106 protein-coding genes, 18 pseudogenes and 1 riboswitch (2 of these 125 running past the window's edge) are annotated in these 111,277 nt (G+C 69.0%); of the genes and pseudogenes, 53 read left to right on the top strand and 71 right to left on the bottom strand.

Features of this window, described 5'->3' with window-relative positions:
* Positions 1-483 carry the 5' portion of a CGNR zinc finger domain-containing protein gene (locus ACWCQS_RS07115; protein WP_451003483.1) on the bottom strand. Its footprint begins 30 nt before the window's first position, so only the first 483 of its 513 coding nucleotides appear in the window; the start codon lies at positions 481-483; its stop codon lies off the left edge, out of view.
* Between the two features lie 297 nt (positions 484-780).
* Here ACWCQS_RS07115 and ACWCQS_RS07110 point away from each other — a divergent pair, with 297 nt between their 5' ends.
* The 4 genes from ACWCQS_RS07110 to ACWCQS_RS07095 all read left to right on the top strand — a co-directional run bounded on the left by ACWCQS_RS07110 (position 781) and on the right by ACWCQS_RS07095 (position 3,692).
* Positions 781-1,317 (top strand): Na+/H+ antiporter NhaA, encoded by a 537-nt coding sequence (locus ACWCQS_RS07110; RefSeq protein ID WP_451003482.1) that lies wholly within the window; start codon positions 781-783, stop codon positions 1,315-1,317.
* Positions 1,318-1,556: 239 nt separating this feature from the next.
* Positions 1,557-2,426 (top strand): alpha/beta fold hydrolase, encoded by an 870-nt coding sequence (locus tag ACWCQS_RS07105; RefSeq protein ID WP_451003481.1) that lies wholly within the window; start codon positions 1,557-1,559, stop codon positions 2,424-2,426.
* Positions 2,427-2,448: 22 nt separating this feature from the next.
* Complete coding sequence (locus tag ACWCQS_RS07100; protein WP_451003480.1) at positions 2,449-2,766, top strand: ATP-binding protein; 318 nt, start codon at positions 2,449-2,451, stop codon at positions 2,764-2,766.
* 65 nt (positions 2,767-2,831) lie between these two features.
* Entirely contained in the window at positions 2,832-3,692 is an 861-nt protein-coding gene (locus tag ACWCQS_RS07095) for a DUF427 domain-containing protein (RefSeq protein ID WP_451003479.1), read from the top strand.
* Positions 3,693-3,733: 41 nt separating this feature from the next.
* Here the strand turns inward: ACWCQS_RS07095 and ACWCQS_RS07090 are convergent, their stop codons facing one another.
* Complete coding sequence (locus ACWCQS_RS07090) at positions 3,734-4,186, bottom strand: transposase (RefSeq protein ID WP_451003478.1); 453 nt, start codon at positions 4,184-4,186, stop codon at positions 3,734-3,736.
* 205 nt (positions 4,187-4,391) lie between these two features.
* The gene (locus ACWCQS_RS07085) at positions 4,392-4,502 is read right to left on the bottom strand and encodes a transposase family protein (protein WP_451003528.1); all 111 of its coding nucleotides are present in this window, start codon (positions 4,500-4,502) and stop codon (positions 4,392-4,394) included.
* Positions 4,503-5,285: 783 nt separating this feature from the next.
* Here ACWCQS_RS07085 and ACWCQS_RS07080 point away from each other — a divergent pair.
* A complete protein-coding gene (locus tag ACWCQS_RS07080) occupies positions 5,286-5,537 on the top strand; it encodes a hypothetical protein (RefSeq protein WP_451003477.1) in 252 nt (83 codons plus the stop codon).
* Positions 5,538-5,606: 69 nt separating this feature from the next.
* Here the strand turns inward: ACWCQS_RS07080 and ACWCQS_RS07075 are convergent, their stop codons facing one another.
* The 5 genes from ACWCQS_RS07075 to ACWCQS_RS07055 all read right to left on the bottom strand — a co-directional run bounded on the left by ACWCQS_RS07075 (position 5,607) and on the right by ACWCQS_RS07055 (position 10,021).
* On the bottom strand, positions 5,607-6,803 hold the full coding sequence (locus ACWCQS_RS07075; RefSeq protein WP_451003476.1) for an LLM class flavin-dependent oxidoreductase: 1,197 nt from the start codon (positions 6,801-6,803) through the stop codon (positions 5,607-5,609).
* 33 nt (positions 6,804-6,836) lie between these two features.
* Positions 6,837-8,033: an SfnB family sulfur acquisition oxidoreductase gene (locus ACWCQS_RS07070; protein WP_451003475.1), complete on the bottom strand. Its 1,197-nt coding sequence runs from the start codon at positions 8,031-8,033 to the stop codon at positions 6,837-6,839.
* Entirely contained in the window at positions 8,030-8,587 is a 558-nt protein-coding gene (gene ssuE, locus ACWCQS_RS07065) for an NADPH-dependent FMN reductase (protein WP_451003474.1), read from the bottom strand. Before ssuE ends, ACWCQS_RS07070 begins: the two co-directional genes overlap by 4 nt.
* A 41-nt stretch (positions 8,588-8,628) precedes the next feature.
* The gene (gene sfnG / locus ACWCQS_RS07060) at positions 8,629-9,765 is read right to left on the bottom strand and encodes a dimethylsulfone monooxygenase SfnG (RefSeq protein ID WP_451003473.1); all 1,137 of its coding nucleotides are present in this window, start codon (positions 9,763-9,765) and stop codon (positions 8,629-8,631) included.
* A gap of 175 nt (positions 9,766-9,940) precedes the next feature.
* Positions 9,941-10,021, bottom strand: coding sequence for a putative leader peptide (locus ACWCQS_RS07055; protein ID WP_351225063.1), 81 nt, complete (start codon positions 10,019-10,021; stop codon positions 9,941-9,943).
* A gap of 137 nt (positions 10,022-10,158) precedes the next feature.
* Here ACWCQS_RS07055 and ACWCQS_RS07050 point away from each other — a divergent pair, with 137 nt between their 5' ends.
* Complete coding sequence (locus ACWCQS_RS07050) at positions 10,159-11,085, top strand: LysR family transcriptional regulator (RefSeq protein WP_451003472.1); 927 nt, start codon at positions 10,159-10,161, stop codon at positions 11,083-11,085.
* 4 nt (positions 11,086-11,089) lie between these two features.
* Positions 11,090-11,593, top strand: a complete 504-nt coding sequence (locus tag ACWCQS_RS07045) for an AAA family ATPase (protein WP_451003471.1) — start codon at positions 11,090-11,092, stop codon at positions 11,591-11,593.
* Between the two features lie 272 nt (positions 11,594-11,865).
* Here the strand turns inward: ACWCQS_RS07045 and ACWCQS_RS07040 are convergent, their stop codons facing one another.
* The 9 genes and pseudogenes from ACWCQS_RS07040 to ACWCQS_RS07000 all read right to left on the bottom strand — a co-directional run bounded on the left by ACWCQS_RS07040 (position 11,866) and on the right by ACWCQS_RS07000 (position 19,727).
* Positions 11,866-13,014 (bottom strand): LLM class flavin-dependent oxidoreductase, encoded by a 1,149-nt coding sequence (locus ACWCQS_RS07040; RefSeq protein ID WP_451003470.1) that lies wholly within the window; start codon positions 13,012-13,014, stop codon positions 11,866-11,868.
* Entirely contained in the window at positions 13,007-14,095 is a 1,089-nt protein-coding gene (locus ACWCQS_RS07035) for an LLM class flavin-dependent oxidoreductase (RefSeq protein WP_451003469.1), read from the bottom strand. Before ACWCQS_RS07035 ends, ACWCQS_RS07040 begins: the two co-directional genes overlap by 8 nt.
* A pseudogene (locus tag ACWCQS_RS07030) lies at positions 14,092-14,346 on the bottom strand (F420-dependent methylene-tetrahydromethanopterin reductase); the annotation flags it as partial. The gene ACWCQS_RS07035 and the pseudogene ACWCQS_RS07030, both read right to left, overlap by 4 nt.
* A gap of 15 nt (positions 14,347-14,361) precedes the next feature.
* Positions 14,362-14,790: pseudogene (locus ACWCQS_RS07025) on the bottom strand (ATP-binding cassette domain-containing protein); the annotation flags it as partial.
* Positions 14,783-16,111, bottom strand: a complete 1,329-nt coding sequence (locus ACWCQS_RS07020) for an LLM class flavin-dependent oxidoreductase (RefSeq protein WP_451003468.1) — start codon at positions 16,109-16,111, stop codon at positions 14,783-14,785. The pseudogene ACWCQS_RS07025 and the gene ACWCQS_RS07020, both read right to left, overlap by 8 nt.
* Positions 16,108-17,166 (bottom strand): aliphatic sulfonate ABC transporter substrate-binding protein, encoded by a 1,059-nt coding sequence (locus ACWCQS_RS07015; RefSeq protein WP_451003467.1) that lies wholly within the window; start codon positions 17,164-17,166, stop codon positions 16,108-16,110. Before ACWCQS_RS07015 ends, ACWCQS_RS07020 begins: the two co-directional genes overlap by 4 nt.
* A 46-nt stretch (positions 17,167-17,212) precedes the next feature.
* Positions 17,213-17,944, bottom strand: coding sequence for an ABC transporter ATP-binding protein (locus ACWCQS_RS07010; protein ID WP_451003466.1), 732 nt, complete (start codon positions 17,942-17,944; stop codon positions 17,213-17,215).
* The gene (locus tag ACWCQS_RS07005; protein ID WP_451003465.1) at positions 17,941-18,834 is read right to left on the bottom strand and encodes an ABC transporter permease; all 894 of its coding nucleotides are present in this window, start codon (positions 18,832-18,834) and stop codon (positions 17,941-17,943) included. Before ACWCQS_RS07005 ends, ACWCQS_RS07010 begins: the two co-directional genes overlap by 4 nt.
* Positions 18,831-19,727 (bottom strand): TauD/TfdA dioxygenase family protein, encoded by an 897-nt coding sequence (locus ACWCQS_RS07000; RefSeq protein ID WP_366488661.1) that lies wholly within the window; start codon positions 19,725-19,727, stop codon positions 18,831-18,833. Before ACWCQS_RS07000 ends, ACWCQS_RS07005 begins: the two co-directional genes overlap by 4 nt.
* Before the next feature lie 826 nt (positions 19,728-20,553).
* Here ACWCQS_RS07000 and ACWCQS_RS06995 point away from each other — a divergent pair.
* The 5 genes and pseudogenes from ACWCQS_RS06995 to ACWCQS_RS06975 form a co-directional block, all read left to right on the top strand.
* A pseudogene (locus ACWCQS_RS06995) lies at positions 20,554-20,724 on the top strand (F420-dependent methylene-tetrahydromethanopterin reductase); the annotation flags it as partial.
* A 104-nt stretch (positions 20,725-20,828) separates the two neighbouring features.
* On the top strand, positions 20,829-21,752 hold the full coding sequence (locus ACWCQS_RS06990; RefSeq protein ID WP_451003464.1) for an LLM class F420-dependent oxidoreductase: 924 nt from the start codon (positions 20,829-20,831) through the stop codon (positions 21,750-21,752).
* A gap of 61 nt (positions 21,753-21,813) precedes the next feature.
* Positions 21,814-22,638 carry a DUF1684 domain-containing protein gene (locus ACWCQS_RS06985; RefSeq protein WP_451003463.1) on the top strand — a complete coding sequence of 275 codons (825 nt, stop codon included), beginning with the start codon at positions 21,814-21,816 and terminating at the stop codon, positions 22,636-22,638.
* 88 nt (positions 22,639-22,726) lie between these two features.
* Positions 22,727-22,840, top strand: a riboswitch (SAM riboswitch).
* Positions 22,841-23,657: 817 nt separating this feature from the next.
* A complete protein-coding gene (locus ACWCQS_RS06980; protein WP_451003462.1) occupies positions 23,658-24,005 on the top strand; it encodes a hypothetical protein in 348 nt (115 codons plus the stop codon).
* Between the two features lie 599 nt (positions 24,006-24,604).
* Complete coding sequence (locus ACWCQS_RS06975; protein ID WP_451003461.1) at positions 24,605-25,666, top strand: PP2C family protein-serine/threonine phosphatase; 1,062 nt, start codon at positions 24,605-24,607, stop codon at positions 25,664-25,666.
* Between the two features lie 185 nt (positions 25,667-25,851).
* Here ACWCQS_RS06975 and ACWCQS_RS06970 read toward each other — a convergent pair.
* From ACWCQS_RS06970 to ACWCQS_RS06960, 3 genes and pseudogenes are all read right to left on the bottom strand, one after another.
* Positions 25,852-26,127, bottom strand: a pseudogene (locus tag ACWCQS_RS06970) (transposase); the annotation flags it as partial.
* Positions 26,128-26,155: 28 nt separating this feature from the next.
* A complete protein-coding gene (locus ACWCQS_RS06965; RefSeq protein ID WP_451003460.1) occupies positions 26,156-28,078 on the bottom strand; it encodes an ABC transporter ATP-binding protein in 1,923 nt (640 codons plus the stop codon).
* A 533-nt stretch (positions 28,079-28,611) separates the two neighbouring features.
* The gene (locus tag ACWCQS_RS06960; RefSeq protein WP_451003527.1) at positions 28,612-29,211 is read right to left on the bottom strand and encodes a carbonic anhydrase; all 600 of its coding nucleotides are present in this window, start codon (positions 29,209-29,211) and stop codon (positions 28,612-28,614) included.
* Positions 29,212-29,578: 367 nt separating this feature from the next.
* Between ACWCQS_RS06960 and ACWCQS_RS06955 the strand changes: the two genes are divergently transcribed.
* Together ACWCQS_RS06955 and ACWCQS_RS06950 are read left to right on the top strand one after the other, a co-directional pair.
* Positions 29,579-30,838: a SpoIIE family protein phosphatase gene (locus tag ACWCQS_RS06955; protein WP_451003459.1), complete on the top strand. Its 1,260-nt coding sequence runs from the start codon at positions 29,579-29,581 to the stop codon at positions 30,836-30,838.
* A gap of 1,220 nt (positions 30,839-32,058) precedes the next feature.
* Positions 32,059-32,799, top strand: a complete 741-nt coding sequence (locus ACWCQS_RS06950; RefSeq protein ID WP_451003458.1) for a polysaccharide deacetylase family protein — start codon at positions 32,059-32,061, stop codon at positions 32,797-32,799.
* 86 nt (positions 32,800-32,885) lie between these two features.
* Here the strand turns inward: ACWCQS_RS06950 and ACWCQS_RS06945 are convergent, their stop codons facing one another.
* Entirely contained in the window at positions 32,886-34,700 is a 1,815-nt protein-coding gene (locus tag ACWCQS_RS06945; protein WP_451003457.1) for an ABC transporter ATP-binding protein, read from the bottom strand.
* Between the two features lie 118 nt (positions 34,701-34,818).
* Complete coding sequence (locus ACWCQS_RS06940) at positions 34,819-34,944, bottom strand: hypothetical protein (protein WP_351620475.1); 126 nt, start codon at positions 34,942-34,944, stop codon at positions 34,819-34,821.
* A gap of 687 nt (positions 34,945-35,631) precedes the next feature.
* On the opposite strand from ACWCQS_RS06940, the gene ACWCQS_RS06935 reads away from it, so the two are divergent.
* Together ACWCQS_RS06935 and ACWCQS_RS06930 are read left to right on the top strand one after the other, a co-directional pair.
* Entirely contained in the window at positions 35,632-36,972 is a 1,341-nt protein-coding gene (locus tag ACWCQS_RS06935; protein ID WP_451003456.1) for a jacalin-like lectin, read from the top strand.
* Between the two features lie 111 nt (positions 36,973-37,083).
* Positions 37,084-37,287 (top strand): annotated as a pseudogene (locus ACWCQS_RS06930) (alpha-L-arabinofuranosidase); the annotation flags it as partial.
* Positions 37,288-37,691: 404 nt separating this feature from the next.
* On the opposite strand, the gene ACWCQS_RS06925 reads toward ACWCQS_RS06930, so the two are convergent.
* Positions 37,692-38,030 carry a hypothetical protein gene (locus ACWCQS_RS06925; protein WP_451003455.1) on the bottom strand — a complete coding sequence of 113 codons (339 nt, stop codon included), beginning with the start codon at positions 38,028-38,030 and terminating at the stop codon, positions 37,692-37,694.
* A gap of 10 nt (positions 38,031-38,040) precedes the next feature.
* On the bottom strand, positions 38,041-38,889 hold the full coding sequence (locus tag ACWCQS_RS06920; RefSeq protein ID WP_451003454.1) for an MBL fold metallo-hydrolase: 849 nt from the start codon (positions 38,887-38,889) through the stop codon (positions 38,041-38,043).
* Between ACWCQS_RS06920 and ACWCQS_RS06915 the strand changes: the two genes are divergently transcribed.
* Positions 38,860-39,426 (top strand): winged helix-turn-helix transcriptional regulator, encoded by a 567-nt coding sequence (locus ACWCQS_RS06915; RefSeq protein WP_451003453.1) that lies wholly within the window; start codon positions 38,860-38,862, stop codon positions 39,424-39,426. The genes ACWCQS_RS06920 and ACWCQS_RS06915 overlap by 30 nt on opposite strands.
* A 479-nt stretch (positions 39,427-39,905) precedes the next feature.
* Here the strand turns inward: ACWCQS_RS06915 and ACWCQS_RS06910 are convergent, their stop codons facing one another.
* The 7 genes and pseudogenes from ACWCQS_RS06910 to ACWCQS_RS06880 all read right to left on the bottom strand — a co-directional run bounded on the left by ACWCQS_RS06910 (position 39,906) and on the right by ACWCQS_RS06880 (position 45,539).
* Complete coding sequence (locus ACWCQS_RS06910; RefSeq protein ID WP_451003526.1) at positions 39,906-40,808, bottom strand: NADP-dependent oxidoreductase; 903 nt, start codon at positions 40,806-40,808, stop codon at positions 39,906-39,908.
* A gap of 198 nt (positions 40,809-41,006) precedes the next feature.
* A pseudogene (locus ACWCQS_RS06905) lies at positions 41,007-41,888 on the bottom strand (PHP domain-containing protein); the annotation flags it as partial.
* Positions 41,889-42,065: 177 nt separating this feature from the next.
* A complete protein-coding gene (locus ACWCQS_RS06900; RefSeq protein WP_451003536.1) occupies positions 42,066-42,545 on the bottom strand; it encodes a hypothetical protein in 480 nt (159 codons plus the stop codon).
* A gap of 91 nt (positions 42,546-42,636) precedes the next feature.
* Positions 42,637-42,813 (bottom strand): annotated as a pseudogene (locus ACWCQS_RS06895) (PHP domain-containing protein); the annotation flags it as partial.
* 327 nt (positions 42,814-43,140) lie between these two features.
* Positions 43,141-43,836: a glycerophosphodiester phosphodiesterase gene (locus ACWCQS_RS06890; protein WP_451003452.1), complete on the bottom strand. Its 696-nt coding sequence runs from the start codon at positions 43,834-43,836 to the stop codon at positions 43,141-43,143.
* Between the two features lie 130 nt (positions 43,837-43,966).
* On the bottom strand, positions 43,967-44,647 hold the full coding sequence (locus ACWCQS_RS06885) for an SMI1/KNR4 family protein (RefSeq protein ID WP_451003451.1): 681 nt from the start codon (positions 44,645-44,647) through the stop codon (positions 43,967-43,969).
* A 313-nt stretch (positions 44,648-44,960) separates the two neighbouring features.
* On the bottom strand, positions 44,961-45,539 hold the full coding sequence (locus tag ACWCQS_RS06880; protein WP_451003450.1) for a TetR/AcrR family transcriptional regulator: 579 nt from the start codon (positions 45,537-45,539) through the stop codon (positions 44,961-44,963).
* Positions 45,540-45,630: 91 nt separating this feature from the next.
* On the opposite strand from ACWCQS_RS06880, the gene ACWCQS_RS06875 reads away from it, so the two are divergent.
* From ACWCQS_RS06875 to ACWCQS_RS06860, 4 genes and pseudogenes are all read left to right on the top strand, one after another.
* Entirely contained in the window at positions 45,631-46,077 is a 447-nt protein-coding gene (locus ACWCQS_RS06875) for an anthrone oxygenase family protein (RefSeq protein ID WP_451003449.1), read from the top strand.
* Between the two features lie 325 nt (positions 46,078-46,402).
* Complete coding sequence (locus ACWCQS_RS06870) at positions 46,403-46,828, top strand: DUF4267 domain-containing protein (protein WP_451003448.1); 426 nt, start codon at positions 46,403-46,405, stop codon at positions 46,826-46,828.
* 66 nt (positions 46,829-46,894) lie between these two features.
* Positions 46,895-47,167, top strand: a pseudogene (locus tag ACWCQS_RS06865) (transposase); the annotation flags it as partial.
* Between the two features lie 163 nt (positions 47,168-47,330).
* Positions 47,331-47,486 (top strand): annotated as a pseudogene (locus ACWCQS_RS06860) (hypothetical protein); the annotation flags it as partial.
* A 13-nt stretch (positions 47,487-47,499) separates the two neighbouring features.
* Here ACWCQS_RS06860 and ACWCQS_RS06855 read toward each other — a convergent pair.
* A complete protein-coding gene (locus ACWCQS_RS06855) occupies positions 47,500-48,099 on the bottom strand; it encodes a TetR family transcriptional regulator (RefSeq protein WP_451003447.1) in 600 nt (199 codons plus the stop codon).
* 61 nt (positions 48,100-48,160) lie between these two features.
* Here ACWCQS_RS06855 and ACWCQS_RS06850 point away from each other — a divergent pair, with 61 nt between their 5' ends.
* Positions 48,161-48,991, top strand: a complete 831-nt coding sequence (locus ACWCQS_RS06850) for a class I SAM-dependent methyltransferase (RefSeq protein ID WP_451003446.1) — start codon at positions 48,161-48,163, stop codon at positions 48,989-48,991.
* A gap of 222 nt (positions 48,992-49,213) precedes the next feature.
* Here the strand turns inward: ACWCQS_RS06850 and ACWCQS_RS06845 are convergent, their stop codons facing one another.
* Complete coding sequence (locus ACWCQS_RS06845) at positions 49,214-49,417, bottom strand: cold-shock protein (RefSeq protein ID WP_451003445.1); 204 nt, start codon at positions 49,415-49,417, stop codon at positions 49,214-49,216.
* 366 nt (positions 49,418-49,783) lie between these two features.
* Between ACWCQS_RS06845 and ligA the strand changes: the two genes are divergently transcribed.
* Complete coding sequence (gene ligA, locus ACWCQS_RS06840) at positions 49,784-51,874, top strand: NAD-dependent DNA ligase LigA (RefSeq protein ID WP_451003444.1); 2,091 nt, start codon at positions 49,784-49,786, stop codon at positions 51,872-51,874.
* Between the two features lie 202 nt (positions 51,875-52,076).
* Here ligA and ACWCQS_RS06835 read toward each other — a convergent pair whose 3' ends face one another.
* The 4 genes and pseudogenes from ACWCQS_RS06835 to ACWCQS_RS06820 form a co-directional block, all read right to left on the bottom strand.
* Complete coding sequence (locus ACWCQS_RS06835; protein ID WP_451003443.1) at positions 52,077-52,292, bottom strand: hypothetical protein; 216 nt, start codon at positions 52,290-52,292, stop codon at positions 52,077-52,079.
* Between the two features lie 220 nt (positions 52,293-52,512).
* Positions 52,513-52,767, bottom strand: a pseudogene (locus tag ACWCQS_RS06830) (MFS transporter); the annotation flags it as partial.
* A 458-nt stretch (positions 52,768-53,225) separates the two neighbouring features.
* Entirely contained in the window at positions 53,226-53,783 is a 558-nt protein-coding gene (locus ACWCQS_RS06825) for a hypothetical protein (protein ID WP_451003442.1), read from the bottom strand.
* 611 nt (positions 53,784-54,394) lie between these two features.
* Positions 54,395-54,940 (bottom strand): TetR/AcrR family transcriptional regulator, encoded by a 546-nt coding sequence (locus ACWCQS_RS06820; RefSeq protein WP_451003441.1) that lies wholly within the window; start codon positions 54,938-54,940, stop codon positions 54,395-54,397.
* A gap of 114 nt (positions 54,941-55,054) precedes the next feature.
* On the opposite strand from ACWCQS_RS06820, the gene ACWCQS_RS06815 reads away from it, so the two are divergent.
* Positions 55,055-55,900 (top strand): patatin-like phospholipase family protein, encoded by an 846-nt coding sequence (locus ACWCQS_RS06815; protein ID WP_451003440.1) that lies wholly within the window; start codon positions 55,055-55,057, stop codon positions 55,898-55,900.
* An 11-nt stretch (positions 55,901-55,911) separates the two neighbouring features.
* On the opposite strand, the gene ACWCQS_RS06810 is transcribed toward ACWCQS_RS06815, so the two are convergent.
* From ACWCQS_RS06810 to ACWCQS_RS06795, 4 genes are all read right to left on the bottom strand, one after another.
* Positions 55,912-56,337 carry a hypothetical protein gene (locus tag ACWCQS_RS06810; RefSeq protein WP_451003439.1) on the bottom strand — a complete coding sequence of 142 codons (426 nt, stop codon included), beginning with the start codon at positions 56,335-56,337 and terminating at the stop codon, positions 55,912-55,914.
* 132 nt (positions 56,338-56,469) lie between these two features.
* The gene (locus ACWCQS_RS06805) at positions 56,470-56,841 is read right to left on the bottom strand and encodes a fic family toxin-antitoxin system, toxin component (RefSeq protein WP_451003438.1); all 372 of its coding nucleotides are present in this window, start codon (positions 56,839-56,841) and stop codon (positions 56,470-56,472) included.
* Positions 56,838-57,095, bottom strand: coding sequence for a hypothetical protein (locus ACWCQS_RS06800; RefSeq protein ID WP_451003437.1), 258 nt, complete (start codon positions 57,093-57,095; stop codon positions 56,838-56,840). Before ACWCQS_RS06800 ends, ACWCQS_RS06805 begins: the two co-directional genes overlap by 4 nt.
* A 96-nt stretch (positions 57,096-57,191) precedes the next feature.
* The gene (locus ACWCQS_RS06795; RefSeq protein ID WP_451003436.1) at positions 57,192-57,467 is read right to left on the bottom strand and encodes a hypothetical protein; all 276 of its coding nucleotides are present in this window, start codon (positions 57,465-57,467) and stop codon (positions 57,192-57,194) included.
* Positions 57,468-57,916: 449 nt separating this feature from the next.
* On the opposite strand from ACWCQS_RS06795, the gene ACWCQS_RS06790 reads away from it, so the two are divergent.
* Positions 57,917-58,222, top strand: coding sequence for a hypothetical protein (locus tag ACWCQS_RS06790; protein ID WP_451003435.1), 306 nt, complete (start codon positions 57,917-57,919; stop codon positions 58,220-58,222).
* A 180-nt stretch (positions 58,223-58,402) separates the two neighbouring features.
* A pseudogene (locus ACWCQS_RS06785) lies at positions 58,403-58,564 on the top strand (IS110 family transposase); the annotation flags it as partial.
* A 181-nt stretch (positions 58,565-58,745) separates the two neighbouring features.
* On the opposite strand, the gene ACWCQS_RS06780 reads toward ACWCQS_RS06785, so the two are convergent.
* Together ACWCQS_RS06780 and ACWCQS_RS06775 are read right to left on the bottom strand one after the other, a co-directional pair.
* Positions 58,746-59,441 (bottom strand): helix-turn-helix transcriptional regulator, encoded by a 696-nt coding sequence (locus tag ACWCQS_RS06780; protein WP_451003434.1) that lies wholly within the window; start codon positions 59,439-59,441, stop codon positions 58,746-58,748.
* 143 nt (positions 59,442-59,584) lie between these two features.
* A pseudogene (locus ACWCQS_RS06775) lies at positions 59,585-59,719 on the bottom strand (HTH domain-containing protein); the annotation flags it as partial.
* An 80-nt stretch (positions 59,720-59,799) separates the two neighbouring features.
* Here ACWCQS_RS06775 and ACWCQS_RS06770 point away from each other — a divergent pair.
* Positions 59,800-60,534, top strand: coding sequence for an alpha/beta fold hydrolase (locus ACWCQS_RS06770; protein WP_451003433.1), 735 nt, complete (start codon positions 59,800-59,802; stop codon positions 60,532-60,534).
* A 410-nt stretch (positions 60,535-60,944) separates the two neighbouring features.
* Here ACWCQS_RS06770 and ACWCQS_RS06765 read toward each other — a convergent pair whose 3' ends face one another.
* On the bottom strand, positions 60,945-61,946 hold the full coding sequence (locus ACWCQS_RS06765; protein ID WP_451003432.1) for an acyl-CoA desaturase: 1,002 nt from the start codon (positions 61,944-61,946) through the stop codon (positions 60,945-60,947).
* Between the two features lie 980 nt (positions 61,947-62,926).
* Here ACWCQS_RS06765 and ACWCQS_RS06760 point away from each other — a divergent pair.
* The 3 genes and pseudogenes from ACWCQS_RS06760 to ACWCQS_RS06750 form a co-directional block, all read left to right on the top strand.
* Positions 62,927-63,181 (top strand): annotated as a pseudogene (locus ACWCQS_RS06760) (substrate-binding domain-containing protein); the annotation flags it as partial.
* 50 nt (positions 63,182-63,231) lie between these two features.
* Positions 63,232-63,729, top strand: a complete 498-nt coding sequence (locus ACWCQS_RS06755; protein ID WP_451003431.1) for an SRPBCC family protein — start codon at positions 63,232-63,234, stop codon at positions 63,727-63,729.
* A complete protein-coding gene (locus tag ACWCQS_RS06750) occupies positions 63,726-64,235 on the top strand; it encodes a DinB family protein (RefSeq protein ID WP_451003430.1) in 510 nt (169 codons plus the stop codon). The genes ACWCQS_RS06755 and ACWCQS_RS06750 overlap by 4 nt, the downstream gene beginning before the upstream one ends.
* A gap of 13 nt (positions 64,236-64,248) precedes the next feature.
* Here the strand turns inward: ACWCQS_RS06750 and ACWCQS_RS06745 are convergent, their stop codons facing one another.
* Both ACWCQS_RS06745 and ACWCQS_RS06740 read right to left on the bottom strand, forming a co-directional pair.
* On the bottom strand, positions 64,249-64,689 hold the full coding sequence (locus ACWCQS_RS06745; protein WP_451003429.1) for a hypothetical protein: 441 nt from the start codon (positions 64,687-64,689) through the stop codon (positions 64,249-64,251).
* Between the two features lie 175 nt (positions 64,690-64,864).
* Positions 64,865-65,779: a helix-turn-helix domain-containing protein gene (locus ACWCQS_RS06740; RefSeq protein WP_451003428.1), complete on the bottom strand. Its 915-nt coding sequence runs from the start codon at positions 65,777-65,779 to the stop codon at positions 64,865-64,867.
* A 224-nt stretch (positions 65,780-66,003) separates the two neighbouring features.
* Here ACWCQS_RS06740 and ACWCQS_RS06735 point away from each other — a divergent pair, with 224 nt between their 5' ends.
* Together ACWCQS_RS06735 and ACWCQS_RS06730 are read left to right on the top strand one after the other, a co-directional pair.
* A complete protein-coding gene (locus tag ACWCQS_RS06735) occupies positions 66,004-66,324 on the top strand; it encodes a carboxymuconolactone decarboxylase family protein (RefSeq protein ID WP_451003427.1) in 321 nt (106 codons plus the stop codon).
* Positions 66,325-66,431: 107 nt separating this feature from the next.
* Positions 66,432-66,836 (top strand): (R)-mandelonitrile lyase, encoded by a 405-nt coding sequence (locus tag ACWCQS_RS06730; RefSeq protein ID WP_451003426.1) that lies wholly within the window; start codon positions 66,432-66,434, stop codon positions 66,834-66,836.
* Positions 66,837-66,909: 73 nt separating this feature from the next.
* Here ACWCQS_RS06730 and tnpA read toward each other — a convergent pair.
* Both tnpA and ACWCQS_RS06720 read right to left on the bottom strand, forming a co-directional pair.
* Positions 66,910-67,161 (bottom strand): annotated as a pseudogene (tnpA, locus tag ACWCQS_RS06725) (IS200/IS605 family transposase); the annotation flags it as partial.
* A 164-nt stretch (positions 67,162-67,325) separates the two neighbouring features.
* Positions 67,326-67,667 (bottom strand): annotated as a pseudogene (locus tag ACWCQS_RS06720) (beta-ketoacyl synthase N-terminal-like domain-containing protein); the annotation flags it as partial.
* Here ACWCQS_RS06720 and ACWCQS_RS06715 point away from each other — a divergent pair.
* A complete protein-coding gene (locus tag ACWCQS_RS06715) occupies positions 67,662-68,021 on the top strand; it encodes a hypothetical protein (RefSeq protein ID WP_451003425.1) in 360 nt (119 codons plus the stop codon). The pseudogene ACWCQS_RS06720 and the gene ACWCQS_RS06715 overlap by 6 nt on opposite strands.
* A 520-nt stretch (positions 68,022-68,541) precedes the next feature.
* Here ACWCQS_RS06715 and ACWCQS_RS06710 read toward each other — a convergent pair.
* Complete coding sequence (locus ACWCQS_RS06710) at positions 68,542-68,670, bottom strand: hypothetical protein (RefSeq protein WP_451003424.1); 129 nt, start codon at positions 68,668-68,670, stop codon at positions 68,542-68,544.
* Positions 68,671-68,808: 138 nt separating this feature from the next.
* Here ACWCQS_RS06710 and ACWCQS_RS06705 point away from each other — a divergent pair, with 138 nt between their 5' ends.
* Positions 68,809-70,086: an IS701 family transposase gene (locus ACWCQS_RS06705; protein ID WP_451003423.1), complete on the top strand. Its 1,278-nt coding sequence runs from the start codon at positions 68,809-68,811 to the stop codon at positions 70,084-70,086.
* An 87-nt stretch (positions 70,087-70,173) separates the two neighbouring features.
* On the opposite strand, the gene ACWCQS_RS06700 is transcribed toward ACWCQS_RS06705, so the two are convergent.
* The 3 genes from ACWCQS_RS06700 to ACWCQS_RS06690 form a co-directional block, all read right to left on the bottom strand.
* Positions 70,174-71,001, bottom strand: coding sequence for an SAM-dependent methyltransferase (locus ACWCQS_RS06700; RefSeq protein ID WP_451003422.1), 828 nt, complete (start codon positions 70,999-71,001; stop codon positions 70,174-70,176).
* 78 nt (positions 71,002-71,079) lie between these two features.
* Entirely contained in the window at positions 71,080-71,331 is a 252-nt protein-coding gene (locus ACWCQS_RS06695) for a DUF397 domain-containing protein (protein ID WP_228617726.1), read from the bottom strand.
* Complete coding sequence (locus ACWCQS_RS06690) at positions 71,328-72,200, bottom strand: helix-turn-helix domain-containing protein (protein ID WP_451003421.1); 873 nt, start codon at positions 72,198-72,200, stop codon at positions 71,328-71,330. Before ACWCQS_RS06690 ends, ACWCQS_RS06695 begins: the two co-directional genes overlap by 4 nt.
* 381 nt (positions 72,201-72,581) lie before the next feature.
* Here ACWCQS_RS06690 and ACWCQS_RS06685 point away from each other — a divergent pair, with 381 nt between their 5' ends.
* Positions 72,582-72,815 (top strand): hypothetical protein, encoded by a 234-nt coding sequence (locus tag ACWCQS_RS06685; protein ID WP_451003535.1) that lies wholly within the window; start codon positions 72,582-72,584, stop codon positions 72,813-72,815.
* A gap of 135 nt (positions 72,816-72,950) precedes the next feature.
* Here the strand turns inward: ACWCQS_RS06685 and ACWCQS_RS06680 are convergent.
* Together ACWCQS_RS06680 and ACWCQS_RS06675 are read right to left on the bottom strand one after the other, a co-directional pair.
* Positions 72,951-73,169: pseudogene (locus ACWCQS_RS06680) on the bottom strand (NF041680 family putative transposase); the annotation flags it as partial.
* A 141-nt stretch (positions 73,170-73,310) separates the two neighbouring features.
* Complete coding sequence (locus ACWCQS_RS06675; protein ID WP_451003420.1) at positions 73,311-73,613, bottom strand: VOC family protein; 303 nt, start codon at positions 73,611-73,613, stop codon at positions 73,311-73,313.
* 79 nt (positions 73,614-73,692) lie between these two features.
* Between ACWCQS_RS06675 and ACWCQS_RS06670 the strand changes: the two genes are divergently transcribed.
* The gene (locus ACWCQS_RS06670) at positions 73,693-74,583 is read left to right on the top strand and encodes an RNA-guided endonuclease InsQ/TnpB family protein (RefSeq protein ID WP_451003525.1); all 891 of its coding nucleotides are present in this window, start codon (positions 73,693-73,695) and stop codon (positions 74,581-74,583) included.
* Between the two features lie 13 nt (positions 74,584-74,596).
* Here ACWCQS_RS06670 and ACWCQS_RS06665 read toward each other — a convergent pair whose 3' ends face one another.
* Positions 74,597-74,737 carry a hypothetical protein gene (locus ACWCQS_RS06665; protein ID WP_451003419.1) on the bottom strand — a complete coding sequence of 47 codons (141 nt, stop codon included), beginning with the start codon at positions 74,735-74,737 and terminating at the stop codon, positions 74,597-74,599.
* 408 nt (positions 74,738-75,145) lie between these two features.
* Between ACWCQS_RS06665 and ACWCQS_RS06660 the strand changes: the two genes are divergently transcribed.
* The 3 genes from ACWCQS_RS06660 to ACWCQS_RS06650 all read left to right on the top strand — a co-directional run bounded on the left by ACWCQS_RS06660 (position 75,146) and on the right by ACWCQS_RS06650 (position 76,670).
* Positions 75,146-75,310: a hypothetical protein gene (locus ACWCQS_RS06660; protein ID WP_451003418.1), complete on the top strand. Its 165-nt coding sequence runs from the start codon at positions 75,146-75,148 to the stop codon at positions 75,308-75,310.
* 117 nt (positions 75,311-75,427) lie between these two features.
* Positions 75,428-76,066 carry an ATP-dependent Clp protease proteolytic subunit gene (locus tag ACWCQS_RS06655; protein WP_450986181.1) on the top strand — a complete coding sequence of 213 codons (639 nt, stop codon included), beginning with the start codon at positions 75,428-75,430 and terminating at the stop codon, positions 76,064-76,066.
* 1 nt (position 76,067) lies between these two features.
* Positions 76,068-76,670, top strand: a complete 603-nt coding sequence (locus tag ACWCQS_RS06650; protein WP_451003417.1) for a ClpP family protease — start codon at positions 76,068-76,070, stop codon at positions 76,668-76,670.
* Positions 76,671-76,748: 78 nt separating this feature from the next.
* Here the strand turns inward: ACWCQS_RS06650 and ACWCQS_RS06645 are convergent, their stop codons facing one another.
* Entirely contained in the window at positions 76,749-77,180 is a 432-nt protein-coding gene (locus ACWCQS_RS06645) for a helix-turn-helix domain-containing protein (RefSeq protein WP_451003416.1), read from the bottom strand.
* Positions 77,181-77,649: 469 nt separating this feature from the next.
* Here ACWCQS_RS06645 and ACWCQS_RS06640 point away from each other — a divergent pair, with 469 nt between their 5' ends.
* The 3 genes from ACWCQS_RS06640 to ACWCQS_RS06630 all read left to right on the top strand — a co-directional run bounded on the left by ACWCQS_RS06640 (position 77,650) and on the right by ACWCQS_RS06630 (position 82,092).
* A complete protein-coding gene (locus ACWCQS_RS06640) occupies positions 77,650-79,479 on the top strand; it encodes a hydroxysqualene dehydroxylase (RefSeq protein ID WP_451003415.1) in 1,830 nt (609 codons plus the stop codon).
* Positions 79,480-80,439: 960 nt separating this feature from the next.
* Complete coding sequence (locus tag ACWCQS_RS06635) at positions 80,440-80,901, top strand: SRPBCC family protein (RefSeq protein ID WP_451003414.1); 462 nt, start codon at positions 80,440-80,442, stop codon at positions 80,899-80,901.
* Positions 80,902-81,213: 312 nt separating this feature from the next.
* Entirely contained in the window at positions 81,214-82,092 is an 879-nt protein-coding gene (locus ACWCQS_RS06630; protein WP_451003524.1) for a helix-turn-helix transcriptional regulator, read from the top strand.
* Positions 82,093-82,142: 50 nt separating this feature from the next.
* Here ACWCQS_RS06630 and ACWCQS_RS06625 read toward each other — a convergent pair whose 3' ends face one another.
* On the bottom strand, positions 82,143-83,426 hold the full coding sequence (locus ACWCQS_RS06625) for a phosphatase PAP2 family protein (RefSeq protein ID WP_451003413.1): 1,284 nt from the start codon (positions 83,424-83,426) through the stop codon (positions 82,143-82,145).
* A gap of 623 nt (positions 83,427-84,049) precedes the next feature.
* Between ACWCQS_RS06625 and ACWCQS_RS06620 the strand changes: the two genes are divergently transcribed.
* Both ACWCQS_RS06620 and ACWCQS_RS06615 read left to right on the top strand, forming a co-directional pair.
* Positions 84,050-84,205 (top strand): DUF6131 family protein, encoded by a 156-nt coding sequence (locus tag ACWCQS_RS06620; protein ID WP_451003412.1) that lies wholly within the window; start codon positions 84,050-84,052, stop codon positions 84,203-84,205.
* A gap of 409 nt (positions 84,206-84,614) precedes the next feature.
* Positions 84,615-84,860 carry a hypothetical protein gene (locus ACWCQS_RS06615; RefSeq protein WP_451003411.1) on the top strand — a complete coding sequence of 82 codons (246 nt, stop codon included), beginning with the start codon at positions 84,615-84,617 and terminating at the stop codon, positions 84,858-84,860.
* A 339-nt stretch (positions 84,861-85,199) separates the two neighbouring features.
* Here ACWCQS_RS06615 and ACWCQS_RS06610 read toward each other — a convergent pair whose 3' ends face one another.
* Together ACWCQS_RS06610 and ACWCQS_RS06605 are read right to left on the bottom strand one after the other, a co-directional pair.
* Complete coding sequence (locus ACWCQS_RS06610; RefSeq protein WP_451003410.1) at positions 85,200-85,634, bottom strand: hypothetical protein; 435 nt, start codon at positions 85,632-85,634, stop codon at positions 85,200-85,202.
* Positions 85,635-85,969: 335 nt separating this feature from the next.
* Positions 85,970-86,245, bottom strand: a pseudogene (locus ACWCQS_RS06605) (maleylpyruvate isomerase N-terminal domain-containing protein); the annotation flags it as partial.
* Positions 86,246-86,421: 176 nt separating this feature from the next.
* On the opposite strand from ACWCQS_RS06605, the gene ACWCQS_RS06600 reads away from it, so the two are divergent.
* Positions 86,422-87,222, top strand: a complete 801-nt coding sequence (locus ACWCQS_RS06600) for an SUKH-3 domain-containing protein (protein ID WP_451003409.1) — start codon at positions 86,422-86,424, stop codon at positions 87,220-87,222.
* A gap of 12 nt (positions 87,223-87,234) precedes the next feature.
* Here the strand turns inward: ACWCQS_RS06600 and ACWCQS_RS06595 are convergent, their stop codons facing one another.
* From ACWCQS_RS06595 to ACWCQS_RS06585, 3 genes are all read right to left on the bottom strand, one after another.
* On the bottom strand, positions 87,235-87,726 hold the full coding sequence (locus ACWCQS_RS06595) for a DUF4265 domain-containing protein (protein WP_451003408.1): 492 nt from the start codon (positions 87,724-87,726) through the stop codon (positions 87,235-87,237).
* A 503-nt stretch (positions 87,727-88,229) separates the two neighbouring features.
* Positions 88,230-89,189 (bottom strand): DMT family transporter, encoded by a 960-nt coding sequence (locus ACWCQS_RS06590; RefSeq protein ID WP_451003523.1) that lies wholly within the window; start codon positions 89,187-89,189, stop codon positions 88,230-88,232.
* A gap of 47 nt (positions 89,190-89,236) precedes the next feature.
* Positions 89,237-89,842: a TetR/AcrR family transcriptional regulator gene (locus ACWCQS_RS06585; protein ID WP_451003407.1), complete on the bottom strand. Its 606-nt coding sequence runs from the start codon at positions 89,840-89,842 to the stop codon at positions 89,237-89,239.
* Positions 89,843-90,183: 341 nt separating this feature from the next.
* On the opposite strand from ACWCQS_RS06585, the gene ACWCQS_RS06580 reads away from it, so the two are divergent.
* Positions 90,184-91,296 carry an ABC transporter substrate-binding protein gene (locus ACWCQS_RS06580; RefSeq protein ID WP_451003406.1) on the top strand — a complete coding sequence of 371 codons (1,113 nt, stop codon included), beginning with the start codon at positions 90,184-90,186 and terminating at the stop codon, positions 91,294-91,296.
* 447 nt (positions 91,297-91,743) lie between these two features.
* Here the strand turns inward: ACWCQS_RS06580 and ACWCQS_RS06575 are convergent, their stop codons facing one another.
* Entirely contained in the window at positions 91,744-91,917 is a 174-nt protein-coding gene (locus ACWCQS_RS06575) for a hypothetical protein (protein WP_451003405.1), read from the bottom strand.
* A 219-nt stretch (positions 91,918-92,136) separates the two neighbouring features.
* On the opposite strand from ACWCQS_RS06575, the gene ACWCQS_RS06570 reads away from it, so the two are divergent.
* From ACWCQS_RS06570 to ACWCQS_RS06555, 4 genes and pseudogenes are all read left to right on the top strand, one after another.
* Positions 92,137-93,852 carry a glycoside hydrolase family 43 protein gene (locus tag ACWCQS_RS06570; RefSeq protein ID WP_451003404.1) on the top strand — a complete coding sequence of 572 codons (1,716 nt, stop codon included), beginning with the start codon at positions 92,137-92,139 and terminating at the stop codon, positions 93,850-93,852.
* A gap of 317 nt (positions 93,853-94,169) precedes the next feature.
* A complete protein-coding gene (locus ACWCQS_RS06565) occupies positions 94,170-95,741 on the top strand; it encodes a DUF1906 domain-containing protein (RefSeq protein ID WP_451003403.1) in 1,572 nt (523 codons plus the stop codon).
* A 32-nt stretch (positions 95,742-95,773) separates the two neighbouring features.
* Complete coding sequence (locus ACWCQS_RS06560) at positions 95,774-99,379, top strand: DUF2961 domain-containing protein (protein ID WP_451003402.1); 3,606 nt, start codon at positions 95,774-95,776, stop codon at positions 99,377-99,379.
* 1,795 nt (positions 99,380-101,174) lie between these two features.
* Positions 101,175-101,468, top strand: a pseudogene (locus ACWCQS_RS06555) (M23 family peptidase); the annotation flags it as partial.
* On the opposite strand, the gene ACWCQS_RS06550 reads toward ACWCQS_RS06555, so the two are convergent.
* From ACWCQS_RS06550 to ACWCQS_RS06525, 6 genes are all read right to left on the bottom strand, one after another.
* A complete protein-coding gene (locus ACWCQS_RS06550; protein WP_451003401.1) occupies positions 101,452-101,694 on the bottom strand; it encodes a hypothetical protein in 243 nt (80 codons plus the stop codon). The pseudogene ACWCQS_RS06555 and the gene ACWCQS_RS06550 overlap by 17 nt on opposite strands.
* 82 nt (positions 101,695-101,776) lie before the next feature.
* Positions 101,777-103,033 carry an MFS transporter gene (locus ACWCQS_RS06545; protein WP_451003522.1) on the bottom strand — a complete coding sequence of 419 codons (1,257 nt, stop codon included), beginning with the start codon at positions 103,031-103,033 and terminating at the stop codon, positions 101,777-101,779.
* Between the two features lie 41 nt (positions 103,034-103,074).
* Positions 103,075-103,968 (bottom strand): IS3 family transposase, encoded by an 894-nt coding sequence (locus ACWCQS_RS06540; protein ID WP_451003400.1) that lies wholly within the window; start codon positions 103,966-103,968, stop codon positions 103,075-103,077.
* Positions 103,965-104,270 carry a transposase gene (locus tag ACWCQS_RS06535; RefSeq protein ID WP_451003399.1) on the bottom strand — a complete coding sequence of 102 codons (306 nt, stop codon included), beginning with the start codon at positions 104,268-104,270 and terminating at the stop codon, positions 103,965-103,967. The genes ACWCQS_RS06540 and ACWCQS_RS06535 overlap by 4 nt, the downstream gene beginning before the upstream one ends.
* Before the next feature lie 181 nt (positions 104,271-104,451).
* Positions 104,452-104,712, bottom strand: coding sequence for a recombinase family protein (locus tag ACWCQS_RS06530; protein WP_451003398.1), 261 nt, complete (start codon positions 104,710-104,712; stop codon positions 104,452-104,454).
* A gap of 180 nt (positions 104,713-104,892) precedes the next feature.
* Complete coding sequence (locus tag ACWCQS_RS06525) at positions 104,893-105,411, bottom strand: hypothetical protein (RefSeq protein WP_451003397.1); 519 nt, start codon at positions 105,409-105,411, stop codon at positions 104,893-104,895.
* Between the two features lie 143 nt (positions 105,412-105,554).
* Between ACWCQS_RS06525 and ACWCQS_RS06520 the strand changes: the two genes are divergently transcribed.
* On the top strand, positions 105,555-106,472 hold the full coding sequence (locus ACWCQS_RS06520) for an aminoglycoside phosphotransferase family protein (protein WP_451003396.1): 918 nt from the start codon (positions 105,555-105,557) through the stop codon (positions 106,470-106,472).
* Positions 106,473-107,210: 738 nt separating this feature from the next.
* Here the strand turns inward: ACWCQS_RS06520 and ACWCQS_RS06515 are convergent.
* Positions 107,211-108,035, bottom strand: a complete 825-nt coding sequence (locus tag ACWCQS_RS06515; RefSeq protein ID WP_451003395.1) for a cytochrome c oxidase assembly protein — start codon at positions 108,033-108,035, stop codon at positions 107,211-107,213.
* A gap of 8 nt (positions 108,036-108,043) precedes the next feature.
* Entirely contained in the window at positions 108,044-108,610 is a 567-nt protein-coding gene (locus ACWCQS_RS06510; protein WP_451003394.1) for a DUF2243 domain-containing protein, read from the bottom strand.
* 459 nt (positions 108,611-109,069) lie between these two features.
* Between ACWCQS_RS06510 and ACWCQS_RS06505 the strand changes: the two genes are divergently transcribed.
* On the top strand, positions 109,070-109,999 hold the full coding sequence (locus tag ACWCQS_RS06505; RefSeq protein ID WP_451003393.1) for a GNAT family N-acetyltransferase: 930 nt from the start codon (positions 109,070-109,072) through the stop codon (positions 109,997-109,999).
* 179 nt (positions 110,000-110,178) lie between these two features.
* Positions 110,179-111,277, top strand: the 5' portion of a protein-coding gene (locus ACWCQS_RS06500) for an alpha/beta hydrolase family protein (protein WP_451003392.1). 239 nt of this gene lie beyond the right edge of the window; the window shows 1,099 of its 1,338 coding nt (coding positions 1-1,099); the start codon lies at positions 110,179-110,181; its stop codon lies beyond the right edge, outside the window.

Raw genomic sequence — 111,277 nt, 5'->3', positions numbered from 1 at the left:
GTAGTGGCGCCTTGCCTTCATCCGGTTGCCGCAGACGGCCATCGAACACCAACGGGCCTTGTTGGTCTTGCTGCGGTCGATGAGAAACAGCCGGCACTCTGGGTTGGCGCAGGGCCGCAGCCGACCTGGCATCGTCTCCTGCAGCGCGCCCCAGGCCAGGACGGCCTCCACGGCCATCCGGCGCTCCGCAGGAACGTCCAGTTCCCAGGACACCCCCGCAGACGAGAGGTGCGGGCGGGAGTTGACGCCCTTCAGGAGCGGGGCCAGCGCCGTGGCGGGTCGGCTGCCGCGCACCACGTCCTGCAGGGCATCGCGCGCCTGTAGGAGGCGTCGGCGCTCCTCTGCAGTGCCGCTGCCGCCGAGAGCCTGCTGCCAGGGCGTGGCCGCTTCCGGATCTGCCAGCTGGTCCCGGACCACCCCGTTGACCACAGGCGTGGTGTTGAGGAGCTCCAGGAGTACGTCCTGTTCTCGACCGGCCTTCATTGCCTCCTCCCAACCAACTTCGTTCGCTTGACAGGTTACACAAACGCAAATCCCTCTAACTAGAGAAATAATTTTGATCAGTTAGTTTCATCCCGCCTGAGGAGCCGCGCCAGCCGGACGGGCTGCAGCGGCGAAGGGAAGAACAGGGCCCGTGATCATGCGCGAGAACACCGCCGACGTCTCCGAGATACAGCAGCGCGAACGGTTGCGCCTGGCGGCGAAACCACCGATGAGGCGGTCGCCACACCAGTTGGCCACACCCCAGCCACACCCACGATATTTGCGACCGAACGCACCATGCCCCTGGTGTCTGGTGGAGCGGGCGGCGCCGCAGCCTTGAGGGCCGCCCTCCTGGCCGCCCCGATCCGGTCCAACGTATTTCCCGTCACCTACAGGGCAGCGCAGCAAGCGCGACTGAGCCTGGGACTGCGCAGCGCTGCGCAAGCGCCGCCGTCTCCTGTTGCCCATCGGAGGCGGGGCGTGACGATGGCCATCCCGGTCGGGATCTACCTCGCGGTCAACCACGTCGGTCCCACTGCCCACGGCTGGGTGTGGCCATGTCCACCTACAGGCGCCCTGGCGCTCGGCGTCTTCAGCGCCATGCCCCGCCGCCTGCCGGGCCGGGTCCGTACGTTCCCACTCACCCTGTTCACCGTCGAAGACCTGGTCGCTGCTGGTGATCGCCACCTCCTACAGTCACGACATCCGGCCGCCCCCGCTGGCCGTCGCTGGCTGCAGGCCGCCGGACCGCGGCCCGCGCGAGCACCAGGCCGGCGCCCGAGCATCTCAGTCCGGGCGGCCACGAGAGTCCACAGAGCCGAGGCGACCCCTTGATGCAGCGCCAGACAGACAGACAGACAGACAGGCATCGGCCGCCTGAGCGGGTACGGGGCGGTGCGCCTGCGCTGGCTGATGACCTTCCACGGGCGGAGGCTTAAGCCAGTCACGCCACCCGGGCCCAGCGACGTCCAGACCACAGTCGCCCTCTAACCGATTAAATGTCATTGACAGGTTAGACCGAGTATGCTCGACTGGGTGTGTAACCACTAAATCCCGATAGAGAGGTTAGAGATATGGTCTCTGCAGTTCACCACCGCACAGCCACCGTCAATGGTCTTGAGGTCTTCTACCGGGAGGCCGGCGACCCGCAGGGACCCGCCGTGGTTCTCCTCCACGGCTTCCCGACCAGCTCGCACATGTTCCGCCACCTGATCCCGGCCCTCGCCGACCGTTATCACGTGATCGCCCCCGACCACATCGGGTTCGGCCAGTCCGCGATGCCCGCCCTGCAGGACTTCCCCTACACCTTCGACGCCCTCACCGAGGTCACCTCCGCCCTGCTCCAGCAGCTGGGCGTCGACCGGTTCGCGATGTACGTGCAGGACTACGGCGCCCCCATCGGCTGGCGACTCGCCCTGCAAGCCCCGGACCGCATCACGGCGATCATCACCCAGAACGGCAACGCCTACGAGGAGGGCTTCGTCAAGCCTTTCTGGGACGGCGTCTTCGCCTACGCCAAGGCCCCGGGACCGGACGCCGAAGCCCCCATGCGGGGCGCCCTGACCCTGGAGGTCACCCGCTGGCAATACGTCAACGGAGTCGCCGACCCGACCCTGGTCAGCCCGGACAACTGGGTACACGACCAGGCGCTGCTGGACCGCCCCGGCAACGACGAGATCCAGCTCAAGCTCTTCCGCGACTACCCCACCAACGTGGACCTCTACCCGCAGGTCCACCAGTACTTCCGCGACTCCAAGGTCTCGCTGCTGGCGGTCTGGGGAGCGAACGACGAGATCTTCGGCCCCGCGGGCGCGGAGGCGTTCCGCCAGGACCTGCCCAATGCCGAGATCCACCTGCTCGAGTCGGGCCACTTCGCGCTGGAGAGCCACCTCGAGACCATCACCGAGCACATCCGCGACTTCCTCGCTCGAGTCCTCGCCTGACACGCAGGGCGTCGAGGCGGCTGTGGGCGGCCGCGGACCAGCCGGCAACGCCGTCCGGCACGGGAGTTCGGACGGCCGCACATACCTGGTCCGACTCATCCAGCACCCGTACTGCTTCCACGTCGAAGTCCACGACAGCGAAGTCCACGACAGCGCGCGCCACTCCCCCTTCCGCATCCCGCCCGCCTCGCCGAGCGCGGAGGCCGGGCGAGGCATGCGCATCGTCCAGGGGCTGTGCGACGACTGGGTAGTGCAGGCCCGCACCGGCCAGGGCAAGGCCGTCTGGACGTGCCTCCGCCGGCCCGAGGTCCACACCTCCCGCTGCTCCTGCACGCCCTGACCGCCCACAACCACAGCCCCCGGGGCGCGGCCACTCGCGCACCCTGCACTCGGAAGGAACCCGTCATGGGACTGTCCTGGCAGCAAGGCCCCCTCTCCGCGAGCGCCATCGGACGATTCCTCACCCCCGAACCCCTCCCCCAGCGCCTCCTGTTCGCCGAGCGGCTGCGCCGTCGCATGCGCGTGAAGTTCAACGGCACCTGGGTCGCCGACAGCGAGAACGTGATCCTGCTCCACGAGCCGGGCCGCTACCCCGTCGCCTACTTCCCTCGCGAAGACGTGGACGAACAGGCCCTGGTCGCCGGCGGCAAGGTCACCCACCACAAGGACCTCGGCGAGACCGCCTGGTACGCGGTGCACGCTGGAGAGCGCACCACCGAACGCGCCGCCTGGGAGTTCACCGCGCTACCCGCTCACGCCGCCGAGCTCCGGGGCCGTATCGCTTTCGCCTGGCGGGCGATGGACGCCTTCTACGAGGAGGACGAACGCGTCCTGGGACACGCCGCGGACCCGTACCACCGCATCGACATCCGCAACACCTCCCGCACCCTGGAAGTCCGCCTCGGCGACACCGTGATCGCCCGCTCCCAACATCCCGTCGTCCTCTACGAGTCCGGCTTCGCCCCGCGCTGGTACGTCCCGCGCGCCGACGTCGACGAGACCCGGCTGCGCCCGGTCGAAAGACAGACCTTCTGCCCCTACAAGGGCCTGTGCGACTACTACGACATCGGTGAGGCGCGCCGCGCCGCCTGGTCGTACCGCGACGCCTACCGGGAAGTGAAAAGGATCAACGACCTGGTGTCCTTCGAAGCGGACAAGGTCGAGGTCTACTTGGACGGCAGCCGGCTGCACCTCGAAGCCGGGCAGAACGTCATCTCCCACGGCGTCGACCGCGGCCTGGACATCGACGAGGTCAAGGTCCACTGACGACCACGAGCACGTGTCGGCATCCCCTCCTGGCATGGAGATCACATGGCTCCGGGATGGAGGAGCAGGACTTCCCTCTGCTGCGGATGTGGCTCCAGCAACCCCAAGTGGAGTTCCAAGGTGGGGTGCCGTGGCTGGGCCTGCTGCTGTTGTTCAGCGTATTTCCGCAGGCAGGCGCGGTGCTCATGGCAGACCCGTTCGACGGCGAGTGACAGGTTGCGCAGCAGGTGCCAGGAGTCAGCGACCTCAGTGGCGTCAGCAGCGCCTTCCTTGACTGCGCGGGTGAAGGCGCTGGCCCGGTCACGGCACACGACCTCGGCACCGGCATGGTCGTGGAGCCGAGCGGCCAGAGTCTCGGAACTCCGGTCTGGCAGACGTCGGCGAACTGGTGGGTTCGACCTCGACGAGAATGGTTCCGTAGCGACGGCCGGCGCGGAAGGCGAACTCGCCCACGCCGAGCACGCGTGGGGCCCGGCTCGGCACGGCCGGAGCATGCAGATGTCCGAGGAGCCGCATCCCGCCTGCTGGAACCGAGAGCTTCCGGCACAGCCGTGCCCTAGGCCGTCCGCTCATTTTGACCGCCACGGAACGAAGCACGAAGCGCAGGCCGGAGCTGGCCCGCTGGTAGGGCTCGCTCACACCGTCGATCTGCTCAACGAACGTCCTGCGTGGGCAGGTTGGGGCATCGCAGAAGAACCGTCACGCGGTCAGCCGAACCAACGCCGGCCTGCCGGCAATGGGACAGTCGTCCAGCTGACGACCGTAACGACTGTGGACCCGGCGGGATGCGACACCGCAGTCAGGACACATTCTGGACGAGCGTGTGCTGGACAGCTGGACCAGCGTCCCGTCCACGAGCGCCTCCATACACTCCACCCGTACACCGGTAGTCCCAGGAATCGACGCGCCCTCGGCTGATAAGCAGACATTCCCATGAGCAGGGCATTCCCGTTGGCGCAGCCGCCTGACCTTGGCATTCACGAGATCGCTGACAGGACCTGGAACCTCCCCACCCCCTGCTCAGGTGGCCTCAGAGTCGCTCAGTTTGATTTCCCAGGCCTACCCGTGCTGACCTGCGGTCTGGCTGCCTACCTCCGGCCACCGGCTTGGCGGCAACCGACGCAGTGGCGGTACCACGGCGAGCTGACCTGGTCACGGTCGCGTTCTGTGGGTCGATGCGTGAACTGCCGATGTCACTGGGCCCACATACCTTTCGGTCGACCGCCCGGCCGGGTGGCGACGGAGGGATGAGACATGGTGCCATTTCCAACTTCATGGTGAGCCATGCTGGAGCCGCTGGTGCCCTGTCGCGTTGAAGGAGAATCGGTGCCGCACTCGAAGTCACCACGGCCCTGACGGCTTCTCCGGAGCGCGTGTTCGATGCCTGTCTCAACGTGGAGGAGCACACCCGATCCATGTCGGCCTCCTCGGAGCAGGTCGTGGGAGGAAGGACCTCACGGCATGCTCGCGCTCGCACCTGCCCCGCACGATCATGCAGTGACGCCTGGCCGGCCCCCGCCTCCGCGGGCATGTCGATCTCCCCGTCTGGGCACATCACGTATGCACCCCGAACTCCCCCACGGAGAAAGCGTCATGGGCCTCGGAAACTGGATCACCAAGAGCCTCTGCACCGGGCACGACTGGTCCTCATGGCAGACATCGTCGGCAGAAGACGATCCCTACTGCAAGAAGGTCAGAACCTGCGCCAAATGCGGCGGCACCGAGCACCGTTCGGAGCACTCCCTGGGCGGGGTCGAGACGGTGCACCTCGGCAACAGCGACACCGGGTACTACATCCGGGACGGACGCAAGTGCCTCTACTGCCGGTACGCCGAGGAGCTCTAGGACGGGCCCCGCCCGGCAGCCACCTCGGCGGCGACGGCGACCGCCTCGGCTCGTCGGCGATCACATGGGTCATCGCGCGCTCCCGGCACCGGCGAAGGGGACCTGGGCGGTGGGGGCCACCTGCTGCCCGTACGGGTGCCGCCACAGACCCTGCGCCTGAAGCTTCGGCAGAACGCCCTCGCCGAACCAGTACGCCTCCTCCAGATGCGGATAGCCGGAGAAGATGAACTCCTCGACGCCCAGGGCCGCGTACTCCTTGATCCGCTCGGTGACCTCCTCGTGGCTGCCGACCAGAGCCGTGCCCGCTCCGCCGCGTACCAGCCCGATACCGGCCCACAGGTTGGGATGGATCTCCAGCCCGGTGGGGGTCCCCCCGCTCGAGCGAAGCCGAGAGTGGGGGAGGCTTCCGCCACCGTGCAGGGCGAGCATGCGCTGCTGCCCTTCGGACTCGCTGCGGGCGAGCCCGGCCTGCACCGACTTCACCGTCTCCGGATCGAAACCGTCCAGGAGCCGGTTCGCCTCCGCCCAAGCCTGCTCGGACGTATCGCGCGTGATGACGTGCAGCCGGATCCCGAACCGGATATTGCGGCCCTCCTTGGCGGCCAACCCCCGGATCCAGGCGATCTTCTCGGCGACGGCGGTGGGCGGCTCACCCCAGGTGAGGTAGACGTCGACATGCCTGGCGGCAACTTCTCCGGCGATCGGCGAGGAGCCCCCGAAGTACACCTCGGGCACCGGGTCGGGTACCCGGGCCAGCCTGGCGTCCTCGACCTGGAGGTGCTCGCCGGCGAGGTCGACGGTCTTGCCTTCCCACAGCCCCCGGACGATTTCCAGGAATTCGCCGGTACGGCGGTACCGCGCGTCCTTGTCGAGGAAGTCCCCGTAGGCCCGCTGCTCGTGGCTCTCGCCGCCGGTGACGACGTTGAGCAGGAGCCGTCCGCCAGTCTGCCTCTGGAAGGTGGAGGCCATCTGCGCCGCGAGCGTCGGCGAGACGAAGCCGGGGCGGAAGGCGACGAGGAACTTCAGACGCTCGGTGTTCTGGCTGACCATGGCGGTGGTCAGCCACGCGTCCTCGCACCACGCGCCGGTCGGCGTGAGAGCGCCGACGAAGCCGAGGTCCTCGGCGGCGCGGGCGATCTGGCTCAGGTAGGCGACCGTCGGTGGCCGGTCGCGCCCGGACTGCGTGGCGGGGGTGCCGTGGCCGCCGCCGACGACGTGGCGGCTGTCACCGTTGGTGGGCAGGAACCAGTGGAAGGTGAGGGACACGTGAGGGCTCCGATCGGTGTTCGTCAGCGTTCGTCACAGGAGGCCGTGCCGGGGCGGCCTGGTGCCGCCCAGCACGTAACGGCCGATGTGCTGGACCTTCCAGCGGGCAGGGTCGTGCAGGGTGTGGGTGCGCGCGTCGCGCCAATGGCGATGCAATCCCAGGGAGTCGAGCGCCGAGCGGGTGCCCGACACCTCGAAAAGGGCGCTGGCGACCTCCACGGCGGCCTCGGCCGCCGTCACTTTTGCGGTGGCCACCGCGATCGAGGCCTCGGCGGCAGAGTCGTCGGTCAGGTCGGCGCGGGCGTCGTCGACCGCGCGGGCGGCCTCGCGAAGCAACGCTTCGGCAGCCCTTTCTCTGATCGCCAGTTCGCCGAACCGCTGGATCAGCAGCGGATCCTCCGCGGCGGTCGCGTGCCCCTCGGCTGCGCTCTCGAACCAGGGGCGGCTCTTCGTACGGACGAACTCCACCGCCTCGGCCAGCGCCCCGGAGGCGATCCCGGCGTCGATGGCCGCGTGCAGCAACTGAGCTACCGCGCCGTGAAGTTGGGGGCCCTGGAAGGTGAGGTGGTGCGGCACGACGCGGTCGGCGGGCACGGGCACCGACTCCAGGCGGACGGTTCCGCTGGCGGTGGTGCGCTGTCCCATGCCGTCCCAGTCGTCCACGACCGTGAGGCCGGGCGCGTCGCGCGGGACGTACGCCACGTGCAGGGTGTCGTCCTCGGTGCGGGCGAGGACGGGGATCCAGTGGGCGAACAGCGCGCCGGTGGAGTAGTGCTTGACGCCGTCCAGGACGTACGACCCGTCCGGGAGCCGGGTGAGGCGGGTGCGGATGTCCTGGACGTGCTGGGTGCCCGCCTCGGACTGGGCGTTGCCGAACCGCTTGCCGGCCAGTACCTCGCCGAAGAAGAACTCCTGCTGCTCGTCGCTCCCGTGCCGGCGCAGCACGTTGACGTACACGAAGTGGCTCTGCGGAATCTGGGCCAGACTGGCGTCGGCGGCGGCCAGCAGTCGGAAGATCTCGGCGAGCGTGTCCGCATGGACGTCCGCGCCGCCGAACCGGGCGGGCACGGTCACGGCGAGCAGCCCGGAGGCGGACAGCCGCTCCAGCTCCGCGTGGGGGAGCCTGCGCCGCGCGTCCCGCTCGGCGGCGCCCTTGCGGAAGTCCGCGGCCAGCTCCGCGGCCACGGCGAGGGCCTCGGCGTCGTCCGCGATGACGTGCGCGGCGCTCATCCGGCGGCCGCCAGCAGCGTCGTACGGCCGCCCAGCGCGGCCGAGAACTGGTCCGTGACCTGCGCCAGAGCCTCGGCCGATCCCGGCGCGACTTTCAGCGTGCCGTCCTCGCCCACCGTGATGTCCTTGTCGAGCGTGAACCAGCCCGGCGTGATGTGCGCAGGGCCCATGGAGGCCAGCACCGGGCGCAGGGCGTAGTCGATGGCCAGGACGTGGGCGGTGGTGCCGCCGGTGGCCAGCGGGAGGACCGTCTTGCCCGCCAGGGCGTACTGCGGGAGCAGGTCGAGCAGGGACTTCAGCAGTCCGGAGTAGGCGGCCTTGTAGACGGGGGTTCCGATCACCACCCCGTCCGCCTGCTCGAACAGGGCGGTGGCCCGGACGATCGCCGGGTGACCGAAGTCGGCCCCGAGCAGCGCCTCGGCAGGCAGGGTACGAACGTCCAGCGCGATCACCTGGTGCCCCTGGGCGATGAGCCGCTCGTCCAGGTGGCGCAGCAGCCGAGCGGTGCGGGAGGTGGCGGAGGGGCTTCCGGAGACGGACAGGACAGTGGCCATGGGAGGACCTTTCGGTTCGTCGTTTCGTGTGCGTGCTGCGGTCAGGCGTGGGCGGCGGCGGGCTCGGACGCGGCTTCCTGTGCCTCCAGTTCGCGCACCAGGGGCAGCACCCTCTTGCCGAAGTACTCGACCTCCTCCAGGTAGTGCAGGAAGCCGAGGAGGAAGAGGTCGACGCCTAGCCGCTTGTAGGCGACGATCCGCTCGGCGATCTGCTCGGGGGTGCCGATCAGACCCGTGCGAAAGCCGTCGTTGTACTGGACGAGGTCCTCGAACGTGGAGTCCTGCCACATGCCCTTGCCGTCGCCAGTGGACGGACCGGCCTGCTGGACCGCGTCGCGGAAGCCGTGCACGGCCTGTGTGTCGGCCTTGGCGACGATCTCGCGGAGCGTCTCGCGGGCCTCGGCCTCGGTGTCGCGGGCGATGAGGAAGCCGTTGAGGCCGAACTTCGGTGCCGTGCGGCCCGCTTGGACGGCGGAGGAGCGGACGTCCTGGATCTGCTCGGTGACGCCGTCGAAGTCCTTGCCGTTGGAGAAGTACCAGTCGGAGACGCGGCCCGCCATGGCGCGCGCGGCGGTGGAGTTGCCGCCCTGGAAGATCTCCGGGTGCGGACGCTCGGGGGTGTTCAGCGGCTTGGGCTTGAGGGAGAAGTCACGCAACCGGTAGAAGTCACCGGCGAGCTCGGCGTGGTCCTCGGTCCAGATCTTCCGCAGGGCGCGAATGAACTCCTCTGAGCGCCGGTAGCGCTCGTCGTGCTCCAGCCAGGGCTCGCCCAGCGCGGTGAACTCGCCCTTGAACCAGCCGCTGACGACGTTGACGGCGAAGCGGCCGTTCGACAGGTGGTCGGCGGTGGCGCCGAGTTTGGCGAGGACGCCCGGGTGCCACAGGCCGGGGTGGACGGCGGCGATGACCTTCAGCCGCTGGGTGGCGAGCAGCAGGGCGAGGCTGAAGCTGGTGGACTCGTGCTGGTACTCGGCGCCGTAGCTGGCCATGTAGCGGACCTGGCTGAGCGCGTAGTCGAAGCCGTTGTTCTCGGCGAGGACGGCGAGTTCGCGGTTGTACTCGTACCCCCAGTCGGTGCGCTGCTCGATGGTGCTGGTGACCAGACCGCCACTGACGTTCGGCACCCAGTAGGCGAAGCGGACGGGATCGGATCCGGGGAACGCGGAGGATGCGGGCATGTGAACTCCTGGCAGGAGAATGCTGCGCGGGCAGGACGAATGAGCTCCGCGGAATTCAGGCACGCTGGAGCGGCGTTTCCGGGAAAGCCGTCGTCACGACGGAAATGAGCCGGGACCGGAATTCACGGAAGGAAGTCAGACAGGGAGCGGGTGGGAGGGTTTCCCTCGGGCGCGCTCAGACTCGACAGCGACAGAAGGCGCTGGAAACACGCGCAAGGTCGACATGGCGTCGCCGCGTGAGGTCCTGTCGCTTCATGCCATCGATCGAACCAGGAGGGAGTCCGGCCGGTCAAGAATGCCCGGATGTGATTCCACATGGTGAGAGTCGGTATTCACGAGGTTGTGACAGGGATTCCCTTGAACCCGGTCCCGGGAGGGCGCAGTCTCCTGTTCGTGCGTATCGAACAGCTCGAATACATCGCTGCCGTCACACGCCTCGGTTCGCTGCGGCGCGCCGCCGAGGAACTGCACCTGTCCCAGCCGGCGCTCAGCGAGACCGTACGCAATCTGGAGCGCGAGCTCGGCGTGGACCTGCTGGAGCGCAAGCGGTCCGGGGCGAAGATCAGCGACGAGGGACGCGAGCTGCTGCCGCACATCATGAGCGTGCTGGACGCGGTCGACCGGCTGCGCGGCGCGGCCGGCGACCAGCACCGCATCAGCCGCATGGTCCGACTCGGCACGGTGAACACGGCTACCGTGCCGCTGGTCATCCCGACCGTGCGCGAGTTCCGGGCCTCGCACCCGGTCACCCAGGTGGAGTTGGTCGGCGCGCAGCAGGCCGACATCCACCGCGGGCTGTTGGAGGGCGCCTTCGACCTGGGACTGGTGAACTACCTCCGGGGCGACGACATGCCACCCGGCTTCGAGACGAGGGAGTTGCTCTGCGGCCGGCCGGTGGTGTGCGTGCGTCCGGACAGTCCGCTGGCGGCCCTGGATGCGGTGGACGCGGACAGTCTCCTGGCCGAGCCGCTGGTCGTGATGCGGTCCGGCTATGTGATGCACCGTTTCGTGCACCGGCTGCTCCGCGGCCGGACTCCGTCCTTCTCGTACTCCACCGACGGCGCGGAGATGGGCAAACTGATGGTGGCCGAGGGGCTGGGGGCCACGGTGCTGCCGGACTTCAGCGTCGTCGGCGACCCGCTGGAGCGGCGGGGCGCGATCACTGTGCGGCCGCTTGCGGGGGATGCGACCGACGTACTGCTGGTACTGCAGCGCCGCCATTCCGGCTCCGTTCCGCGGGCGGTCCGCGACCTGTACGAGCTCTTCGTGCGCAACGCCCAGGCGTACGGCGCTTCTTCGCAAGGGCTGACGGAGGGTTGATCCTGTGCTCATCGTCATGGGCGGCCTGCCCGGCACCGGCAAGACCACGCTCGCCCGTCTCCTGGCGGCCCGGATCGGTGCGGTCCATCTGCGGGTCGACACCATCGAGCAGGCGATCGTCCGTTCCGGGGTGGCCCGGCGCCCGGTTGGTCCCGTGGGCTACGCCGTCGGATATGCCCTGGCCGAGGAACGTCTGCGGCAGGGGCTGACCGTGATCGCGGAATCGGTCAATCCGCTGAGTGTGACGCGTGACGCCTGGCGGGACACGGCCGTCAGGGCGGGCGTGCGTGTCGTCGAGGTGGAAGTGGTGTGCTCGGATCCGACGGAGCACCGGCGCCGCGTGACCTCGCGGTCGGCCGACATTCCAGATCTGCCGCTGCCGGACTGGCAGCAGGTCGTCGACCGGGAGTACGAGCCGTGGGACCGCGAGCGCGTCGTCGTCGACACCGCGGGACAGAGCCCGCAACAGTCACTGGCTCTGCTCCTCCGGGGCCTGGCATCGGGCTGACCGGTACCGGGCGGCTGTGCACGCACCGGCTCGGCCAAGTCGTCGCGTACATCCGGCGGTTCAAGCACCTCGATGCCGGGACCTGAAGTCCAAGAGGCGGCGTCGGGCCGCGAGCGGAGAGCCGCGGCGAAGGACGCACACGAGGTCGTCTCAGCATGGTTGTCTTCACGTGGTCGCCTTCACGCAAAAAGGTCTTCCGCTGGCGGCACGGTGACGAGGCGGGCCGCGCCGAAGCGGTCGCGTGCAGCCAGTCGGTGGGGTGCTCCCGAACGTCAGCTCGACTGGAAGGAGTGACCCCGTCGGCGCCATTCCTCCGCAAGCAGTTCGTATGAACGGACCCGGTCCGTATGGTCGTGGGTGATGGTCGTGATGAGCAACTCGTCGGCGCCCGTGGCCTCCTGGAGCCGTTCCAACTGGTCAGCCACCCGGCCCGGTGAGCCGACGAACTGGGTGTCGAGGCGGTCCTGCACGAGGGCCCGGTCCTCGTCGGTCCATGGGTGGGCGCGCGCTTCCTCCGGCGTCGGGTACTCGATGGCGCCCTCGGCGGTGCGGATGCTGCGGACCCACGGGCCATAGCCGGTGGCGAGTGCGCGGGCGGTGGCGTCGTCCTCGGCGACGACGACGTCCGCCGAGACACTGACGTACGGCTTGTCGAGGAACTCGGAAGGCTGGAAGAAGGACCGGTAACCTTCCACCGCCTCCAGGACCGTGGCCGGGCTGACGTGGTAGTTCGCCGCGAACCGCAGACCGCCCCGGCCCGCGACAGCGGCGCTCTGACCACCGCTGCTGCCCAGGATCCACACCTCCACGTCGGCGCCCTCCCCCGGCACGACGTGCGCCTCGACGCCCTCCGGGGAGCGGTAGGTGCCGGCGAGCAGGGCGAGGATGTCGTCGATCTGCTCGGCGTAGTCCTGTGACTCGGCGCCCGGCAGGAGAAGCAGCCTGCGCTGAAGCGCTATGCGGGGTGACCCGAGCAGATGCTCGAAGGAGAAGCGGGGCGGGATCAACAGGCCGTTCGGGGTGCGGCCGTCGACGACCGGGGTCGCCGTCGGCAACGGTGCGGCCGGCTGTCCCGGCGGGCGGCCGCCCGAGCGGCCCAGGCCCAGATCGAAGCGGCCCGGGTGCAGCGCGTCGAGCAGGCCGAACTCCTCCACCGTGGACAGCGCCGTGCGGTGCCCGAGCTGCACGGCCCCGGAACCGAGCCGGATACTGGAGGTGGCGGATGCGGTCAGGGCCAGGACGACTGCGGGGGACGTGCCGGCCACGCCCGGATTGAGGTGGTGCTCGGCGAACCAGTAGCGGGCATATCCGAAGCGCTCGGTCTGCTGTGCGAGGTCGATGGAGTTGCGCAGGGCATCGGCTGCCGTCGAGCCGGAGGGGATCGGGACCAGGTCGAGAACGCCGGGGGCAATATCAGACATGGACGGACTCCTGGGTGAGCGGTGGCGGAAGCACGGGTCCCCATACGAACGGTGGGTCCGGGATCTCGCGGCGCAGCACGGGGGCGACCTTGGACTGGAACAGCTCGAGGGAGGCACGGTGCTGGGACTCCGTCAGCCCGCTCGCGTCGGCGTGCAGGTGGAGCACGGTGTGCCCGAACTGTTCGTGGTAGCGGTGCACCTTGTCGATGACCTGTTGCGGGCTGCCGATCAGAGCGGAGCTGCGTTCGACGAAGTCCGTCAGGTTCTCGAAGACGACCGGCAGGCCGGCCTTCTTGAAGAACGCGAGGTTGGACTCGAAGACCGGCCGGTACCCAGTCAGCGCCTCCTGCGAGGTGCGGGCGACGTAGATGCCCGCCGTGCCCGCGCCGACGGCGATCTGCGCCGGGTCGTGGCCGTAGTGCTCCCACCGCTCGCGGTAGTGGCGGATCAACTCGGCATACGGCTCGATGGGGTTGGTGACGTTCGCCGAGAACAGCGGGTCGCCGTAGCGGGCCGCCAGATCGACGGACTCCTTGCTGGTCGCGCAGCCGTGCCAGACTCGGACCGGCCGCTGATACGGCCGCGGCCACACCTCGGCGTCCGTCAGCGGGGGACGGAAGCGGGTGTCGGCGGTGACCTTGTCCTGGCGCCAGATCTTCCGGAAGACCTCGTAGCTCTCGGCGTTGCGGTCCCACTGGTCCTCGGGCGTGACATGGAACAGGTCGCGCTGGGCGGCGCCGTTGCCCTTGCCAATGATCAGGTCGAGGCGCCCGTTGGACAGGTGGTCGAGGGTGGCGTAGTCCTCGTATGCCCGGACCGGGTCCAGCAGGCTGAGCGTCGTGACGGCGGTGAACAGGCGGATGCGCTCCGTCAGGGCGGCCACATGGCTGAGTACGACGGTCGGTGAGGAAGAGATGAACGGCCGCTCGTGGCGCTCCCCCACGCCGAAGCCGTCGAAGCCCAGCTCCTCGGCGAGCAGCGCGTCGTCGAGGACCTCGCGGAAGCGGTCGTGGGTCGGCTTCTGTACCCCGGTGATGGGATCCGGGCGGTGCACGATGAGTGTGATGGCGAGGAATTTCACGACGCCACCCGCTCCTCGCCCCGCATGTCGTCAGGGTGGGCGAGGCCGAGGTGGTGGCGGAGGGTAGGGCCCTCGTAGTCGGTGCGGAAGACGCCCTGTTCCTGTAGGAGCGGTACGACCTTGTCGGCGAAGTCGTCCAGGCCGGTGGGGGTGATGTGCGGGACGAGGATGAAGCCGTCCCTCGCGTCCGCCTGGACGCACCCGTTGATGGTCCGGGCGACGGTCGCCGGGGAGCCGATGAAGTTCTGCCGGTAGGCGCGTACGTCGGCCTTGTCGTCGAGGCGGAACAGGGGGAGCAGTTCATCCGCGCGCCGGGCGGCCGCCTTCCGGCCGATGCCGTGGTATCCGGCGTCGTAGATCAGGATCTGCCGGATGGACAGGAACCGGTCGACGTTGATCTCCTGCGCGGCCAGGGCGAGGAGCCGACGGGCCTGACGGCTGCGGTGGTCGTGGCCGAAGACGGAGAGGGTGCCGGCGGTGGGTCGGACGATGTTGCACACCGAGCCGATCAGCGTGGTCTTCCCGGCGCCGTTCGGGCCCAGCAGGCCGAAGAAGGCGCCGTCCGGTATCTCCAGGTCGAGCCCGGCCACCGCGGTGAAGCCGTCTTCGTAGGTCTTGCGAAGGCCCTCGACCCGCAGCGCGGGCGGACGCCCGCCGCTCCGGGAAGCGGCGGGCGTCGCGAGCGCGTCAGCCATGGAACTGGTTCGCCGGGACCGGCAGCCCGTAGTGCTCACGCAGGGTCGTACCCTCGTACTCCTCGCGGAACAGCCCCTTGCCGCGCAGGATCGGCAACACATGCTCGACGAAGGCCGCCAGACCCGACGGCAGGGCGGGCGCCATGATGTTGAACCCATCCGCGGCACCGCCCTCGAACCAGGCGATGATCGTGTCCGCGACCTGCTCGGGCGTGCCGATGAACTCGAAGTGACCGCGCCCGCCGCCCAGCCGGGAGATGATCTGCCGGACCGTCAGCTGTTCGTGCACCGCAAGATCGATGATCAGGTCGGAGCGGCTCTGCGAGCCTTCCAGCTTCGGCCTGGCGAGGATGAAGTCCGGCAGCGGCTCGTCGAGTTCGAAGACCGACGGCTCGGTCTCGAACACGGCGGCCAGCTGACGCAGCCCGTACTCCGGAACGCGCAGCTCGTCGAACTGCCGCGCAAGCGCCCGGGCCTCCTCCTCGGTCGACCCGATGTACGGGACGATGCCGGGCAGGACGGTCACACCGTCCGGGTCGCGGCCAGCGGCCCTGGTCCGCGCCTTGATGTCGGCGTAGAAGGCAGCCGCGCGCTCGTACGTCGTGTGCGCGGTGAAGATCGCCTCTGCGTGGCGGGCCGCGAAGTCCTTGCCGTCCTCCGAGGAGCCGGCCTGGACGAGCAGCGGGTAGCCCTGCGGGGGACGCTCGACATTGAGGGGGCCGGCCACCTTGAAGTACCGGCCCCGGTGGTCGAGGCGGTGCAGACGCGCGGGGTCGGCGTAGCGTCCGGTGGCCCTGTCCGCCAGGACGGCATCGGCCTCCCAGCTGTCCCACAGCGCCTTGGCGACCTTCAGGAACTCGTCGGCGCGGGCGTATCGTTCGGCGTGGCCGGGCCGGTCGTCGAGGCCGAAGTTGGCGGCCTCGTCGGCTCCGGCGGAGGTGACGATGTTCCAGCCGGCGCGGCCGCCGCTGACGTGGTCGACGGACGCGAGCCGACGGGCGAGGTTGTAGGGCTCGTTGTAGGTCGACGACACGGTCGCGATGAGGCCGATCCTGCTGGTCGCCTGGGACAGCGCAGTCAGCAGGGTCAGCGGTTCGAGCTGGCCCGGCGGCCGGAACTCGCCGGTGCCGATGAGTGCCGGGCCGTCCGCCAGGAACAGGGAGTCGAACTTGGCGCTCTCGGCCAGCTGCGCCAGCTCGATCCAGTGCCGCAGGTCGAAGTCCGCCCGGGGGTTGCTGTGCGGGAGCCGCCACGCTGCCTCGTGGTGACCCGCCTCCATGAGGAAGGCGTTGAGATGGAGCCGACGCCGTCTCGCGCTCATGAGGTGACCTTCAGCTTGGAGCTGTCGTAGCCGGCCAGCAGGAGGTTGTCGGTGATCGACTTGACGTCGACCTTCCTGGTGATCTGACCCGCCTCCAGGAAGGCGTCGGCGAGCTTCTGCTCCAGCTCGATGTCCGACTGCTCCACCGGGGTCACCCGGTTCGAGTAGGCGGCCAGGGACGCCTTGGCGTCGGCCAGCGGGATGCCCTGCTCCTTCGAGAGCGCCTGCGCGTACTGGTCGGGGTTCTTGACGGCCCAGGCGAACTCTCGCGAGAGCCTCTTCAGGACGTCCGTGAGAGCAGCACGCTTGGTCTTGTCGTTCAGCGACGTGTCGCTGGCGACGTAGTAGCTGCTCGTCTGGTCGATCGGCGGGAGCCCCTTCACCAGGATCCGCGCGCCGTTCTTGACCGCGATCGCGGACTGGGGGTTCCAGATCGACCAGGCGTCCACCTTGCCGGTGTTGAACGCCGTAGCGCCGGCCGCCGGGTCGAGGAAGGTCAGCTTCACGTCCTTTGGGGTGAGGCCGACGCTCTTCAGCGCGTTCAGGGCCAGGCCGTGGGCCGAACTGCCCTGCGGAACGGCGATCTTCTTGCCCTTGAGGTCGGCGGCCGTCTTCAGCTTCGAGCCCTTCGGCACGATGATGTTCTCCACCGCCTGGTCGGGCGTGAGGGAGCGGTTGACGGCGACGACCTTGAAGCCGTACTCCTTCGCGGCCCCGGTGATCGGTGGTACGTCGCCGACGCTGCCGAGGTCGATGTCGCCCGAGGCCTCGGCCTGCACGAGCGGGGGGCCATAGGTGAAGCGGGCGAACTTCACCTTGTAGGGCGCGCTGTCGAACACGCCGGTGATCTTCGCCAGCTCCTGGCTGCCGTCACCGCCGTTGTCGCCGATGGTGAAGGTGTACTTGCTCCACTCGGGGTGCTTGGCGTCGCTCGCTGCGGCGGCGTTGCTCAGCGGCGCGGCGGTGTCCGAAGACGACGATCCGCAGGCGACGAGGGTGCTCGCCAGAGCGAGCGAGCCGACGGCGCCAATGATTCTGATGGTTCTCTTACGCATGGGATGTTGTGTGCTTTCTGTGCTGGGTGAGGGTGTTTCGGGGAGGTCAGTGCTGGCCGGCGAGGCCGAGGTCTTCCAGGAGCCGGGCGCGGAGTTCCTCGCGTGCGACGCTCGCCTCGCGGTCCGCGGCGGAGAGGTGCACCTCGTGCGAAGTGCCGATGCGGCCGTTGCTCATGACGACGATGCGGTCCGCCAGGGCGATCGCCTCGTCGACGTCGTGGGTGACAAGCAGCATCGCGGCGTGGTGCTTGGTACGCAGCGCCCGTACGAGGTCGTGCATGCGCAACCGGGTGATGGCGTCGAGGGCCGCGAACGGCTCGTCGAGCAGCACGAGTTCGGGCTCCGAGACCAGGGCCCGCGCGAGCGAGACCCGCTGGGCCTCGCCACCGGAGAGCTCCTTGGGCCATGCCTTCTCACGGCCCGAGAGCCCGACCTCGGCAAGCACACCGAGGGCCCGCTGTTCCGCGTCGGGCCCGTGCAGGCCGAGGGTGACGTTGCGCAACACCCGCTGCCATGGCAGCAGCCGGTCGGCCTGGAAGACGATCGCTCGCTTCGCCGGGACCTCCACGCGTCCTCCGTCGGGCCGGTCGAGTCCGGCGAGCAGCCGCAGAAGGGTGCTCTTGCCGCAGCCCGAGGGGCCGAGCAGGATCACCAACTCCTCGTCGGCGATGGTGAGGTCGAGGTGGTCGAGCACCACCCGGTCACCGAACCGACGGACCACCTGCTCGACGACGACGCCGGTCTGCCGTCGAGGCTCCGTCGCGATCGTGCTGCTCATGACGCCTCATAACTGGGTCGCCACCGCAGCAGCACCCGCTCGAGAACCCGGACGAACTGGTCGGCGAGCAGACCGAGGAGCGAGTAGATCACCAGCCCCACGAAGACCTGGTTGGTCTGCAGATAGGTCTGCCCCTGAGTGATGAGGAAGCCGAGTCCCTTGTCGGCGTTGACCGTTTCGGCTGCGACCAGGCCCAGGACGCTGTACGCGAGGGAGAACCGCAGACCGACCAGGAACCCCGGCAGGGCTCCGGGCACAAGCACCCGCGTCACCAGGCGCCAGGTGCCCGCACCCGTCGTGCGCGCCATCTCGATCAGCCGCTGGTCGACGCCCCGGATCGCGGCGAACAGGTTGAGATACATCGGGACGCCGGCGCCGAAGGAGATCAACAGCACCTTCGTGAGTTCGTCGATGCCGAACCACACGATCATCAGCGGCAGTACGGCGAGGAGGGGGATCGTGTTGAGCACCTGCACGAGGCCGTTGAACAGGTACTCGCCGCTGCGCAGCACTCCGCCGAGCACGCCGGTGACGATCCCCACCGTCAGACCGATCGCCAGACCGATGCCGGCCCGCTGCAGCGAAATGGCCAAGTCGGGCCCGAGGACGCCCTGTTGCCACAGATCGGCGGCTGACTTCACGATCGAGGTCGGCGCCGGGGCGTAGGTCTTCGACACCACTTGGGCCCGGGCGAGCGCCTCCCAGGCGATGAGGATCGCGACCGGAGTCGTGTAGACGCCCAGCGGCCAGCGCAGGCGCTCGCGGAGTCTGCTGAGTGATGTGCTTCGGCGGGCGTCGCGCGGCAGGAACACCTCGCGTTCCCGCGCGCTCGCCGTCTCGGCGTCCGGGCGCTCGGTGACGGCCGCCGCTTTGAGGCTGAGCTCGGTCATGCCGCCACCGCCAACACACTGCTGTAGTGCGACGAATCGCCGACGAGCTGCTCGCTGCGGCGGCCGTCGACACCGGTCGGCACCTCGCCCGCGACCGTCACCCGGTTGAGGCGGCGCGGGTGGTCGTCGTAGTTGTCCACCCCGTAGTGCTGGGTGATCCGGTTGTCGAAGATCAGCAGCTGGTTCGGGGACCAGGTCCAGCGCAGGATGTTCTCCGGGCGGGTCACGTACGACTGCAGGATGCGCAGCAGGTCCACCGAGTCGCTGCCCGACAGGCCGACGATCCGCTTGGCGAACCCGCCGATGAACAAACCGCGTTCGCCCGTCAGCGGATGCACCCGCACGACCGGGTGCTCGGCCTCGTAGGGCGTCGAGACGAAGACGCGGTCGTACTCCTGCCGTTCGGCGGTCGCGGCCGCGGGGCGCGCGTAGTCGTACTGGTTCGTGTGCACGACGCGCAGCGTGTCGGCAAGGGAGCGCAGCGGTTCGGGCAGGTCGCGATAGGCCGCAGCGGCGTTGGCGATGAGCGTCTCGCCTCCGTACGGCGTGGTCACGATCGACCGGAGCGTGGTGAGCTGCGGCGGGTTGACAACAAAGGTGACGTCCGTGTGCCATTCGTTGGCCTTGGACGTCTCACTGTCGACGGCGAGCACGTTCGTCGTGCCGTCTGCCGCCGGCACGTTCGGATGAGCGGTCGTCAGCTCGCCGAACCACCCGGCCACACGCTCCTGGTCGGCGTTGTCGAGCCGCACGTCGTCGAACACGATCGCCTTGTGCTCGTTGAGGGCGTCCCGGAGCGTGGTGATCGTCGAGAAGTCCGGCGGCGCCGCGAGGTCGACGCCCTCGACGACTGCGCCGATACGGCCGGTGAGCTTACGGATGGACGGAGGCATGAGGGGGTCCCTCCCGGACGGATGGGCACACCAAGGCGTGCCGGGCAGTTGGATGAAGGCGCTGGTAGCGCGCAGGGCTGATCGACCCGGCACGCGGAACGCCGAATCGGCCGGACCGGAGAAAAAGCGTGGTCGCAGGACTGCTACAGCCGCGTTCTCAGCGACCCGGTCGGCGTGCGCGAACAGGCTTACGGCTGATACGAGGCGGAGAGCTCACAGGAGGCGGATGCGACGATCCGGTGGGGAAGCATCGCAGTGCGGGCGGTTTCACACCGCCCCGGCCCGGCGCGCGCCGGCTACGCACACCGGCCGATGCCGGCGACCACTTGCCGGGTCAGTGACAACAAAACGCGCTGGAGACGTGCGCCAGATCGATGTGGCGCCGCCGGGTCAGGTCCACGCGCGGGTTCATGGGACGGGAGTCCAGCAGACGGCCACCACGTTGGTCAATGCTTTTCCGGACAGGTCTTGCATCGCGGACACGCAGCACCTCCGCGCCGGTCGACGGCCGCCGCTCGGTACGGCTTGCCCACCGTCGCCGTCGACGGCGACGGTGGGCAGGATCCGCGCAGTCGAGGCGCAAGAAGGCACGCAGGCGTCCCAGCGGTGAGACGCCCCTCCGCCATGTGCGACCTTGCCATTCGCAGGTGCGGACGACGTACGTTGAAAAGGAGATTCCTGACAGCCGGAGGCTTTGATGTACGTACTGGACGCGGCACCGCGCGGTGCGTGCACCGGTGCACGGCTCATCACCCGGCGGCATGTCGACTACTGCCGTACCTCCTCCGCCGTCTGTCCTTCCGTACACGCCTGACCCTGCCGACCGCCGTACCTCATCCCCGATGGCCTCGACGACATCGTCGACCTGCTCGTCCCGGAACTGCAGGAACGCGGGATCTACCGCACCGAGTACACCGGCACCACCCTGCGCGAGAACCTCGGCCTGCGCGAACCCCTCACGCACCGGTCCGCGCGGGACCGACGGCAGGCGGGCTGAGCACCGGGACGGCCCTTCCACTCAGGACTGAGTACACATGACTGACAAGAAGCTGTCACACACGGACCGGAATGCGGGTCCGGCCGACGCCCGTTCTGACTGACATGACTGTTGGAGTAGCGCTCAACGCGTCCGACGCGCCGAACCAGGTCGACGCCACCGTGCAACTGGCCCAGGAGGCCGCGGGCGCCGGTCTGCGGTCGGCCTGGTTCGGGCAGACCTTCGGCGCGGACTCACCCCAGCTCGCGGCGATCGTCGGACGCGAGGTACCTGGACTGCAGGTCGGCACCTCCGCGATCCCCGTCTTCGGCCGCCAACCGCTGCTGGTCTCCAGCCAGGCCCAGACCGCCCAGGCCGCGACCCACGGCCGCTACCACCTCGGCCTGGCCCTGGGCACGAAACTGCTGACGGAGACCGGCTTCGGCCTGCCCTTCGAACGCCCGATCGCCCGACTGCGTGAATTCCTCACCGCACTACGGCAGTTGACCGAGACCGGCACGGCCGACTTCCACGGCGAGCTGCTCACTGCGACCACCCCGGTCCCGGCGCGGGTACCGGGTGCCGAGGGCGGTGTCCCCCTGCTGGTCGCCGCGATGGGGCCGCAGGCGCTGCGGGTCAGCGGTGAGCTGGCGGACGGGATCCTGCCCTACTTGGCGGGACCGCGCGCCCTGGCGGACCACATCGTGCCCGCCCTGACCGCAGCCGCCGAGGCCGCCGGTCGTCCCGCGCCCAGGATCGTGGCCCTGGTGCCCGGCGTGGTCACCGACGACGTGGAGGCGGTGCGGGCCAAGGCCACCGAGAACCTCGCGTTCTACGAACAGATCCCGTCCTACGCCCGGGTCATCGAACTCTCCGGCGGCCGGCGGGCCGCCGACCTGGCCGTGATCGGCGACGAGAAGACCGTCGAGGCCGAGGTACGCCGTTACCGCGACGCCGGCGCCACCGAGGTCGTCTTCTCGGGCACCGAGATCGCGGGAGAAGCCGACCGCCGACGCACCTGGCGACTCCTCGGCGAACTGGCCCGCTGAGCACGCCGGTCGAACCGACGGCCAGACCGCCCCCCTGCACCCCCGTCACGAAGGAAAACCCATGACCACCGATGCCACCACGACCGACTTCCATACCTTCACCGAGAACTGGCTGGAGTGGTACCGCGCCCAGGAGGCCCGGCTCGCCGACCCGCACGGGTTCCTGGCGATCACCGGCCTGCACTGGCTCGACGACCGCCCTCAGCGCTTCCCGGACGCGCCCGGTGCGTGGCGCACCGGCCCCGACGGGGTCGTCGTGGACCTCGACGACGGCGAGGAACTGGTCGTCGACGGAACGCCGGTGCACGGGGAACACCACTTCGGCGTGCTTCCCGAACGCAGCGGCGTCGACGCGGTCTGGGGAGACGCCGTCATCGAGGTCGCCAAGCGCGGCGGCAACGACATCGTGCGCCCCCGGCACCCGGACGCGCCGCTGCGCACGGCCTTCACCGGAACGCCCGCCTACGCCCCCGACCCGCGCTGGGCTGTGACGGGCCGCTACATCCCCTTCGACACGCCACGACCGACCACCGTGGGCGCCGCAGTCGAGGGCCTTGAGCATGTGTACGACGCTCCGGGCAGGGTCGAGTTCGAGCTGGACGGGCAGCAGCTGTCGCTGACCGCGTTCCCCGGCCCTGGTGCGGGCCGGCTGATGGTGCTCTTCACCGACGCGACCTCCGGGGTCACCACCTACGCCGCCAACCGGGCCCTCGCCCTGGAGCCGCCCGCCGCCGACGGTACGGTCGTCCTGGACTTCAACCGCGCCACAAACCTGCCGTGCGCCTACACGGACCTGGCCACCTGCCCGCTGCCCCCGGTCGAGAACCGGCTGCCGGTGGCGATCGAGGCCGGCCAGAAGATCCCCCGCGAGCGCGGCGGTTCCTGAGCCGGACCCGGTGCCGGTCCGACTGCCCCTGCAGGGCGTCGATTTCCGGCGTTGCCGTACGACAAGAGCCCTCCGTACGATCACGAACGGCATTGAGTGTCAGCGTCAAGCCCTGGCTCGCTGACCGGCAACCCTCCCGCGCGGTGGGGTGCTCCAGGTGAAAGCCCGGCGGGATCACCGACGATCTCCGCAAGCGCGTGGCCTCGTGACCGGGGCGGGAAATGTGGAGGACCGGTATGCGGCACGGTGGTGGCCTCAGCGCCCGCTTCGCCGGCGCCACCGTGTTCTCCCGGCTCTCGCGTCGGCGCCACATCGGCTTCAAGCGCTCGACCAGCTGCCTCTGTCAGGCTTGACGGCTCCTTCCCCGCCGGTCGTAGTCCGGCACGCGCCGGTCGTCACCGCACCCGCCTGCGGCTGACCCCCGCTCCGCCCTGATCCCTGTCTGCACAGCGCTTCCCCGCCACCGGTCTTGTACCGGCCGGGGCCGCACACCCATGCACGGTCGTGCCTTGTACGGCGCCTTCTTGCCTGGTGACACGAGTAGGAGAACCCTGCGTGAACGCACTTCCGGCTTTCAGAGCCCTGCGGGTGCCGATACATCATCCATGCAGGTCGCGGCCTTGATCGCTAACCTCCGGCTTTGCTCGACGATCGCCCCGACGTCTTCATCTACACAGGGCACCGGGGGCATCATGATCTGTCGTGCTGCTGCGCCTGGCCTATCCCTGGCCGCCCGTTCCGGCTGAACCGCCGAGCGGGCAGGTCGGGGCCCGCCCTCGCATGCAGTCGTAACAGAGCCTGTTTCATCGACTTCGGATCATCCAGGGCCTCCGGACGGCCCGCGATCCGAACATACGGAGGTGGAACGCCATGCGGGCGATCGCGTACCGGCGCCACGGCGGCTACGAGTAACTGCGGCTCGTGGACCGTCCCGCCGAACCGGCGACCGGCGGACGGGCGTCGGTCCGGCTCTCCTACGCCGAGGTGAGCCCGGCCGACAACACCATCAGGGTGGCCGGATGGACCCCTCCCTGCACCAGACGCCGCCCCACATACCCGGTGGCGGCGCGGTGGGACGGATCACCGGCCCCGGGGCGAGGGGCCTGGCAGCGGGGGCGTGCGTCGTGGCCGGCGGCGGGCTCGGCCGGCGCACCGACGGCACCTGGCACGAGCGACTGACCGCGGACGCCAATCAGCTGACACCGATCCCCGACGGGGTGAGCGACGAGGCCGCCTGCGCGCTGTTCGCCGGTGCCGGAAACAGCACCGCCTCCCTCGTCCCGACCCGACCTGCCGGGCTGAAGGCCGGCGATACCGTCCTGGCGCCAGGCATCGGTGGCTCCGTCGGCATGTGTCGTGCTCGATGACCGGGGTGCCGTCGGTTGGGCCGGACCGAAAGGGAATCGGCACCCTAGTGATCGATCGGCGCGGATGAAGGAACCAGGCCGGTGACGTGTTGTCCGACACGGAGCTCATGCCGCGTACCGGGCTCCGCGCCGCTATGCCACATCCGCCCCTTTGCCACCTCACGCGATCGCGAAGCGCGGTAGTGATCCCGCTTGCCGTCAGGCTGGAAGTCGGGGGCGGGCGCCCGAACGTTGACGGAAGGAGCTGCAGGACGCACCGAAGGGGCCGGCTGCCGCCCGACCTGCCAGGAGAGCGATCGCGGCCGTTCGAGCGACATACAACTGGAGATCGCCGAAGATGAGCCCCGGTGGGCTTCCGCTCACCTCCTGCATCGACCTTGCCACCAAGCAGCACGATGACCTCGTGACACGTTCACGTCATCACGGACTATTCATAGGCTACGGTCGAAAAGCGATAAAATCGCGCGAATCGGCGGTCTGGTTTTCCGGGCCTGGGCTGCCGCTCGACCGGTGCCATTTTGGGGAGCGGCACAGTGGCGAGGTCACGTGAGGAGCGCGGAGTCCCGCGCAGCGCTGGCGCACGGGGCAGGTTGCTGCCTGTGCTGCCTGCTCTGCTGCTGTTCATCGGTCTGCTCGTCGGCCTCTTCACACCTCGCGATGTCAGGCCGGATGCCTTCCTCGCCGCCGCCATGGTTTCTGCAGCCGCGCTGCTGCCCCTGTGGGGGACCGTGCTCATCGGAGTGGGCGCGTGCGCCGTCTTTGTCGGCCTGACAGTGGACTTCGATGCGCTGCGGGACGCAACCGCCTACTCCGAGCTAGCCACCCTCGCGGCGATTGCAGCATTCGCCATCTTCTTCAACCGCCTGCTGGGCCGACGCGCCCATCAGCTGGTTCAGGTCCGCTCAGTGGCCGAGACCGCCCAGCTGGCGGTGCTGCAGCCGGTACCGCAGCACCTTGGGCACGTCACGCTCGAGACCCTCTACCTGGCCGCCGCGGCGGAAGCCCGGATCGGCGGCGACCTGTACGAGGCGATACGCACCCCGCACGGCGTACGGCTGCTCATCGGCGACGTACGCGGCAAGGGCCTGCTCGCGATCCAGGCGGCCGCGGCGCTGCTCAGCGCCTTCCGCGAGGCCGCCCACGACGCACCCGACCTGCCCCACCTCGCGCGCCGCCTGGAGACAAGCATGAGCCGCCGCGCCTCCCAGTACCCGGAGGTCCCGGGCTCGGAGATCGCTGAACGTTTCATCACCGCTCTCCTCGCCGAGATCCCGGACGATGAACCGATCGTCCGGACCGTCACCTGCGGCCACCCGCCCCCGCTGCTGCTGCACCACGGCGAGGTCCGGGAACTGCAGCCCGCTGCCCCCTCGCCGCCGCTCAACCTGGGCATGCTGGTGAGCAACGGGTACCACGTCGATCTCGCCCCCTTCCATCCCGGGGACCAGCTCCTGCTGTACACCGACGGAGTCACTGAGACCCGCGACCGCTCCGGCGCCTTCTACCCCCTCCCCGAACGCATCCGCCCATGGAGCGGCGAGACACCCCACCAGCTCCTCGCCCATCTCCACCGCGACCTGATCGCTTACAGCGGCGGCCGGCTCGACGACGACATCGCTGCCCTCATCGCTCAGCGGCGCCCGAGCCGCCACTGCACCTGAACTCGTGTCGTCGGCCCGGCCACATGATCAGCGCATCCGGCAGCGGATGGCGTGCCGGGACCAGCTGCGGGTGCTGCTGCACGCCAACGACCTTCTGTCTCATGTCACTGACAACGCTGCGGCTGCCGAATATTTCGTCCGCGGGTCGGGTCTGTCAAACGAACGGTGTAAACAGGGTGGTTGGGTTACTGGCGGGCCGCTGAGAGCCGGCCGTCGAAGGTGATGTCGAAGGCGTTCAACGCCGTCTTCCAGCGCATGGTCCAGCGGGCCAGGCCCTTGCCGGTAGGATCCAGCGACATGGCGGCCATGTAGGCGCACTTCAAGGCGGCCTGCTCGCTCGGGGAAGTGCCCGCGGGCCTTGACCGCTCGCCGGATCCGCGCGTTGACCGACTCAGTCGCGTGGGTGTGCGGACGATGCGGCGGAACTCGGTGGCGAACCGCAAGAACAGGGTGAACTCCTGCGATCGGCTGGAGGGAGCCAGTTCGAAGTCATGCCGGCTGCTCCTTCTGCGCGTCGGACCGCTGGGTCGGGATGGCGCGGTCGTTCTGCAGGAGCCAGAGTTCGCGGAACAGGCCGGGGGTGGTGGTGAGTTCTTCGAAGGTTCCGGTCTGGATGATCCTGCCGTGGTCCAAGACCACGATCTTGTCGGCGATGGCCACGTTGGCGAGCCGGTGTGTCACGAGGACGACGGCGCGGTCTTCGGCGACTTCGCGGAGGCCGGTGAAGATCCGGTGTTCGGCCCGGGCGTCGAGGGCACTGGTCGGTTCGTCCATGACCAGAAGTCCGGCTCGACGGTGGAAGGCTCGGGCGATGGCGATGCGCTGCCACTGTCCGCCGGAGAGTTCGACGCCGCCGAACCATTCACGCGCGAGCAGGGTGTCCAGGCCGCTGCGGAGGCCGTCGACCACTTCGTGGGCTCCGGAGCGTTCGGCGGCTTGATGGACGGTCTGATCGCCGCCGTGGGGTTGTCCGAGCGTGATGTTCTCACGGGCCGTGAGGGGCCAGTGGGCGAAGTCCTGGGGGACGACGGCGGTCTGCTGCCACAAGGCGTGGGGGTCGAAATCGCTGGTGTCGCGGCCGTCCCAGGTGACGCGTCCGCGGGTGGGCAGGTACAGGCCGGACAGGAGCTTGGACAGGGTGGTCTTGCCGGATCCGTTCTCGCCGACCAGGGCGAGGACTTCGCCCCGGCGGACCTCCACGGTGACGCCGTCAAGGGCGGGCTTCTCGGCGCCTGGATAAATATAGGTGAGGTTCTCCGTCTTGACGGTGTTCGGGGAGGCGGGAGAGCGGGTTCCGCGGTTCATGCGGTGGCCGCCGGCTTCCTCGATGAAGTCGACCCAGTCGTCGAAGTACAGGCCGGTGCGGAAGAGCTGGGTGCCGTAGCCGACGAGGCCTCGCAGAGATGAGCCGACGGTGCGCAGGGCGAACACTGCGGTTCCGGCGGAGGCTACGGACATGTGGCCGGTCGCCAGGAGTGCCGCGAGCGCGCTCCAGACGATGAGGGATCCGATGCCTCCCGCGAGGGCGCCGAGGAGTTGGTAGCGGCCTCCTCGGTTGATGGCGCGGTCGGTGATGGTGTCCACGCGGGCGCCGATCTTCCGGTACAGGCCGAGGAGGAAGGGGGCCATGGTGCCGGCGCGGACCTGGTCGGCGGTTTCCTTGTCCACGATGTACCAGCGCAGCAGGGCGAGGATGCGCCGTTCGGACGACATGGCGCGGCTGGCTTCGTAGGTGACCTGGGCGCTTTTCATGCTGGCGAGGCCTTGCGGCAGGACGGCCAGGAGGAGCAGCGGGAGGAGGACGGGGTGGAGGGCGGTCAGGACTCCGGCTGCGGCAAGGATGGAGGCGACGCAGGCCATGAGCTGCTGGGACTGGGTGATCAAGTCCTGGGCGAGTTCGGCGCCCCGATCGGCGTTGTCCCACCGGTCGTTGAAGCCCGGTTGGTCGTAGGCGGTCAGCTCGGCCGCGACGGCGGCGTTCAGCATCTCCAGCTCCGCTTCACGGGAGATCCGAGGGGACAGCCGCCAGGACAAGTTCGTGATGGCGATGGCGAGGAGGGCTCGGGCTCCGGCCGCAATGGCGAGGGCGGCGATGGCCGGGGCGGCGCTGGTGAGCCGGTCCTGAATGTGCCCGGAGGCGACCAGGGCCGTGATCGTGCTGGTGGTGGCGACCAGGCCGAACGCTTCCAGGCCGGCGGAGAGTCCCTGGCAGGTCAGCAGGGAGACGACGGCGCGCCGGTCGATCTTCCAGGCGAGAGCGAGGGCGCGGCGCATGAGGTACGGAAGGCGCCGGGCCATCCCAAAGGTGGTGGCGGGGTGGCGGCGCAGGACGGTGAGGCGAGGGGACTCGAACCGGAGTTCCTCGGCCGGTTCGTCAGAGGCGGGTTCGTCAGAAGCACTTCCTGTACTCAAGCCAGTCCTTCCGTAAGGGAGTTAGGCATGCCAGGGTGCGCCATCCCGGATGGTCCCGGGACGACGGGAGCGCAAGATCCACTCAAACTTGTGAACCGTGCGGTGTGGCGACTTGCGCAGTACCAAAGAGGTGCCAGTGACGCCACCCATACGCGAGAACCTCTCGCCGCGCCGCCGGCGTTGGATCCGGCTGACCACCTGGCACAACGGGGTCCGGTTCCTCTACGTCAAGGGCGTTGTGGATCACGAGAGTCGTGATACGTCGCGATGAACGGCCCGATGCCGAGTGGGGACTCATCCGTCCGTTGCTGCCCAGCCCGTTCTGGGACGCCCGCGGCTCAATGACCGGCGTCGCGTCCCTGCCGGCGGAGGAGGGCCTGGGACTTGCGATCGCCAACCGGCTCCGGCGCGCCGGGGCCCCGGATCCCCGCGTGACCGGCACCGACGCCGTTCGGTGGGCCTGCCTGGGCGCCCACCGGATGCCCCCGGTGGGTGACCTCCTGCCTGATCCGCAGGTCCCTGACTTTGATCCTTCAGAGGGCCGGGGCGACGGACATGTCCAGGCCACGGGCCGCGACGAGGCGTGCGGTCCCGTCGGCCAGGCTGTAGCACAGGCCCACCACAGCGGCCTGCCCGGCGGCGACCCTTTCGGCCAGGAGGCGGGAGCGGTCCAGAAGCAGGTCGACGGTGTGCCTTATGTGCTCCGCGAGGATCTCTTCGGCGCTCAGGCGTCCGGCGGCCCGCGCCGCCAGCACGCTGGGAGTGACTCGCTCGACGAAGTCCCGGACGTAGCCGACCGGCGCAATGCCGTCCTCCGGCGCGGCGCACGCCGCGCCGACCGCCCCGCACGAGTCGTGGCCGAGGACCACTACCAGGGGGCAGTCCAGCACGTCGACGCCGTACTCGATGCTGCCGATCACTTCCGGTCCCATGACGTGGCCGGCGGTGCGTACCACGAAGAGATCGCCCAGACCGCGATCGAAGATGATCTCGGCGGCCAGGCGGGAGTCGGAGCACCCGAACAGCACCGCGAACGGGCGCTGGGCCGGAGCGACCTCGGTGCGGCGGATGGCGTCCTGGTTCGGGTGGGCCAGGGCACCTGCGACGAACCGCTCGTTACCGGCCAGCAGCAGCTCGAAGGATTCGTGGAGGGGATGCGGCCTTGATCTCTGTCATGGCCGCAGACTACGGCCAGTCCAGCGGACAGGCGCGGCTGGGTCCACGGTCGACGGCCTCCGTGCCTCCGTGGTCGGCACGCCCAGACGCCGGGCGATCGGCCTCTATCCGCCTCCTCAGTGCGCTCCGCAGCTGTCCGGCCCTCAACGGAGCGCCCGCTCGCCTCGCCATACGTAAGCCTCACCACACAACCATTCGAGCCCCGATCACGGCGTACGCCCGATGAGCGCACGCCGCTGCCTCCCGCCGCCCACGAGCGACTCGGCGAGCGCGGGAGCTGGACTTTTCGTAGATTGAACAGCGAGCGACTGGCAGGGAATGCGTGTGACACCAAAGATCGACTACACAGGGGTGTTCGCCGCCCTTCCGAGCCCGTGCCTGGTGCTCGGCACGGACCTGGTGATCGCCGATGCCAACTCGGCCTTCTGCGTGGTGACGGGACGGAGCCGGGTCGAGCTGGTCGGGCAGTACATCTTCGACGTCTTCCCGGACAACCCCGCCGACTCGGAGGCCGACGGGGTGGCGACGCTGAAAGCCTCTCTGCACCGTGTCCTGTCCTCCGGCCAGACCGATCACATGGCGTTGCAGAAATACGACATCCCGGTCGCCGGCAACCCCGAGGTGTTCAAGGAGCGGTGGTGGACCGCGATCAACGTGCCCGTCCTCGGCACGGACGGAAAAGTCGCCTGGATCATCCACCGGTCCGAGGACATGACCGACGTCGTCCGCGCCCGCCGCACGGCACACCTGCCGTCGGTCCGCCCCGGCCGGGAAGCGGCCATGGAAGCCGAGCTGTACGCCCGGGCGCGGCAGCTGCAGCAGCTGAACGATGAACTGCGGCAGGCCCATGCCCGTGAGCGGCGCATCGCCGTCGCCCTCCAAGAAGCCATGCTCCACTCCCCGGACCTGGCCCGACACCCGAATATCGCCGTGCGCTACCTGCCCGCGACCGGATCACTGAACGTGTGCGGCGACTGGTACGACGCGGTCGACCTGCCCGCGGGCCGCTTCACCGTCACGGTCGGCGACGTGGTCGGCCACGGACTGATGGCCGCCACCGTCATGGGCAGGCTCCGCAGCGCGCTGAGCGCCGCCACCCGCACCGTCCACGGCCCCGCCCAAGCACTGGAGGTCCTGGGCCTGTACGCCCGCTCGGTCGAGGGAGCACTGGCCGCCACCGCCGTCCAGGTCCTCGTCGACGGCCACAGCCACCTGCTCATCTACAGCAGCGCCGGCCACCCCCCGCCCGTCCTGCTGCACCCGGACGGCACCTGCGAGCTGCTCGACCAGGCCACCGACCCTCCGCTGGGCGCCCGCCCCGAACACGTCCCCCGCCCCCAGGCCAACGCGTCCTACGCCCCCGGCGACACCCTCATCCTGTACACCGACGGCCTGATCGAACGCCGCGGTGAGGACATCGACACCGGACTGACCCGCCTGACCTCGACGCTCGCCACCTGCACCGAGTTCGGCGCGGAACACCTCGCCGACGCCCTCCTCGCCCGCCTCGACGTCGCCAGCGGCGCCGACGACGACATCGCCATCGTCGTCGTCCGCCTGGACCGAACGACCCGACCGTACTGATCGGGCCGGCTTCAGGCCTCGGCCCGGACGGATGATGCGGCCGGACCGGTGCGGCTGGGAGGTGGCCGAGATCGAGATGGCCGCCGAGGAGCAGGGAATCCGGCCTGGCCGGTACGGGCAGTGGGCGCTCGAGGACGTCTAGCCGCTCGCCGGCAATGAGGAGCTGGGCACCCTGGCCGCGCGCACTGGGTCCGGCACTGGTGGCGCAGCACCTGGAAATCTGGTGCCGGGACGTGGACCACTGCATCGAGGCTGGATGGCCGGCACCGCTCAGCCACGTACGCCGCAACGCAGCGTGTGGTCAGGTGACCGCGGTCACCGGAACGGGGGCTGCAATCCGCGGCACCTGTGCAGTCGCGGCTCGTGGGGGGTGCATGGGGTGCGTCATGCGTTGTCTCCGCGGCCTCCGGTAGCTCCGCGGAGCCGGCATCATCCGAGGGACACGTGGTAGGCGGCACCGCGGCGGCGAACGGCACGTCATCGACGGGGGCTGCACGTCGACGCAGCGTGGTGATCCGATTCCCCCGTCGCCCCGCCGCCCTCTGCCGCCGCGGGTCCCCTGCCTGCGCCGGGCATTGCCCCAGGCGGCGGGAGTGGCTCAAACGAGGAGCTCAAACGGGGAGCTCAGACGGCGGCACGGGTACCTGCCCGCCGAGCGGACCCACGGCAGCGTCGCAGCCGGCAGACGGAACGCCATCCGGGGCAGCGAACTCGGCCAGTAGCACGCCCCCACCAGGCCCGACGACGAAGCCCTCGCCGTCGAAGTCCGGCTCGCCATGCCCGACGGCCAACCCCACCGACGTCCGATGACCTGCCCCGACCCGCCGGCCTCCACTGCCCGCGCCGCATCCGAGCCCACGATGCTCAGGACCACCGTGGCGCAGGCGTCCCTCATCACCCGACGCGCCGTACCACTCGCCACCGTCAGCGGTGACGCAGGTCCCGACAGGGGAAGAAGTGAGGCATCGTGCCCGCCGGCGTCCGCTGGAACCAGGCACGTTCGGGCGGCTCCTCCTCGGCGCCAAAGCTAGGAACCGGTATGAGGCGGAACCCTGCGCCCGGCTCTCCTACCAGGCGATTTACACAGAACTTAGCTGTTTCTGAAGCTTCTCACATCCATCATGCGATGCCGGATCCGGTCGGACCGGCGACCCTGAAGACACGATCGTCGTGCTGTCATCGAGGTGGCTGCCATGCCTGCAAGAACAGGGTGGCGGTGCATGGTGACGGCTGCAGCCGCATGCGCGGCCGCGACCGTACTCGCCTCGCCGCCCACCGCCGCCGCGCTCTCCCGCGCGCCCGCCGGACCCTCCGGATCCACCGTCGGAACATCGGCCCCCGCCGTCGACTGCCGGGTCACCAAGTGTGTCGCCCTGACCTTCGACGACGGGCCGACCCGATACACGGCGCCCATCCTCGGGACACTGGAGCGCCGGCATGCCGTCGCCACGTTCTTCCTCATCGGACCACGGGCTCTGCGGTACCGGAACATCGTCCTCAGGGAACAGCGCGACGGTGACGCGATCGGCGATCACACGGTCACCCACGCACGCCTCACCCGCCTCCCGCTCGCCCGGATCGACTATGAGCTGAACACTGCGGCAGCGCAGATCGCCTCTGTCACCGGGCATCGCCCGACCCTCTTCAGGCCCCCCTTCGGAGCCTTGAACGACAAGGTGCGGTCGGCGGCCGATGCGGCGCGGCTGTCGGTGGTGATGTGGAACGTGAGCGCCAAGGACTGGAAGAACCACAACCCCCACCTGATCGAGCACCGGGTGCTCACCCTCGTACGACGGGGCGCGATCGTCGTCCTGCACGACCGGTACGCGACCACCCCGCCGGCGGTCCCCACCATCGTCCGCACCCTCCAGTCCCGTGGCTATGCCCTGGTCACGGTGCCCCAACTGTTCGCCACGTCCGGAGCCCTGCGCCCCGGGCTGGTGTACGGCCACCGTGCATAGCAGAGGGTGTGGGCACCCCTCACGGAGGCCGGAGACCGTCACGGTGCCGGCGGGACGGGTGGGCATGGACCCGGTCATGTCGACTCTCAAGCAGCCTCGTGCTCAGGCTGCACGCCTGTTGTTGACGACTGGTCCGGAGTCATCATGACCGCGGTGCCGTCGGTGAGATGGAGGACGAGGTCGGCCTGAGCCGTCAGGCGGAGGTCGTGAGTGATGAGAAAAGTCGTGCGCCCGGCGATGAGGCGGCGAAGCGGTGCCATGATGCGCGTGGTGGAGGCATCGTCGAGTCCGGCGGTGGGTTCGTCGAGGATCAGCACGGGGGCGGTGCGGAGCATGGCGCGGGCGAGTGCGATCCTGCGGCGCTGGCCGCCGGAAAGACTGTTGCCCCGTTTGCCGACCGGGGTGTCGTAGCCGTCGGGCAGCGCAGTGACGAAGTCATGGGCGTCGGCCGCGTCGGCGGCGGCGAGTATGTCGGCTTCGGTGGCGTCGGGGCGGCCGTAGGCGATGTTGTCGCGGACCGTGCCGTCGAAGAGCATGCTGTCCTGCGGAAGTAGGGTGATGTGGCGGCGCACCTCCTCGAGGGGGAGTTCGGCGATGTCCCGGCCGTCGAGCAGGATGCGGCCCCGGGAGGGCTCGTGGAAGCGCAGCAGCAACTTGCCGAGAGTGGACTTGCCGGTGCCGCTGGGTCCGGTGACCGCGACGAGCAGGCCGGGTGCGATGTCCAGGTGCACCCGTTCCAGCGCGGGGTGTCCGCTGCCGGCATACGAGAAGCCGACGTCCTGGAAGGTGACAGCGCCGCGGACCGGTTCGGCGAGCGGCGGGACGTCCTCGCGGGGTGCGGTCTCGGGGAGGGGGCCGGTGCGCAGGATCTCGATGAGGCGTTCGCAGGCGGCGGTGGCGGAGGAGGCGCTGACGACGAGCTCGCCGAGTTCCTGGAGTTTGGGGTGGAGATAGCCGAGGAAGGCGGCGAAGGAGAGCAGGCCGCCGACGCTGAGGTGGTGTTCGGAGATCTGCCAGGCGCCGGCGCCGATCACGGCCAGCACGCTGAGTGTCTCGATCAGTTCGCCCATCGGCCCGTACACCGACGACAGGCGGATCTGCCGCAGGCCGGCGCGCATCCAGCTGCGCCCCTCGCGGTGCACCTTGCTGCGCTCGGCCTGCTGCCGACCGTAGGCCTGCACCAAGGGCATGTTGGCCAGGCTCTCCTCCAGTAGGGAGGCCAGCCGGCCGTTGCTGTCACGTTCGGCGCGGGTCGCGGAGCGCATCAGAGTGCCGAACGCCCGGGCGCCGAACCAGATCAACGGGGCGGCGGCCAGCGTGATCAGGGCCAGCTGCCAGCTGGTCCAGAAGGCCGCCGCAGCGAACACCACCGCGCCGACGGCGGAGGTGATCAGTTCGACGGGCGCGGAGGCGACCAGTGACTCGACGGACTCGATGTCTCCGGTCAGCCGGGAGACCAGGTCGCCGGTGCCGAAGCGGTCCAGGGCGTCCGGCGGGACCCGCTGGAGATGCTGGAAGACCCGGTCGCGCAGGCCGAGCAGGAAGTGCTCGCTGGTCCAGCCGGCGAGATAGCCGCCCGCCGCGGAGGCGACCGCGCCGGCCACTGCGAGCCCCAGCCAGAGGGCGGCAGGCTCCCAGAAGTCGGCGAGGTCGCCGGGAGTGAGCACGTCGTCGGTGAGAACACCGACGATCCCGATCGCGCCCGCGTCGCACCCGGCGGACACCAGCAGCAGCACGGCGGACGCCAGCACGGCCGCGCGGTTGACGCTGACCAGCGGCCAGAACATCCGGAACGCGGCCAAAGGCGAGATACGGGCGTGCCGGATCCGGGACGAGGCGCCGGCCGCGGGGCCCGCCCCGGATTCGGCCACGGGCACGGTGGCGGGTGCTGCAGTGTGCATGGCGGCGCTTCCTGGGCACTGCCCGATCCGACGGCGTGCCGGGATCCGTCGCGCACCTGTGCTGCACGAACAGATCCCGGCACCGTCTGCCTGTGTGATCGTGTTCCGCGACGCCGTACTACTTGGCAGCGGCCTTCTTGTGCTTGCGGTGATGGTGCTTCTTCTTGTGGTGCTTGGCCTCGCCGGCAGCGCCGCACTCCTTCTTCTTGGCCTTCTTGGCCAGCATGATCTTGGCGAAGGACATGTCGATATCCCTTCCTGACAGACCGTCAAACGGCTGTGATCGCCGCTGACTTCGTGTGTGCGTTGCATCCGTGAGTACGGAGGCGGCTGACGCCTCGCTCAAGAAGAAAAGTGAGCGTTGGGCTATGTTCCCTTACCAGATCCACGTCCGGGAATGCGAAGAAGTCCTTGTGGCGAGGCACTTGTCCTGAGACCGCACCTGTCACGCTCTGCTTTGACCCGAGGGACGACGACGGGCACGTACACCCCACCGGGCTCGGCATGTGGAGGGCGCGGGCCAGGCGGGACTCGGCGGTGAACTGGGGCAGGCCCTCGGCGTCGTGGAAGCTGAGCTCGTGGAACACTCGATGCCACGACCGGTCGAGCACGCGTTCACAACGGGAGCGTCGCCGGGAACCCTGCGCCGGCCGGGGCCGTTCGCTCGTCACACCGTCACCCTGCTCCCGCTCCGCCCGGCCTGGCGCTCCGCCGGCGTCCCCCTGACGGCCGCCACTTCGCATCCACGCACCCCTGAGCGGACGCGATCTGCGTTCCCCGGATCCTCAACGGCCAGGAACCGAACCATCCATGCACGGTCGGCGACTGCTCCGGAAAGAAGAGCCAAACCGCCGACAGCTCGGCGTAACCGGCGGTAACTTCTTTGGCGTTCCTCACCGAAACCGCTTTCCCCCCCAGGAGACACACCCACATGCGCAGACTCCTCGCCTGCCTGGCGGCGGCAGCCGCCGTCCTAGGCGGGCTCACCGCGGCCGCCCCCTCCGCCGTGGCTGCCGATTCGGGCACCTTCAGCGTTCTCACCTACAACGTCGCCGGACTGCCCGAGGGCCTGTCCAGCGCACCGACGCCCCGCGAGTCCAGCACCACGGCGATCGGTCAGCGGATCGCGCCTTACGACATCGTCCACGTCGAGGAGGACTTCAACTACCACTCCTTTCTGTACGCCGGCGACACCGCGCACGCCTACCGCACCCCCACCAGCGGCGGCGCGGGCATCGGCAGCGGGCTCAACACACTGTCCAAGATCCCCTACGACGTGGACGACTTCGAGCGGGTGCACTGGCGCTCCTGCCAGTACGACTCGGGCGACTGCCTGACCCCCAAGGGCTTCACGTTCATGCGCGTACGCCTCACCGAGGGCGTCTACGTCGACTTCTACAACCTGCACACCAACGCCGGTACCAACGACGGTGACCTCGCCTCCCGTGCGGACAACCTCAGTCAGCTCACCGACTTCATCAAGACCCACTCCGCGGGCAACGCGGTCGTGGTCATGGGCGACACCAACACCCGCTACACCCGCACCGGTGACACCATCGCCGAGTTCGCCTCCGCCAACGGCCTGACGGACGCCTGGGTCCAGCTGATACGGGGCGGGACTCCGCCCGCCAAGGGCAGCGATGCCCTCGTGTGCGACCAGTCCGGGGCGACCGTGCCCAACACCTGCGAGGTCGTCGACAAAATCCTCTACCGCGGCAGCAAGCTAGTCTCGCTGAACGCGACGGCCTACAACAACGAACACACCAGGTTCCTCACCGACAACGGGCTCATGCTCTCCGACCACGACCCGGTCGCCGTCGACTTCTCCTGGTCGCGCAGCGCCGCCTTCCAGCTCAGTGACCAGTTCGGCGGCCCGCACGGCGACTACTTCGACGACATCGACGCCGTGCCGGCCGGCGGTCACGCCACTACCGTCGCCCTGCGCAGCGGTGCCCGCGTCGACCAGATGAGCCTCACCCTGGCCGGCGGCACCACCCTGACCCACGGCGGCACCGGGGGCGCCGCGTCCTCCCTCACACTGGGCAGCGACGAGTACGTCACCTCCGCCTACCTGTGCCAGGGGCAGAAGGACGGCCACAGCCGCATCTTCTACGCCAGGTTCACCACCAACCTGGGACGCGCTCTGGCCGGCGGCACCACGACCTCCGACTGCGTCACCCGCACGGCTCCCTCCGGCTGGCAGATCGCCGGCTTCCACGGCCGCTCCGGTGACGAGGTCGACAAGATCGGCTTCATCTACACCCAGCGCTGACCCGAGCCACGGGCGTGGCCGGATTGCACAGACCTCACCAATGATGTGCGAGGTGATTGACGCGCGCATGGCCACGCCCTACGGCCCGACCGATCAACCGAACCATGTTCGATGTATGGACGCCTGGAGGCCGCCACTCCCCCGGCCGTGACCGGTGAGCTGAGCCTCGGCGCCGGTACCGCGCATGCGGCCGACTCCGCATACGTGATGTGCTACTTCACCGAGTCGACCAGCCTCGGCGAGGGCACCGACTACGGCCTCCACCTCGCGGTCAGCACCGACTCGCTCAACTGGATGCCGGTCGTTCCCACTGCCAGACCTTGTCATTGTGCGAGCCGTAACCATCACCGGCGCGGGTGCGGGTGCGGCCGTCTGGGCTGAACGCCACCGGGCCCCGGCCCAAAACCAGCGGCGCTGTGACCGGCATAGCCAACTGCAGCGCCGCTTCCGGAGGGACAGGAGCGGGTGGACCGCGGGTCCTGGCGACGGCCTGCATCACGGCTGGGGCCTGCATCACGGCTGGCTGGCCACCGGCCTGCTGACGGCTGCGAGCATGCCTCTTGGCATACAGTTCGGTGCTCGTTCGGTGCCGGGTCGGTCTGCGGGCGGCACGGTCGGAGACCAGGGTGGGCGGGCCAGTGCCTGTCAGCGCCGCACGAAGTCGCCGGCATGCTCGGCGATGTAGTCGGATACAGAAGCCGGGCTGGAGTATCAGTGGGTCAGCCGCCCTGAAGTGTCTGCTGCAGCCAGTCGAAGACCACGTCGCAGTGCTGCCTGGGCGCCATCGGCGAGCAGTGCAGCTGCGCGCCGGTCGCTGCGGTGAGCTTCACGTATTCCTTCGGGGCCGTCAGCTTGTCGAACATCTCGTGCGGCTGGCCTGGGTAGAACTGTTCGAAGTCGTAGTCGAGGACCAGCGTGGGTGCCTTGATGCGGGCCACGACGTCTGTGATGTCCAGCGACTTGATGAGCTTGGCGGGGGTGTAGAAATCGGTGAACAGTCTGCCTTGGCGAGCGGCGAGCATCGCCGGCGCGGAGAAGGGTTCGAAGCGTTTCTTCACGGTCGCCGCCTCAGCGGGCGACAGATGTGGGGCAACCTCCTTGTTCCAGACGTTGTTGGTCTCTTGCCTCAGGCGACTGGCGACCGGCTGGGGGGGCGAAGCGGGCAAACTCCCACGGGTCGTGTGCGCTGAAGACGGTGACCTCATCCGCGCGGTCGCGGCGCAGGTCGCGCAGTCGGTCGCGGGTCACGACGCGAGCCGCGACATCGACCTGTGCTCCCTGCTGGACCGGCTCGAAGACGGGATGGGAAAGGGGCGGGGTGTACTCAAGCTCGCCGTGATACATGTACGCGTCGCCCGCGTGCAACAGCCATCGTCCGCCGCCGTCGCGCACGGCGACACCCGCGTGTCCCGCCGAGTGGCCAGGCAGCGGTACCAGCAGCAGATCGCACGCCAGGCCCCGCGGCCGCGCCATGCCTGGGAAGCCGAACCACTCCGTGCGCTCCTCCATGGGGGCGGGTACCAGCACCGGGTTGTGCGCCCGGTGTGCCGGCATGAAGCGGTCGAGGCTGTGCCGGTGGTGCGCTGCCGCGGAGTCCGTGACGGCCCGGTACTCGTCCGGGTGCACATGCACCCGTGCGTGAGGGAAGTCCGGCAGCCCTCCGGTGTGGTCGCGATGCAGGTGAGTGAGCACGATGTGCCGCACGTCCTGGGGCGCGTACCCGAGGCGGACCACCTGGCGCAGCGCGCTCTGCTCGGGGTCCAGCGCGGGCTGGGCGTAGGCCACCCAGCCCGCACCCAACGACCGGTCAGGGCGCTGTAAGTCCGCGGTGCCGAGGCCGGTATCCACCAGGACCAGCCCGTCCGAGTCCGTCTCGATCAGCAGGCAATGACAGACAGCGGCCAGTTCGATGTTCACCACGCCGGCCGTGAGTTCTTCACGGAGTGGTGGAATCTTCCGCAGAGAACCGCAGTTGAGATGGTGGATATGCATAACGCCCCCTGGAGGCAAGTCGGCGGGCTGTTTGCGACGACGTTAGGAGGGCCCTTCGTGACTCACCAAACAGTTGGACACCCACCGGCGGATGACCAGGGCGGCCCGCTGGCGGACTGTCCGGACAGCGCCCTTGTTCCACCCGGCCCCGAACCGCGATGTCCTATCGACATCACCCTCGCCACGCTGAGCGGCCGATGGACGCCGCTGGTACTTCGCGAGTTTCTACGTCGCGGCCAGGCCACATACTCCGAGCTGTCCGCCGCCCTGCCCACTCTTTCGGACAAGGTCCTCTCGGACCGGCTGGCCCAGTTGACCAGCGCGGGCGTCATCGAACGCCACCGCATTCCCAGCTGGCCTCCCCGCGTCCGCTACGTTCTGACCAGCCAGGGCCGGGCGCTGGAGTCAGTGGTGCACAGCATGTGGGAGTGGGGCGCGGCGCAAAGGGACGCCCTTAGCTGATTACCAGACCCGTCGGACACGGGCCAGAACGAGCCATAACACCGGCGGGACGGCCGACCTCTCGGCCCGAAACACGCTCGCTCTTCGCTACCCGCTCTCCCCACACCCTTCAACATGCTGGGGCGAGGAGCACCTCCGGTCGTTTTCAAGGCTCTGTCCGCAGTTCCGTGAATCCCCAGGTCAGGAAGGTGAACGAGGGATCATTTCGGCAGAGTATGTCCCGGCATGGCAAGCAAGACGGTCGAGGCTGGACTGTTTCCCGGGATCGATGTGCCAGTGGAGCGCGTCAGCAACTCCTCCGACGTCCTCGTGGTGGGGGCCGTGTCCACCGCTCGCCCGGGCCGGTGCCCGGACTGCCGGAAATAGGCGAAGCGCATACATAGCACGTACCAACGAGCCGGGAATGAAAGGCCGTTGGGGCACCGCCGGGTCATGGTCCGGCTGCGGGTCCGCCGGTACTTCTGTGATTTGAACACCGGTCAGTCCACGAGGAGCACGAGCTTGCCGCGCACAGTCCCGGCTTCGCCGACGCAGTGCGCGTGGGCCACCTCGGTCAAGGGGAAGGTCTGGCCGACCTGGATGGAGAATCGTCCACTTTCGGCCATTTGAGCGACCTGGGTCAGCGCGTAGGTGGCGCGTCCGGTGTCGCCGCGGCTGAAGCGGACGCCCGTCTGCTGCGCGCCGCGGAAGTCGGCAACCGTGATCACGTCCTCGGGCGCGCCCGCGAGTGCCACGAGTTCGGGAAGGACGCCGCTGCCGGCGACGTCCAGCGCAAAATCGACACCCGCCGGCATGATGGCCCGGACTCGTTCCGGCATCCCGTCGCCGTATGCCACCGGCTCGGCCCCGAGCGAGCGGAGGGCATCGTGCATGCCTGGACTACCCGTGCCGATGACCCGCGCGCCGCGCTCCACGGCGAGTTGGACAGCGGCACTCCCGACGCTGCCGGATGCCCCGTTGATGAGCACAGTGCTGCCCGCTGTGACGCCAAGCTGGTCGAGCGAGCGCGCCGCGGTCTCGGCTGCCGCGGGGATCGCCGCAGACCTCGCATAGTCAAGCGATTTGGGGATCGGGGCCCAATAGGACAGCACGGCCAACTCCGCTTGCGCGGCTCCGTATGGTGAGGCTCCGAAGACCCGGTCACCAACCGCGACACCCGAGACATCGTCGCCGATCTCGTCAACGATGCCCGCAGCCTCGTAGCCCAGGGTCTGTGGCAGTTCCTGGTCCATCAGGCCCTGACGCTTCTTCCAGTCGCTGGCGTTGATCCCCGCGGCACGGACCTTGATCCGTATCTCTCCGGCACCGGGATGGGGATCGGGGAGGTCAACGATCTCAAGAACCTCCGGGCCGCCGAACCGGCTGAACTGTGCTGCCCTCATGACGCACTCCTTCCGCGGAAGGAGTGGCGGATCGCCCGATACCGCGTGTGCGCGTACTCCCTGTCCGGCTGTCTGCTCGGCCCCAGAGCACGTTTCTACTCCGATATATCGACCATACGTCATGACCGCCCACGCGTGGCGAACTGCCTCCGGGGCTACCTCGACCCGCACAGCCCCGCCGGTCCTATGCCTGCAGACAGGAGAAGGCGTGGCTATGGAGAACGCGAGATCCCTACTCGAGGCCGGCGGCAGCCAGGACTCCTGCGTCTCCCCCTCGGGCACGTCCGGGAACTGGGGGCATCTCGTCGACGTGATCGAAGACCTCGTCATAGGAGCCGACCGCGCTCGGCGATCAGCAGCGTGTTGTCGCACGCCTCCGGCAGCTCAGCGAAGAGGGACCGCATCTCCTGCGCGGTCTTGAGGTAGTAGCCGCTGTCCTGGAACCGAAAGCGCTTTTCGTCGGCCTTGTTCTTGCCGACGCCGATGGACAGCAGGGTGTCGTGCCCGTCGGCCTGGTCCTCGTGGATGTAGTGCGCATCGTTCGTGGCCAGCAGCGGGGTGCTCAGCTCCTTGGCCAGACGCAGCAGACCGTCCCGGACGTCCCGCTCGATGGACAACCCGTTCCATCAGCTCAAGGAAGTAGTTCTCCTTCCCGAAGATGTCCTGGTAGGCAGCGGCGACCTCGCGGGCCGCGTCGTACTGGTTCAACCGCAGCCGGGTCTGGATCGCGCCGGACGGGCAACCGGTCGTCGCGATGATGCCCTCGGCGTGCTTGCTGATCAGCTCCATGTCCATACGGGGCTCGCCTGCCGGGAACTGGCCCGGGTAGTTGGCCTCCGTCGAGAGGTAGAAGAGGTTACGCAAGCCGTGCGCAGCCGTCGCCCACATCGTCATGTGAGTGAAACGGCCACCGCCGGAGACGTCCTTCGAGCCCTCGGCGTCGTCCGACATGGCCCGCTGCCCGCCCGGGCCGCAGAACTCCTGCTTGCGGTTACGCCGTGGCGACGGAGCGGCGTACGCCTCGACCCCAATGATCGGCTTGACGCCATCGAAGCCCTTGGCTGCCTGCTGGAACTCGTACTGCGGTGACAGCATAGGTTCGCCAGGTTGGTGGTTGGGGCGGCTGGATGGCCCGACGTACTCGAGGCACAACGCCGAGAACGCGCACGCATCCGCAGCGAAAAGCGCATCCGTTGGGGCGGACGCCCTCTCACCGACGCAGCCTGGCCCCGCCCGACAGGACACTCGGCCCGAGCACTAACCAACCTCCGCTCGCGCCGCTTCCAGAAAATCGTTCTGGGGGCCTTGGAGACAGTCCCACATCGAACCCTCAGCCTCAGCTTCGGCGGGCTCGCGCCACAGGACGTGGTCCAACGCGTCCGCATACGCCCGGGCGTGCCTGTACAGCTCTCGTCGGAACAAGACCTGGATCATCCGCTCGCTCACCCACAAGCGATCGGTGACGCCCCTGGCCGCCGCGAACCACTCGGGAGTTCCAGCAGCGTTCCAGTCAGCTGCCATGTCGCGTTCCTCGGCGATGCGCGCAGCCTGCTGCCCGACGCTGATGAACTCTCGCAGCAACTCCAGCCGCTCAACCCTCCTGGCCTGGGCCAGATCGGCAGCATGCCGCTTGTCTTCGCTCCTGCTGGCCTGCCGCCCGGCGGTGATCTGAGCCAGGTATGACAGGCCTCCTCCCAGCACAACACCCACGAGTGAAGCCCACACCTGCGTCTGCATGACGGGATGCCTACCCGACGGCCCCAACCCATTGCAACAGCCCGAGCGATCGCGGCCAGACGCAACCCGGCGAACCTACGCGGTCACAGCAGTACGCACCGAACATGTTGCCGTGGTCACTCATCGCAACTGCAGGCATGCCCTGCTTCGCGACCTCAGCGACCATCGGCTTGAGCTTCTGAGCACCGCCGAGCATCGAGTACTCGGTGTGGTCGTGCAGGTGAGCAAATGACCGGGATACCGGGTGCGCACCTCCGCGAGGGGTCAAGAAGGATCGAATGTCCCCCGTGCCAGGGCATTGGGAATCTCCTGAAGGGCGTCCATTCGGCGTGTCGGAGCGCACCGGCGGCGTTCACGGCGGCGGGCGAGACGAGGGCCGGCTGCGGTGCGGACCTCTTCCTCGGCCCACCTGTGGTGCTGCGTCAGCTCGTCGGATCCGGCAGGTAGGGAGAAGGCTCTCCGTACAGGGCAGCAGGACGTGGTGGCCTGGAGATGAGCGTCCTGCCGGGGCCTGGAGGTACGGGGGACTGCGGCCACGGCGTTCATGCTCCGGTCTGACCGTACGGGCGGCGGGTTCGGGTCTGGACCCCTGAGGTCAGGCGGTGGCCTCGACCAGCCGCTTCATGCCGGGCTGGTCGGTCACGCAGCCCACCAGGCCGAGCGTCCGGGCCAACGCCAGGTCGCGTTCGTCGTTGACGGTCCAGGCCATCACATTGATGCCGGCGGCCCCGCACTTCTCCACGATGGCCCGGTTCAGCTGGCACAGCTCCACGCTGACCAGGGTGGAACCGACCTTCTGGGCGCGGCCGACGAAGGTGTCGCGGTGCGCGCTGGGGCCTGCCACCAGCACGGTGCGGGCCTGAGGCAGCAGGTTGTGGATCTCGATCAGCGCCGCGTCGTGGAACGACAGCACCGACACCCGGTCCAGCAGGCCGCGGTCGGTGAGCACCTTGGCCAGCGACCGGGCGGCGGCCACATCCTTGATCTCCGCCTGGATCGGCAGCGTCGGCCCGACGGCGTCCAACACCTCCCCGAACGTGGGGATGCGCTCACCGAGGCCGGCGTCGAGCTTCTTGAGCTCCCCCAGATTCTGGTCGGCGATCGGACCGGAGCCGTCCGTCGTGCGGTCCAGGGTCTCGTCGTGCATGACGACCAGCTCGCCGTCCCTGCTCAGATGCAGGTCCAGCTCGATGCCGTCCAGCCCCTCGCGTTCAGCCCGCAGGAAGGAGCGCAGGGTGTTCTCCGGCTCGGCGGCCATGACACCGCGGTGGCCGATGGTGAAGAAAGACACTCGGTTGCCGTCCTTGGGTGTGGTGGTCCGGGGCAGGCACACGGGCGGCGGGCGACCGTCCGTCGGAGTACCCAAGCCTACGGGGCCCCGTCGGGCCAGGTGCAACGCTCAGCTGCGCAGAGGGGACGGCCTACGGTGTCGACAAGGCTGTGCGCTCAGCTTTCCGCAGCCAGTCGGTGTACCAACGGTCGAACCTCACCGGCGTACCCTGGTCGTCGAGGAGCGGGGTGAGGTCGACGTCGTCCACCCGGCAGTCGGACCAGATGGTGCCTCGGTGGCTGCCGCTGACGATCAGCCACTCTCTTTGGGCGCAGCCCAGGTGGGAGATCACGATCGCACCGGCGGTGCGCTCCGGGGCGAACATGACGGCTTCCCACCGCTCGTCCCACGCCTCGATGGCGTCGTCGAAGTCCTCGATGTCGTCGAAGTCCTCTTCCTCGGGACGTTGGGCAAGGACATCGTTGACCAGCTCCGGGTCCGGACCCTGGTCAGGAAACGGCTCGTCAAGCCTCGACAGGTCAGCAAGGTCCGCGCCGTCGCCCTCCCAACGCCAACGACCCTGCACGCGCCGAACCGGGAACAGGCCGTACGCGGGACCGGCGCCGCCCGAGCCGACGTGTAGCAGGAAGTCCCGGTACTCCTCCGGCAGCCGCACGCCCATCTGAGCCTCGAGTTCGGCAAGCTCGCCCTGGGTGAGCGGGCCCTCCAGGACCCACTTGTGTCCCAATGCCCCGAAAACCTTGCTGCTCGTAGGTCCTGCACCAGCCGCCTCAACCCGTTGACGTACGTCCACCCACCACTGATCAGTCATGCGCAGACCGTACGCGCCGCCACCGACACCCACGGCGCTAGGCTCCCCTGCTACCTCCAGCGCCTGCGCGACGGCCCTTCTGGCTAGGTGCCGACGTGCCCGCACTGCCGCCCGGACACCGAGCTGGGCATCCTCGGCTGGGGCGCGTATTGGGTCGTGATCAATGAGCATCGCAGCTTCCGGGACGGGTGCCCGTCTGGGTACGGCGCGGCGGTCCGCGGCTCCGCCGTGTGGGCGCGAGTGACCGGAAGCGTTGCCGCAGGCAGGCAACGGGGCCCGAGGGCTCCGGCTGCGTGCCCGCCGGGATGGTGTGTCAGAGCTTGGCGAGCCGGTCCACCAGCAGCTCCAGCCTCGGCTCGGCGTCCTCGGGCAGCAGGCGGCCGGCTCGGGTCAGGGTGGCGAGCCCGTGCAGGGCCGCCCAGAACACCTCGGTGAACAGCCCCGGGTCGACGCCGTCGCCGGCGACCTCGGCGAGGCATTCGAGCAGGGCGGCGAAGGCGTCCTTCAGTGGCTCGGGGGTGTCCTCCTGCGCGTACGCCAGGCCACCGTCGAGCTGGAACAAGGCGTCGTAGACCGCCGGATTGCGCTCGGCGAAGTCGAGGTAGGCGCGGGCCAGGGCATTGACCCGGGCGCGCGGGCCGTCCGCGGCGGAGGTCGCGGCCCGCACCGCCGCGGCCATCTCGGTGGCGCCCTGAAGGGCGACGGCGCCGATGATCTCGCGCTTGCCTCGGAAATGGCTGTAGAGGACGGGCTGGCTGTATTCGATGCGCTCGGCGAGCCGGCGGGTGGTGACCGCGTCCCAGCCCTGCTGCTCGGCGAGTTCGCGGGCCGTCGCCACGATGAGGCGCTCGCGCTCCGCCCGTTCGCGCTGCTTGCGTTCCTGTACCGACATAAATCGATCCTAGCATCGCTAGACAATCGAGCGACAGCAGCACTAGCGTTGCCTCATCAGCTAGCGACGCTAGCTCAACGGAGGGATCATCATGCTCAACGCACTCGAGGTCGTCACCACCGTGATCGTCGGCCTGATGGTGGGGGTGGAGTTCTCCGTCGCCTTCATCATGAACCGGATCCTGGACGCGCTTCCCGGGGACAGCGGCCAGCTCGGCCACGCCCACGGCGGCCGGATGCTCGGCGCCCTGATGCCGTTCTGGTACATCGGCTCGCTCGTCCTCAGCGCGATCTGGGCCGTCGCCGGATGGCACCACCACGGCGCCGGACTCGTCGTCACCGCCGCCGGCCTGCTGATCCTCAGCGTGGTCATATCGATGCTGCTGCTCGTCCCGATCAACAACCGAAACAAGACCTGGACCCCCGACAACCGGCCCGCCGACTGGAAGCAGCAGCTGCACCGCTGGAACCGCTACCACTACGTCCGCGTCGCCGTCATCATCGCCGCCTTCACCCTGCTGGTCGCCGCCCTCATCTGATACCACCGCTGCCGTGACACGCACGGGTTCGCCCCTTATGCCGACGGCTTTCGCCCCGTCGGGGTGAGCCCCGAGAGGGCTTCGGATTACTGACCCCGCGGGCCGACGCCGCGCCGGTGGCGCACAATCCCCACTCCCCGGGCGGCAGTTGGCCACCGAAATCCCGATATTCGGGAATCCAGCTGCCGCGCAGATCCCACAACTGCGATCCCGGCAAGCTACGCCCCTCGATCAGCCGCGTCCGCGCGCCCTGATCAGGCACCACACGACTCAGCAAGCTCCACGAAGCTCACCAAGCTGACGAAGACGCGCAAGGAGAAGAACCATGTCGCTGAAGAAGATCAACACCATCCTGGTCGCCGCCTTCATCCTCTTCATCCTCTGGTTCGGGATGGAGTTCATCCTGAGCCCGGAGACGACGGCACCGAACTTCGGCCTGCCGAGCTGGCCGTCCGGCGACGGCGACGGCTTCCTGATCATCAAGGGAATCCGCGACGTCGTCCTGGCCCTGGTCCTGGGCATCCTGCTGGTGACGGGCCACCGCCGGGCGCTGGGCTGGGTGCTGCTGGTGGAGGCCCTCGCCGCGTACGGCGACATGGCCACCGTGCTGGCCCACCACGGCTCCGTGGCCACCGCGCTCGGCGTCCACTGCCTGACCGCGACACTGATGGTGGTCAACGGCCTGCTGATAATGCGCGAGACCCGCAAGGTCGCGGCCGCTCCGGCAACACCCGCCCCGCAGCCCGCCTAACGCCACCTTGGCGCGTGTCGGTGTTCGCCGGTCAGCGCCTGCGCCCGCCGGCTCTCCAGCGGCAAGACCCCGCAGGCCGCTGCGGTGATCGTGGACTCCCAAAGTGTGAAGGCTTCCGAGACCGTCAGCAAAGACAGCCGCGGCTACGACGCTGGCAAGAAAATCAACGGCCGCAAGCGTCATGTCGTGGTCAACACCCGTGGCCTGGTCCTGCTCGTCATGGTCACCCCGGCCGACGTCACCGACCGGGATGCCGCCCGCGAAGTCCTTTTCCGGCTGCACCTCATGCACCCCGAGATCGCGATCGTCTGGGCCGACTCCGCCTACGCCGGGGCGCTAGACCAGCAATCTTCCGGGTGGCGTTAGCAGCACCTGTGGTCGGTGGTGGTCGGTGCCAAGAACTTCTCGGTCATCCGGCCTCTTGGTCCTGGGTGGCGGAGCTGCCCGAACCTGATGCTGCGGACCGAGTCGTCGTACCGGATCGAAGCCGTCGCAGGCGACGCTCACGCACCAACTGAATGCCCTGGAGAAGGCCGCAGGCGTTCACCTGATCGAACGGACCAGCCCCCTCGCTGCCACTTCCGCGGGCACCGCTCTCATCCAGGAAGCAGAGCACCTGCTCGGCCTCCTGGACGCAGCGCCATCCTCCGTCACCTGACGGGCGGCCCGACCTACTCCTGGGGTGGTCGCAAGGCGCCGGCGATGACGGTGGTCACCATCTTGCGAACGGCGGCGGTCTGCGGCGGGGCACTTGTCCGGTCGGCGAACAGCAGGTGCCCAGCCCCGACGAGAGTGGGGGCGAGTGTGTCGATGTCGGCGTCACCGGCCACGCGCCCCAACTCCCGCTCGGCGGTGAGATAGGCAGCGATCATGGCGGTGCCTTGCATGGCCAGTGGGATGCCGGTCAGACCGGCCTCGCGCAGCCGGGCGCGGAGGCCATCACGGAAGGTGATGAGCGCGATGATTGCCACCGTGACCGGCCCGAACAGGTCCTGCAGCGCGTCAGCGAGGTTGTCCACCACGCTCCCGGTGCCGGCCGCCGCACGCAGAATCGTGGTCCGCTCCTCGATGCCGCGGACGCGGTCGAGGACCAGTTCCGCCAGGAAAGCGTCGAAGTCGGCGAAGTGCCGGTGCAGCACGCCCTTGGCACAGTTCGCCTCCTCCGTGACCGCCCGGCTGGTCAACGCGTCGGGTCCGTCCCGGAGCAGGACGCGCTCGGCGGCTTCGAACAACTGGCTGCGCACGTTGTGGATGTGTACCCCTGACGGCATTGTCTCCCTTTCCGCGCCGCCCCGCCTTAACAAGTGGGCAACCGCCCATTAGTGTGGGCGCATGCCCACTTTATCGCAGGGACAGCCGGACAAGTCCGGCCCCGAGCCCCACCGCCACCGGCAGACAGCCGAGTCGTTCGGCGTGGACGCCGAACGCTACGACCGCGCCCGACCGCCGTATCCCCAGGCCCTGGTGGACAGGATCGTCGCGGCAAGCCCCGGTCGGCACGTCCTCGACGTCGGAGCCGGGACCGGCATCGAGGCTCGGCAATTCCAGGCGGCCGGCTGCACGGTGCTCGGTGTCGAGCCCGACGAGCGGATGGCCGCCTTCGCGCGACGCAGCCGTGTTGAGGTCGAGGTCGCCAGGTTCGAGGACTGGCAGCCGGCCGGGCGGCAGTTCGACGCGGTCATCGCAGGCACCGCCTGGCACTGGGTGGACCCCGTCGCCGGCGCGGCCAAGGCCGCCCAGGTGCTCCGGCCCGGCGGCCGGCTCGCCCCCTTCCACCACGTCCCCCAACTCCCGGCCGAGGTGATCGACGCCCTCGCCGAAGCCCTCCAACGGGTCGCCCCCGATTCCCCGTTCAACCCCGGCCTGCTGAGAGGATCGGCCGTGGACACCTACCAGCCACTGTTCGCGAAAATCGCCGACGGGATCCGGCAGACCGGCACCTTCAGCGAGCCGGAACAGTGGCTCTTCACCTGGGAGCGCACCTACTCCCGAGAGGAGTGGCTCGACCAACTCCCCACCTTCGGCGGCCTCACCCAACTCCCCGCAGACAAAATGGCGGAGGTCCTGGACAGCGCCGGGACCGCGATCGACAAGCTCGGCGGCCACGCCACCATGCCCTACACATCCGTCGTGATCACCTCGACCCGCTCACATACGGCCTGACCACCGCAAACGTCGGGCGTCGCAGAGCGCGAGCAGACTGCTGAGCTCGGCGACGCCCCTGGCGAGGCGGGGCAGGCTCTCCGGCTCCTTGCACCGGACCTCAGTCCAACGGTCTGTCCCGGCGGGCCACACGATTGCTGAAGATCAGCCGATCGTCCCGCTGCTAACACAACATGGAATCAGGAGTTCCAGCAGGACTCACTGCTAACGGAGCGGCTCAACCTACACGCCGCGGACGATGTTCTCGGCCTGGGGGCCCTTCTGGCCCTGGGTGACATCGAATGTGACGGTCTCTCCCTCAACCAGTTCCCGGTATCCGTTGCCCTGGATGTTGGAGTAGTGGGCGAAGACGTCCGGTCCGCCGTCCTGGGCGATGAAGCCAAAGCCCTTCTCCGCGTTGAACCACTTCACGGTGCCGCTGGCCATGCTGTTGTCCTTCGTTCTCGCTGGGAAACCCCAGCTGGGCGAGATGGGGCCTTCCAACGAGAAGAGGCCCAGCGTCCGTCCTACCCCACCTGCAGCCCGGTTATCCGATCATTACCTCCGGTGGGCGCTGCGGCCTGGCGCTGAGGTCGCGTACATCGCCGATGCCGGTCCAGCCTGGCTGATCACCCCCATAGAAGATGGCCATACGAGCCTGGACCCCGACGGCACTCCCACACCTCCCTGGCAGTATCGAGCAGGACGCGACGGCGGCAGCCGGGGCGCTGCTGCGCTTTCGGCGTTCCGTATCCTCACGAGCCATCCTTCGTCGGCGACCCGTTGTCAGTGGTGCACGGCAAGATGCCGAGCATGACGACTTCTGCAGCAGTGATCGACGATGCCGCCGCCTATGCACAAGCGGTCAAGGACGCCGGGCGTGCGGCTGCCGCTTACTACGCGGGCGGTACGTCGCCCCTGGACGATGACACCTACGACAACCTGGTGCGCGGGATCGCCGCGTGGGAGGCAGATCACCCCGATCAAGTGCTGCCCGACTCCCCCACGGGCAAGGTCGCCGGCGGTGCGGCCGAGGGCGATGTGCCGCACATCGTGCCGATGCTCAGCCTGGACAACGTGTTCTCCGCAGAGGAGTTCATTGCCTGGACAGCATCTCTGGACAGGCGCATCGGTCGTGAGGTCACGCGGTTCCATGTGGGGCCGAAACTGGACGGACTGGCGGTCGCTGCCCGTTACAGCAGCGGCCGCCTCACCCAGCTGATTTCTCGCGGGGACGGGACGGCCGGGGAGGACGTCTCGCACGCGATAGGCACCATAGAGGGGCTGCCCGCGACCCTGGCCGAGATGGTCACCGTGGAGGTGCGTGGCGAAGTCCTCATGACCACTGCCCAGTTCGAGCACGCCAACGAGGTGCGCACGGCCCATGGCGGACAGCCGTTCGCCAATCCCCGCAACGCGGCCGCCGGCACGCTGCGAGCCAAGGAACGCGCCTACACGGTCCCGATGACCTTCTTCGGGTACGGCCTGCTTCCCGCGCCCGACACCGACCCGGCTCTCGCGGATCGGCTGAACGCGTCTGCACACAGCGACCTGATGAAGCTGGTCGCCGATTTCGGAGTACACACCAGCGCCCGGACCGCCGTCCCGGATACGGTCGCCGACAGTCCCGAGCAGGTCCTGGCCCGGGTGCAGGAGATCGCCGCTGCGCGTGCGAACCTGCCCTTCGGTATCGACGGCATCGTCATCAAGGCCGACCTCGCCGCCGACCAGGAGGCAGCTGGATCCGGCTCCCGCGCTCCCCGGTGGGCGATAGCGTACAAGCTGCCGGCCGTGGAGAAGATCACCCGGCTGCTGCAGGTGGAGTGGAACGTCGGCCGTACCGGGATCATCGCCCCGCGCGCCGTCCTGGAACCAGTCGTGATCGACGGCTCCACCATCACCTACGCCACCCTGCACAACCCGGCCGACATCACGCGTCGTGGTCTGCTCCTGGGCGATCACGTCATGGTCCACCGCGCCGGCGACGTCATCCCCCGCATCGAGGCCCCCGTCGCCCACCTGCGCACAGGCGACGAGACTCCCATCGCCTTCCCCGAGCACTGCCCCCGCTGCCAGTCCGGCATCGACACGAGCGAGGAACGCTGGCGGTGCGCTCAGGGCCGCAACTGCCACCTGGTCGCCTCTCTAGCCTATGCCGCCGGCCGAGACCAGTTCGACATCGAGGGCCTGGGCCAAACCCGCATCGTCCAGCTCGTCGACGCGGGCCTGGTCACCGATCTCGCGGACCTGTTCACCCTGCAGCGCGACCAACTGCTCGGCCTGGACCGGATGGGTGAAACCAGCACCGACAACCTCCTCGCCGCGATCAACAAGGCCAAGGGACAGCCGCTGGCGCGCGTGCTCTGCGCGCTCGGCGTCCGCGGCACCGGCCGCTCCATATCCCGTCGCATCGCCCGGCACTTCGCCACCATGGACCAGGTTCGCGCGGCCGACGCCGAGGCGATGCAGCAGGTCGAGGGCATTGGTGCAGAGAAAGCCCCCTCGATCGTCGCGGAACTCGCAGAACTCGCCCCGCTCATCGACAAACTCGCCGCTGCCGGTATCAACATGACCGAGCCTGGCGCGACCCCGCGCTCAGCCGCCGAGACCGACCCCGGCAGCGACAGCGTGGCTGACGCGCCGATCGGCTCCGGCCCGCTGGCCGGCATGACGGTGGTCGTCACCGGCGCCATGACAGGAAACCTGGAACGGCTCACCCGCAATGAGATGAACGAACTCATTGAACGGGCCGGAGGGCGCTCCTCCTCCAGCGTCTCCAAGAAGACCAGCCTCGTCGTCGCCGGCGAAGGCGCCGGTTCCAAGCGGGCCAAGGCCGAACAGCTCGGTATCCGCCTCACCACCCCGGACGAGTTCGCCATCCTCGTCGCCGGCCTCCTCAACTGAGCCGAACCAGGGCGTTCTGCCGGAGGCCTGCGGCGGCCGGTGGCGTGCCCAGTGATTGACTGCCCGTCCGCGCTGCTTTTCCCTGCGGAGTAGGAGCGGAGCCTGTCCGGGACCCATCGCACGTCGTCCCGGGCGGGCCACAAGCCGTCGGGCGTGAGCCGCCGCCACCTACCGTGAGGTCGGCCAGGCAGTTCGGCAATCGCTATTGAGCGACACCTTCGAGTAGCCGGGGGCCGTTGTTGCGGACGTTTTGACGGCCGTAGGAACCCGTACCTTCACCGCCAGCACGGACCAACGTCCCGAACGACTGTTCCCTATCCGGCAGTTCGTGGTAGCCGGCCGAGGTTGCGGGGAACGCATCGGTGGCCAGGATCGCGCCGAGAGGCGTGAGCATGGCGGCGAGCCGCAGCGCGTACACCGCCTGGTCGGTACCGGAGAGGGGCCCGAGGCAGTGGTGTCCGGTCATATGGCACCAGGCAGGCAGGTCGAGCGGTGCCGCGGGGTCGGTGGCAATGATGTGGACGACGGTGCCGATGCCGCTCCGTCGATGGCCCGGCGCGGGCGCAGCAGGAGGGTCACGCAGAGCAGGCCGGTGCCGTCCACGGTGAGTCCGGCACCGGCAGGCTGGGCGGGCCGGGTCACCGGCTGCTCGCGCTGACGGCGATAGCGGGGAGGACGGCGAGGGCGAGGACGCCGCCGATGAGGGCGAGGACGGGATAGCCGGCGGTGGCCACGACGATGCCGGAGCTCAGGCCGCCGGTGGCGCCGGCGATGGCGACGTCGACCATGCCCTCGGTCTTGGCGCGGGTGGCCAGCGGCACGGCGTCGGTGATCATCGCGGTGCCGGAGACGAGGCCGAGGTTCCAGCCCAGCCCCAGCAGGGCGACGGCCAGAAGAAAGCAACTGCCAAGCCATCCAGGGGCGGTTCTGCGGCGTTCGGGCTCCGTAAGCCCCGTCAGCCCCGTCAGCCCCGTCAGCGGCTCCCAAGTCGAAACCCTGCCCGACGGCGGCGAGATCCGGCTCAGGATGTGGCTGGCGGACGTGAAGACCAGTCACGAGAAGCTGAACACCGAGCAGCTTCAGCGGATGGCCGGCCTCGGTCTGGACTGGGCCGCGCAGGCGCGGGCGTAGCCCGGCCACAACCCGAGCCGAGCCGCTCGGGAGAGATGGTTGGGGGCGCCGGTACCCCGACTCGAAACGCCAGCCCAATCCGCCCGGGCCCGTGCTCACTCCCGTCCTGGACCAGGTGTCCGCTGGGGCACTCTTCCGTACCGATCAGGCCAAGGCCACGCCTCTGCCAGTGGCGCACCATGGCCATGGATTCTGTCGGGTGGGCGGCGGAACGGTCACCTCATCCGACCGGCTGCTCACCCTTGACGACGGTGAAGGCGATGCCGCCCAGCTGCGAGGTGAGATAGCGGCGCAAGGCCGCTGAGGCGCTGCCTGCTTGGCTGGTCTGCAGTTGGATGCCGGAATGGTCCGTGGCCGGGCCGATCTGGTAGACGGGGAAACCTGCAATCGTCGGCGGGCCGTTGTGCGCCATGAGCCTGCGGACGGCCGCTTGTAGCGTCCGCTCGGAGTAGCGGCAAGCCAGGATGTCGAGCCGGTTGAGGTCGACGGCCGGGTGGGCGCGCTTGGCCGCCTGCGCGAGCAGCCTCCCACGCGCCACGTCCGTGACACACAGCGCCACCCGCCCCGGGGTGTAGCCGTCGATCACCGTGCCAAAAATATCCGAGTACGCGCCGTTGAACTCCTCGTCGCCAACGGCCTGTGCAAGGGCCTGTGCCTGCGCAGTGTCGATGGAAGTGCCACTGCCCGCAGCGGGTGACGCCGCGCTCTGGGCCTGCACGCCTTCCGAGCAGGAGGCGCTCACCCCACCGCTCGAATGCCTGCTGCCGGCCGAGGACACAGACGTAGTGCCAGCGGACGGCGTCCGCGCCGCGGAGTTCCCCAGCGAGGACCCGGCGCACGCCGCAGTGGCAGCCAACATCCCCGAACAAAACGTCAGAGCAACAGCGCGCCGCATGGTGTCCTTCTTCCGCCCGTAGTCCCGTCCAAGCGCAGCCGCTCCCCACCAGCCCCCGAGACGCCGCGACACGATGGCGCGCAGTGTAGCGAGTGCGAAATGGCTCACGACCGCCCGTGCCCAGTGGTGGCGCGCAACACGGCAGCGTCGCGGCATACACATCCGGTTCCCGCGGATGCGCGACACCTTCGCCCGCCGCAGTGGCTGTGCCCTTCTTCTGCTGGCACTGGTGCTCGTGGCCCTGGCCGGCATCGTGACCGGGCTGCTGCTCACCCATGGCGTCCCCGATGCCTGGTGGCCCCACACCAGCCACGCCTTCACCTCGCCCCGGGGCACGGCCACACCCAACGACCCCTACGACCTGATCCTCGGCCCTGATCTGACTCCGGCTCGGCGATCGTCCAATCCCAGCTCTCTGCTGTCGGTTGGCATCCTGCGGGCCTCATGCTGCCGGGCTCGGTACTGGTGTGCTGCCCCGCAGCGGTGCACGACGGCTAACCGCCTGGAACGCGAGGTGGTCGCGGCGCCTGCAGGAGGGCGGCGAACCGCTTCAGGGCAAGATCGGTGCGCTCACGTTCGCCGGTGATGGTGAGATCGAACAGCAGGCCTCGCATGACGGCCATGACGAGGGTGGGGGTGGCAGTGTCGTCGTTCCCGGTGGCGATGTCGGCGAAGACAGTGTGCAGAGGCCCAAACCAGTCGGTGACGGCCCCCGCCTGGTCCGGGTAGCACTCGGGATGGGCCAGCAGGTCGGCATGGACTTCGAAGAAAAGTCGAACGAACGGAGCTCGTTCGGGCGCACTCAGCCACGTCCAGATCCCGCACAGCCGCTCCTCGATGTCGCCGCCGCTCGACGGCAGGCCGTGCGCCAGGCGCTCAGCGCCGCGCCGGCGCGCCTCGGCGAGAACCGCGGCCACCAAATCCTGCTTGCTGCCGAAGTCGTAGAGCAGCATCCGCGGGCTGGTACCCAGTGCCACGGCCAGCGGACGAAGACTCAAACCGGCCAGCCCCTGCGCGAGGACGTAGTCGGTGGCCTGCATCAGCACGCGGTCACGTCGGGCGGGATCGGAGGGTCGTCCCACAGTCCACCGTCCTCTCGTGCGATACGTCGTGCAAGTATATGACACGAGTGTTTCAATAACGGAGGGAGAGCCATGAAGACCGACGGCACGCACGACCTCGACCGGGCACTGGTCCTGGGGCCCGGCGGGCGTCTTGGCACCGCATGGACGGCCGGACTGACAGCGGGGCTACGCAGCTTCGGGGTGGACCTGGGCGAGGCCGACGTCATCGTGGGCACCTCGGCCGGAGCGATCGTCGGCGCAGTCCTCGCCACCGGGCAGGACCCCGCCCGCCTCGCCACCGTCCGGCGCTCCGCCAACGCCTCGCTCGCGCCGCACCGCCCCGACCCGGCAGTGACAGCCGCAGTGTTCGCCGTCCTCGGCGACCCGGGCCTTGACCCTACGGATGCCCGTCGCCGGGTGGGCCGCATCGCCCTGGAAACGGTCGACGCGGAGGCGGAGAACCAGCTGATCGCCCAGCGCGCCGCACTGATCGCCGCCGACAGCTGGCCGCAACGCCCTCTGCTGATTCCGGCCGTTGACGCCGAGAGCGGCGAGCCGATCGTGTGGGACGCCGCCGCGGGCGTCCCACTCGTTCGCGCGGTAGCCGCGTCCAGCGCCTTCCCCGGGATTGAGCCGCCCGTCGCCGTCGACGGCCACCGCTACCTGGACGGCGCCCTGCGAGCCGGCACCAACACCGACCTGGCGGGCGATGCCCGCACGCTGGTGGTGGTCGACCCGCTCGCCCACCGCCACCCCCACCCCACAGCCGACGGCGCCCACATCCTGGGCCCCGATCCAGCCGCGGTGCGCCTCCTGGACGCCGAGCAGAGCGACCCTGAAGCGTGGAAGGCGGCCTACCAGGCGGGCAGGGCTCAGGCCGGCGCGGCAGCCGCGGGACTACGCGCGCACTGGCGGCTCGCCTCGGCCCGCCGCTAAAGGATTCCGAGTCACTCTTCGCCCCACTTCTGGAGCGGCTGGCGCCGCGCGACCTTCGAGCGGCACTGCCGGAACCCGTTACGCCGCATCCACTGACACCTCGCCCGCGGTGGAAGGTGTCCCGGCCGCGCGCTGGCGGACAGCATGCAGTTCGCCCAGGCGTTGACGGAGGAGGAGTGCAGCGGCAGGTGACCGGCCGTGTCTGCGGCCTCCTCGGCCCCGCGGCCGCGGCGCCGCAGGCATGTTTCGTGTGCCGCGTCGGCCTCCGCCACCGCCTCCTGCGACCCGAGTAGCCGACGCAGCGCGTCCGCGCGCCGCTTGTCCCGGATCTGCTGCGCCACCTGCGGCGAGTGAACACTGCCCAAGCCGGATCGGCGTCCGCACAGCAGGCCCCGCTCCCACGCCGCCGCCAGCAGGGCGCGGGGTCCGTCTCGCATTGCAGGGTGAGCACGGCGACCGCAGCCTTGTCCGACAGGTCGGCCCGAACGGCGACCGCCAGGTCGACGGCCCTCCGCACCAGCTCCTCGGTCGGAGAGGACGCCGCGCCGCTCCCACTCAGCTCAGCCGGGTCAGGGCTTCCACGTGCGGAGCATGGCGGCGATCCCGGCAGCGGTGGAACGCGGACTGTTCAACTCGTGGGCGAGCGCGGTCAGTTGCTCGCGGGTCGGGTTGACCGGGATGTTGCTGGCTTCGAGGTACATGACGGCGACGGCGCAAGCGACCGTCAGGTTGGAGCGCTCCAGCCAGCGGCAGCGGCCGAGGATGTGGACCAGGGCAGCAGCGCGGGCGTAGGGGCCGTCATAGACGGGGCGCTCGAGGAGTTCGCCGCGGTGGCGGGCGACCGCGGCGACCGGTACGCCGTAGTCGTCGACGCCAGGGTCACGGTGGCCGGCCCGTTCGGCGACTTCCAGGATCCAGGACTCGTCGACGTGCAGGATCACGCAGCGGCGCCCGGCTGCGGCTCGGCGTAGGGGGCGTCGAGCTGCTGCTCCAGGTCGTCAAGGAACGCGCCGTGCTCTTCGATGAGGCGCTGAGCGGCGGCCATGCCGGCGGCTCGGGCTCCCGTCGTGTCCTCGATGATCAGACGCTCAACGTAGCGGTTGAAGTCCAGGCCGCGGGCGGCCGCAGCGTCCTTGCCCGCCGCGAGGACGCCGGGTTCCAGACGGACCTGAGTCTGCTTCTTCGGGGAGGTCATACCTGAAGGGTAGCAGGGTGGTAGCAGGGGTGCGGCGATGCCTGCCCGGAGAGCCTCCGGTCATGTCCGCTCGGCGATTCCGCCCTCCCCCGCCCCTCATCGGTTTCGCCACGAGCCGCCGGCCCCGTCAGCCACCGCCGCTAGGCGCTGCGAGGCCTCCGGCCGCTCGTCTTCTTCGCGGCCGCCTTCCTGGCCGGCTGCTTCTTCGTCGTCTTCTTTGCCGCGGGCTTCTTCCGTCGGCAGCTCATGGACGCCGACGTCCACAAACGCCTTGCCGCACGGGTCCGGCAGTCGGAGAAGCGCCTCTCCCAGGCCCTCGGCGAGGCCGCCTGAGCCGATTCCGGCCTTGGAGCGCCAGCCGACGTCGACCATCAGCTCGGGCCCCAGGGAACCGCCGTCAGTCGCGTGCTTCTGCCGGAAATGGGCCGCCTTCTCATGTCCACTCCCACCTCGAACGCCTTGAGAACCGCTGGCGGTGGGAGTGAGTCCCCCCTCCGGGCCCAATCCTCGCTCGCCCCCTCCGCGCCGCAGGCTGCTCGGCGGAATCGGAAAGACGTCGCATCGTGAATTCGACGGCGGAGCAATCCCGACGAACGTCATTTCCGTATGAATTCACAGGAAGCAAAACCTCCTCCACAACAACATCAACGAGAAGTTTCGCAAACGTTTATGTCGAAATCGGAGGTGACGGTCCGCCGCCGCCCGAACGCGCTTCGCGCGGGCGGCGAGCGACGCACAGAGCTACGGGCAGGCTCTGAAGCGCAAGGACGGCCCGTCGAGGCCGCCAGAAGATCAAGCACACCCTCAGAGAGGGGCTCACCATGCGCGCGCGCACACGTATCAAGAGATTGGCTGTCGCGGTTGCGTCGGCACCGATCCTGGCCATCGCCGCCGGGGCTGGAGCCGCCCAGGCAGCCGCCACCGCCGCGCCCGAGCAGGTCGTCTCGTTCCACCAGGACAACGGCTGGGGCTGGGGTGGAGGACACCACAACGGCGGGGGCTGGGGCTGGGGCCACCACGGCTGGGGCTGGGGCTGGGGCTGGGGTGGAGGACACCACCACGGTGGGGGCTGGGGCTGGGGCCACCACGGCTGGGGCTGGGGTGACCACGGTTGGGGCTGGGGCTGAGGCGACTGAGTGTCAGCAGAACTGATCGCAACCCCTGACAACAAAGAATGGATCCGGGTGCTCGATCCCGTCGGGCACCCGGGTCCACGTGCCAAAGCCCTGATGTACCTGATGTGCTGGTGTCCGCGACGACGGAGGGACCGGATGCGGAGGGCTTGCAACAGCGAGCCCAGGTTGCCACCCGCCACCATCGGCGCCCTCACTCTGACCGTCGCGGGCAACGCCGGCTGCAAGGTCGCCTATCAGCCCGGCCCGTGCATGCGACGGATCTCCAGCCTCAGTCCGGTCGAGGCAAAGACCGACGCGAAGGACGCCGCAGTGATCGCGGACGCCGCCCGGACAGACAGGGGGTCTTCCTCGCGTTCGAGGCGCTCGGCCTCGGCGTAGACCTCCGCGAGGTTGTGGCTCTGCTTGAAGCGGTGGCAGATCTGAAGGGGTGGCCAATCTCCCGCTTCAGGTCGCGGTAGTGGGCGGGCGACGGAAGAGCGAGGGCTCAGGACAGGCGAGCTGCGCGCACGGATCTCTACTGCGGTGCTTCCTCCGGCCCTCGTTCGGCGGCTGCGGTGAGCTGATTGGCGAGGTTCTTGAGGGCCTGTCGTAGTTCGTCGGGGTGGTGGACGGTGAAGGGCCATTCCAGGGAGGCGAGCAGGCGTGCCATGCCGTCCAGCCGTTCTGCCCGGGCGTGCATGAGGACGCCGGTGGGCTGGGCGGTGAGGGTGAAGGCTGAGCGGGGCAGCCGGCGGGCGATCTCTTCGAGGGGGCCGTGGACCGTCACCTCGACCTGCCAGCGGTAGGACCCCTGGGCCAGGGTCGAGGTCAGGTGGGCTACGGGGTCGAAGCCGTCGGGGGCCGTGAAGTGGCGGGAGCGGGCGGTGACGGAGGCGATGCGGTCGATGCGGAAGGTCCGCAGACTGTCGCGCAGGTGGTCGTGGCCGACGACGTACCAGCGGCCGGTGTGGAAGACCACCCCGTAGGGGTCGATGTCGCGTTCCGTGTGCTCCTGGCGCCAGGACCGGTGGTGGATGCCGACGGTCTCGCGGGCGCGAGAGGCCTGGGCCAGCGCCAGCAGGACGCCGGTGCCGGGCGCCTGCCCGATCACGGCGTTGGCGGTGAACGAGAGGGTCTCCCGCATGGCTGCGAGTGGTTCGCGCAGGGCGTTGGGGAGCACCCGCTCGATCTTGGCCAGGGCACCGGCACTGGCCGGCGCGGCGGTGCCCATGCCCAGACGTTCCGCCGCGAGTAGGCCGAGGAGGCGGCAAGAGCCTCGTCGTTGGTGAGGACCAGCGGTGGCATCCGGTAGCCGCGGGCCAGTCGGTAGCCGCCGTAGCGGCCGCGTTCGGCCTCCACGGGGATGCCCAGCTCCCGCAGGTGCGCGGTGTACCGGCGCACCGTGCGAACGTCGGTGTCCAGGCGGTCGGCCAGCTCCGCCCCGGTGAGCCCGGCGTTCGACTGGAGGAGTTCCAGCAGGGTCAGCACACGGGTCAGGGGATGCGACATGGATCACTCGACATTTCAGGGCGGAATCTGTCCTGTATCGACTCTACGCTCCCCGCAGCACCTCACCTCTGGGAGATCACATGGCCACCTTTGTACTCGTTCCCGGCGCCTGGATCGGGGCCTGGGCCTGGGAAGACACCGTCCGCGCTCTGCAAGAGAGCGGCCACTCGGCGCTGCCGTTGACGCTGACGGGCCTGGCCGAACACGCCGACCAGGGCGGACCACAGACTGACATGGACACGCACATCGCGGACATCACCGGATTCATCGAACGGAACGATCTGCGCGACGTCACGTTGGTCGCCCACAGCTATGCGGCTGCCCCGGTGACCGGGGCGGCCGGACGTCTCGGCGACCGGCTGGAGCGCGTGGTCTACGTCGACAGCGCCCCGTTCGCCGCGGGCATGCGCATGCTCGACCTCATGCCACCTGAGGCCGCGGACCAACTGCGCCACCAGGTCTCCGCTTTCGGTGACGGGTGGCGGCTGCCGATGCCGCCCTTCGAGGTCCTGGGCCTGTCCAGCAGCCTTGACGGGCTCGACGAGGGCCAGCGGGACGCTCTGCGCGCGCGTGCCACCCCTCAGCCGTTCGGCACCTACACCCAGCGCCTCGCCGGCCCGGCCGAGTCCGGGCCCGGTGTGGACCTGGTCCTGGTCGCCTGCCATGACTTCACAGGCCTGCTGGACGCCGGGGTGCCGATGCTGGCCTTCCTGCACCAGCCGCCGTGGCGGCGCTTCGACCTGCCCACCGGGCACTGGCCGATGCTGTCGGCACCCATCGAACTTGCCGGGATCCTCGATACGGCCGTCTCCTGACCCCGCCGGATCACGAGCGACACGGCCCGACGCTCGACCGCGAGAGCGTCCGCAGACTGCGCGCCTGTTCGCAGGCTCTGGCCGCCGGAGTAGGGGGACTTCAACGGGCAGTCGTGCATCTACACCTGGCGTGGCCTGGTCCCGGGCTTCGCCGGCGCTGAAGATCCCGGAAACGCGTCCGCGTCCGGTGGGTCGCATTTTCCTGTCCTGCGAGCACGATCTCGCCCACCGCGGTCGTTGAGATGACCTGGGTGGCGGGGTTGTTAGTTACTCAACGTAGATAGGAACGTGAGTCCGGTATGCCACCACGCCGACCGGATCCTCCGGACAGACCCAGTATCCGGCCGTTCCCGCGCCGTCGGCGTCTCCCTCCGGCACGGGAACCGCGGCGACGCGTAGTCCGAGCGTCGTCAGCCCGTGGACCCGTGCGGGGCACCCGGTTTGGGCAGCAGTCGAGCGCTGAGACGGTCCGAGCTCGGCCAGCGTACGTCGTGAACCCAGCGAAGCTTCTCGAAAATCCAGATGAGGCGGGCCGACGGGTCGAGCTGACCCGGCAGCACGCCGTGGCGCGCGCCCGTGGGATCCGCGTGGTGTGAGTTGTGCCAGCTCTCGCCGAAGGACAGCAGTGCGAGCGGCCAGAAGTTGGTGGCCCTGTCCCGGCTGGCGAAGGGGCGCCTGCCCGCGACGTGGCAGATCGAGTTCACCGACCAGGTGACATGGTGCAGCAACGCCATCCGGATCACGCCGGCCCAGAAGAACCCGGTCAGCGCGCCGGTCCAGGTGCCGGTGACGAACCCGCCGACCAGTGCCGGGGCCAGGAGTGAGACGGCAGCCAGTGGCCCGAAGAGTTGACCGATGAGCCGCAGATCGGGATCGGCGGCGATATCGGGCGCGAACCTGGCGCGGTTACTCAGTTCACGCTTGAGCATCCACCCGATGTGCGCGTGCAGAAGTCCCTTGAGCAGGGCGCGGATGTCGGTCCCGTAGCGCCAGGGCGAGTGCGGGTCACCCTCGCGGTCGGCGAAGGCGTGGTGGCGCCGGTGGTTCGCCACCCACTGGACCGGCGAGCCCTCGACCCCCAGCGAACCCGCGACGGCCAGGGCGATCCGCAGGCCCCGCCGTGCCTTGAACGAGCGATGCGTGAAGAGACGGTGATAACCCACCGTCAGGCCGAAGCCGGACACAAGGTAGGCGACCGCCGCCATGCCGATGTCCAGCGCGGACAGGCACCATCCCCACACGAACGGCACCACGGCGATCAGGGAGATCGGCGGGCCGACGACGAAGATCCACATTGCCACCCCTGCCGCGGCCGTCTGGGGGGCGTCGAGCAGCGGCTTGACCCCGGCCTCGGCATCGGCGTCATGTTCGACAGCGGTCTGTTCGGTACGGTCGACGTCGCTCTGGTTCATCGTTTCCTCGCCATCGCTCAAGCCCTTTCGGAGCCGACGCCGGACCGACCTGGATCACGCGCCCGTGTGCTTTCGAACGCGCTCGGCGGTCCTGGTCTCAGGATCGCACTGGGCGGCATCCGCGCAGGTCGTCGCGGATGTCCAGGGCATGAACGTCGCGGGACTGAATCTCCGTCGGCTCGGCATGTGTTCTGGGCCTCGTAGGGTGTGGGACAGCTGGGGCAAGCGGCGCCGGTGCGCCCTCTCCGTGCAATTCTCGACGCTCCTGCGGCCGGTCAGTGGGTTGACCAGCGGCGGCCGTCAGGCGGTGCGGGCATGCATGCGCGCCGCTTGCCTGGATCGGCATTCGCCGGTCGGGACGCCAGCGAGGACCGGGCGCAGTTGGGGGGAATGCCTCGGTGCGGGTGCGGCCGCGGCGGCTAGTCGGGGGGTGGCGCTCGCCGTTGCGCAGTCAGTCCGGGTGCCTGAGGAGCTGAATGGAAAGTTCCCCAGGTCACAGGCATGCTGACACGTTTGTTGGCCAGAGCTTGGGAAGGTCGTATGTCAAGGGCGGAGGTGAGGGTGACCCTGTGGCCGAGCGCCTTGAGCCGGGGGACCGCCTGGGTCCAGGCCCACGGCGGAGGGTAGTTTCGGCCTCTTGACCGCCATGAACGCAGTTGCAGCGAGGCCCTGCGGCAGCTGTGTACCTCAGTCTGTGAGCGACCCGGCCATCGGCCGCTGCCTGGGCAAGCAAGCCGATGAGGCGTACGCAGATGACGCTTTGGGGCGCAACGCTACGTCCACACTGCGGATGCTGGAACCCGGCAAGGCAGCCGGTGGCATCGACCAGGAAAGCGCGTGGCTCGGCCGCGTCGGTGCCTCGACTGCCTCCGGCGTCGCGAGGAGCGCGGCTCACCGGACTCCGCTGAAGAGCCGCGCCACCGGAGCCGGCGTACACCGCACACGGCGGAGGCCAGTGCTTTGACCGGAAAGGCTTGCCGGGTCGGCGGGTGCCCGACGACGTGGCGCAGATCGGCTTCGAGGACTCGCCCATCGCGCGGCACACCAACGGGCCGCTGACCAGTGTGTGGCAGCCGATGGTGGAGGTGGGCCGCAGGCTGGTGCGCGTACTGCTCGGAGGAGATCCCCGCACGACCGACGGCATGCGGTGCCGGCGGCAGGACTGGTTCGGTGGGAGTGCGCGGAGCGCGAGGATCGTGCGCGCCCGGCCAGGCGTTGTCGTACCCCCGGTGTAGCGTCCAGGCCGGAGTCAGGCTCATTCTCTGCGGTTGACGGAGGCGCGCGGATGTCGAGTACGACAGGCGAGGCCATGGTGGCGGTGTCCCGGCGCATCAAGGCCCCGGCACAGGACGTCTTCCGGATCCTGGCCGACCCCGGACGGCACCCGGACCTCGACGGCTCGGGGATGCTGCGCGGCGGCGTCTTCGACGCCGTGATCTCGGGCGTCGGGGACGTCTTCGTGATGAGGATGCACTACGAGCGCTACGGCGACTACGAGATGAACAACCACGTCGTCGAGTACGAGCCGGACCGCCGCATCGGCTGGGAGCCGAGACCCGGTCGCGGGCACCCGGACGCCACCGACCCCGGGGCCGTCTGGGGCCACCGGTGGGTCTTCGACCTGGTCCCGGACGGGGCCCAGGCGACGGTCGTGACCGAGATCTTCGACGGTTCGTGCATGCCGGAGGACAAACGCGCGGAATTGGTGAGCGGGCGCGTCTGGTGGCAGACGCAGATGGCGAGCACCCTTGAACGCCTCGCCGAACTGTGCGCCGCCCGGTGAACGCCGAACTCGACGCCCTCAAGGGGGCCCTGGACCGCCAGCGCGAGCATGTACTCGGCATCCTCGAAGGGCTCTCGGAGGAGGATCTGCGGCGGCCGGTGCTGCCCAGCGGCTGGCACTGCCTGGCATTGCTGCGCCACCTCACCCTGGACGTCGAACGCTTCTGGTTCCCCGGAGTGATCGCGGGCGAGCCGGATGTGGCCGGACAGCTCACGGCAGGCGCGAAGGCACACTGGTACGTACCGGAGGGGATGAGCACCGAGGAAGTCTTCGCCGACTACCGGGCGGCCATCGTACGCGCCGACGCCGTGCTCGCCTCCGCCACGCCCGATCAGAAGCCCGCCGTCTGGCCCGTGGAGATCTGGCCGACCTGGCGACTGCCTGACGTGCGGCACATTTTGATCCACGTTCTCACCGAAGTCGCCTGCCACAGTGGGCACTTGGACGCCGCGCGCGAGCTGATCGACGGCACCGCCTGGCTTGGCGGCAACCCCTACGCCGGCTAATTCTCTGGCCGGTTCAGCTTCGCTGACCGTGCATGACCGGGGCTCCTTCGAGGGGCAGGTGGCCGCGGACGCAGTGGTACTCGGACTCCAACCACTCCTCGATCACGAAGAGTGGGCGCGACAGCGGAACGCCTCCGATCTGCTGGACCCGCAAAAGCAGCCCCAGATCAGTCAGGGCAAGGGACTCATCGGGCGTGTAGGCCAGCCAGTTGCCGTGCTCGGCAGCGTGGTCGAGGAGGTACTGGTACGCCTCCTCGGGATCACGACCTGCCAGTGCAAAGCCCGCCAGGAAAGCCTGCGGGCCGGTGACGGCATCCATCGCCACGCATGCCAGCTTGCCCCCGTCGTAGAAGACCTTCACTCCGTCGGCGAAATCTTCCTGCGCGTACGAGCCACCCGCTCGCTCGTGCGGCCCGGAACCCTGGAGGGCCGCCGCGACCTCGGCCGGACTCATCCCGAACCGCAGCGGTCCCACACACGCAGGCAGCAGCTCCCAACGCTCCCGCTCACCATGCATCCTCACGGTCCCCACCCCTCAGCCCTCATTGCCCCGGCAAGGAGTACCCGCCCGTGTGGCCACGCGCAAACTGCGCGGGCCAGGCACATGTGCCTGGCGGTGCCCCCGCTCGTCAGAAGGTGTGGCGCTCACGCTGATGCGCGCGGCCCTCTTCCGCCTCAGTACGGGTGGGCTGCGCGAGTTCGGTGGCGGCCCAGGCCGCGAGGAGCTGCAGCGTGTCGTGGTCGGGGGTGCCGGGTTCGGCGCTGTAGGCGGTGAGGGTCAGGCCCGGTTGGGCTGGCAGTTCCATGGCGTCGAAGTCGAGGGTGAGGACGCCGACAGCGGGGTGGCGAAACGACTTGCGGCCGGTGTGGTGCAGGCGCACGTTGTGCTTGGCCCAAGCGGTGCGGAATTCGTCGCTACGGGTGACGAGTTCGCCGATGAGTCCGGTCAGGTCGCTGTCGTGGGGGGCGCGGCCGGCTTCGGTGCGCAGCAGGGCGACGGTGGTGTTGACGGACTGCTCCCAGTCGGGGAAGAAGTCGCGGCCGGCGGAGTTGAGGAACTGAAAGCGGGCGATGTTGGTGGTCTGGGTGGTGCGGTCGGGAAAGAGGGGGGCGTAGAGGGCGCGGCCGAGTTGGTTGGTGGCGAGGATGTCCAGGCGGCCGTTGCGGATGAAGGCCGGGGAGTCGGTCATGGACCGAAGCACACGCAGGACGCTGTCCGGCAGCGGTCCGCGGGCGCGCTTGGTGCGGCGGGTGGGGCGCTTGGCGGCAGCACGGGCCAGGTCGTGGAGGTGGCCACGTTCGGCGTCGTCGAGCTGGAGGGCGTCTGCGAGGGCGTCGAGGACTTCTTCTGAGGCGCCGGCGAGGTGGCCGCGCTCAAGACGGACGTAATAGTCGACGCTTACGCCGGCGAGGAGGGCGACTTCTTCACGGCGCAGGCCCGGTACGCGCCGGTTGCCGCCAAAGGCCGGCAAGCCGGCCTGCTGAGGGGTGATCTTGGCGCGGCGGGAGGCCAGGAACTCGCGGATGTCACTCTCGGTGCTCACGCATTCCAGGCTAGGCCGGGCGGTGCACGCGTGGGGGGTCCTGTCAGTACCTGTAACGGCAGACCCTTCTCCACCCTCTTGAGCTGCGGTTTCCTGGATATCGGCAGCGGTTGCAGGCCCAGCTCCGAGCGGAGCGTGTGAGGCTCGGCGGCTGCCGGACGACCGCACTCGCCCGAGGAGTGGTCCGAGCCGGTTCACCCGTTCTTGACCGAGGAGTCCTTTCCATGCAGAAGCAGTCCGCGCCCCTGGAGCTGGCAGGCATCGCGCCGAAGCTCGTCGAGGTCACCAATGAGGTCCTGTTCGGTGACGTGTGGGAGCGGCCCGGGCTGTCCCCGCGGGACCGCAGCCTGGTCACTGTGAGTGTGCTGGCCGCGCTGTACCGCGGTGAGCAGCTCGGTTACCACCTGGGCGTGGCCCTCGACAACGGGCTGAGCGTGGCGGAGCTGTCCGAGGCGATCACGCATCTGGCCTTCTACGCGGGCTGGCCCAACGCCATGACCGCGATCACCCAGCTCAAGAAGATCGCGGAGGAACGCGGCGCCTGAGCTCACTGGTCGGGTCCGCGCACCCGACCTGTCCATTGCACCCTGCTGCCTGTCCGTCGCGACACAGCACCTCACGAGTACGAGTACCAGTACGGAGAGAACACACCATGGAACTGCTGAAGAAGCAGCCGACGATGAAGCTGCCCGCCGAGTGGTTCACCGGAGACGCCTGGGCTGATGTCATCTATCGCGGCGAAGACCCGTCCCGGGCCCGGGCGAACGCCGTCCGCTTCGCCCCCGGCGCCCGCACCGCCTGGCACTCCCACGGCCTGGGCCAGACCCTCTACGTCGTTGAGGGCATCGCCCTGATCCAGTCTCGCGGCGGCGAGATCCTCGAAGCCCATCCGGGCGACGTGATCTGGACCCCGCCGGGCGAGGAGCACTGGCACGGCGCGGCCCCGGATCACTTCATGACCCACATCGCGCTGTGGGAGACCGACGACGTCGACTGGCTCGAGCACGTCACCGACTCCGAGTACACCGGCCGGCGTCACAGCACCCGCAGCACCTGACCCGCGCCGCTCGCCCGCCGACATGGCGAGCAGTTGGCCTGCCCTCTCCGTAGTCGTCTCGGATCCTGTCCCCTGATGTTGCGACCTTCGGCGGGCAGTGCACCAAGAGGTGGACGTCATCGCGTTCGCCGTTCAACTCCCGGAGTTCCGCTGCGAAGTCGGTACACACGTCGTGCATGACCTCTTCGCAGCGCTTGAGGATGTCGTCGGTGAATGGGCCGCGCCGGTACTTCGGGGTGAGGACCACGTGTGCGTGCAGGGTGTAGACAACCGTAGGACCCCTGCGGATATCGGGGTTTGGCTCATCGTGGTGACGTAGAGCAATGTTAGGACCAGGCCGATGTCCTGCGGGCTCACACCGGCGCGGCGGTGCGCGTCACGCATGGCCGCGACGATGCCGCCCACATCCGGGGCGGTCTCGTGGTGGGCGTCGCAGGACAGCCCGGTGCCCAGGACGGTGTCGAGTGGAGCAGGTCCTGCGTCGGCGGCGCGGCGCAGCACGACCGCCACTGCGCCCTCACCCAGCAGGACCCCGGCACGACCCTCCTGGAAGGGCTGGAGCGCGGGCGTGGGCGCGTCGGCCACCCGGCCGATCATGGTGAGCATAGACTCGCTCATCGCGTCACAGCCCGCCGCCACCACCGCGTCGGCCTCGCCCGTCGCGAGGAGATCATCCAGTCCAGCGATCGCCCGCGTCCGCAACCCGACCCCGGCCGACTCCTCCACGAGCGGCCAGGACACACCCGTAGGTGAAACCAGTGTGCATGGAGGGAGTCCTGGGTACTCGGCGCGATGCCCGGGGCTCCCCCGTAAGGAGGGCACGCGATGCATTCGAGCAGGAAGGGAACGCTCGCCGTTCTGCTGGGGGTCGCCGCGATGTGTCTCTCAGTACCGGCCCAGGCCTTCGCCGGCTCTGGAACGAACGATCACAAACCCAGCGCATACTGCGGAACCGACAAGGCTTCCGGCCTCGGGGTGTCCGCCCCCGAGAATGTACCCTGTGCTGCTGCTCTGCAGGTGGCAGCCGCCTACACCAAGACCTGGCACGACGCGTCGAGCACGACCGTCGAGGTGCGCGCCGCAGGAAGCACCTGGAAATGCCAGGAGCGCCAAGGCGACCCCAACCCCTACCAGGTATGCGTCGACACCCGCGACAACACCCGGCTGATCACGCTGTCGTCCTGACCCACTCCCCCGCCCCCGCACACCCGGAGGCCTCACATGGCGCCCACACGTCGCCCGGCGATCGCGGCCGGCTGTGATGCTCCTGGCTCTGTCCCCCGTCGCCCACGCAGCGTCCGTCACCACTCAAACCGCCTGTGCCAAAGCCCTCGCAGCGGCCGACACGGCCCAGCACGACTAGACTCATGACGGCCTTCCAGGCCCAACCCATCTGCGGTCCCTGGCCCCGGGCCTGACCGACATCTCGGCGTGGCCTGTGTGAGGGAGCTCAGCTGTCATGTGCTGCCCCGGGACGCCGCCTGCCGCCGACGACGACGCACCAGCTTCGCCCGATCCGCGCTGTCGATGGCGGGACCGGTGTGCGCAGCCAGGCGGCATGCATGGAGGTGCCATCGCGGTTGTCGAGGTGACTGGTGCTCCATGACGGAACCTTGTACGAACCCCAACAACTCAACAAGCCGGCTCGGCGCAGGCCGTCGCTGTGACGGCGCCGGCGACCTGAGTACCTGCGCGGGCAGGTCGGTCATCTCGGTGACACTCCCTGGAAGTGCCCGATCAGGCTGACCCGCCGGCGGTCCAACGTGCCGTGGCGGCCGTACTTGGCGAACGCGGCGAGCTTGTCGGCGTAAGGGGGCAGCGGAAACGACTCCACCAGGAGCAGCGTCGCACTTACCGTGGCAGAGACCCGCCGACTCCTGAAGAGCCGCTCCAGCAGACGAAACGCTCCTGGAGTACTAGTAGGACTCCGTTAGGTCTGTCTGCCTGCAGTGTTCAGGGGCATGAGGACTGTGTGGACGCACATGAAGTCAATCGTGTTCGGGCGGAGTTGGCGTTATTCGTGGCGGACGTGTTCGCCTCGATACCGCGCAAGGACCAGCGGGCCAAGAGCGACTGCTATCTGCGGGGACTGATGACGGACGGCCGCCGCAAGTCCATCCAGGCCATGGCCTCGCGGCTGCCGGACGGCAACGAGCAGAACCTGCAGCAGTTCGTGAACCAGTCCACGTGGGATCCGGTGCCGGTACGCCGGCGGATCGCCGAGCGGCTGGTGCCGCAGATCGGCCCGGACGCCTGGGCGATCGATGACGTGTCGTTCCCCAAGGACGGCAGGATGTCGGTCGGGGTTGCTCCCCAGTACTGCGGTGCGCTGGGCAAACAGGCGAACTGCCAGGTCGCGGTCAGCGTGCACGCGGTCTCCGACACAGCCTCATGCCCGCTGAACTGGCGGCTGTTCCTGCCCAAGGAGTGGGACGAGGACACCGTCCGGCGACGGCGGACCGGCGTGCCCAAGGGCGTCGGGCACCGGGAGAAGTGGCGCCTTGCCCTGGACGCCCTGGATGAACTGGCCACCTGGCAGCTGGTGCCGCCGGTCGTGGTGGCGGACGCCGGCTACGGCCAGAATGCCGACTTCCGCGCCGCCCTGGCCGAGCGGGAGATCCGTTACGTGGTCGGCGTCCGCGGCGATCTGACCGTCCAGCCGCATGACGCGGTGCCCGCCGCCCCGGCCTGGTCCGGCAACGGCCGGCGGCCGGTGCCCCGCTACCACCGGCCGCCGGTGCCGGTGGCGGAACTGGCCGCGGCCGCAGGACGGGAGGCCTTCGCGGAGGTGACCTGGCGGGAAGGCTCCCGCGGCCCGATGACCTCCCGCTTCCTTGCGGTGCAGGTCCGGCCGGCCGGGGTGCGTCCGCGTCGGCTGGCTCAGGCAGCCGCGGTGGCCGAGCACGGCCGGTGGGACGGCGTCCTGCCCGAGGTGTGGTTGCTGGCCGAATGGCCCGACGGCGAGGACAAGCCGACCCGCTTCTGGCTGTCCGACCTGCCCGACGACACCCCGATCCCGGAGCTGGTCCGCCTGGCGAAGATCCGCTGGCGCATCGAGCACGATTACCGCGAGCTCAAGCACGGCCTGGGCCTGGACCACTTCGAAGGCCGCTCCTGGAAAGGCTGGCACCACCACGCCACCCTGGTCACCGCCGCCCACGCCTTCCTCACCGAGCAGCGGCTGGCCCCAAAAGCCGACACAGCGGACTCACCCTCTACCAGATCCTCGACACCCTCCAGGACCTGCTGAACTGCTGGACCGGCATCTGCACCACCTGCCACCGACCACTGCCCAGCAGGACCACACCAAGATCAAGACAGACGTAACGGAGTCCTACTAGGGCTTGATGCCTACCCCCGTCCACAGGCTGACCTGGGCGTCCGTGGGCGGCTCAGCTGCGGTCGCGTCTTCGCTGAAAGGGTCGGGGCGCCAGCGGTGCCCCATCGTGATGCCAGGGTCGAGTAGTTCCAGACCGTCGAAGAAGCGGGCGACGTCGGCGCGGGAGCGGAACTGCACGGGCGTTCCCGCGTTGTTGTAGATGTCGGTGACCTTCTGCCAGGTGGGCGGATCGTAGTCGGGCGTGCAGTGGCTCAGTGCCAGGGCGCTGCCGGAGGGCAGGGCGTCGAGCAGACGGTTGACGATCCCGTACGGGTCCTGCTCGTCGGTGATGAAGTGCATCAGGGCGTTGAGGGACAGCGCCACCGGCTCGTTCAGGTTCAATACCTCTGAGAGGATTGGGGCGTTGAGCAGAAACGTAGGGTCCTTGACGTCAGCCTCGATGTATGCGGTGCGGCCCTGGGACGTGCTGCGCATGAGGCGCTCGGCGTACTTCAGCACGAGAGGGTCGTTGTCGGCGTAGACGACCCGGGCGTCGGGCACGACGGACTGGGCCACCTGATGCAGGTTCGGCTCGGTGGGGATGCCGGTGCCGATGTCCAGCCATTGGCGGATGCCGTGGTCTCGCGCGAGAACCCGAGTCGCCCGGTGCATGAAGGACCGGTTCTCACGGGCGCACACGAAGATGCCGGGATAGACGGCCGCGACAGACTCGGCCGCCTGCTTGTCGACGTCGAAGTGGTCCTTGCCGCCGAGGTAGTAGTCGTACATGCGTGCGGAGTGAGGCCTGCTGGTGTCGATGTCCCGCGAGGCCGGCGTGCCGCTCATGCTGTTCCCTTCCGATAGTTGCGTGGCGTGCGGGCGGGGCGACCTCGTGGCGGCGCCTTCTCCCGATCGCGCTGAGGTTCAGCCGGCCGTCAGATGATCGGCGAGGCCCTTCTTGACTCCCTCGAGGAATGCGCTGATCTCCTCGGTGGTGTAGATCAGCGCGGGCCCGGAGGGATCGGTCGACTGGCGCAGCGCGATGCGGCCGTCGGCGAGTTGCTTCGTCTCCACGCACTGGCCCCCGTTGGGCCCGCTCCACGGGCACTCCCAGCCGTGCTCACCAAGATCGGAAGCGGGCATCCCGTTGTAGACACTGCCATGGCTTACGGTCATGAGTACTCCTTGCGCATGTGTTGCAACAGCGCCCTGCTGTCCGCGGAGGAGGTCAGCAGCGACATCCGGTTGTGTGCTTCCAGATGGGCGGCGACATCCGAGCGCTGGTCCAGGTACATCGAGGCGGTAAGGACCTCGCTGTAGACGACGTCGGGCAGCTCCGGCTCCGCGAACCGGAAGTAGGTGAAGGGGGCGCACGCGCCGACATGGGCGCCTGCGGAGAACGGAACGACGTCGATGCTGATATGTTCCAGCTCAGAGGCTTCGAGGAGCCGGTCAATCTGCGCTCGCATCACCTCCGCCCCGCCGACCACGCGGTGCAGGACGGCCTCCTCCATCACCACCCACAGCGTGGGAGCGTCCTTGCTCTCCAACAGTTCCTGCCGGCGAAGCCGCAGTTGGACGCGCCGCTCCAGATCTTCCTCGGAGTCATTGGGAAAGCCGCCGCGCAGGACGGCGCGCGCGTAGGCGTACGTCTGCAGCAGCCCGGTGACGTAGTGCGGCTCATAGGTACGCAGAGTTCTGGCGCTGGTCTCCAGGCTGACGTAGGCGGAGAACCAGCTGGGCAGCACATCGCGATAGTCATGCCACCAGCCCGGTTCGTTGGCCCGCTCGGCCAGGGCGACGAACTCGTCGATCTCCTGCCGGTCGGCTCCGTAGGCCTCCAGCAACCGCTCCACGTACAGGGGCTTGAGAGCGACCTCCGCCTTCTCCAGGCGCCTGACGGTCAACGGCTTCATCCGCAGGGCCTTGGCAGCTTCCTCCAGCGACACGTCGGCGCTCTGCCGCCTCTCCCGCAGCCGCCGACCGAGGATCATCCGAAGAACCGTTGGCGCGTTGGCCCCCGCACCCGAACGACCCTCCATCACGCAAACTCCCATCCCCTGACGACACGTCATCATGACGCAGAGCGCGGCGACTTGATGATGACGCCAGCCGGATACCGCGCGGCTGAAATTATCAGGGAAGGAGTTGCAACGTGAAGTCGACTGCGAGCATAGTTACATGCGTGAGCGATCCAGCCAGACGCTCACACCGCCACGGTCAAGGACCGGCAAAACCCTCAGAGTTGTCGCCACCAAACGTCAAGGTCGCACGTCTATTCGAACACGCCTGTCGGGAAGGCCTTGCCGCCGCTCCACATCCTCGCGGCCCGGCCTCGAAGGAAAGGCAACCACCATGTCCCCCACACATCGCTCCTCACCTCCTAGTCAGAAGGCGCAGGTACCGGCTCCTCGCGTGGAGCAGCCATGACCTCGACGGGCTTGATGCACCGCTCCCATCCGTGGCTCGGCCACATGGTGACGGACTCCGCAACAGGACGGCGAGGAATTCTTCGCGCCATCGCACCGGAGGGCACCGCGCCGAAGCCGGTCGCCTGGCTGGCCCCGCGGCGAGGCGGCATCGAATGGACAACGGCGCCTGAAAACCTCACCGATCCCACGCCGATCACGCCGACCGGCCGCCCGGAAGAGAGGACGTGAGGCAGCGCTGCGCGACGGACCAGCCCGGCCACTTCTCTTGTATGGGCCGGTTCCCCTTGGCCACGAGGCCAAGCGCGGTGCTGCGTGTGGGGTCCAGTCACTGGCGGCGGACCTTCGGCGCGGCCGGGCAACCCGGTCCGAGCGCAGCCGCGGTGACACGCCGACGGCCAGGACCACCCGGCCGTCCGGAGAGCGCGGCAGTGGCAGCCCGGCCAGCAGCTCACGCAGCCGGTCGACGTCGATGCAGCCCCGGTTGAGATCACCGTACGGCCCGCCGTGCCCCCGTCGGCGTTCGGGCAGCAGCGTCAGGTCGACCGGTGATGTCACCGGGCCGTCCGCGCACATCACCGCGTCGGTCGCGACTACGAACACGATCCCGCCACCAGCGAAGCCATGATCCGGTGGGCCGGCATCGGCCTCACGACCCGGTGCCGGCCGGGGTGAGGATTTCCATGAGATGTCCGTCGGGGTCGTGGAAGTAGCTGCCCCTGCGGCCTATGGCGCGCTCACTGTGGTGGATCTGCCCAATTTCTTGGCATGCGGCATCGCCGTATGAGGGATTCCGCCGTGCTGGATGCGGGCGAGGGCGGCGTCGAACTCCTGCTCGCTGACCATGGACGCGTGGTGGTGTGGCTCGAAGTCGTCGAGCTGGTCGTAGTCCAGGCTGACCTGGTTGGCCAGCGTGACCGGCATGAAGTGCGCCACCGGGGGATCGGCTCTCAGGCCGAGGACTTCGGCCAGGAACTGCGCCGAGGCTTGCGGGTCACGGGCGGGGACGATGGTGTGATTCAGTTCCACCTGGCTTTCGGGCAGGGTGCCCGGTCCTTCAGGGCCGGGGTGAATGCCCGCTCCCGCGTAGCGGGGCACGGGTAGCCGAATCGCCGCCAGGGCGATTCGGCGTCTCGCCGGTCTCAACAGCACGTCGCACGACGGCGACCAGCCAGGAGTCCGGTTCCGCCTCACCCGGCATGAACTGCCAAAGGCGAAGACGTTCCGCGTCACCTTCCGCAACGGTCAGTGGCACATCGCCTTCGCCGTCATCCCCGAGCCGATCGACGCGCCCGGCGCGGGCGAGGTCATCGGAATTGACCGGGGCGTGAAGATCACCGCCGCCCTCTCGGACGGCCGGAAGCTGAACTGCCCGCAGCTCACCGTCAGGGAGAGGGCGCAGATCCGCAAGCACCAGCGCCGGGCCGCCCGCGCCCCCAAGGGCAGCGAGAAGAAGACAGCCGAGTATGCGAAGCTGGCACGGCTGAGGGCACGTGAAGCGGACCGGCGCAAGGACTGGTGCGAGAAGACCAGCACCATGCTCGCCCGGTCGTACGGCCTGATCCGCTTCGAGAAGCTGAACATCAGGAGCATGACCCGCTCGGCGCAGGGAACCGTCGAGCAGCCCGGCAAGAACGTGCGCCAGAAGGCCGGTCTGAACCGGTGCATCCTCGCCCAGGGCTGGGGGCTCCTGCGCCGGCGCACCGAACAGAAAGCACCCGGCCGGGTCGAGGACGTCCCCGCCCCCTACACCTCCCTGCGGTGCAGTGCCTGCGGATGGATCGAGAAGAACTCGCGCAAGAGCCAAGCCGAGTTCGTCTGCGTGTCCTGCGGCTTCACCTGCAACGCGGACGAGAACGCAAGCCACAACGTCGCGGCAGGACAGGGTGGGAGTCCCCGCCCCCGGCGGTCAGCCGGTGCCGGAGGGGCGACAACGGCCACCGGCCGTTCGAGCGCCCGTGAACCTCAACCTGCCTGGGTTGGAATCCCCCTCTTTTAAGAGGGGGAGGATGTCAATGCGCCTCGAACAGGACCTGGAAGCCGGCCGCGGCCAGGTCCAAGTCGGCGAAGCTGTCGTTTACGGAGGCGCCCGGCGCGCTGGTGTCGATACGTGCCGCCGGTACGGCCGGGTCGGCACCCGGCACAAGCGTCACCGCGTCGGGGTGGTACCGCGGCATGCGGGCCGGGCCGCCCAGGCCTCCAGATCGAACTCCCTCGCCAGGCAGTGCGATCGGTTCATGGCTGCGCACAACTCGGCGTGGTTATGGGCAGCGGCCCTGACCATGAACTGCTTCGGCGTTCTCACGAGCGGATCACGTCCCGTTCCGTTCCGGGCGGCGAACGCTCTTCCGGTGTCGGCAGAAGGGCCAACGCGCTCGGAGGCCCGTCCGTCGGTTCCGGATGACGGATGTGACCGTCCAGCACTGTCGACGTTGCTGTAGTGGCTGACCGGGACCGCCAGTTCATCGGCGCGGATCTGCCACGAGCCGGCGCACGCCTCGGGTGAGCCGCCGTGCCCACCGTGCCCGCCGGGCCGTCGACCGCACCCGGCCGCGTTCGCCGTGTTCCCGGCCGAACTGCGGGTGCCACTGCGGCACACGACGGACCGGACGGAAATCACCCTGCGCTGGACGGAGTTCGAGCGAATCGGCCACTTGCCGGCCACGGAGGAACCGGACCTGCTGACGGAGGACGTACGGGCGTTGTTCCAGCGGCTGCGCGCGTAGGGCGGAGCCGTCCGCTCTGCCCGTGGCGAATCTGCGGCGGGCAGAGAAGTCGCATCCAGGGACCTCCCGAGGTCAAGAGTGGAGTCGACGGCATCCCCGCCTCGACAAGGAGACCAGATGACTCCACTGACCACGCTCCCGCCCCGCGCGGAGGAGGGTGACACACCGCCCAGCCGCTTCGACGACCATCTCGCGGCACAGCTGCTCGCCCAGCGGATCGTCCTCCTCGGCACACAGGTCGACGACGTGTCGGCCAACCGGGTGTGCGCGCAGTTGCTGCTGCTGTCGGCGGAGGACCCGCGCACCGACATCAGCCTGTACATCAACAGTCCCGGCGGCTCGGTCACCGCGGGTCTCGCCATCTACGACACCATGCGGCTCATTCCGAACGACGTCTCGACACTGGCGATGGGGTTCGCCGCCAGCATGGGCCAGTTCCTGCTCACCGTGGGGGCGCCCGGCAAGCGGTTCGCGCTGCCGAACGCGCGGATCATGATGCACCAGCCCTCAGCGGGCATCGGTGGCACCACCGCGGACATCGAGATCCAGGCGGAGAACCTCCAGTTCACCAAGAAGGCCATCGAGCGGATCACCGCCGAGCACACCGGGCAGAGCGAGGAGACGATCGCACGGGACGGCGACCGGGACCGCTGGTTCACGGCCGAGCAGGCCAGGGAGTACGGGATCGTGGACCGGGTGGTGGAGTCGCTCACCGACATCCGCCCGGCCGCGTCGCGCCGACGGATGGGGCTGTGACATGGGGTCGTACACGGTTCCCTACGTCATCGAGCGGACCGCACAGGGTGAGCGGTCCTACGACGTCTTCAGCCGGCTGCTGAACGAGCGAATCATCTTCCTAGGCACCGAGATCGACGACGGAGTCGCCAATGTGGTCATCGCGCAACTCCTGCATCTGGAGTCGGCGAACCCGGAGCACGAGATCTCGATCTATCTCAACTCGCCTGGTGGGTCGTTCACTTCGCTGATGGCGATCTACGACACGATGACGTTCGTGCAGGCGCCGATCTCCACGTTCTGCGTCGGTCAGGCGGCGTCGACGGCGGCGGTGCTGCTGGCCGGCGGAGATCCGGGGCGACGGTTCGTGCTCCAGCACGCGCGGGTGCTGCTCGGCCAGCCGGCCAGCGGCGGCCGGCAGGGGACGGTCTCCGACCTCAGCCTCGCGGCCAAGGAGATGGTCCGCATCCGCTCGCAAGTGGAGGAGGTCCTGTCCCGGCACACCCATCAGGACGTGGCGACGCTGCGCGCGGACATGGACCGGGACAAGGTGCTCACCGCCGAGGAGGCCGTCGCCTACGGGCTCGCCGACGAGGTGCTGAGCCGGCGGCTCGCGTTCGTCTGACCGCGCGGTCGCGGCCGAAGGCCGCCGAGCCGGCCGGTACGGCGGTGGTGCACCCCGTCTTACCGGCCGACGGTTCGGTCACGCCGCGAGGCAGAGGCCGTCGTAGCGCGCCGTGGGCGACGTGCGGCCCCGGCTCACCCGGCTCCGGGCGTACCGGGCCAACTCGTCCTGGGCGAGCGAGAGCAGGTCGGCGAGGCCGAGCCCGAGCGCCTGGGCGGCGGCCGCCAGCACCTCGGAGGAGGCCTCCTTGCGTCCGCGCTCCAGCTCCGACAGGTACGGCATCGAGATACGGGCCGCCTCGGCGACGTCCTTCAGCGTGCGCTCCTGGGCGAGCCGCTCGCGCCGCAGCACATCGCCGACGAGATCGCGCAACAAGGGTTCCTTCGGGGCGGGTGTCTGCGGGGCTCCCGCCGGTCGCTCCGGCGCGCGGCTCGCCCCACCGGAACCGGGCGGCGAGGTCTGCGGGCGCAGGGGGATGACGCGGGCTTCGTTCGGCGCATGAGTGCTCACCCCTTCAGCCTAGGGATCCGGGGCGCCGGGGGAAGGGAGCGGCGTTCTGCCCTGGGTGAAGCCGTGCGGGCGGACTGGAGATGTCGCGAGCCGGTGAACCTTCCCGGTTCTCGCCCCGCGAGCTGGTCCGCGTGCACGGACTGCTGATAGGCGGCAAGCGCCGGCGGTTACGCCGTCGAGTACGTCCCTGCCCATCGGGCAAGTACCGAGCCGTGGCCGGGCCGGTTCGCAAGCGGATGCCAGGAGACCCCTGCGCTGGTCAGCCGCGCCCAGGCGGTCGCCGTTGCAGGAGCGGCAGTTGAACGTCAAGACCCCGGCCACCATCGGCGCGGGCCGTCACGCGCTGGATCCTCACCCTTGCACGAACACGCTGGGCTTGGGGGTTGTCTCCTTGTGATTGTGAGGATGCTGTGGGTGGCGGGAGAACAGGCTTCCGGCCTCCGGCGCCTCTCCCTACGCTCCGGTTCACATGACAGCAGAACACTCGCAGCAGTCCGAGGAGAACGCCGGACACTCCCGCAGACGCTTCCTGGCCGCCGCCGGGGCGGCGGTCGCCGGAGGAGCGGTCGCGGCCACCGCCTTATGGCCCGCCGTTGGCGCCGCGGCCGCGCCGTCCGAGAAGCGCGTCGCCGTCCTGGGCGGCGGCGTCTCCGGCCTCAGCGCCGCCCATGAACTCGCCGAACGCGGTTACGCCGTCACCGTCTACGAGTACTACGACGCACTCGGCGGCAAGGCCCGCTCCATGGACGTCCCCGGCACTGCCGCCGGCGGTCGCGCACCGCTTCCCGCGGAGCACGGCTTCCGCTTCTTCCCCGGCTTCTACCGGAACCTGCCGGACACCATGCGCCGCATCCCCTTCCCCGGCAATGCAGCCGGCGTCCACGACAACCTCCGCAGCGGTACCGAGGCGCTGTTCGCGCGCGGCTCCGGCCGCCCGGACCTGCACTTCCCCCTGCGCCGGGTCACCACCCCGCCCGCACCCGGTGACATCACCCCGGCCTGGCTGCGCGACCAGATCCTCTCCGTCCTCGACCTCGGCACCCGGCTGCCCGCCCACGAGGCCGCCTACTTCGCCGACCGTCTGCTCGTCCACCTCACCAGCTGCGACGCCCGCCGTGAGGACGAGTGGGAGAAGACTCCGTGGTGGGACTTCATCCGGGCCGGCGAGATGAGCTCCGAGTACCAGGTGCTCCTCGGCATCGGCCAGACCCGCAATCTGGTCGCCACCCGCGCCGAGATCGCCTCCACGCGAACGGTCGGCCGCGTCATCATCGAGGCCCTGCTTCTGTGGGGCCTGCTCGGCCGGGGCATGGACGGCGACGCCGACGTCGACCGGGTCCTCAACGCCCCGACGAGCGAGGCCTGGATCTCTCCCTGGGAACGGTATCTGCGCTCGCTCGGCGTCGAGTTCGTGCTCGGCACGGAGGTTCGGGAGGTGCTGTACGAGGGCGGCCGTGTAACCGGCGTCCGTGTCGCGCCCCGCGACGGCGGCCCGGAGCGCACAGTCACCGCCGACCACTACGTCTCGGCGATGCCCGTCGAACACGCCCGCGCCACCTGGGGCCAGGCCCTGCGCGCGGCCGACCCGCAGCTCGGCCGGTGCGACGCGCTGAAGACGGACTGGATGACCGGCGTGATGTTCTATCTGCGCACGCCCACCCCCGTCGTGCACGGGCACATCAACTGCCTCGACTCGCCCTGGGCGGTGACCGGCATCGGACAGTCCCAGTTCTGGGACGTACGGGACTTTTCGCGGGACTACGGGGACGGACGGGCCCATGAGTGCCTGTCCACGATCATCTCTGAGTGGGACAAACCCGGTATCCTGTACGGCAAGAGCGCCCGTGAGTGCACCAAGGACGAGATCGTCGCCGAACTCTGGGCCCAGCTCAAGGACGGGCTGAACGACTCGGGCAAGACGACCCTCACCGACGAGGACCGACTCGGCTGGTTCATGGATCCGGCCGTGACGGGTCTCGGCGGCCCCGACCCGCGCAACCGCGAGCAGCTCCTCATCCACCCCACGGGCACCCTCTACAATCGCCCCTCGGCCCGTACCAGGGTGCCGAACTTCTTCCTCGCCGGCGACTACGTCCGTACGGACGTGGACCTGGCGACGATGGAGGGCGCCAACGAGTCCGCACGGCGAGCGGTCAACGCGCTGCTCGACGCGGACAATTCGGGCGCCGAGCGGTGTCGCGTCTGGGAACTGTTCCGCCCGCCGGAACTGGAGCCCCTGAAACGGGTGGACGAGGCGCGCTATCGGCTGGGACTGCCCAACACCTTCGACCTGGGCTGAGCCCGTACGGCTGCCTGGAATGAGCCCGAAGGGCCGCTGCCCCCGAACGGCTGGGGCCCTGCGCTCCCTCCCCACATGCTCGCCCAACCGCAAGGCGACCAACTACCGACATGGCTCGAAGAGGCCATCGCCAATTCCGACCTACCCAGTATCCGCAGGTCCGCCCAGCACCTCGAACGCGGCCCTGACGCCCGTCGTATTGATCTCCCTGCTGATCCGTGTCCAGCGTGCCGGCCCGGTCCTGGAGATCGGGACCTCCAACGGCTACTCGGCGATCTGGTTCGCCGATGCGGTCCGCGACACCGGCGGCCTGCTGACGAGTGGAGATCGACTAGACACGGGTCGCGGCGGCGCGGCGGAATCGCGAGCGCGCTGGGGGTCCTGTCCAAGACGCCCGACACCTCGGTCGACCTCGTCGTACTCGACGCGGAGCGGCCCGCCTCCGTGGAGGACGGCCACATCTGCGTCGGGTGCTGAAGCCGCACGGCTTGGTGGTCGTCGACAATGCGGTCAGTCACCGGGAGCAGCTGGTCCCTTTCTGGAACCTGCTCTCTGGTGACCCGGCGTTCAACGTACAGCTCCACGAACTGGGCGACGGCGTACTCACCGCCGTCCGGGTGCGCCGACCAGCCAGACGCCGGGAAATCTGCCATTCGACGCACGTCGGTCGCTGTCCGCCGGACGAGAAACTCCTTGGCTGCTTGGCGCAGACCAGGCTGGCACCGTATTGGATGGCTGGCGGTTGGCCTGGCCAGGTCGATGGCTCCGGAATTCGCCCACGGCTCGCCAAGAGGGCGTGCGGGAAGTGTGCGGCCAGCGTGGACTCGCCTCTCAACCTACTGGCCGCCCGGCCATGTCATATGCCCCAGCGCCCCCGGGTCGCGGTAGCACGAGCCCGGGGTAGTAGCCGGTGGCGCGGCGGGTACTCGCCCAGCATCAGATCGATCAACGGAGGCACTGATGAGCACGGTCAAGGAAACAGTGGAAGTCGACGTTCCAGTGCGCACCGCATACAACCAATGGACGCAGTTCGAGGCGTTCCCGGACTTCATGGAAGGCGTCGAGGAAGTCAGGCAGCTGGACGATCGCCACAACCACTGGACCACCAAGATCGGCGGAATCCGCCGGGAGTTCGACACGGAGATCGTCGACCAGCTTCCCGATGAGCGCATCACATGGCGTACCACCAGCGGTGACACGGCCCAGAAGGGATCGGTCCGCTTCCAGCGGGTGGACGACATGCACACCAGGGTGGAACTCGTCATGGATGTCGAACCGAGCGGGGCCGCAGAGAAGGCCGCGGACATGCTCGGGACGCTCGACCGACGTATCAAGGGAGACATGAAGCGCTTCAAGCAGTACATCGAGCAGCGCGGAGAAGAGTCCGGAGCGTGGCGCGGACGCATCAGGCCGGGAGGGTAGCGCTACATCCCATAACCGAACCGTACGTCCCTCAGGCTGCGGCCCGCCGCCACCGTCCCAGGCAATGAGGGGACCGAACGCGCACAGTACCCGCCCGGCCACGGCCAGGGACGAGACCCCGAGGAGATGACGCGTCGGGGCTGGACGGCTCATACCCGGCACGCCCCGCCGGGGATGCCGTTGCCGGGTTGTGCGTCGGCTCGAGAGCCGGACGCGGCGGCGGCAGGCGCGGAAACGGGGAAACACATCCGGGGAGGCCGATATCCTAGGAGTGATTTGTCCCCCCCTGGCGGGGGTGGGATCGGTGCCACGCTGGGAAGCACGACCAGCAACGTTCCCCTCAATGAGCTGGGAGAATTCCTCAAAACACGCCGCGCCGAGCTGAGCCCGCGCACAGTCGGACTGCCGGAGACAAGGGCACCGCACCGGGTAGCCGGACTACGCCGCGAGGAGGTCGCCCAGCTCGCCTCGATCAGCACCGACTACTACACACGCCTGGAGCAGGGCCGTATGCAGGCATCCGCTCCGGTGCTGGACGTTCTTGCCCGCGGGCTCCATCTGGACGACGACCAGCGGGCGTACCTCTTCCAGCTCGCCGGTAAGACCGCCGGCCGTCCCCGGCGTCGCGGCAGGCACAAAGTGCAGCCACAGCTGCAGCGTGTGCTGGACGACCTCACCGCCACCCCGGCCATCGCGCAGGGGCGCCGCGGCGACATCCTGGCCTGGAACGCACTGGCCGCCGCCCTGGTCACCGACTTCTCCCAGATCCCGGAAAAGCACCGGAACTATCCCCGGATCCAGTTCACCGATCCGGCCATGCGCACCCTTTACGTCGACTGGGAGACCTCCGCGCAGATTTCCGTGGCCCAGCTGCGGATGGAAGCGGCGAAATACCCCGAGGACCCGCGCCTCATCGAGCTGGTCGGTGAACTGTCGATGAGTGACAAGCAGTTCGCCCAGTGGTGGGGCGAACACCGGGTCGCCGCCCGGACCGTGGGCACGAAGACGCTCAATCATCCAGTCGTCCGTGAACTCGCCCTGGACTGGGACACGCTCACCGCCAACACCGATCCCGATCAGCACCTGACCGTCTGGACCGCCGCCCCCGGCTCCCCCACGCACGAACGGCTCCGCATTCTCGCCTCCTGGGCGGCCGACCGAAACCTCTCGGCCTCGGCCTCCGTCAACTGACCGCCTGCTGGGCTTCCGGGGCTCGGGTGCCTTTCCTTATGCAACATGGCTCACACAGGTTCGGGTTGCGGCTCCGGTTGCCGCACTGGTGCAGCCTCCGGATCCCACAGTTTGGTGGTGCGTATGTAGCCGCGGACAACTGAGGTCATCGCCAGAATGAGAAGGGGTCCAAACACCCACGGATGTTCGGCCATCTGGATCGGCAGATACCGGTACGACAGCAAGAGCGCAGCAAAAACCGTTGTGCCGTAAGCGACCAGCTGGATTCCTGACCGGTCCCAGCCGTATGCGAGCGAACGCAGCGCTGCCTCGATCGTGAGGGCAAACACCACACCGGCAATGAGATCGGCGCCGTAGTGGTAGCCGAATCCCAGTGTTGCGCCGAGCGTGGCAACCAGCCAGAACGCGCCGGCGAATCGCAGCATCCGTGGGCCCTTGCGGGAATGAACGAAAATCGCGGTTGCCCACGCCGTGTGCAGGCTGGGCATGCAGTTGCGCGGGGTGATCTCGTCGAACGGTATCTGATGCGGGGCATGAATCGGCGGCGGTGTGTCCGGCCACAGGTTGGCCACCGCCCAGTGCCCGCCGCCGGCGCCATAGGCGAAGACCGGTCCGACCACCGGGAAGATCATGTAGATGGCCGGGCCGAGGATGCCGATGACCAGAAAGGTGCGCACCAGATGGTGGCTCGGGAATCGGCGCTCGACCGCCACGTTGCGCAGCTGGTACGCCGCGACGACGACTGCGGCCACCGCCAGCTGAATGTAGACGTAGTCGAGAACATGGGCGCCGATCGGACCGGTGGCCCTGACCATCCGGCCTGCCAGCCACGACGGGTTGCCCAGCGCGTGATCGACGGTTGCCACATGCTGGTCGAACACGGCGGGACGAGTCTTCGACGTGATCAGTAGCCAGGTGTCGCCGGCCTTGCGGCCGGCCACCAACAGCAGGCCCAGTCCGACGCCTTGCAGCAGCAGGACACGCTCCCGGCCCCTTCGGCGTGTCACAGCGATGACCGCGCAGCCCAGAATCACCCACAATGCGCCGTTGCCGAAGGGGTGGCCATCCGTGATCTTGATGTTGAGCGCCCACCGCACGAACAAGAAGCCGATGTCGATGCCGATCGCGGCACCAGCCGCGATGAGCCGTTGCCGCCAGGTGAGCACCACCATCATCAACGCCATGCTGGCGTACAACAGGAAACCCGACTTGGGAGGAAATATCACCTCCCGCACCTGGCTGGTGATCGGCCCCGGCAGGCCGTAGCGACGCGCGGCGACCTCCAGCGCGACGAGGAATCCGAGGGTCGCCACAGCCACCGCAGCCCACAGCATCACCCGCGGCCGGCGGCACGCGGAGAACGCGGATCTGCACTTTGTTCGCGAAATCACCCGCGGTGCGATAGGTATCAATTGTTTGGCCGATTTATTAGATGTCAATCAAATAGCTCACCCTTCGCCCGGACAGCACGGCGTTCCGGTGAAGGAGGGGCGGCGAGGGAGCCTCGTAAGTTCGATCATGCTACCCGAGCCGTACAACTGGTTTTCACCCGTTGCCGGTGGCGCGAAGGCAGGCCGTGAACCAGCAGTGCGAGCGGGGAGGTTGGCATACCGACACAATGACGACGAACAATGATCAGTGCGCCCGTGGCGGCATCGGCACGGTCGCGGCGGCACGCCCACCTTCCCGCCAGGGCTGCCGACAGCCGCGGGTGATACTCCACTACCGTCCGACGCCAGACGGATACTTTGTGTGACACTCTGGGTCGACAAGTCGAGACCGATCCTGCTCCGGAACCGGAAATGGTCCCGGCAAGCCGTCCTGCTCTCTTTGCACACGCTGAGATGCCCCGGAATGCGAAGCAGCTCCCGCGGATTCCGCTGTTTTCCGGGTGGCGTATCACGTTCCAGTCCGGGCACTCGGATGTTACGAGCGATTCTTCACCAGGAGGCTTATCATGATCGCCGTCGGTGTCATCTTGCTCATCATCGGTTTCGTCACGGGGATCTCCATCCTGTGGACCATCGGCGTAATCCTCGCCGTCGTAGGGGCGGTGCTGTGGATCCTGGGCTCCATGGGGCACGCGGTCGCCGGCCGACGGCACTACTGGTAGGCATGAGGTCCTCATTCCGGCCTCCGGGGCCGAACCTTCCGGATCGCGCCTGAGGGACGGAGATGGGTTCGTTCCTCCGGGCAGCCGGGTCGTTCAGCCCCGGGGGCCAGTATTGTTGTGCCCGGAGAGGCCGTCGGAGCTGAATGAGGTACACCGTCCGCCACCAGGCTTCGTGTCAAATGCTCAGATATGCCCCTCATATTCATATGCTTCCGGCGATTCCCTTCCCTGAACCGGGAGACAGGGATTCGTAAGACGGTACGAAATTGGGGTACTGGAGCGGTGGCCGCAGCCGTGATCGCCGGATCCATCGGCACGGCGGTTACCCTTGCCTCACCCCCGTCCCCCCCAGCACATGCCGACCGCCACGGCTCCGGCCTCATCCTCAGCCGAAATTTCCGCCAGGGACGTGCATGCCTGGCAGCAATTCCGGCTCCGCGGTGTCGCCAGCAATGTGCCCTCCGGCACGAGGGTCACTCTCCAGCAGGAGGTGGGCACGCGAGGCTGGGGCAATCTGCCGGCGTCGATGCACACGGACACGCGCTCGACGTACAACATGCGTGTCGTACTGGGCGTGAAGGGGCACAACAAGCTTCGTCTCGTCGACAGCAGGATGCTGGTCGTCTCCCCGGTGATGGACGTCTGGGTGCACTGACCCGCGGTCACTCCCGCACCGTACGGGTGCGTCCCGCGCTGCGGCTCGGGAGCCACCCGTATGTCGTGGTGAAGGCAGGCACCTGGCGCCTGACACCTGACATTCCAAGGCCGGTACTGCCGACGCGTCACGTGGGGCACGCGACGGCTGCGGATGTTCCCCGGGTCGGTGATGCCGGTGAGGAGACACGAGTCGAGCAGGGCCCGTACACCGTCGCGGTCCCATCCGGGCGAGGTGAAGGTGAGGCTCTGGCATCGGTCGCCCTGTTCGGGGTGCGAGCCGACCGTCGCTGTCCCAGCGATCCGGCTCTGGCTCCGACCATGAGCTTGCAGGCAGTCCTCATCCCTGCCAGAGGAAGGCGGCCTCGCTACAGGGGTGGCAGTGAAAGACGTAGCCGCGCCCACCTCCGCCAAAGTTCGCGGAGGTCGCGAAGTCTGATCCCTCTTCGAGTTCGGCCGTGAATGTCATACGGGCGGTGCAGGAGGGACAGGCAGGGGTCTCGTCGCCTTGGATCCAGTCGGGTTCGCCACCCAGCCGTCCCAGAGCCGGCTCCGCGGTTGGGGTGTCGGCTGGGTGGGGGCGCAGAGCGGTCACCGCACCGAGCAGCGTCTCGCCCTCGGCGGGAACGGTGGCCGGCGACAGCTGACCTCTGAACACGAACGCGCGGTTGGCACCGGCGGTGGCGTCCCAGTCGTCGCACATGCCCGGGTCGTTCTGGCAAAAGAAGACCGCGATCGCCCCCGTATCGAGGGGCAGATGAGCGAGGAACTGCATGGGCCCGCCACACTCGCGGCAGTTCGGCCAGCTCCATCCGTCCGGGACGAGTGGCACTCCCCCCGTGCGCAGTTCGGGAGCATCAGCTACGGCTTCCCCGCCGTGGACCAGCAGCATGGCCAAAGCCTAGGGGCAGCCTTCCCCACTCCGACCGGAGGGGGGCGGCCGGGCGCTGCCAAGCCAAGATTCGCCGGAGCCCCTAGGCGGTGGCGCGTCGTCACGTCCTACTTTGATCTTGGCCAGTGCTCCGGCGTCTACGCCGGGGGTGGAGGTCATCTCAGCACTGCTCTGACAGTGAGAGCACGGGTCCGCGGTGTTCAGCTCAGCCCACGGGGCGCTTCTAGTTCTCGATGTGCTGTTTCACGACGGTCAGGGGTGCCCCGCCGCAGCTTGCGGACTCGACGGGGAGCGGCAGCCGGGCCGGCGTCGACGGCGGCGGACCAGAAGCGGTGCACCTTGGGCAGGTGCTGCACCAGATCCAGCAGCGTCCACTCGGGGCAGGTCGGCACCTGCACGTCGAGGCTGGGCGCGGAGGCGACCGCGGCGCGGAAGGCGATCGACCGTTCGTCGATCAGCCGCAGCAGAACGGGGAACTCCGGAGTCCTTTCCACGCCTTCTTCCGCCAGTGTGATCTCCGGATCCGTGGAGTGGGACGTCAGCATGGCACCCGTGTTCTTCGCGGTGTCGAGGCACAGGATTGTTGCAACCGCCTGCGGTCCTCGCAGAGGTGTGTGCTCTTCTCGCGCAGCCTTCCATGCGCTGAGATGATCTTGCAAGGATGGGACGCATGGTCAGCGTCGAGGAGTGGCTCCGGGTCCGCAGAGGTCTGTGCTTGGGACAGAGGTTCTGCGGGACGGTGACTGCGGTCCCGAATCCGGGCGCGACTGGGCTCTTCGTCGACATCGGCCTCCCGGTCGGTGGGTTCGTCGACGTACTGCTGCTTCCGTCGGACGCGCATCGATGGCCGACAGTGGGCACTGTGGCGGAGTTCGAGGTCTGGTGGGCTGACAAGCGGGCTCAGGTGCGACTCAAGCCAGTGGACCGCCGGTTCTTGCGCGAGGACTTCGACGAATGGCAGGCGCGGAGGCGGCCGGACTGGCCGGAGAACACGCCTGTAGACCAGGCATGGGTGGAGGCAGAGGCTGCGCCGCTGCGAGAAGACGGCGCGGTTGAGGAGACGTTGCGTGCCGCTGGGTGGCGACCAGGGCGACGGGTTCCGGTCCAGCTGTGGCGCGAGATGCTGGAGGCAACGGGCCTGGTCCGTATGCATGAGGCTGCCGAACTCTTCTTGTCCGAGTTCGGTGGCTTGGACGTGCGGATCAGCGGCCCCGGCATCGATGTTGCGAAGACGCCGTTCCACTTCGATCCCGAGCAGGTGGTGGGCGAGGAGGACCGCTTCGCGGACTGGAGCGTGACGGTCGGACGGGACATCTTCCCGATCGGCGAGCTCGACGAGGGCCGATTCTTCCTCGGCATCGACGAGGGTGGTGAGATCTGTCTGATCGAGACCTGGGTGGCGACGTTCGGCCGGGCCCAGGAAGCGTTGGAGAAGCTCGTTCTGGGCATCGCGCCGCGGCGTATCGGGTGAGGCTGGGACTTGTCAGGGGCGGGCGGAGAAGGGCCGGCCGGATGCCCATTCCCAGAAGGCCTGGCCCTTGTGCACCATCTCCTCCGTCACCGCAATGAGTCCGGGGGCGCCGGTGTCTGAGGGGATGTCGACGGCGATGAAGCGCTCGCCGCTCCATTCGCTCAAGAGCCCCGCCGCGAGGACCTCGGCCTTGATCCGCTCGGTTGCTCGCTGAAGATCGGCAGTCGGCAAGTCAGGGACGAACAGCAGTCGGAGGGTCCGGTGCCCGGCGGTCCGGACCACCTCGCTCACGTGGTCGTCGCCGGTCAGCAGGACGGTGTCACCCAAGGCGAGCCCGTAGGTGAACAGCGGGATGCAGGCGACTTCGTAGCTGCCGTCTTCGTTCGCCGGCTTGAGCCACAGCTGCTCGACCTGGCCGTCCAGACCGAAGGGGCCCAGGTCCGCCTGTGCGATGTAGTTGCTCGTGGACCGTCCGACTGGGTCGTCGTGGACGATGAACTTCATCGGGTGCGTCCTCTCGACCGACTGCACTGGTCCGCCATGATGCCGTAGTGAATCGCAGGGGATGTGGTCAGGGCATCGGTCGGCGCCGTCGCTGTATCGCTCTCGCCTTCGCTGCACCGGGACCTGCGGCGCGAAGAGGCGGAGGACCCCGTGGGCGGGCCTCGGCAGATGGCAGCAGCAGGACTACACCGTCGCCGGGCTCCAGCGGCGCAGAGTCCGCGTGATGCGGGTGCACCCGGCAGGTTCGTGTTCCGGGGCCGGCGGGTGGCCTCAGCGCCCACTGGGATTCCCGTCGGCCTGCTGGTGGTCCGGAGATTGAAGGTCGCCACGACCGAGCCGCGCCGGGTCCGCGCCGAGATTTCGTCCGGCCGGGACACGGCCTTCTTCAGTCCCGCGCTCACGATCCGATACGGCGTGCTCGAACCGACACCGCTCGGGGTGCGCCGCGCTGTTGTGGCCGGGGTCGGCGGACCCAAGGGCCGGGCAGGTCCGCGCGGATGGCCTCAAGGTCGGCCAGGGGCCAGATCGCGCTCCACCGCATCGGGGACGTCGTCCGCGGGAACCGGCCCGCTGGGCCGCCGGCGCCGGCCGGGGACGGCGAGTGCCGGGCTGGTGAGGACGGCGAGGCATGCGACGACGAGTGCGATGCCGGCCCAGCCTGCGGCGGGGAGGCGTTCGCCGACGACCAGGACGGCGAGTACGGCCGCGACGGCCGGTTCGAGCAGTGACAGTGTGGTGGCGGTGCTGGCGGGGACGTGCGCGAGTCCCCAACCGAAGAGGACGTAGCCCGCGAACATGGGCACCAGCGCCATATAGGTGCCGACAGCCGCGTTGGACCAGGAGCCGATGAGCGGAGCACCGGTGGCCAGCAGGACGGGCAGGAGGAGCAGCCCGCCGAGTCCGAAAACCGCGCCCATCGCCGCGCGGGAGGCGATACGGCGGGTGATGAGCCCGTGCGCGGCCCAGGAGTAGAGGGCGTAGGTCGCGGCGGCGACAAGGCCGAGGCTCACGCCGAGCAATGTGGTGGCGACGGATGTCCGTCCCGTGTCGTCGGCGGCGCGGGCGGCTTCGGCGACGCACAGCAGGACGGTGCCGAGCAGACCGAGCGCGGCTGCGACTGTCCACCGGCGGGTGAGCCGGCGGCCGTCCACGACGCGTTCGATCAGGGCCGAGGCGAGCGGGGCGGTGCCGATCGACACCACGGTGCCCACGGCGACTCCGGCCAGGCGCATGGAGCTGTAGAACGCGAGGGGGTAGACCGCCACCGAGACGGCGCCGAGGAGTACCGTGCGGCGCTGCTCGCGCAGGCGGGATGCCTCGCGGGCGATCTGCGGGGCGGCGCCGAGGGCTTGCAGGAGTCCGCCCAGTCCCATGGCGACGGCACCGATGGCGAGCGGGCCCACGTCCGGGGCGAACGTGGCGGCCGTGCCGGTCGTGCCCCACAGAACGGAGGCCGCCAGCACGCACAGGGCCCCCATCCCCGCCGAGCGGCCGTGTCCGGCGGGCCGCTTCACAGCCGGTCCAGCAGGGCCGCCGCGATGGAGCGGGCGTGCTGCAGGCGGCCGTCGTCGCCTTCCAGTCCGGCGCGGGCCATCGCACCCTCCAGGAGGAAGGCGAGGTGCTCGGCCACCGCCTGTGCCTCGTCGGAGCGCCCTGGGAGCAGTTCCTCCAGGTGGCCCGCGATCAGGCGCTCGACTTCCTCCTTGTGCGCGCGTACCACGGCCCGGCCTGCGTCTCCGGCCGGGAGCTCGGCGGCGGCGTTGAGGAGGCCGCAGCCGCGGAAGCCGTGCTCGTAGGCGAACGCCGCGTGGTCGGCGTAGGCGTCGAAGACCGCCAGTACGGCGTCCCGCGGGCCCTGGGCCTGCGCCAGGCGCGCCCGGTACAGGCCGAGCCATTCTTCGTGCCGGTCGTCGAGGTAGGCCCTGACCAGGTCGGCCTTGGAGGAGAAGTTGTTGTAGAGGCTCATCTTCGCCACGCCGGCCTCGGCGGTGATCGTGTCGATGCCGGTCGCCGCCACCCCGTCGGCGTAGAAGCGGCGAGCCGCCGCCGCCAGCAGCCGCTCCCGGGCAGGACGCCGCCGTCCGCTCTCCCCCGTGCTCACACCGGTCTCGCTCATCACATTCCAAACTAGGTAGGTAGGTCTACCTAGATTATGGGAGCGGCACGGACCAGGCAAGAGGGGGTGTCAGCGGGCCCGGGCCTCAGGCGGTGGCTTCGGGAATCTCGGAGATGACCTTTGAGGTGCAGGCGCTTGTCAGTGCCGATGACCACCAAGCTCGGCCGCTCAGCGAACAAATAGTCGGTTGCCCGTTGGCGACGGTGGTGGATCCAATACCGGCGTGATCATCCGGGCGGACCCGCCGCTGCGAGAGTTGCGATGAACGCGAACCGCCTGCCCCGCCCGGCGCGCGATCCGGGCGGACCGTGACCGCATCGTCCCAGGGGAGACATCACCCGATGAACACGCCACCATCGCCGTTCGGAGCGGAGCACACAGACGGGTCGTCCGTTCGCCTGGGCGCTCTCGTCCCGCTGACGCGGCCCGGCTGGGTCGAGGCGGGCCGGCACCTGCTCGCAGGACTCGAGCTGGCCGTTCGCGAGGTCAACGACGCCGGCGGGGTCGACGGCCGACCGCTGGAGCTGGTGGTCCGGGACACCGCGGCCGATCCGGAGCGGGCCACGGCGGCCGTGGACGAACTGGCCGGCCTGGGTGTGGCCGCCCTGGCGGGCGAGTACCACAGCGTGGTCGCTCGCGCCGCCGCCGTCCGGGCCGACGCCCTCGGCGTGCCCTTCCTCTGTTCGTCCGCTGTGCTCGACGCGCTCACCGAGGAGCCGACGGAGTGGGTCGCGCGTCTGGCTCCGGCCCAGTCCCGTGGATGGCGGATCTACGCGGACCTCCTCCTCGGCGCGGGCCGTCGCCGGATCGCCGTGGCGACCCAGCCGAGCATCTATTGGGCGTCCGGGACCCGCGTCCTGCGGGACCACCTCGCTGCCCGCGGCGGCACCGTCGTAGAACTCGACACAACCGCGCTCACTCCCGAGGCCCTCTGCGACGCGCTCGTCGACCACGGCGCGACGGCGCTCCTCCTACTGGTCGGCCATCCGGAGCCGGCAGTGCCGATCGTCAGGGCCGTCCGGAGCGACCGGCGGCTCGCGGAAATCCTGATCGGCGCTCCGGCCGGACAGCCGGAGTTCGCCGAATGGGCCGCGGCACTGGGCGAGGACGGCGCCGGGATCCCGTTCCTGCGCTACCTGCCCGAGCGCCTCGGTCCGCTCGGCGAACGCGTCGCGAAGCAACTCCGCGAGCAGCTGGGCGACGCACCCTCCTTCGTCGCCTTCGAGGGCTGGGACACCGTCGCCGTCCTCGCCGAGGTGCTGCGTTCCCACGGCACGGACCGGGCGGCCATCGCCAAGACATGGCAGCGCGTGGCGGTCGAGGGTACCCGCGGGCCGATCCGGCTCTCCCGCACGCCGGGCATCAGCGTTTGGCAATGGGTCTGGGCACCGATCCGAGTCGTTGATCGGGACCCGGCGGAACCCGATCGCTTTCGGATCCTCCATGCCGGCTGAGAGAACGCGGAGGTTCGACTGCTCAGATCTGTCCGGGCGGCCGCGCAGGTGTCGCACCCATTCGTCGAGTACGGCGATGAGGACTGTCGCCTCGCAGCGGACAGCCAGTTCGCCGCAGCGAGCGGCGACCGCCCCCGGCAGACCACCGGCGGGGCAGCGCCGCCACCGGTGGCCAAGCTTGGTCAGCAGCTCGGGAACGGTCGCCTTGACTCCTCGTACGCGCACGTGGGCACGGGTGACGCGAGAACCATAGGCCCGGTCGGCCCGTACCCGATCAGGGCGGCCGCGGGCACGGCCCGGTCCGAGCCGAGCAACCCGGATCCCCGCCAAGTCCGCTCGGAACTGCGGGGGTTGCTCGCTGACTGTGCGTGATGCGGAGCGAGAGTGAACGTTGACGCTGTGCGCAGGCCAGGTGAATCTTTGTGTTCAGCCCGCCCCGGGGCCGAGTCAAGGATCTCTGCTCGGCCGGGGTGCTGTCAGGCGTCCGGTGTCGGCGGCCTCTTCGAGCAGGTCCATGACGTGGTTGTGGAAGCGGCGTTCGGCGTCACGGCATGGGGCGTTGAAGAAGACTCGTTGGGCTTCGGCGAGATCACAGTTCAGCAGACCCATGGTCACGAACACGGCTTCCACTCCGTGCGGCAACTGCCACCCCCCAACGCACCGATCCGTCGTCCGCGCGGATTCCAAGTGTCATGCACCTGATAACCATGCGGGCCAAGCCGTTCACCGCACGGCAACGGTGACCGTCCGATCGTCGCCTCACCTGGCACAACCCATGCCCTGCTGCCGATTCGGCGCTGACTGTCGGCGGCTTCACTCCCCCCCCATACGGAGCCAACCATGGTGGAATTGCCCGGAAAACGGCGGAGACCGATCCTGCGCGCTCTCGCGGGACTGGTCACCCTCGCCGTCGTACTCGTGCCGACCGTCGCCCAGGCCGATCGGGCGACGGCACACACGGCAGCAGTCGGCGCCGCGACCTTCACCAACCCGATCCGGCAGCACGTCAGTGACCCGTACGTCATCCAGTACGGCGGCTACTACTACATGACCAGTACGGACGGCTGCGACGCCGGCTACCTGTGCGTGTGGAAGTCGGCCACCATCACCGGCTTCGCCGCGGCCGAGAAGTACGACGTGTTCCACATCCCCGCGGGACAGTCGAACTCGGCTGACGTCTGGGCGCCTGAAATCCATTACGTGCAAGGCCATTTCTACATCTACTACACGGCGACCTCGGCGGGCGACGGAGCCGGCCACCGGCTCTTCGTCCTGCAGGCGGTCGGTGGCGACCCGACAGGCCTGTACACCGAGGCCAACACCGGCTACGCCCACGGCCAGCTCCACGAGTCGAGCGATCTGTGGGCGATCGATCCGACCGTGTTCGCCGGCAGTGACGGCAGGCTGTACATCGCCTGGTCCGGGTGGCCCACCGCCAACGCCCATCAGCAGAACATCTACCTGGCGACGACGAGCGACCCGCTCCACATCAGCAGCAGCCGCGTGCAGATCTCGGCGCCCAACCGGCCCTGGGAGACCGTGGATCTCCCGGACGGCCCCAGCAGCGGCACGGTCGGATACTTCCCGGTCAACGAGGGACCCGAGGCCTTCCAGCACGGGGGCAGGACCTACCTCACCTTCTCCGCGAGCTTCTGCGGCACCCGCAGTTACGCGGTCGGGCTGCTGACCAACTCCGACGGCAATCTGCTCAATCCCTCGTCCTGGGCGAAGACCGGGCCGATCTTCAAGTACCACGGCAATGTGATCGGATCCGCCTCGTTCGAAGCCATCACCTCGCCGGACGGCAACGAGGACTGGTTCCTGGTGCACTCCAACACCCAGGGCTGCGACGCCGGCCGCGAGCTTCGCGCCCAGCGGCTGTACTGGGACGCCCACGACGGCTCACCCCTGCTGGGATACCCCGTCAACGACGGGGTACCGCTGGACGTGCCCTCCGGAGAGCCCGGGTCGACGCCCTCTGCCGACCCGTACGCCTCGGGCTGGGGCGACGCGTTCGGCGACGCGGCCGAGGGCGACGCCACCAACGGCCGCAAGGCCGGCACCTGGACCGTCACGGACACCCACACCGCGAGCGTGACCTCGCTCAACGGCGTCCAGTGGTCCCAGCTCTTCTACGCCTCCAACCCGAACTACGAGAACTACACGGTCTCGGCCGATGTGCGCTGGAGCGCCACCGGCACCACCTCGTCGTACCCCAAGTACGGCATCTACGCCTCGTACGCCGACAAGGACAACCACGTCGAGGTCTTCATCGACCGCAAGTACGGGGTGCTTGCCACCCATGCCGTGGTGCAGGGTGCCGAGCAGCCGTGGCAGAACTCCCCCCTGCCGGGCGGGTTCGATCCGACGCAGTACCACACACTCAAGGTGGTGAAGGCGGGCACCGGCTACACCTTCTTCCTCGACGGCGCCCAGGCCCAGCAGCGCACCTTCAGCGGCGCGACCTTCCCGGTGCTGCTCAACGGACAGCCCGGTCTGGTCACCGAGGACACCACGGCCGACTACCGCAACGTCACGGTCAGCGACACCCTCTGAGCAAGTCCCGGCGGACCCTTGACGGAGGCCGCGCCGCAGGGCCTCCGTCAAGGGTCCGCCGTTCGTACGGGTTCCGCCAAATGTCAGGCGTTCCCGTTCCGCAGCTCTTGAAATCGATATCACAGACGCTATGGTGTGGGCCGGGCGGCGAACAGCCGCCTACGGCAAGGAATCTGACCAAGGGCGCAGTATCTCGTCGACTCGGTCGTCATGGACCGTGGCGGTAACGATTTCCCTCTCCCGAGTCCTCAATCGGCACAAAACACCACCAAGTTGCAATTGTCATGATCATGTAAGCTCAGAGAGGCATCATGCACATGGCTAAACCCGTCCGTGCCAGACGCGCGGCCCGCACCGCCCTGGCCCTGCTGCTCACCGCGGCATCCGCGGCACTGACCGCGCACAGCGCGCAGGCCGCGACCGCTGCCACCAAGGAGGTGGCCTACCACGGCTACCACCTCCGTGTCCCGGCCGGCTGGCCGGTCATCGATCTGGCCACCACGCCGGACACCTGCGTGCGCTTCGACCGGCACGCCGTCTACCTGGGCCACCCCGCGGGTCAGGAGCACTGCCCCACCCACCTCGTGGGGCGCACCGAGGCCCTGCTCATCGAGCCCCTGGACGGCACCGGCACCGCGACCGTCGGCCGCGACACGGTCGTCGCGGCGAAGGGAACCGCGACGTACACGCCCGGACACACCACCGCGGCCGACACCGGCCAGATCCGGCTGGCCGTGCCCTCCGCCGGGGTCATCGCCACCGCCACGTACGGCACCGGCAAGGCGTCGGCCGAGCGGATCCTGCGCACCGGCCGGCTCGACGGCCAGGCCCGGCCCAGCGCGAGCCATGCCCAGAAGGCGACCGCGTCCGCCGCTGCCCTGGACGTCACCGCACAGCCCGGCGCCTACACCGGCAAGGGTTTCGACACGTGTGCCGCCCCGAGCACCGACACGATGAACGCCTGGGGGGCGTCCCCCTACCGGGCCGTGGGCGTCTACATCGGCGGCAACAGCCGCGCCTGCGCCCAGGCCAATCTCACCTCGTCCTGGGTCAGCACCGTGACCGCCAACGGCTGGCACCTCATACCCACTTACGTCGGCTCCCAGGCACCCTGCAGCTCCTTCGGCCACCGGGTCTCCACCGATCCGGCCACCGCGCGCAGCCAGGGCAGTGCGGAAGCCGACGACGCCGTGTCCCAGGCACAGACGCTCGGGATCCCCGCCAACAGCGTCGTCTACAACGACATGGAGGGCTACGACAACACCAACTCCTCCTGCAGCACCGGCGTCCTGAACTTTCTCTCCGCCTGGACCGACGAACTGCACGCGCGCGGCTACCGCTCAGGTGTCTACTCCAGCGCCAGTTCCGGCATGCGTGACCTCGCCGCGCAGTACACCACCGGCGCCTACTCCCTGCCGGACCACATCTGGTTCGCCTGGTGGAACGACGTCGCCGACACCGACGCCGGCAGCTACGTGCCTGCCGGCGACTGGGCCGACCACCAGCGGATCCACCAGTACTTCGGCGGGACCGACGAGACCTGGGGCGGTGTCACCGTCAACATCGACGGCGACTACCTCGACGTCGACGGCGGAGGCAGCGTTCCCCCGGCGCCCACCAAGTACTGGGTCGACACCTACGCCAATGCTCCGGTGTTCGCCTCGGCGACCAGCACCACCCAGACCGGCGCCCTGAACGCGGGCACCAACTACGTCTACTGCAAGGTGTGGGGCCGTCAGATCGGTGACGCCACGACCTACAACCACTGGTGGCTGAAGACCGACCCCGACGTCGGCCCCGCCGACCAGTACGTCTCCGCCTACTACCTCTCCCGCTGGGGCAACGACGAGGCCAAGGACAACCTCGGCATCGTCATACCGGACTGCTGATCCCCCCCTCACTCCTTGCTGGAGCACGTCTCATGCATGCTGCGACAACCCGTACCCGCCCTCCCCGGCACCCGGGACGCCGCAGGCGTCTCGCCCACCTCCTCGCCGCCTGTCTGACGATTTTCGCCGTCGGCATCGCGGCGGCACCCTCCGCGTCCGCGGCCACGCCCGCCTTCACCGCCAAGGGCCCGGTCGGCTGGGACACCCTGCGTCACCTCGACGCCTTCGACACCGTGCCGCGCGGCGTCCAGCTGAAGCAGTTCTCCAGCTTCGACCGCAACCAGGGCAACGGCGATCAGCGCAACTGCCTGCGCACCATCGGCACGGCGGGCTGCGTCATGGCGGAGGCCAAAGGCCCGGGAGAGATCGACCAGATCTGGCTGACCTCGATCACCAACGGCGTGCAGGGCGACGTCTCCGACGAGGGCAACCTCGTGGTGGTGCTCGACGGCACCACGGTGATCAACTCCAGTCTGCAGAGCGTGGTGAACGGCTCGCTCGGCGCGCCGTTCGTCTACCCGCTCGTGGCCAACGCCTCGCAGTCGTCCGGCGGTGTGCACATCGACGTACCGATGACCTACACCTCCTCGATGCTCGTCTACACCACCCAGACCCCCGACCCCGACTACTACCACGTCGACTACCGGTCCTTCGCCGACGCCTCGGGAGTGACGACCTTCGACCCGAGCGACAAGGCCGGCGACGTCCTGGCGACGCTGAACGCGGCCGGCACCGCGGACCCGAAGCCCGCGCAGAGCGGGGCGACGACCAGCACCACCCCGTTCACGCTCGCGCCCGGCGCCTCCGCGCAGGTCGCCTCGGTGTCCGGACCGGCGGCCCTGTCGGCGGTGCGGCTGAGGCTGCCCCAACTCACGGCGCCACCGAGCCAGTTGGACCCGGCCGACGACGGGCGGGCCTTCGGCTCCGCCGGCTCCAGCAAGTTCACCGTCGCGATCGACCCGGACAACCAAGGCGTACGGCTCACCCGGAGGCTGGACCAGTCCGTCGCCAACCAGGTCGCCGACGTCCTGGTCAACGGCACCAAGGTCGCCCGGTGGACGGCTCTTCCGCAGAGCACGGGCCACTTCGTGGACCAGAGCGTGGACCTGCCCGCCTCCGTGACCGCCGGCAAGTCGCAGCTCACCATCACCAACCAGTTCGTCTCCTCGGCGGTGGACTTCAACGAGTTCACCTACTGGGCCGGCTCCGTCGTCGACGGCGGCCTCAAGCGCACCGACACGGTCGACGTCGGCGACACGGCTTCGGAGTCGGCGCACGCGTACGCCATCACCGGACAGACCTGGTCCGGTACGCGGGACCGGAACTCGCTCACCTACGCGGCGAACTCGGTGCCGCTGATCACCGACGACGGGCGGGCGTTCGGCTCCGGCGGCTCCAGCAAGTTCACCGTCGCGATCGACCCGGGCAACACCGGGGTGCGGCTCACCCGCCGTCTCGACTCCACCATCGCCGACCAGGTCGCCGACGTCACCGTCGACGGCTCAGCGGCCGGGAAGTGGGCCGCCGTACCGACCGCGTCCGACGGCCATCCATGGGTCGACCAGACCCTCGACCTGCCGCCCTCGCTGACCGCCGGCAAGTCGCAGATCACCGTCACCAACCAGTTCGTGTCCTCGGCGGCGGACTTCAACGAGTTCACCTACCAGGTGGACTCCACCGTCTCCGGCGGCACCAAGCGCACCGACACGGTCGACGTCGGCGACACGGCCTCCGAGTCGGCACACTCGTACACCATCACCGGACAGACCTGGTCGGGCAGCCGGACCTTCGGGTACACCCCGACCGGGGTGCTGGACAGCAACCAGATCCTCGCCTCCGCGCGGATCCGGATCAGTTTCGACGGTACGCAGACCGTCGACGCACCGCTGGGAGAGTTCTTCGGCTCCAGCCAGTACGACGGCCGGGTGCGCTCGCTGATGACCGGGATGGATCCGGGCGGCTCCGGCTGGCTGTCGGCCTGGTGGCCGATGCCCTTCTCCGACACTGCCACCGTCAGCGTCTACAACGGCTCGAACCGCACCATCAGCGGCGCCACCGCCGAGGCGACCTCCGCGCCGTGCAGCAGCTGTGCCGCCCAGCTGGCCGACGGGACCATCGCGCACTTCCACACCACCTCCCACGCGGTGTCGGCAGCCGACCAGGTCACTGGCCGGGACTACCGGATCCTGCACGCCTCCGGGCACGGCAAGTTCGTCGGCGTCGCCCTCGGCATGGCCGGCCCCGTCAACCGGAACTACCTGGAAGGCAACGAGCACGTCTACGTGGACGGATCGGCCACCCCGGACCCGAACGGCACCGGCACCGAGGACTACTTCGACAGCGGCTGGTACTTCATCAACGGCCCCTACACCCTGCCGCTGACCGGCAACCCGTCGCACCAGGCCGCCACGTACGGCTGCCCGGCGAACACCGACTGCACCTCGGCCTACCGGCTGACCATCCAGGACGCGGTGCCGTTCACCTCCTCGATCACCTATGACATCGAGCACGGCTACGACTTCGCCGTCGGCGGCTCCCCCGACAACGTCGCCGCGTCGTACTCCTCCACGGCGTTCTGGTACGGCGACCCGGGCCCGACCGCGCGCACCACCGACACGCTGAACGTCGGCGACACCAGCGACGAGAGCGCGCACTCCTACACCTCGGCCGACCCCGGTACCGCGTCGACGATCACCGCCACCTACGAGGGCAACGACGGCACGCAGACCCCGGTCACCGCCACCGGGCGGGCGACCACCGCGAGCACCAGCTTCACGCTCGCCGTCGACCCGGCCAACACCGGAGTGGTCCTCAGGCGCACCGGCGACCAGAGCCAGAAGTACCAGCAGGCCGCCGTTTCGGTCGACGGCCAGAGCGCGGGCACCTGGCTGGAGCCGCTGGGCAACGCCGACCACGCCTGGCTGGACGACACCTTCGCGTTGCCGCCGTCGCTCACCCGGGGCAAGTCGAAGATCACCGTGACTCTCGCGCCGGCGTCCGGCTCGCCCGCCTGGTCGGCGAGCCGCTATCAGGCGGTCTCGACCGTACCGGTGTTCACCGACACCACGGCGCCCGCCGCGGTGACCGGTGCGCAGGTCCGCGCCACCGGCGCGGGCACGGTGGGGGTGACCTGGGCGGCGTCGACCGACGACGCCGCGGTGGACCACTACGCGGTCTACGCCGCCCAGAACGCCGCGCCGCCCATCGACGCCGGACACCTGGTCGGCACCACGACGGTCCCCTCGTTCGTGCAGACCGGTCTGACGGCCGGCCAGTCCTGGCACTACCGGGTGGTCGCCCTCGACGCCGCGGGCAACGCCTCGGCCCCCTCCTCCGACGTCCAGGTGACCGTGAGCGGATCCCCCGTCAAGTACTGGGTGGACACCTCTCCCACCGCCCCGGTCTACGCCTCACCGACCAGCACCACCCAGACCGGCACCCTGAACGCGGGCACCAACTACGTCTACTGCAAGGTGTGGGGCCGCCAGATCGGTGACTCCACCACCTACAACCACTGGTGGCTCAAGACCGACCCCGACACCGGACCCGCGGGCCAGTACGTCTCCGCCTACTACCTCACCCGCTGGGGCAACGACGAGGCCAAGGACAACAACGGCACCGTCATCCCCGACTGCTGACCACCACCACGCCTCCGGCGGGCCAGACACCCGCCGGAGGCACCGTCAATCCCATTGGAAATCGATTTCAACACCTCCCTGGAGCCGCCCCATGCGCATAGCCGCCAGACCCTGGCGCACTGCAATCGGCATCGCCACCGCACTCTTCCTCACCCTCGCCCCGACAGCGGCGAGCGCGACGCCCGTCACGGGCGGCATGCAGTCCCGTACCTTGGCGCCAGCCGCCACCACTCTCTCCAATGCCCCGGAGAGCAATTTCTTCTCCACCGTGCAGATCGACTCGGGTGCGACCGTCGGCGCACCGGCTGTCGGGGACAACGCCAACCACGGCGACCTGTGGCCCAACTGCTGGTCGGACGACGACAATGTGTACGGCGCCTACGGTGATGGCGTCGGCTTCAACGCCCCGTACAGCGACATCGGGGTCGCCCGCATCTCCGGCACCCCCGGAAGCCTCCAGGGCACCAGCCTGGCCCAGGGCGACGCCGTAGGCCAGGTGTGGACGGCCAACCACACCCGTAAGCCCACCGGAATGGCATGCGTGGACGGCAACCTGTACCTCGCCGTGCAGGACCTCGCCACCGACTTCAACGACGCCCCCGCCGCCACCATCGCCAAGTCGACGGATCACGGCCGCACCTGGACCTGGGACCGGACGGCTCCGATGTTTCCCAACGGAGTCTTCACCACGGTCATGTTCCTCGACTACGGCAAGGCCTATGCCAACGCGCCCGACGGCTATGTCTACGCCTACGGCCTGGACCACAACTGGCGAGATTCGTTCAACGACCGAGTGCCCGACCCCGTGGACGTCTACCTCGCCCGGGTGCCCCGGGCGTCGGTACTCGACCGCTCCGCCTGGCAGTTCGTCAACGGCTTCGACTCCGCCGGCAATCCCACCTGGTCCTCCGACATCAACCAGCGCACCGCGGTCCTGCACGACGACCGCCACATCTACCAGAACGTCTACACCGCCGGCCGGGCGAGCAACCTGACCACCATCAGCCAGGGCGGCATCGTCTACGACAAGCCCCTGAACCGCTACCTCTACACCTCGTGGACCGAGTACACCTTCGAGTTCTACGAGTCGCCCACCCCCTGGGGTCCGTGGAAGCACTTCGAGACCAAGGACTTCGGCGGCTATCCCTGGACCCACACCAAGCACGGTGGCTATGCCACCACCATTCCCTCGAAGTACATCAGCGCCGACGGCAAGTCGGTGTGGCTGCAGTCCAACGTCTGCCCCTGCGGCGGCGGCTACCCGGCGAACGACAACTGGGCCTACACCTTCTCGCTGCGCCAGATGCATCTGGAACCACAGGTGCCGTCGACCCCGTCCAACGCCGCGGACCCGGCCCGCAACCTCGCCCGTGAGCCCGGCACGGTGGGCATCGAGCGCGCTACGCACTACGGCAACGTCCAGTACTACAACGACGGCAACCTCACCCAGTCCGACGACGACTGGAACGACGAGAACAAGACGGCGAGCTGGTGGGGCTACACCTGGCCCCGCACCTACACGCTGGACCGCGTCGTCTACACCACCGGCAACATGTTCTCCGACGGCGGCTGGTTCGCGCAGAATCTCCGGGTACAGGTCCGCAACAACGGCACCTGGACGGACGTCGCCGGACTGCGCACATCGCCGTCCTACCCGTACGACTCCTCCGCCGGCCAGAACCACACCTACCAGTTCGACTTCACACCGACCTCCGGCGACGGTGTGCGGATCATCGGCGTGCCCGGCGGCACGAAGACCTTCACATCAATCGGCGAACTGGAGGCCTACTACAGCGGAGGCGCATCCGGGGCGCCCGTCAAGTACTGGGTGGACACCTCTCCCACCGCCCCGGTCTACGCCTCACCGACCAGCACCACCCAGACCGGCACCCTGAACGCGGGCACCAACTACGTCTACTGCAAGGCATGGGGCCGCCAGATCGGTGACTCCACCACCTACAACCACTGGTGGCTCAAGACCGACCCCGACACCGGACCCGCGGGCCAGTACGTCTCCGCCTACTACCTCTCCCGCTGGGGCAACGACGAGGCCAAGGACAACAACGGCACCGTCATCCCCGACTGCTGACCACCACCTCGCCTCCGGCGGGCCAGACACCCGCCGGAGGCACCACCCTCAAGCCGGTCGGCCCCAGCGCCGACAGGGTCGCCCGGCGGGTTCGCCGCCCGTCGAGGACCAAGGTCCACTCCTCGGCCGGTGGCTCCTTGTGGCGCTCCTCAAGGACGTCCAGCACGTGCGCGCGGCTGTAGCGGCGCCCCGACGCGCCGGTCTCCCAGAAATCGGGCGCCGTCATGGCTTCGAAATCGGCTCTCGCCCACCAGTGCCGGCCAGGCACCCGAGCTTCTGGGATACCCACGCGGTCGGTCTCGTGGGCATCAGGGAGTCCGTGGGTCGGCGGCACCTTGTGCGAGGGCCGGAAGCGCCCGTCCCAGGCGGGCGAGCGGGGACAGGGCCATCAGCACTGGGGACAGCATCATGCCCACGGCCGTCGTCAGGAGACTGGTGCGCAGTCCCCACTCCTGCGCGAGGAAGCCGCCGAGCAGCGAGCCGAGTGGGGTCAGCCCCATGCCGGCAAATGTGATCGTCGCGGCCGTGCGGCCCTGCAGCCTGTCCGGAGTGACGGCCTGCCGGACGGCCATGACCGTGACATTCACCAACTGGCCGCCAGCACCGAACACGAAGCTGACCGCGAGGAGCACGGGAACCGTCACCGCAGACGAGCCGTGCAGCGCGGGCACACACAAGAACGCGCCGTCGCCGAGTGCCGCCGCGGACACGAGCACGGCACCATGACCGAACCGGCCCGGCAGACGGGCGGCCAGCACCGAGCCCAGGAGCGCGCCCGGACCCGTCGCCGCGAGCGACAGCCCGACGGCCGTGCCCGACAAGTGCAGTTGCCGCGGCAGGAAGAGCAGATAGACGGTCATCATGGCCGCGAAGGAGAACTGGAAGGTGGCCGAGGCGAGGCACACGGTCCGCAGCGAGGTGTCGCTGACGACGAAACGGAGGCCCTCGTGGATCCGCCGCCATACGTGAGGGGGACGTTCCGGGCGCTCCGGGATCGACTCGATCCGACGGATCCGTCGGATCGACAGGAACGACAGCGCGAAGAACAGCGCGCTGGCGACGGCAGCGATCGGCGCCGACAGCAGTGACACCAAAGCACCGCCGAGCGCGGGACCGCCGATCTGCGCCGCGGACCGGCTGCCCTCGAGCGCACTGTTGCCCCGCACCAACTGATCGCGTCTCACCAGCCGTACGAGAGACGACTGGTATGCCACGTCGAAGAACACGGACAGGGCCCCGACGGCGAACGCGACCACGAGCAGCGCGGGCATGCCGAGCCAGCCGAGGAGGCCGGCCACGGCAGCGACACCCAGGGCCACGCTTCGGCTGACGTCCGCCAGCACCATCACCGTGCGGGTCCGCCATCTGTCGACCCACGCGCCGGCGAAGAGCGAGAACAACAGGATCGGTGCCTGCCCCACCGCTCGGAGGACGCCCAACTGGCCGGCACCGGCGTCGAGTGTCAGGACGGCGAAGAGCGGCAACACCAACAGGCTTGCATGTTCGCCGAGTTGGGAGGCCGTCTGACCCACCCAGAGTCGGCGGAAGTCTCCGTCCCGCCACAGACATGAAGTGAAGCTTCCCCGTGATCTTGGACACTCGATGCTTACGCTGCGAGGGCGCGTCCTTGCTCGTGTCGCTGTCGGGTCTCCAACGGGGTGAGGTAGCCCCAGACCGGATGCCTGCGCAGTCGCTTGCGGTTATAGAAGGTCTCGATGAAGGCGAAGATCTCCGCGCGGGCTCTGGCCCGGTCGGGCCAGCGGCGGGTTCCGATCTCCTCCTTCAACAGTGCGAAGAACGACTCGGCGGCGGCGTTGTCGAAGCACGAGCCGGTGCGGCCCATGCTCTGCCGCAGCCCCAACTGGCGTATCTCACGGCGGAGTTCGTCGGAGGTGTATTCACTGCCGCGGTCCGAGTGGGCGATGCATCCGGGCTGGAGCCGACTGCGTCCGGCGGCCATCCTCAGCGCATCCACGACCAGGGATGCGCGGTGGTGGTCGGCCATCGAGTAGCCGACGATCTCGCGGGTGGCGAGGTCCAGCCAGGTCGCCAGATACAGCCAGCCCTCGTCGGTGGGGATGTAGGTGATGTCGCCGGCCAGCTTCATCCCCGGCGCACTCGCGGTGAAGTCGCGGCCGAGCAGGTCCGGGGCGGGCACCGCCCTTTTTGCCGGGCGGGTCAGGCTGCGGCGCTTGCGCCGTGTGACGCCGCTGATGCCGCGTTCGCGCATGACGCGCTCGATGCGCTTGCGGTTGATCCGGTGTCCGAGCCGCCGCAGCCCGGCATGGATCCGCGGCACCCCATAGGCGCCGCGGGAGGCGAGGTGCAGCACGGTGATCTCGTGGGCCAGGGCGTCGTCGGCGGCCTGCTTCGCCCGCCGGGTCTTCTCGCCGGCCAGCCACGCGTAGAAGGAGGAGCGGGCCACCTTCAGCAGCCGGCACAACAGAGCAACATTGTGGGTGGTCTTCTCCGCCTCGATGAACGCGTACACCTCGCTCACCGATCGCTCTCCTTCGCGAAGAAGACCGCCGCTTTTCGCAGTACCTCGATTGTCTCCGCCTGCTCGGCGGCCAGCCTCCGCAGCCGGCGCAGCTCTTCGCGCTCAGCCGTCGTCAACTCTCCCGGCGCCCCCTGCCCGCGGTCGACCGCATCCTGCTTGACCCAGTTCCGCAGTCCCTCGGCGCTGACCCCGAGCTGGCGGGCCACCTCGGTGACGGTCTTCCCGGACGAGTGCACGAGCGCGACCGCGTCCCGTTTGAACTCCTCCGTGTACCGCCTGCTGCGGTTGCTCTTACTTCCCACCTGGCACTACTTCCTCTGGAACCTCATGTCCCAGTCTCCAGGTGTCCACGATCAAGGGGAAGGTTCACCTCCACGGCGAACAACCGCTTGAGCCAGCTCACACCAAACCGGGCCAGCCGGTCCTGATGCGGGACGCGCACGACGGTGACTGAGCCGCCAGCGACCATCGCCAACACCCGGTTCAAACGGGCCGGTCCTCCTTCAGGCCCGAGCCACGATCCCGGACGATCTTGACGATCTCGCCCGTCGAGGCGGCCCGCAACTCGGCCTCCTGCGCCTCCAACGAGGACTCCTGCCCGGACGAGCCGGACACGCGCACATACAGCAACTCCAGATGCGGGCGCGAAGTTGAAGAGCCACTGCCGCGCTTCATGTTGTCCACATCAACCGAGGACAACCGGTGCTCACGACCGATCCCCGTGAAGGGGATCTTGCCGTCCAACGCCCACTGACGAAGCGTCATCATTGAATCCAGAGACGCTTCGCAGCTTTGGACATACGCAGCAACTCCATGCCCCGCAACCATACATGCACAACGGATTGTTAATGAAGTTGGTGAGCTTTGGGCGGCCAGGCATGAAAGACGGCGCAGGTACTCCGCTCCGTGCACAGCGGTCCGGTCTCAGAAGATCGCCCAGGCTTCCCTCGGTAGGTAGTGATAGACGTCATCCATCACATCGGCGGCCAGGAAGACGGGGCGCGTGAGCAAATAATCGCCGGCTCGCTGCACGCAGAGCACCACCCCAAGAGTCAGCGATCCGGGCTCCGCGCCTGGCAGATAGAAGAGCTCCGTGAACGGTTCCCGGCTCTCCGCGCGATCGAACAGCCACTGTTCCAGCTCGGAGGGAACCTGGCCGACCAGCGCCGCCTCGTCGGCATGGACCTGCGGTCCCCGAAGCGCGTCGATCGAGACTGCATGCAAACGCTCAGCCGTGAAGTACAGCTTCACGCCCAGGCCGGAATAGTTGTGACACCTGATTTCCCAACCCGAATAACGACTACGCTCGGCCGCAGGGACTCCGCCGAGCGCAGCGCACGCCTCGTCGGAAGTCATACCAAACCGCAGTGGACCCACGCCCAGAAACGGATCGAAGGTCCACTGCTGCCGTTCCCTGTCCGGCAAAACGTCCCACAGGCCCATGGGCTGCAGCGTACGACGAGACGTCCGGCCAGGCTCCAGGCCCCCCTGATGCGTCGAACTCGAAGTGCGTCTGCAACGCCTCGACTTGACACACATCCGCTGGGCAACCAGACAGGGCCGCTGCCCGACTACCGTTGCTCCACATGACAGCCACCGAGATGGACATCACCGAGGACCTGATCCGGGATCTGCTGCGCGAGCAGTACCCCGACCTGGCGGATCGCCCCCTGAAGCTCGGAGCGCTCGGCTGGGACAATCAAGTGTGGCGGCTCGGCGACGATCTCGCCGTCCGGTTGCCCTGGGCAACGCAGTCCGCGGACGCGCTGCTGCGCAAGGAGCACGACTGGCTGCCCCTGCTCGCCCCGCACCTTCCTCTCCGGATCCCCGTCCCGCAGCATCTTGGTGAGCCCTCCGAGCGTTTTCCGCGGCCCTGGCTCGTCACCACCTGGGTACCGGGCGAGCCCGCCGACCGCGCCCCCGCTACCCGCGCCGCGGAGGCGGCCGAAACCCTGGCCGCCTTCCTGACCGCCCTCCACCGCCCCGCCCCCGACGGGGCACCCGCGGGCAGGGACCGCGGTGGCCCGCTGGCCGACACCGCCGAACCCTTCGCCCAAGGGCTCGCCTCGGCCACCGAACTGGGACTGATCCGCGACCCGGACGCCGTCCGCGCGGTCTGGGAAGACGCCGCCGCCGCGCCGGACTGGGCAGGCCCACGTCTCTGGCTCCACGGCGACCTGCATCCAGCGAACATCCTGACCACGAACGGCACCTTCTCCGGAGTGATCGACTTCGGCGACCTCTTCGCCGGCGACCCGGCCTGCGACCTCGCCGCCGCGTGGATCCTGCTGCCGGACGGCGCCATCGACCGCTTCCACGACACCTACCGGCCAACCCCGGACGCCGCGACCCTGCGCCGCGCCCGCGGCTGGGCGGTGCTGAAATCCCTCGCCTGCATCCACATCGGACACGCCGGCGTCCACGGCCGCCCCGGAGGCAAGCCCACGTGGGGCCCACCCGCCGACGCCGCACTCCGGCGCCTCACCGCCACGGTCGATCAGTGATCCAGCTTCTGGCGAAACGTCAAGAAGGCGAGGACAAGCAAGGAGAACGCCGCGGCTGTCATCGATCAGATCATCGCTCGGGGCCGAGTTCCGCCCATGCGGTCGCCACGGCGTCCAGGAACTCGGTCCGCTTCGTGTCGGGCTGGTGCGCTCGGGCCTTGGCGGCGTTCTGGCACAGGTCCTCACACCCCGGAATCCGCACGGCCGGCGCGGCCTCAGCGATTGGCGCACGCCCGGAGTGTCTGCCTTGACGCCCTCAAGTGCGCGTGCCGCCCGTCGGCATCGCGGGCAGGCACTCCCGCGTGCGCTGCTGCACCGCGAGTTCGGCGGCCGGAGGTACATGCGCCGGCCACGGACAGCCGATGCTCATCGAGCCACGAGGTCATCCGCGACTGGTACTGCGGATACGACCGGTGCAGCCCGGCGAGCACCTCCAACGGCGAGGCGACCAGTTCGGGACGCTCTCGCGCCCAGTCCTCGACGCCGGGCAGCTGCAGGCCGAACACGTTGCCCCGGCCCGCGCGACCTGGCATTTGCCGCGGTGGACGTGGAAGCGGGCCAGGTACGGATCGCTCCCTGCTCCCCCGGTGCAGCCCACCCCGCAGGTGACGTCCACCGGCTCCGCAGGCTCGCCGGACGCCCCCGCCCGGCTGCGCGCACTGCTCACGCCGGCCGGCTTCCCGGCGGACATCATGGTGCCGCCGCTCACGGAGCGCGCCGGTGCTGTGAACCTGTCGATCAGTGCGGGGTCGGCGCGCCGATGCCCGGTCGGCCGCGCCAGCTGGTCGTCTTGGTGCGGCGCTCGGGACGCCAGCTTGCCACCAGCGCGCCGGCCAGGAGGAGTTCGGCGATGTCCCCGCCGTAGTACATGATCTCCGCGCCTTGCTGGACCTGGTCGATGGGGGCGTGGACGTCGAGGAAGAACCCGCCGTACATGGCCTGTGCGATCAGGGCGTGCGCGGCGATGGCGATGCCCAGGTACACCAGTCGGCTCCGCACCCCGGGCCTGGTGGGCGCGGGGTCGGGACCGGCGATCGCGTAGGCGAAGAGGCAGCCCGACGCGAGGAAGTGGGCGTGCAGGAGCCAATGGCCTGCCGGGTGGGCCATGGCGGCGTTGTAGAGGGGAGTGAAGTACAGCACTCCCAAGGTTCCGGTACTGAGGGTGAGCGCTGCCGCGGGATGCGCCAGGAGGCGGGCCGGTGGGCTGTGCAGGAGTACGGCCACCGTGCGGGCGTGGCCGTGGGGCAGCGCGCGCAGGAGGAGTGTGATCGGCGCGGCCAGCACGAGAGCCAGGGGCGCGTACATGCCGATGAGCATGTGCTGGGCCATGTGCCCGCGGAAGTCGGAGTGCGCGGCGGGTGCCAGCGGCGGCAGCAGCGCAACGGCGAGCAGCGCCAGCCCGGTGAGGAAGGACGCCGACCGCCAGCCGCTCCAGCCCTGTACAGCGTTGCGGCACCGGGCCCGCCGTGCGGCGAGCAGGTAGCCGCCGGCAGCGACGAACAGGAGCAACCCCGTCAGTACCGCTCCCGGCAGCACGCCGCCGCCCTCCCCCTGCTGGTGCATCGGGCCCATCAGGCGCGGCCTCCGGCCTGCTCGCCGTCACGGGTGGCATCGGAGTCGAAGGGCCGGCCACTTCGCTGCACCAGATACCCGGCGATCACGAACAGGCCGCCCAGGATGAGGAAACCGGCGTCCCACCATGCCTGGTGAGGTCCGCCATGGACGTGGTGGATGCCTAGGATCTGGTGGTCCAGGATGCCCTCGACCAGGTTGAACCAGCCCCAGCCGGCCAGGATCCAGCCCCACAGAACCCGCGAGGTCCACACCGCTCGCCGGTCGTGCGTGACCCGCGCGTACAGAATGGCCAGGCCCACCAGTACGGCGATCCAGCACACGGCGTGGAAGATGCCGTCCCACAGGGTGTTCATCTCCAGCCCGGACACCGTGTGGGGGTTGTAGTACTTCACTCCGATGTGGTCGTGGTTGGTGCTGGTGAGCATGTGGTGCCACTGAAGGAGCTGGTGCAGCAGAATGCCGTCGACGAATCCGCCGAGGCCGACCCCGAGGACGATCCCCGGAAGCCGCAGACTGTTCGACGCCGCCGGAAGCGCGCACGCCTTGCCCGCCGTCGTGGCCATCACCTGTTGTCCGTCCCGTAGACAGTGTGAGTCAGACCTTCCCGACACAGTTCCCGTCCGGCCCACCTGAATCAACTTGTCCGCACAGCTTCAGCCATATCGCCCATACCAAGCGATACACCGCCACGCCACGGAGAACATCGAGGTCGGCGGTGCCTCTCCGCATCGTGTCCATGGACGTACGCAGGCGCCGAACCAGACCTGTTCACCCACACATATTTCGTGAATGCGGGCGTCTCAGTGGGTTCGAGTGTCCGCTCCCCGAAGGATCTTGGCGCGCAGGGACCGCCGGGTCGATCCTGGACGCCGCGGAGGAGACGGGACTGCTGAGGGCACGACCGAGCTGTTCACCACGGCGGCCGACGCCGGTGAGGCGACTCGCACGGGCCCTGCAGCAGTCGCCTGGCCCACGCGAAAAATCACCCGCTCCGTCCATGACAACATGGCTAGTGTGATCAGGTGACAGAATTCAGCATCCTTGATGACAGCGCGCAGTGGCAGGAGGCCTTCGAGCGGCGGCTGCTCGCCTCGTACACGGCCGCGGGGCTGAGTACGGCCGCCGCGGAGCGCATCCTCGAGGATGTACGTGCCGACACCGGCGACTGGACCGTCGCCGAGATCACGGACGCCGGGACGCGAGTGGGACACGTCGCCGTGGTCGTGACCGACAACCACGGCGCCCTCGCGGGCCGTATCGGCGACCTCCACGTCCACGCACCCCACAGCGGCCGGGGACACGAGCAGGCCGCCCGTGACTGGGCCGAGCAATGGTGCGCCGAGCGCGGCGCCCGCCGGCTGAACATACGGCTCACCGAGCCGGCCGGTGAGTTGTTCCACGGTTACGGCGTCAGCGGCCAGCTCAGGACGCGCCGCATCGATTCCCCGCCGAAACCACTCGCAGGCGTCACCGCACGGCCCATGACAGAGGTCGAATATCCCCAGTGGCTCGCCTTGGAGAAGGCCGCCTACGTCGGCGACATCGTCCGCTCGGGCGCGCTGAGCCCCGAGGAGGCAGTACGCAAGTCCGACCGCGACTTCGCCGACCTCATCCCCCAGGGCCTGGCGACGCCCGACAACTCGTTCCTGGTGCTGGAGGCGGCGGGCGAGCACATCGGCACCGGCTGGCTGAAGCACCGATACCTCCCCGGGGTCACCTACGGCTACTCGCTGCACATCCAGGAGCAGCACCGCGGCAAAGGCTACGGGCGGGCCGCGATGGCGGCCGGCGAACTGGCGACGCTCGAAGCCGGCGACACGGCGCTGATGTTCACCGTGTGGGGAGGCAACGAGGTGGCCATGAACCTCTACACGAGCGCGGGCTACCACGTCATGGAGGAGAGCCGTTCCATCAGCCTTCCTGCCTCCAGCCTTCCTTCCTCCGCGGCCTGACGCGGGCTCACCACGGCACGGCATGCCGTCCGTGATTCGGCGGACCGACCTGCGCGTGGGGGGGTCGGGCCTGCAACTCCGAGGTGAACGCGTGCTGCTGTGATCCGTCGGTCCGGGCAGCGGTACGGTGTGGCCCGGCCATCACCGGGCCAGTGGTCCGTGATCACCAGGGGAGTTTTATGCGACACCGCAGACCGCGCCACCGCCAAGGACTCATAGCCCGAGCAGTCGGTGCCGCTGGTGTGCTCGCCGTCGCCCTGAGTACGGGGGTGACGCCGGCGGTGGCCGCCGGGAAGGCGTCCCACGAGCACGCGGCCACCGGGTCGTCGTCCGACCGGCAGGCCGCGCCCTGGGCGCCCGAGAACGACACCGCGCTACCGCCGAAGGGCGTCCAGGGCGCGGCCGCGCTCCAGCAGGGCCGCAACGCCGCCGTCCAGCTCGCGCTTCCCGCGCCGAGCGGGCGCTACCGAGTCGGCACCTTCAGCCAGCACCTCGTCGACAAGTCCCGTAAGGATCCGTACGTGCCCGGCAACAGGGCGCGCGAGTTGATGGTGACGTACTGGTATCCGGCCTCCTCCACGTCCGGGCACGCTCAGGCGTCCTGGATGCCGTCGGTGTCGGGCACCCACTTCCTCCACTCGCGCCGCCTGTCGCCGCAGCAGGTCACGCTGCCGCAGACCGCCGGCCACGTCCTTGCGCCTGTCGACACCAGCCTCGGCAAGCTGCCCGTGCTCCTGTACTCGACCGGGCTGCACTCTGACCGCGCGATGGGCACCGCCCTGGCCGAGGATCTCGCCGGCCGCGGCTACCTCGTGGTCGCCGTCGATCACACGCATGACGCCAATGAGGTGGAGTTCCCGGGCCGACGGCTCGAGGTCAACACGATGCCGTCCGGCGCGCACTCCTCCGACACGCTCAACGTGCGCGCTGCCGACATCCGCTTCGTCATCAACCAGCTCGGCACCATCGCCAAGGGCGGCAACCCGGACGTCGACCACGCCAAGCTGCCCTCCGGGCTGTCGCACGCCGTGGACACGGGTCACATCGGGATGTTCGGCTGGTCACTGGGCGGCGCTGCGGTCGACACCGCCATGCAGCTCGACCACCGCATCGACGCCGGCGCGAACCTGGACGGCCAGTTCTTCGGCACGGCGCCGAGCAAGGATCTGAGCCGGCCCTTCATGCTCTTCAGTTCCGGCAGCCACAACCGGAACAACGACTCGTCGTGGCGCAAGCTGTGGCCGCATCTCAAGGGATACCGGGTCGACATCCAGCTCC

Source organism: Streptomyces sp. NPDC002076 (genome assembly GCF_053593835.1).
The sequence above is the reverse complement of the archived record's forward strand: the minus strand, read 5'-3'. Positions and strand labels throughout refer to the sequence as shown.

Bases quoted from the DNA above. Each gene is read 5' to 3' on its own strand.
- ACWCQS_RS07110 (WP_451003482.1), top strand. From the start codon at position 781: ATGCCCCTGGTGTCTGGTGGAGCGGGCGGCGCCGCAGCCTTGAGGGCC.
- ACWCQS_RS07105 (WP_451003481.1), top strand. From the start codon at position 1,557: ATGGTCTCTGCAGTTCACCACCGCACAGCCACCGTCAATGGTCTTGAG.
- ACWCQS_RS07095 (WP_451003479.1), top strand. From the start codon at position 2,832: ATGGGACTGTCCTGGCAGCAAGGCCCCCTCTCCGCGAGCGCCATCGGA.
- ACWCQS_RS07090 (WP_451003478.1), bottom strand. From the start codon at position 4,186: ATGCTCCGGCCGTGCCGAGCCGGGCCCCACGCGTGCTCGGCGTGGGCG.
- ACWCQS_RS07085 (WP_451003528.1), bottom strand. From the start codon at position 4,502: ATGTGTCCTGACTGCGGTGTCGCATCCCGCCGGGTCCACAGTCGTTAC.
- ACWCQS_RS07080 (WP_451003477.1), top strand. From the start codon at position 5,286: ATGGGCCTCGGAAACTGGATCACCAAGAGCCTCTGCACCGGGCACGAC.
- ACWCQS_RS07070 (WP_451003475.1), bottom strand. From the start codon at position 8,033: ATGAGCGCCGCGCACGTCATCGCGGACGACGCCGAGGCCCTCGCCGTG.
- ssuE (WP_451003474.1), bottom strand. From the start codon at position 8,587: ATGGCCACTGTCCTGTCCGTCTCCGGAAGCCCCTCCGCCACCTCCCGC.
- sfnG (WP_451003473.1), bottom strand. From the start codon at position 9,765: ATGCCCGCATCCTCCGCGTTCCCCGGATCCGATCCCGTCCGCTTCGCC.
- ACWCQS_RS07055 (WP_351225063.1), bottom strand. From the start codon at position 10,021: ATGAAGCGACAGGACCTCACGCGGCGACGCCATGTCGACCTTGCGCGT.
- ACWCQS_RS07040 (WP_451003470.1), bottom strand. From the start codon at position 13,014: ATGTCTGATATTGCCCCCGGCGTTCTCGACCTGGTCCCGATCCCCTCC.
- ACWCQS_RS07020 (WP_451003468.1), bottom strand. From the start codon at position 16,111: ATGAGCGCGAGACGGCGTCGGCTCCATCTCAACGCCTTCCTCATGGAG.
- ACWCQS_RS07015 (WP_451003467.1), bottom strand. From the start codon at position 17,166: ATGCGTAAGAGAACCATCAGAATCATTGGCGCCGTCGGCTCGCTCGCT.
- ACWCQS_RS07010 (WP_451003466.1), bottom strand. From the start codon at position 17,944: ATGAGCAGCACGATCGCGACGGAGCCTCGACGGCAGACCGGCGTCGTC.
- ACWCQS_RS07005 (WP_451003465.1), bottom strand. From the start codon at position 18,834: ATGACCGAGCTCAGCCTCAAAGCGGCGGCCGTCACCGAGCGCCCGGAC.
- ACWCQS_RS07000 (WP_366488661.1), bottom strand. From the start codon at position 19,727: ATGCCTCCGTCCATCCGTAAGCTCACCGGCCGTATCGGCGCAGTCGTC.
- ACWCQS_RS06990 (WP_451003464.1), top strand. From the start codon at position 20,829: ATGACTGTTGGAGTAGCGCTCAACGCGTCCGACGCGCCGAACCAGGTC.
- ACWCQS_RS06985 (WP_451003463.1), top strand. From the start codon at position 21,814: ATGACCACCGATGCCACCACGACCGACTTCCATACCTTCACCGAGAAC.
- ACWCQS_RS06980 (WP_451003462.1), top strand. From the start codon at position 23,658: ATGGACCCCTCCCTGCACCAGACGCCGCCCCACATACCCGGTGGCGGC.
- ACWCQS_RS06950 (WP_451003458.1), top strand. From the start codon at position 32,059: ATGGTGACGGCTGCAGCCGCATGCGCGGCCGCGACCGTACTCGCCTCG.
- ACWCQS_RS06945 (WP_451003457.1), bottom strand. From the start codon at position 34,700: ATGCACACTGCAGCACCCGCCACCGTGCCCGTGGCCGAATCCGGGGCG.
- ACWCQS_RS06940 (WP_351620475.1), bottom strand. From the start codon at position 34,944: ATGTCCTTCGCCAAGATCATGCTGGCCAAGAAGGCCAAGAAGAAGGAG.
- ACWCQS_RS06935 (WP_451003456.1), top strand. From the start codon at position 35,632: ATGCGCAGACTCCTCGCCTGCCTGGCGGCGGCAGCCGCCGTCCTAGGC.
- ACWCQS_RS06915 (WP_451003453.1), top strand. From the start codon at position 38,860: ATGACAGACAGCGGCCAGTTCGATGTTCACCACGCCGGCCGTGAGTTC.
- ACWCQS_RS06910 (WP_451003526.1), bottom strand. From the start codon at position 40,808: ATGAGGGCAGCACAGTTCAGCCGGTTCGGCGGCCCGGAGGTTCTTGAG.
- ACWCQS_RS06900 (WP_451003536.1), bottom strand. From the start codon at position 42,545: ATGCAGACGCAGGTGTGGGCTTCACTCGTGGGTGTTGTGCTGGGAGGA.
- ACWCQS_RS06885 (WP_451003451.1), bottom strand. From the start codon at position 44,647: ATGACTGATCAGTGGTGGGTGGACGTACGTCAACGGGTTGAGGCGGCT.
- ACWCQS_RS06880 (WP_451003450.1), bottom strand. From the start codon at position 45,539: ATGTCGGTACAGGAACGCAAGCAGCGCGAACGGGCGGAGCGCGAGCGC.
- ACWCQS_RS06875 (WP_451003449.1), top strand. From the start codon at position 45,631: ATGCTCAACGCACTCGAGGTCGTCACCACCGTGATCGTCGGCCTGATG.
- ACWCQS_RS06870 (WP_451003448.1), top strand. From the start codon at position 46,403: ATGTCGCTGAAGAAGATCAACACCATCCTGGTCGCCGCCTTCATCCTC.
- ACWCQS_RS06855 (WP_451003447.1), bottom strand. From the start codon at position 48,099: ATGCCGTCAGGGGTACACATCCACAACGTGCGCAGCCAGTTGTTCGAA.
- ACWCQS_RS06850 (WP_451003446.1), top strand. From the start codon at position 48,161: ATGCCCACTTTATCGCAGGGACAGCCGGACAAGTCCGGCCCCGAGCCC.
- ACWCQS_RS06845 (WP_451003445.1), bottom strand. From the start codon at position 49,417: ATGGCCAGCGGCACCGTGAAGTGGTTCAACGCGGAGAAGGGCTTTGGC.
- ligA (WP_451003444.1), top strand. From the start codon at position 49,784: ATGACGACTTCTGCAGCAGTGATCGACGATGCCGCCGCCTATGCACAA.
- ACWCQS_RS06820 (WP_451003441.1), bottom strand. From the start codon at position 54,940: ATGCAGGCCACCGACTACGTCCTCGCGCAGGGGCTGGCCGGTTTGAGT.
- ACWCQS_RS06815 (WP_451003440.1), top strand. From the start codon at position 55,055: ATGAAGACCGACGGCACGCACGACCTCGACCGGGCACTGGTCCTGGGG.
- ACWCQS_RS06810 (WP_451003439.1), bottom strand. From the start codon at position 56,337: ATGCGAGACGGACCCCGCGCCCTGCTGGCGGCGGCGTGGGAGCGGGGC.
- ACWCQS_RS06800 (WP_451003437.1), bottom strand. From the start codon at position 57,095: ATGACCTCCCCGAAGAAGCAGACTCAGGTCCGTCTGGAACCCGGCGTC.
- ACWCQS_RS06795 (WP_451003436.1), bottom strand. From the start codon at position 57,467: ATGGTCGACGTCGGCTGGCGCTCCAAGGCCGGAATCGGCTCAGGCGGC.
- ACWCQS_RS06790 (WP_451003435.1), top strand. From the start codon at position 57,917: ATGCGCGCGCGCACACGTATCAAGAGATTGGCTGTCGCGGTTGCGTCG.
- ACWCQS_RS06780 (WP_451003434.1), bottom strand. From the start codon at position 59,441: ATGGGCACCGCCGCGCCGGCCAGTGCCGGTGCCCTGGCCAAGATCGAG.
- ACWCQS_RS06770 (WP_451003433.1), top strand. From the start codon at position 59,800: ATGGCCACCTTTGTACTCGTTCCCGGCGCCTGGATCGGGGCCTGGGCC.
- ACWCQS_RS06765 (WP_451003432.1), bottom strand. From the start codon at position 61,946: ATGAACCAGAGCGACGTCGACCGTACCGAACAGACCGCTGTCGAACAT.
- ACWCQS_RS06755 (WP_451003431.1), top strand. From the start codon at position 63,232: ATGTCGAGTACGACAGGCGAGGCCATGGTGGCGGTGTCCCGGCGCATC.
- ACWCQS_RS06745 (WP_451003429.1), bottom strand. From the start codon at position 64,689: ATGAGTCCGGCCGAGGTCGCGGCGGCCCTCCAGGGTTCCGGGCCGCAC.
- ACWCQS_RS06735 (WP_451003427.1), top strand. From the start codon at position 66,004: ATGCAGAAGCAGTCCGCGCCCCTGGAGCTGGCAGGCATCGCGCCGAAG.
- ACWCQS_RS06730 (WP_451003426.1), top strand. From the start codon at position 66,432: ATGGAACTGCTGAAGAAGCAGCCGACGATGAAGCTGCCCGCCGAGTGG.
- ACWCQS_RS06715 (WP_451003425.1), top strand. From the start codon at position 67,662: ATGCATTCGAGCAGGAAGGGAACGCTCGCCGTTCTGCTGGGGGTCGCC.
- ACWCQS_RS06700 (WP_451003422.1), bottom strand. From the start codon at position 71,001: ATGAGCGGCACGCCGGCCTCGCGGGACATCGACACCAGCAGGCCTCAC.
- ACWCQS_RS06695 (WP_228617726.1), bottom strand. From the start codon at position 71,331: ATGACCGTAAGCCATGGCAGTGTCTACAACGGGATGCCCGCTTCCGAT.
- ACWCQS_RS06685 (WP_451003535.1), top strand. From the start codon at position 72,582: ATGACCTCGACGGGCTTGATGCACCGCTCCCATCCGTGGCTCGGCCAC.
- ACWCQS_RS06655 (WP_450986181.1), top strand. From the start codon at position 75,428: ATGACTCCACTGACCACGCTCCCGCCCCGCGCGGAGGAGGGTGACACA.
- ACWCQS_RS06650 (WP_451003417.1), top strand. From the start codon at position 76,068: ATGGGGTCGTACACGGTTCCCTACGTCATCGAGCGGACCGCACAGGGT.
- ACWCQS_RS06640 (WP_451003415.1), top strand. From the start codon at position 77,650: ATGACAGCAGAACACTCGCAGCAGTCCGAGGAGAACGCCGGACACTCC.
- ACWCQS_RS06635 (WP_451003414.1), top strand. From the start codon at position 80,440: ATGAGCACGGTCAAGGAAACAGTGGAAGTCGACGTTCCAGTGCGCACC.
- ACWCQS_RS06625 (WP_451003413.1), bottom strand. From the start codon at position 83,426: ATGCTGTGGGCTGCGGTGGCTGTGGCGACCCTCGGATTCCTCGTCGCG.
- ACWCQS_RS06620 (WP_451003412.1), top strand. From the start codon at position 84,050: ATGATCGCCGTCGGTGTCATCTTGCTCATCATCGGTTTCGTCACGGGG.
- ACWCQS_RS06610 (WP_451003410.1), bottom strand. From the start codon at position 85,634: ATGCAGTTCCTCGCTCATCTGCCCCTCGATACGGGGGCGATCGCGGTC.
- ACWCQS_RS06600 (WP_451003409.1), top strand. From the start codon at position 86,422: ATGGTCAGCGTCGAGGAGTGGCTCCGGGTCCGCAGAGGTCTGTGCTTG.
- ACWCQS_RS06595 (WP_451003408.1), bottom strand. From the start codon at position 87,726: ATGAAGTTCATCGTCCACGACGACCCAGTCGGACGGTCCACGAGCAAC.
- ACWCQS_RS06585 (WP_451003407.1), bottom strand. From the start codon at position 89,842: ATGAGCGAGACCGGTGTGAGCACGGGGGAGAGCGGACGGCGGCGTCCT.
- ACWCQS_RS06580 (WP_451003406.1), top strand. From the start codon at position 90,184: ATGAACACGCCACCATCGCCGTTCGGAGCGGAGCACACAGACGGGTCG.
- ACWCQS_RS06570 (WP_451003404.1), top strand. From the start codon at position 92,137: ATGGTGGAATTGCCCGGAAAACGGCGGAGACCGATCCTGCGCGCTCTC.
- ACWCQS_RS06565 (WP_451003403.1), top strand. From the start codon at position 94,170: ATGGCTAAACCCGTCCGTGCCAGACGCGCGGCCCGCACCGCCCTGGCC.
- ACWCQS_RS06560 (WP_451003402.1), top strand. From the start codon at position 95,774: ATGCATGCTGCGACAACCCGTACCCGCCCTCCCCGGCACCCGGGACGC.
- ACWCQS_RS06550 (WP_451003401.1), bottom strand. From the start codon at position 101,694: ATGACGGCGCCCGATTTCTGGGAGACCGGCGCGTCGGGGCGCCGCTAC.
- ACWCQS_RS06525 (WP_451003397.1), bottom strand. From the start codon at position 105,411: ATGGGCCTGTGGGACGTTTTGCCGGACAGGGAACGGCAGCAGTGGACC.
- ACWCQS_RS06520 (WP_451003396.1), top strand. From the start codon at position 105,555: ATGACAGCCACCGAGATGGACATCACCGAGGACCTGATCCGGGATCTG.
- ACWCQS_RS06515 (WP_451003395.1), bottom strand. From the start codon at position 108,035: ATGCACCAGCAGGGGGAGGGCGGCGGCGTGCTGCCGGGAGCGGTACTG.
- ACWCQS_RS06510 (WP_451003394.1), bottom strand. From the start codon at position 108,610: ATGGCCACGACGGCGGGCAAGGCGTGCGCGCTTCCGGCGGCGTCGAAC.